Origin of the sequence: Erwinia sp. S43, from assembly GCF_016624745.1 — a bacterium.
Taxonomy (GTDB): domain Bacteria; phylum Pseudomonadota; class Gammaproteobacteria; order Enterobacterales; family Enterobacteriaceae; genus Erwinia; species Erwinia coffeiphila.
The window spans coordinates 1-115,343 of the sequence record NZ_JACVTX010000015.1 but is presented as its reverse complement, the minus strand read 5'-3'; the positions used below and the strand labels follow the sequence as shown (position 1 = coordinate 115,343).

General features: G+C 57.4%; 97 protein-coding genes, 1 pseudogene and 1 riboswitch (1 of these 99 running past the window's edge). Of the genes and pseudogenes, 42 read left to right on the top strand and 56 right to left on the bottom strand.

The genetic code is table 11. From position 1 onward, the window contains the following. From IBT47_RS17465 to IBT47_RS17450, 4 genes are all read right to left on the bottom strand, one after another. On the bottom strand, positions 1–1,345 hold the 5' portion of the coding sequence (locus tag IBT47_RS17465; protein WP_200561766.1) for a glycoside hydrolase family 32 protein. 149 nt of this gene lie to the left of the window's left edge; only the first 1,345 of its 1,494 coding nucleotides appear in the window; its start codon is at positions 1,343–1,345; its stop codon lies beyond the left edge, outside the window. Positions 1,346–1,359: 14 nt separating this feature from the next. Further along, positions 1,360–2,637: an OmpG porin family protein gene (locus IBT47_RS17460; RefSeq protein WP_234471959.1), complete on the bottom strand. Its 1,278-nt coding sequence runs from the start codon at positions 2,635–2,637 to the stop codon at positions 1,360–1,362. A gap of 187 nt (positions 2,638–2,824) precedes the next feature. Continuing rightward, positions 2,825–4,261 carry a glycoside hydrolase family 32 protein gene (locus IBT47_RS17455; protein ID WP_200561762.1) on the bottom strand — a complete coding sequence of 479 codons (1,437 nt, stop codon included), beginning with the start codon at positions 4,259–4,261 and terminating at the stop codon, positions 2,825–2,827. A gap of 19 nt (positions 4,262–4,280) precedes the next feature. Next, entirely contained in the window at positions 4,281–5,519 is a 1,239-nt protein-coding gene (locus IBT47_RS17450; RefSeq protein ID WP_200561760.1) for an MFS transporter, read from the bottom strand. 234 nt (positions 5,520–5,753) lie between these two features. Between IBT47_RS17450 and IBT47_RS17445 the strand changes: the two genes are divergently transcribed. Continuing rightward, a complete protein-coding gene (locus tag IBT47_RS17445; protein ID WP_200543078.1) occupies positions 5,754–6,749 on the top strand; it encodes a LacI family DNA-binding transcriptional regulator in 996 nt (331 codons plus the stop codon). A gap of 97 nt (positions 6,750–6,846) precedes the next feature. On the opposite strand, the gene IBT47_RS17440 is transcribed toward IBT47_RS17445, so the two are convergent. Next, a complete protein-coding gene (locus tag IBT47_RS17440; protein ID WP_200561758.1) occupies positions 6,847–8,148 on the bottom strand; it encodes a uracil/xanthine transporter in 1,302 nt (433 codons plus the stop codon). Between the two features lie 390 nt (positions 8,149–8,538). On the opposite strand from IBT47_RS17440, the gene IBT47_RS17435 reads away from it, so the two are divergent. The 12 genes from IBT47_RS17435 (at position 8,539) to IBT47_RS17380 (ending at position 23,564) form a co-directional block, all read left to right on the top strand. Beyond that, positions 8,539–9,285 (top strand): transcriptional regulator, encoded by a 747-nt coding sequence (locus tag IBT47_RS17435; protein WP_234471958.1) that lies wholly within the window; start codon positions 8,539–8,541, stop codon positions 9,283–9,285. Between the two features lie 4 nt (positions 9,286–9,289). Then, a complete protein-coding gene (locus IBT47_RS17430; RefSeq protein WP_200561756.1) occupies positions 9,290–9,673 on the top strand; it encodes a RidA family protein in 384 nt (127 codons plus the stop codon). A 30-nt stretch (positions 9,674–9,703) separates the two neighbouring features. Continuing rightward, positions 9,704–10,891 carry a diaminopropionate ammonia-lyase gene (gene dpaL, locus IBT47_RS17425; protein WP_200561754.1) on the top strand — a complete coding sequence of 396 codons (1,188 nt, stop codon included), beginning with the start codon at positions 9,704–9,706 and terminating at the stop codon, positions 10,889–10,891. Between the two features lie 102 nt (positions 10,892–10,993). Beyond that, positions 10,994–12,259, top strand: coding sequence for a Zn-dependent hydrolase (locus tag IBT47_RS17420; RefSeq protein WP_200561752.1), 1,266 nt, complete (start codon positions 10,994–10,996; stop codon positions 12,257–12,259). Between the two features lie 63 nt (positions 12,260–12,322). Beyond that, positions 12,323–13,498 (top strand): M20 aminoacylase family protein, encoded by a 1,176-nt coding sequence (locus IBT47_RS17415; protein WP_200561750.1) that lies wholly within the window; start codon positions 12,323–12,325, stop codon positions 13,496–13,498. Positions 13,499–13,666: 168 nt separating this feature from the next. Beyond that, a complete protein-coding gene (locus IBT47_RS17410) occupies positions 13,667–15,088 on the top strand; it encodes a sodium:alanine symporter family protein (protein WP_200561748.1) in 1,422 nt (473 codons plus the stop codon). A gap of 385 nt (positions 15,089–15,473) precedes the next feature. Next, positions 15,474–17,297: an iron ABC transporter permease gene (locus IBT47_RS17405; RefSeq protein ID WP_200561746.1), complete on the top strand. Its 1,824-nt coding sequence runs from the start codon at positions 15,474–15,476 to the stop codon at positions 17,295–17,297. A gap of 1 nt (position 17,298) precedes the next feature. Continuing rightward, the gene (locus IBT47_RS17400; protein ID WP_200561744.1) at positions 17,299–18,378 is read left to right on the top strand and encodes an ABC transporter ATP-binding protein; all 1,080 of its coding nucleotides are present in this window, start codon (positions 17,299–17,301) and stop codon (positions 18,376–18,378) included. 30 nt (positions 18,379–18,408) lie between these two features. Then, on the top strand, positions 18,409–19,512 hold the full coding sequence (locus tag IBT47_RS17395) for an ABC transporter substrate-binding protein (protein ID WP_200561742.1): 1,104 nt from the start codon (positions 18,409–18,411) through the stop codon (positions 19,510–19,512). 54 nt (positions 19,513–19,566) lie between these two features. Then, the gene (locus IBT47_RS17390) at positions 19,567–21,093 is read left to right on the top strand and encodes an inositol monophosphatase family protein (RefSeq protein WP_200561740.1); all 1,527 of its coding nucleotides are present in this window, start codon (positions 19,567–19,569) and stop codon (positions 21,091–21,093) included. Continuing rightward, positions 21,083–22,090 carry a substrate-binding domain-containing protein gene (locus tag IBT47_RS17385; RefSeq protein ID WP_200561738.1) on the top strand — a complete coding sequence of 336 codons (1,008 nt, stop codon included), beginning with the start codon at positions 21,083–21,085 and terminating at the stop codon, positions 22,088–22,090. The genes IBT47_RS17390 and IBT47_RS17385 overlap by 11 nt, the downstream gene beginning before the upstream one ends. 268 nt (positions 22,091–22,358) lie before the next feature. Next, entirely contained in the window at positions 22,359–23,564 is a 1,206-nt protein-coding gene (locus IBT47_RS17380) for an MFS transporter (protein ID WP_200561736.1), read from the top strand. A 103-nt stretch (positions 23,565–23,667) separates the two neighbouring features. On the opposite strand, the gene IBT47_RS17375 is transcribed toward IBT47_RS17380, so the two are convergent. The 3 genes from IBT47_RS17375 to ssb1 form a co-directional block, all read right to left on the bottom strand. After that, complete coding sequence (locus IBT47_RS17375) at positions 23,668–24,576, bottom strand: hypothetical protein (RefSeq protein WP_200561734.1); 909 nt, start codon at positions 24,574–24,576, stop codon at positions 23,668–23,670. Then, on the bottom strand, positions 24,561–25,640 hold the full coding sequence (locus IBT47_RS17370) for a type IV toxin-antitoxin system AbiEi family antitoxin (RefSeq protein WP_234471957.1): 1,080 nt from the start codon (positions 25,638–25,640) through the stop codon (positions 24,561–24,563). Before IBT47_RS17370 ends, IBT47_RS17375 begins: the two co-directional genes overlap by 16 nt. A 231-nt stretch (positions 25,641–25,871) precedes the next feature. Continuing rightward, positions 25,872–26,408, bottom strand: a complete 537-nt coding sequence (gene ssb1 / locus IBT47_RS17365; RefSeq protein WP_200561730.1) for a single-stranded DNA-binding protein SSB1 — start codon at positions 26,406–26,408, stop codon at positions 25,872–25,874. A 294-nt stretch (positions 26,409–26,702) separates the two neighbouring features. Between ssb1 and uvrA the strand changes: the two genes are divergently transcribed. The 9 genes from uvrA (at position 26,703) to IBT47_RS17320 (ending at position 38,556) form a co-directional block, all read left to right on the top strand. Next, the gene (gene uvrA / locus IBT47_RS17360) at positions 26,703–29,531 is read left to right on the top strand and encodes an excinuclease ABC subunit UvrA (protein ID WP_200561728.1); all 2,829 of its coding nucleotides are present in this window, start codon (positions 26,703–26,705) and stop codon (positions 29,529–29,531) included. Between the two features lie 248 nt (positions 29,532–29,779). Next, positions 29,780–30,832 carry an NAD(P)-dependent alcohol dehydrogenase gene (locus IBT47_RS17355; RefSeq protein ID WP_105592262.1) on the top strand — a complete coding sequence of 351 codons (1,053 nt, stop codon included), beginning with the start codon at positions 29,780–29,782 and terminating at the stop codon, positions 30,830–30,832. A 722-nt stretch (positions 30,833–31,554) separates the two neighbouring features. Next, positions 31,555–32,541: an ABC transporter substrate-binding protein gene (locus IBT47_RS17350; protein WP_200561726.1), complete on the top strand. Its 987-nt coding sequence runs from the start codon at positions 31,555–31,557 to the stop codon at positions 32,539–32,541. A gap of 56 nt (positions 32,542–32,597) precedes the next feature. Continuing rightward, positions 32,598–33,443 (top strand): ABC transporter permease, encoded by an 846-nt coding sequence (locus tag IBT47_RS17345; RefSeq protein ID WP_105592264.1) that lies wholly within the window; start codon positions 32,598–32,600, stop codon positions 33,441–33,443. Beyond that, positions 33,443–34,201 (top strand): ABC transporter ATP-binding protein, encoded by a 759-nt coding sequence (locus tag IBT47_RS17340; protein WP_105592265.1) that lies wholly within the window; start codon positions 33,443–33,445, stop codon positions 34,199–34,201. Before IBT47_RS17345 ends, IBT47_RS17340 begins: the two co-directional genes overlap by 1 nt. A gap of 17 nt (positions 34,202–34,218) precedes the next feature. Continuing rightward, on the top strand, positions 34,219–35,547 hold the full coding sequence (hisD, locus tag IBT47_RS17335) for a histidinol dehydrogenase (protein ID WP_105592266.1): 1,329 nt from the start codon (positions 34,219–34,221) through the stop codon (positions 35,545–35,547). Next, positions 35,540–36,832 (top strand): hypothetical protein, encoded by a 1,293-nt coding sequence (locus tag IBT47_RS17330; RefSeq protein WP_200561724.1) that lies wholly within the window; start codon positions 35,540–35,542, stop codon positions 36,830–36,832. The genes hisD and IBT47_RS17330 overlap by 8 nt, the downstream gene beginning before the upstream one ends. A 3-nt stretch (positions 36,833–36,835) precedes the next feature. Continuing rightward, positions 36,836–37,801, top strand: coding sequence for a zinc-binding dehydrogenase (locus tag IBT47_RS17325; RefSeq protein ID WP_105592268.1), 966 nt, complete (start codon positions 36,836–36,838; stop codon positions 37,799–37,801). Further along, positions 37,798–38,556, top strand: coding sequence for an SDR family NAD(P)-dependent oxidoreductase (locus IBT47_RS17320; protein ID WP_200561722.1), 759 nt, complete (start codon positions 37,798–37,800; stop codon positions 38,554–38,556). Before IBT47_RS17325 ends, IBT47_RS17320 begins: the two co-directional genes overlap by 4 nt. Before the next feature lie 2 nt (positions 38,557–38,558). Here the strand turns inward: IBT47_RS17320 and IBT47_RS17315 are convergent, their stop codons facing one another. The 4 genes from IBT47_RS17315 to IBT47_RS17300 form a co-directional block, all read right to left on the bottom strand. Continuing rightward, positions 38,559–39,695 (bottom strand): alpha-hydroxy acid oxidase, encoded by a 1,137-nt coding sequence (locus IBT47_RS17315; protein ID WP_200561720.1) that lies wholly within the window; start codon positions 39,693–39,695, stop codon positions 38,559–38,561. Then, the gene (hisC, locus tag IBT47_RS17310; protein ID WP_200561718.1) at positions 39,676–40,803 is read right to left on the bottom strand and encodes a histidinol-phosphate transaminase; all 1,128 of its coding nucleotides are present in this window, start codon (positions 40,801–40,803) and stop codon (positions 39,676–39,678) included. Before hisC ends, IBT47_RS17315 begins: the two co-directional genes overlap by 20 nt. A gap of 529 nt (positions 40,804–41,332) precedes the next feature. Further along, on the bottom strand, positions 41,333–41,977 hold the full coding sequence (locus tag IBT47_RS17305) for a TenA family protein (protein ID WP_200561716.1): 645 nt from the start codon (positions 41,975–41,977) through the stop codon (positions 41,333–41,335). Continuing rightward, positions 41,977–42,822: a BtpA/SgcQ family protein gene (locus IBT47_RS17300; RefSeq protein WP_200561714.1), complete on the bottom strand. Its 846-nt coding sequence runs from the start codon at positions 42,820–42,822 to the stop codon at positions 41,977–41,979. The genes IBT47_RS17305 and IBT47_RS17300 overlap by 1 nt, the downstream gene beginning before the upstream one ends. Positions 42,823–42,849: 27 nt before the next feature. Between IBT47_RS17300 and IBT47_RS17295 the strand changes: the two genes are divergently transcribed. Beyond that, a complete protein-coding gene (locus tag IBT47_RS17295; RefSeq protein ID WP_200561712.1) occupies positions 42,850–43,719 on the top strand; it encodes a ribokinase in 870 nt (289 codons plus the stop codon). 3 nt (positions 43,720–43,722) lie between these two features. Here IBT47_RS17295 and IBT47_RS17290 read toward each other — a convergent pair whose 3' ends face one another. Next, positions 43,723–44,676, bottom strand: coding sequence for a substrate-binding domain-containing protein (locus IBT47_RS17290; RefSeq protein ID WP_200561709.1), 954 nt, complete (start codon positions 44,674–44,676; stop codon positions 43,723–43,725). Between the two features lie 347 nt (positions 44,677–45,023). Here IBT47_RS17290 and IBT47_RS17285 point away from each other — a divergent pair, with 347 nt between their 5' ends. From IBT47_RS17285 to IBT47_RS17260, 6 genes are all read left to right on the top strand, one after another. Next, complete coding sequence (locus IBT47_RS17285) at positions 45,024–46,046, top strand: LacI family DNA-binding transcriptional regulator (RefSeq protein ID WP_105592276.1); 1,023 nt, start codon at positions 45,024–45,026, stop codon at positions 46,044–46,046. A 380-nt stretch (positions 46,047–46,426) separates the two neighbouring features. Next, positions 46,427–47,173: an ATP-binding cassette domain-containing protein gene (locus IBT47_RS17280; RefSeq protein ID WP_172606574.1), complete on the top strand. Its 747-nt coding sequence runs from the start codon at positions 46,427–46,429 to the stop codon at positions 47,171–47,173. Between the two features lie 18 nt (positions 47,174–47,191). After that, entirely contained in the window at positions 47,192–48,193 is a 1,002-nt protein-coding gene (locus IBT47_RS17275; protein WP_172606571.1) for an ABC transporter permease, read from the top strand. Positions 48,194–48,196: 3 nt separating this feature from the next. Beyond that, positions 48,197–49,276 carry a phosphotriesterase gene (locus IBT47_RS17270; protein WP_200561707.1) on the top strand — a complete coding sequence of 360 codons (1,080 nt, stop codon included), beginning with the start codon at positions 48,197–48,199 and terminating at the stop codon, positions 49,274–49,276. Positions 49,277–49,291: 15 nt separating this feature from the next. Further along, the gene (locus IBT47_RS17265; protein ID WP_200561705.1) at positions 49,292–50,047 is read left to right on the top strand and encodes a glutamine amidotransferase; all 756 of its coding nucleotides are present in this window, start codon (positions 49,292–49,294) and stop codon (positions 50,045–50,047) included. Further along, positions 50,047–51,165, top strand: coding sequence for a M20 family metallopeptidase (locus IBT47_RS17260; RefSeq protein WP_200561703.1), 1,119 nt, complete (start codon positions 50,047–50,049; stop codon positions 51,163–51,165). The genes IBT47_RS17265 and IBT47_RS17260 overlap by 1 nt, the downstream gene beginning before the upstream one ends. Before the next feature lie 12 nt (positions 51,166–51,177). Here IBT47_RS17260 and IBT47_RS17255 read toward each other — a convergent pair whose 3' ends face one another. The 7 genes and pseudogenes from IBT47_RS17255 to IBT47_RS17225 form a co-directional block, all read right to left on the bottom strand. Continuing rightward, positions 51,178–52,287, bottom strand: a complete 1,110-nt coding sequence (locus IBT47_RS17255; RefSeq protein ID WP_200561701.1) for an iron-containing alcohol dehydrogenase family protein — start codon at positions 52,285–52,287, stop codon at positions 51,178–51,180. Positions 52,288–52,393: 106 nt separating this feature from the next. Next, positions 52,394–54,757, bottom strand: coding sequence for a molybdopterin-dependent oxidoreductase (locus tag IBT47_RS17250; RefSeq protein WP_200561699.1), 2,364 nt, complete (start codon positions 54,755–54,757; stop codon positions 52,394–52,396). A 15-nt stretch (positions 54,758–54,772) separates the two neighbouring features. After that, positions 54,773–55,520: pseudogene (locus IBT47_RS17245) on the bottom strand (SDR family NAD(P)-dependent oxidoreductase). Beyond that, positions 55,520–55,984, bottom strand: a complete 465-nt coding sequence (locus IBT47_RS17240) for an S-ribosylhomocysteine lyase (RefSeq protein WP_200561697.1) — start codon at positions 55,982–55,984, stop codon at positions 55,520–55,522. The pseudogene IBT47_RS17245 and the gene IBT47_RS17240 overlap by 1 nt, the downstream one beginning before the upstream one ends. 17 nt (positions 55,985–56,001) lie before the next feature. Beyond that, on the bottom strand, positions 56,002–56,670 hold the full coding sequence (locus IBT47_RS17235; protein WP_200543042.1) for a methionine ABC transporter permease: 669 nt from the start codon (positions 56,668–56,670) through the stop codon (positions 56,002–56,004). Then, positions 56,663–57,688 carry a methionine ABC transporter ATP-binding protein gene (locus IBT47_RS17230; RefSeq protein WP_200561695.1) on the bottom strand — a complete coding sequence of 342 codons (1,026 nt, stop codon included), beginning with the start codon at positions 57,686–57,688 and terminating at the stop codon, positions 56,663–56,665. The genes IBT47_RS17235 and IBT47_RS17230 overlap by 8 nt, the downstream gene beginning before the upstream one ends. Then, a complete protein-coding gene (locus IBT47_RS17225) occupies positions 57,685–58,497 on the bottom strand; it encodes a MetQ/NlpA family ABC transporter substrate-binding protein (RefSeq protein WP_200561693.1) in 813 nt (270 codons plus the stop codon). The genes IBT47_RS17230 and IBT47_RS17225 overlap by 4 nt, the downstream gene beginning before the upstream one ends. Positions 58,498–58,739: 242 nt before the next feature. Here IBT47_RS17225 and IBT47_RS17220 point away from each other — a divergent pair, with 242 nt between their 5' ends. Continuing rightward, complete coding sequence (locus IBT47_RS17220; protein WP_200561691.1) at positions 58,740–59,918, top strand: aminotransferase class I/II-fold pyridoxal phosphate-dependent enzyme; 1,179 nt, start codon at positions 58,740–58,742, stop codon at positions 59,916–59,918. Between the two features lie 24 nt (positions 59,919–59,942). Here IBT47_RS17220 and IBT47_RS17215 read toward each other — a convergent pair whose 3' ends face one another. From IBT47_RS17215 to dnaB, 5 genes are all read right to left on the bottom strand, one after another. After that, positions 59,943–60,359, bottom strand: a complete 417-nt coding sequence (locus IBT47_RS17215) for a secondary thiamine-phosphate synthase enzyme YjbQ (protein WP_105592290.1) — start codon at positions 60,357–60,359, stop codon at positions 59,943–59,945. Positions 60,360–60,460: 101 nt separating this feature from the next. Then, positions 60,461–61,654, bottom strand: a complete 1,194-nt coding sequence (locus IBT47_RS17210; RefSeq protein WP_200561689.1) for an amino acid aminotransferase — start codon at positions 61,652–61,654, stop codon at positions 60,461–60,463. Between the two features lie 74 nt (positions 61,655–61,728). Then, positions 61,729–62,346: a YitT family protein gene (locus tag IBT47_RS17205; RefSeq protein WP_200561687.1), complete on the bottom strand. Its 618-nt coding sequence runs from the start codon at positions 62,344–62,346 to the stop codon at positions 61,729–61,731. Positions 62,347–62,613: 267 nt separating this feature from the next. Further along, positions 62,614–63,078 carry an Lrp/AsnC family transcriptional regulator gene (locus IBT47_RS17200; protein ID WP_105592293.1) on the bottom strand — a complete coding sequence of 155 codons (465 nt, stop codon included), beginning with the start codon at positions 63,076–63,078 and terminating at the stop codon, positions 62,614–62,616. Between the two features lie 154 nt (positions 63,079–63,232). Beyond that, a complete protein-coding gene (gene dnaB, locus IBT47_RS17195; protein ID WP_105592294.1) occupies positions 63,233–64,648 on the bottom strand; it encodes a replicative DNA helicase in 1,416 nt (471 codons plus the stop codon). 98 nt (positions 64,649–64,746) lie between these two features. Between dnaB and IBT47_RS17190 the strand changes: the two genes are divergently transcribed. Then, positions 64,747–65,727 carry a quinone oxidoreductase gene (locus tag IBT47_RS17190; RefSeq protein ID WP_200561685.1) on the top strand — a complete coding sequence of 327 codons (981 nt, stop codon included), beginning with the start codon at positions 64,747–64,749 and terminating at the stop codon, positions 65,725–65,727. Positions 65,728–65,950: 223 nt separating this feature from the next. On the opposite strand, the gene pspG is transcribed toward IBT47_RS17190, so the two are convergent. The 4 genes from pspG to IBT47_RS17170 form a co-directional block, all read right to left on the bottom strand. Beyond that, positions 65,951–66,178 (bottom strand): envelope stress response protein PspG, encoded by a 228-nt coding sequence (gene pspG / locus IBT47_RS17185; protein ID WP_200561789.1) that lies wholly within the window; start codon positions 66,176–66,178, stop codon positions 65,951–65,953. A 140-nt stretch (positions 66,179–66,318) separates the two neighbouring features. Beyond that, positions 66,319–67,368: a tRNA dihydrouridine(20/20a) synthase DusA gene (dusA, locus tag IBT47_RS17180; protein WP_200543035.1), complete on the bottom strand. Its 1,050-nt coding sequence runs from the start codon at positions 67,366–67,368 to the stop codon at positions 66,319–66,321. 97 nt (positions 67,369–67,465) lie between these two features. Next, positions 67,466–67,762: a NadS family protein gene (nadS, locus tag IBT47_RS17175; RefSeq protein ID WP_200543034.1), complete on the bottom strand. Its 297-nt coding sequence runs from the start codon at positions 67,760–67,762 to the stop codon at positions 67,466–67,468. A gap of 67 nt (positions 67,763–67,829) precedes the next feature. Then, on the bottom strand, positions 67,830–68,147 hold the full coding sequence (locus IBT47_RS17170) for a type II toxin-antitoxin system RelE/ParE family toxin (protein ID WP_200561683.1): 318 nt from the start codon (positions 68,145–68,147) through the stop codon (positions 67,830–67,832). A 211-nt stretch (positions 68,148–68,358) separates the two neighbouring features. On the opposite strand from IBT47_RS17170, the gene zur reads away from it, so the two are divergent. Continuing rightward, positions 68,359–68,868 (top strand): zinc uptake transcriptional repressor Zur, encoded by a 510-nt coding sequence (zur, locus tag IBT47_RS17165; protein WP_200561787.1) that lies wholly within the window; start codon positions 68,359–68,361, stop codon positions 68,866–68,868. Positions 68,869–69,066: 198 nt separating this feature from the next. On the opposite strand, the gene IBT47_RS17160 is transcribed toward zur, so the two are convergent. The 4 genes from IBT47_RS17160 to IBT47_RS17145 all read right to left on the bottom strand — a co-directional run bounded on the left by IBT47_RS17160 (position 69,067) and on the right by IBT47_RS17145 (position 72,016). Then, positions 69,067–69,276, bottom strand: coding sequence for a CsbD family protein (locus IBT47_RS17160; protein ID WP_123332006.1), 210 nt, complete (start codon positions 69,274–69,276; stop codon positions 69,067–69,069). 245 nt (positions 69,277–69,521) lie between these two features. Next, complete coding sequence (gene dinF, locus IBT47_RS17155; protein WP_200561680.1) at positions 69,522–70,850, bottom strand: MATE family efflux transporter DinF; 1,329 nt, start codon at positions 70,848–70,850, stop codon at positions 69,522–69,524. Between the two features lie 81 nt (positions 70,851–70,931). After that, positions 70,932–71,540, bottom strand: coding sequence for a transcriptional repressor LexA (lexA, locus tag IBT47_RS17150; protein WP_105592302.1), 609 nt, complete (start codon positions 71,538–71,540; stop codon positions 70,932–70,934). 107 nt (positions 71,541–71,647) lie between these two features. Continuing rightward, positions 71,648–72,016, bottom strand: a complete 369-nt coding sequence (locus IBT47_RS17145) for a diacylglycerol kinase (protein WP_200543031.1) — start codon at positions 72,014–72,016, stop codon at positions 71,648–71,650. A 128-nt stretch (positions 72,017–72,144) separates the two neighbouring features. On the opposite strand from IBT47_RS17145, the gene plsB reads away from it, so the two are divergent. Further along, the gene (gene plsB, locus IBT47_RS17140) at positions 72,145–74,568 is read left to right on the top strand and encodes a glycerol-3-phosphate 1-O-acyltransferase PlsB (RefSeq protein ID WP_105592304.1); all 2,424 of its coding nucleotides are present in this window, start codon (positions 72,145–72,147) and stop codon (positions 74,566–74,568) included. Between the two features lie 141 nt (positions 74,569–74,709). On the opposite strand, the gene ubiA is transcribed toward plsB, so the two are convergent. From ubiA to malK, 5 genes are all read right to left on the bottom strand, one after another. Next, positions 74,710–75,558, bottom strand: a complete 849-nt coding sequence (gene ubiA / locus IBT47_RS17135; RefSeq protein ID WP_234471952.1) for a 4-hydroxybenzoate octaprenyltransferase — start codon at positions 75,556–75,558, stop codon at positions 74,710–74,712. A gap of 19 nt (positions 75,559–75,577) precedes the next feature. Next, positions 75,578–76,105 (bottom strand): chorismate lyase, encoded by a 528-nt coding sequence (gene ubiC / locus IBT47_RS17130; RefSeq protein ID WP_200561678.1) that lies wholly within the window; start codon positions 76,103–76,105, stop codon positions 75,578–75,580. A 168-nt stretch (positions 76,106–76,273) separates the two neighbouring features. Next, on the bottom strand, positions 76,274–77,197 hold the full coding sequence (malM, locus tag IBT47_RS17125; RefSeq protein ID WP_200561676.1) for a maltose operon protein MalM: 924 nt from the start codon (positions 77,195–77,197) through the stop codon (positions 76,274–76,276). 101 nt (positions 77,198–77,298) lie between these two features. Next, positions 77,299–78,582: a maltoporin gene (locus IBT47_RS17120; protein WP_105592308.1), complete on the bottom strand. Its 1,284-nt coding sequence runs from the start codon at positions 78,580–78,582 to the stop codon at positions 77,299–77,301. 16 nt (positions 78,583–78,598) lie between these two features. Further along, positions 78,599–79,729 carry a maltose/maltodextrin ABC transporter ATP-binding protein MalK gene (gene malK / locus IBT47_RS17115; RefSeq protein ID WP_105592309.1) on the bottom strand — a complete coding sequence of 377 codons (1,131 nt, stop codon included), beginning with the start codon at positions 79,727–79,729 and terminating at the stop codon, positions 78,599–78,601. A gap of 331 nt (positions 79,730–80,060) precedes the next feature. On the opposite strand from malK, the gene malE reads away from it, so the two are divergent. From malE to malG, 3 genes are read left to right on the top strand one after another with little or no spacing between them, the layout of a single operon-like run. Next, positions 80,061–81,257: a maltose/maltodextrin ABC transporter substrate-binding protein MalE gene (malE, locus tag IBT47_RS17110; protein WP_105592310.1), complete on the top strand. Its 1,197-nt coding sequence runs from the start codon at positions 80,061–80,063 to the stop codon at positions 81,255–81,257. 55 nt (positions 81,258–81,312) lie between these two features. Continuing rightward, complete coding sequence (malF, locus tag IBT47_RS17105; RefSeq protein WP_200561675.1) at positions 81,313–82,845, top strand: maltose ABC transporter permease MalF; 1,533 nt, start codon at positions 81,313–81,315, stop codon at positions 82,843–82,845. Between the two features lie 8 nt (positions 82,846–82,853). Then, positions 82,854–83,744 (top strand): maltose ABC transporter permease MalG, encoded by an 891-nt coding sequence (gene malG, locus IBT47_RS17100; RefSeq protein ID WP_105592312.1) that lies wholly within the window; start codon positions 82,854–82,856, stop codon positions 83,742–83,744. 78 nt (positions 83,745–83,822) lie between these two features. Here malG and psiE read toward each other — a convergent pair whose 3' ends face one another. The 6 genes from psiE to pgi all read right to left on the bottom strand — a co-directional run bounded on the left by psiE (position 83,823) and on the right by pgi (position 90,441). Further along, positions 83,823–84,239, bottom strand: coding sequence for a phosphate-starvation-inducible protein PsiE (gene psiE / locus IBT47_RS17095; protein WP_105592313.1), 417 nt, complete (start codon positions 84,237–84,239; stop codon positions 83,823–83,825). 166 nt (positions 84,240–84,405) lie between these two features. Then, a complete protein-coding gene (locus IBT47_RS17090; protein WP_200561673.1) occupies positions 84,406–86,499 on the bottom strand; it encodes a YjbH domain-containing protein in 2,094 nt (697 codons plus the stop codon). Then, on the bottom strand, positions 86,499–87,254 hold the full coding sequence (locus IBT47_RS17085) for a capsule biosynthesis GfcC D2 domain-containing protein (protein WP_200561671.1): 756 nt from the start codon (positions 87,252–87,254) through the stop codon (positions 86,499–86,501). Before IBT47_RS17085 ends, IBT47_RS17090 begins: the two co-directional genes overlap by 1 nt. Next, positions 87,251–87,898 carry a YjbF family lipoprotein gene (locus tag IBT47_RS17080; RefSeq protein ID WP_200561669.1) on the bottom strand — a complete coding sequence of 216 codons (648 nt, stop codon included), beginning with the start codon at positions 87,896–87,898 and terminating at the stop codon, positions 87,251–87,253. The genes IBT47_RS17085 and IBT47_RS17080 overlap by 4 nt, the downstream gene beginning before the upstream one ends. Positions 87,899–87,973: 75 nt before the next feature. Then, complete coding sequence (gene yjbE / locus IBT47_RS17075; RefSeq protein ID WP_200543022.1) at positions 87,974–88,246, bottom strand: exopolysaccharide production protein YjbE; 273 nt, start codon at positions 88,244–88,246, stop codon at positions 87,974–87,976. A gap of 551 nt (positions 88,247–88,797) precedes the next feature. Beyond that, positions 88,798–90,441 carry a glucose-6-phosphate isomerase gene (pgi, locus tag IBT47_RS17070; protein WP_200561667.1) on the bottom strand — a complete coding sequence of 548 codons (1,644 nt, stop codon included), beginning with the start codon at positions 90,439–90,441 and terminating at the stop codon, positions 88,798–88,800. 391 nt (positions 90,442–90,832) lie between these two features. Continuing rightward, positions 90,833–91,025: riboswitch (Lysine riboswitch) on the top strand. A 92-nt stretch (positions 91,026–91,117) separates the two neighbouring features. Here pgi and lysC point away from each other — a divergent pair. Then, positions 91,118–92,470 carry a lysine-sensitive aspartokinase 3 gene (lysC, locus tag IBT47_RS17065; RefSeq protein ID WP_105595821.1) on the top strand — a complete coding sequence of 451 codons (1,353 nt, stop codon included), beginning with the start codon at positions 91,118–91,120 and terminating at the stop codon, positions 92,468–92,470. 246 nt (positions 92,471–92,716) lie between these two features. After that, complete coding sequence (panS, locus tag IBT47_RS17060) at positions 92,717–93,643, top strand: ketopantoate/pantoate/pantothenate transporter PanS (protein WP_105595820.1); 927 nt, start codon at positions 92,717–92,719, stop codon at positions 93,641–93,643. A gap of 267 nt (positions 93,644–93,910) precedes the next feature. On the opposite strand, the gene IBT47_RS17055 is transcribed toward panS, so the two are convergent. The 6 genes from IBT47_RS17055 to IBT47_RS17030 form a co-directional block, all read right to left on the bottom strand. Further along, positions 93,911–95,536, bottom strand: coding sequence for a Na/Pi cotransporter family protein (locus IBT47_RS17055; RefSeq protein WP_105595789.1), 1,626 nt, complete (start codon positions 95,534–95,536; stop codon positions 93,911–93,913). A 117-nt stretch (positions 95,537–95,653) separates the two neighbouring features. Further along, positions 95,654–96,646, bottom strand: coding sequence for an ABC transporter ATP-binding protein (locus tag IBT47_RS17050; RefSeq protein WP_200561666.1), 993 nt, complete (start codon positions 96,644–96,646; stop codon positions 95,654–95,656). Positions 96,647–96,648: 2 nt separating this feature from the next. Further along, positions 96,649–97,434, bottom strand: a complete 786-nt coding sequence (locus IBT47_RS17045) for an ABC transporter permease (RefSeq protein WP_105595787.1) — start codon at positions 97,432–97,434, stop codon at positions 96,649–96,651. A 13-nt stretch (positions 97,435–97,447) separates the two neighbouring features. Beyond that, on the bottom strand, positions 97,448–98,290 hold the full coding sequence (locus IBT47_RS17040; protein WP_200561664.1) for an ABC transporter permease subunit: 843 nt from the start codon (positions 98,288–98,290) through the stop codon (positions 97,448–97,450). After that, positions 98,287–99,102, bottom strand: coding sequence for an alkaline phosphatase family protein (locus tag IBT47_RS17035; protein ID WP_200561662.1), 816 nt, complete (start codon positions 99,100–99,102; stop codon positions 98,287–98,289). Before IBT47_RS17035 ends, IBT47_RS17040 begins: the two co-directional genes overlap by 4 nt. Before the next feature lie 9 nt (positions 99,103–99,111). Further along, positions 99,112–100,176, bottom strand: a complete 1,065-nt coding sequence (locus tag IBT47_RS17030) for an ABC transporter substrate-binding protein (protein WP_200543015.1) — start codon at positions 100,174–100,176, stop codon at positions 99,112–99,114. 208 nt (positions 100,177–100,384) lie between these two features. Between IBT47_RS17030 and IBT47_RS17025 the strand changes: the two genes are divergently transcribed. After that, a complete protein-coding gene (locus tag IBT47_RS17025) occupies positions 100,385–101,089 on the top strand; it encodes a UTRA domain-containing protein (RefSeq protein WP_105595783.1) in 705 nt (234 codons plus the stop codon). Here the strand turns inward: IBT47_RS17025 and metH are convergent. Beyond that, positions 101,086–104,769 (bottom strand): methionine synthase, encoded by a 3,684-nt coding sequence (gene metH, locus IBT47_RS17020; protein WP_200561660.1) that lies wholly within the window; start codon positions 104,767–104,769, stop codon positions 101,086–101,088. The genes IBT47_RS17025 and metH overlap by 4 nt on opposite strands. Before the next feature lie 199 nt (positions 104,770–104,968). Between metH and iclR the strand changes: the two genes are divergently transcribed. The 3 genes from iclR to IBT47_RS17005 all read left to right on the top strand — a co-directional run bounded on the left by iclR (position 104,969) and on the right by IBT47_RS17005 (position 107,591). Further along, entirely contained in the window at positions 104,969–105,802 is an 834-nt protein-coding gene (gene iclR, locus IBT47_RS17015; protein WP_105595781.1) for a glyoxylate bypass operon transcriptional repressor IclR, read from the top strand. A 155-nt stretch (positions 105,803–105,957) separates the two neighbouring features. Beyond that, the gene (locus tag IBT47_RS17010) at positions 105,958–106,662 is read left to right on the top strand and encodes a 1-acyl-sn-glycerol-3-phosphate acyltransferase (RefSeq protein ID WP_200561657.1); all 705 of its coding nucleotides are present in this window, start codon (positions 105,958–105,960) and stop codon (positions 106,660–106,662) included. Next, positions 106,659–107,591, top strand: a complete 933-nt coding sequence (locus IBT47_RS17005; protein WP_105595779.1) for a phosphatidate cytidylyltransferase — start codon at positions 106,659–106,661, stop codon at positions 107,589–107,591. The genes IBT47_RS17010 and IBT47_RS17005 overlap by 4 nt, the downstream gene beginning before the upstream one ends. A gap of 3 nt (positions 107,592–107,594) precedes the next feature. On the opposite strand, the gene aceK is transcribed toward IBT47_RS17005, so the two are convergent. From aceK to IBT47_RS16980, 5 genes are all read right to left on the bottom strand, one after another. Continuing rightward, positions 107,595–109,340, bottom strand: coding sequence for a bifunctional isocitrate dehydrogenase kinase/phosphatase (aceK, locus tag IBT47_RS17000; RefSeq protein ID WP_200561655.1), 1,746 nt, complete (start codon positions 109,338–109,340; stop codon positions 107,595–107,597). A 57-nt stretch (positions 109,341–109,397) separates the two neighbouring features. Next, on the bottom strand, positions 109,398–110,702 hold the full coding sequence (gene aceA / locus IBT47_RS16995) for an isocitrate lyase (protein WP_200561652.1): 1,305 nt from the start codon (positions 110,700–110,702) through the stop codon (positions 109,398–109,400). Positions 110,703–110,722: 20 nt separating this feature from the next. Beyond that, positions 110,723–112,321, bottom strand: a complete 1,599-nt coding sequence (gene aceB, locus IBT47_RS16990; protein WP_200561650.1) for a malate synthase A — start codon at positions 112,319–112,321, stop codon at positions 110,723–110,725. Between the two features lie 345 nt (positions 112,322–112,666). After that, on the bottom strand, positions 112,667–113,596 hold the full coding sequence (metA, locus tag IBT47_RS16985; RefSeq protein WP_105595775.1) for a homoserine O-succinyltransferase: 930 nt from the start codon (positions 113,594–113,596) through the stop codon (positions 112,667–112,669). A gap of 185 nt (positions 113,597–113,781) precedes the next feature. Beyond that, positions 113,782–114,939, bottom strand: a complete 1,158-nt coding sequence (locus IBT47_RS16980; protein ID WP_200561648.1) for a porin — start codon at positions 114,937–114,939, stop codon at positions 113,782–113,784. Positions 114,940–115,343 lie beyond the last annotated feature (404 nt).

Sequence of the window (115,343 nt, the reverse complement as noted above, 5' to 3'; positions counted from 1 at the left end):
GCACCTTCAGCTCGACTTTCTCGCCCAGTGGAATATCGACCCAGGATTCGGCATTGGCCTGATTAATTGAGGCGAGCGGGGAATTAAAGAAATAGACCTTGCCTTTGCTTTTATTAAACACCACGTTGAGCCGTGCTTCGCCGACGTTGTTATTATTCACGCCAAAGCTCATTGCCATTCCGGCGGTTGGTATCTCCACGCTGGCGGCCAGCACACCGCGTTTCGGTAAGGCCGGATAGATAGCCGAGCGCAGCGGGCCGAACTGCGTCGCGGTCGCCACCTGCGCGGTGCTTTCCAGCGTCCGGGTACTGCCGCCGTTAGCGTCGATTGCCGCCTGCAGCTCCTGCGGAATAACGCTGTTCAGCTGGCCGCTGGCCTCGGCGGTCAGCTCGTGCCCGACCAGATTCCCCGCCCAGTCAATGTTGCCGCCGTCGCTGTTGCCGCCTTTGGTCGGTATCCAGCCGAAGACAAACAGTCGGTCGTTTTTCATCACCAGCTTCCCGGCGTACAGCCCGGCACCGTCGAATACGTAATTATCCGGCTTATGCCACGGCCCCTCGGGTTCATCCGCCACGCGGTACTGCGTCAGGCGCAGCGGCCACTGATCGCTAAAGCTCAGATACCAGCGCCCGTTGAAATACACCAGCGTCGGGCACTCCAGATTGGAATCCGGGGCAATCGTATCGTTGTCGAAGAAGACCCCGCGATCCTGCCAGGTTTTTAAATCCTTTGAACTGTAGCGCGCAATAATCCCGCGCCCGTTGCTGCGGGTGGTGATCAGCATCCAGTATTCTTGTTTTTCCTCCACCCACACCACGTGCGGATCGCGGAAGTCGTTACCGCGATAGTTCGCACCCGGTAGAATCGTATCCTGCGGATGCTTAACCCAGTGAATGCGATCCTGGCTGGTGGCGTGCATGATCGACTCCACCGGGAAAACATTGGCGTTGTGTGCCGTATACCAGGCGTGCCAGGTGTCACCGACCTTAATCATTGAGCCGGTGCCTAATAATAACTCCGGGCTGTCGACATCATTCACGTACGGAATGACTTCTGAGTGATTCTGATAGTGATATAAATCCGCACTGGAAAGTAAATGAATCGCATGAACGCCTAAATCGCCGCCACCACGAATATCATTCAAATAAAAGATATTAAATTCACCGTTATCGTAAGCCGGCATCGGATCGCCAACGAACGATCCTTTAATTTTCGGAAAGAAGTCTTCAACGTGGGTGATTTTTTTATTTTCCAGCGTTTCTTTACCCATTTGTGAATAAGCAGGGATATTACCGCCAGCCAGCAGCAGCAGTGCGACCAGCGCCGCAGAGGTTAATTTTTTCATGATTACGTTGCCCGTCAGAAATTATAAACCGCGCCCACAACGGTGAACGGCGTCCAGGAGTAGCCTGCCGTGGTCCAGGCACCGGCCTCTTTGGTGAATTTCGCTTTAAATTCGCCGTACAGGCGCAGCTCATCCACAATCGGGTAGCTGAGAGTGCCGCCAACGTACTGATAGCGGCCATCGTAGAACAGCTCATAGCTGTCGCTGGCGTTGGTGGTTTTCTTCTGGCCGACGCCGACGTACAACGAGGTTAACAGCGGATACCAGTTTTTCCACAACCCGGCGGACACCTTCCATTCACGTTCGATGATATCGCCCCACTGCTCGCGTTCCTGGCGGTTGTAGGAGTAGAACGGGCGCAGATACAGGCCGAGATCCGGGTTTACGCGGTACTGAAGCGCCGGTTCGGTTTCGAAAATCAGTTTCTCCAGATCGCCGTTACCCGGCTCGGTGCCCTGCGGCTGGAACTCGCCGAAGGCATAGCCCGCAATGCTCCAGCGGTCGGAGAGGCGCAGGTCCTGCCACAGCTTGAAGCGGCTTTTCCAGCGCTTGCCGGCCGATTCCGATCCGCCCATCACTTCCGCGCCGATATTGCCGCGCCAGGTCTCAAAGATATGGCCGACAAACACTTCGTTAATGGTATTGGTGCCGCTGTAGTGCTGATTGCTGAACTGGCCTTTATAGCTGTCTTCGCGAGCGTTGTAGAAACCGAAATACCAGTTCGGCATTTCGTCATGCCGTAAAAAGGCCTGTAGCGTGGCGTATTTAAATTTCCCGCCGTTGTGTTCATTGTTGCTGCGGCGCGCATCATCAATTTCAATCTGCGTGCCGATATTGCCGTGCAGGCCTCCGGCTTCCATATTGCGGCCAACGCTGTTCCAGTGTACCGGCGGTTCGTCCTGGCGCAGGCGCAGTAAACTGACTTCGTTGGATTTGCTAAGTAAGACGCCGCCTTTATCGGGAACGGAGCCTGCCGCTGCGGCGCTGGCGTGCACGGACTGCCCACCCGGGGCAGCGGCTGACTGATAATCAGCCCCATCCTCCAACGTTCGGGCGGGTGTTGAATAGCCTCCTGCTGCTGCAGTTGCCCCGTCAGACGCGGATGCGACAGAGGTTGCTGACGACGTGTTACCTGGTGTCGCCGTTTTACCATTCGCAGCAACAGCAGATTTAACCGTCGATTTTGGCGTCTCTAAATCATCGTGGAAATAACTTTGATAGCCGCCAATATAGTTATCGCTATTATCTTTTATTTCATCAGCCATAGCCGGAAGGCTTAACAGCGTCGCCATAAATAACATGCTGTTTCTGCCGTTAACCTTCCTGCCCGGCTTTATTACCCTATAACGGTGGAGAGAAGAGGTTATTGCTTTCATTTTATTATCCTCGTCATTCAGAGCACAACGATGCATACCTGAGAAAGGCATTAATTCAGTAAAGGGTGGCCGCAATACGGAATGTACTGCGGCTAAGGTAAGATTATTTATCCAGCGACCAGTATCCCCCCTCTTTTAATACCGCGCTGCCGTTATTAGCGAACAGCAGCAGATCGCGCTGGTCAGCACGCGGATAGATGCGGCTGCTCAGACAGGCTTCGCCGTCGTTGACGAATACTTCTACGGAGGAGCTATCGATAAACAGGCGCAGGGAGAGAATGCCGCCGGTCGGCAGCGCGATACTGCGGCTGCCCTCAACGCCGAATTCCGGGTAGCGGCGATCCAGCACCAATCGCTGCGCCTGGTTATCCACATAAACGCGCAGCCCGTCACCCAGCGCAATACCGTACTCTTCCGCCGCTGCCGGATGCTGTTCCCATTTGAGTTCAACTTCCACCGCCTCGGCATTCGCCAGTACCGGCACTTTCTGGTTTTTCAGGTGCTGCACCGGAATCGGATAGTGGCTGCCGCGCAGGGCGGTCACTTCCGCTGCGGGCTTCATCAGCAGGCGATTATCGTCGCTGAGGCTGACCTCACGTGGCAGGGAGAGCATCCCGGACCAGCCGTCCTGCTGCTCCGGCATAGGTGATTCCCACATCGCCAGCCAGGCGATCACAATCCGGCGACCGTCCGGGGTGAGGAAGCTCTGCGGGGCATAAAAATCGTGGCCGTGGTCCATTTCAACAAAACCACCGTCGCGCACAAACGGCTGCCCCGGCTGCCAGTCGCCCAGCAGGTAGCCGCTCTGGAACAGGTTACGGTTGTGATAGCCGTCGGCGGCGATGCCCTGCGGTGAAAACATCAGCACGCGCTTGCCGTTAAGGGTGAAGACGTCCGGGCACTCCCACATATAGCCCATGCCCGCTTCCGCTTCGTCGAAGATGCCTTCATCGTGCCACTGGTGCAGATCGGCGGAGCGATACAGTCGCACCTGGCCGGTGTCGCCCACCCGGGAGCCGACGATCATGAACCAGTCATCTCCCTCGCGCCACACCTTCGGATCGCGGAAATGATGCAGCCCCGGCGGCGTGTCGATAACCATGCCGTGGCGCTCAAAGTGAATGCCGTCGCGGCTGGTGGCCAGGCACTGCACCTGGTAAAGATTGTCGTCGCTATCTGCATCACCGATAAAGCGGTGCCCGGTGTAAATCAGTGCCAGCGTATCGCCGTTGACCACCGCAGAGCCGGAGAAGCAGCCGTCTTTATCGTCCGGACCTTCGGGAGCCAGCGCCACCGGCAGGTGTTCCCAGTGAACCAGGTCTTTACTGCGCGCGTGCCCCCAGTGCATCGGTCCCCACTGCGTGGAGTACGGATGGTGCTGATAAAACGCGTGATACCAGCCGTCAAACCACACCAGACCATTTGGATCGTTGATCCACCCGGCGCGAGCAGCCAGGTGATAGCGCGGATACCAGCGCGTATTTACCTCAGCCTGTGCTGTTTCGAGTGTCTGTTCCGCTTGTTCTAACATTGACGTCATAATATTTACTCTTGCTGAATTAAACCGCATTGGGCTGCGGAAAAGAGTGCTCTGTCGGCGTGCCGTTGGAGCGTAAAAGGAAGATGGAGATAAAGGTGGTGCAGAACACCATGATGCCCATGATCAGATACGACTGCGCGAAGCCGAACTTCTCGTAGCTGAATCCGGCCAGCGGCGACAGCACGGTGCCGATTACCGAGCTGGTGCAGGCAAAGCCCACCAGGTAGAGGGTGGAGGACAAACGCTTATCAAAATTCAGGCTGTTGTATTTGAAGATCGACACCAGCAGCACCGGCAGCTCCACCGCGTGCAGCAGCTTAGTGATGGATATCAGTAGCGGCCCTTCCACCAGCCCGGAAGCGACCATACGCAACGCCATCACCATCCCGGCAAAGATCAGGCCGTTCTTGGCGCCGATGCGGTTAACCAGCCACGGGGCGCAGAACATGCCCGCCGCTTCAAGAAACACCTGGAACGAGTTCAGATAGCCAAACATGGCGTTACCTTCGCGCAGCGTCGGGAACTGCGAGGCGAAGTAGACCGGGAACTGCTGGTCGTAAACGCCGTAAATACAGGTGCCGATCACAAAGAACACCAGCGCCCAGAAGCGCGGCAGCGTCAGCAGGCGCAGCGCATCGTCGAGGGAGATCCTGCTGGCCGGTGCGCCCTGTTCTGACGCCCCCGCCGGGAGGGAAACCTTCAGCCGGGTCAGCAACCAGAAGAACACCAGCCCGGAAACGGAAGCGGCCATAAAGTTCAGATGTGGATTGAGATTAAACAGCAGACCGGCGAAGAAGGTCGCCACCGCCCAGCCCAGCGAGCCCCACATTCTGGCGCGGCCAAACTCGAAGCCGTCACGCCGCGCGGCGCGTTCGGTGTAGCTTTCCAGTACGCCGATCCCGCCGTTGAAGGTCAGGCCGATAAAGAAGCCGCCGAAAATACTGCCGAGCAGAATGTTAATTTTCAGCAGGTAGCCAAACAGCACGTAGGCCGGACCGGAGAGGATCAGCAGCAGGGTAATCAGCCATAGCAGGTTTTTTCTCAGCCCCAGTTTGTCCTGAATAAAGCCGTAACAGACCTGGGCAAACAGCGCAGAAACCGACAGCACCGAGAAGATAATTCCGGTATCTGCGGCCTTCAGGCCGACTTCCTGATGCAGCCAGATCGACAGCAGCGAGCTGGATGAAGACCAGGTCACAAAGAAAAAAAACAAAAGTGCGCTAAGAATCAAATAATTATGAGAGTGTTGTTGTTTCATAACGGCAAACTCCAGGGAAGGTATGCCGCAAATGGTAACGTTAACCAAATGAACTATTCATGCGGATTACTTTCACTATATGATGTTAATCACACGAGTTAACGTTAACATTGCAGTTATGAGAGCTGGATCAAATTTATGTGCCGATCTGCCCTAAGCCGGTACGCGCGCGCCTGGAATAGCGTAGTATTTTATACATCAACGAGTTAATTCGATTATCGCAGGGATAAAACAATGTCTTCACTAAAGGACGTGGCAAAACTGGCGAACGTCTCCCTGATGACCGTGTCGCGCGCCATCAACACGCCCGAGCGGCTTCGGCCGGAAACGCTGGAACACGTTCAGGCGGCTATTAAGCAGCTGAACTACGTACCCGATCTGTCGGCAAAGAAGGTACGCGGCGCACGCGCCACGCCCAATGCGATCGGCGTGCTGGCGCTGGATACGGTGACCACGCCCTTCTCCGTTGATATTGCGCTGGCGATTGAAGAAACCGCCCGCGCGCACGGCTGGCACAGCTTCGTGATCAATATGTTCGAACACGACAACGTCGATGACATTATGAATCTGCTGCTGTCGCACCGCCCGGCGGGGGTGATCTACACCACCATGGGCCTGCGCCACGTGCAGGTGCCGAAGAAGCTGCTCACCCTGCCCTGCGTGCTGGCGAACTGCGAAAGCAGCAATGCCCCGCTGGCCAGCTTTATTCCCGACGATGAAGAGGGCCAGTACGCGGGTACGCGGGCGCTGCTGGAGGCCGGTTATCGCCAGCCGCTGTGCCTGCATCTGCCCGAGCAGCGCGTGGCCAGCCACCGCCGCCGCAGCGGCCTGGAACGCGCCTGCCGCGAACAGAACATCAACCCGGACGCCTTTACCCATCTGTATATGACCAGCGGCGACGAGCACTACCGCGACATTCCCGGCATGGTGCTGGCGAATATTCAGCAGGGGAAACCGCAGTTTGATTCCGTTATCTGCGGCAACGATCGTATCGCTTTTATGGTGTATCAAACCCTGCTCGGCCAGGGCATCCGCATCCCGCAGGATGTGGCGGTGCTGGGCTACGACAATATGGTGGGCATCGGCGATCTGTTTCTGCCCCCGCTCTCCACCGTGCAGCTGCCGCACTACGATATTGGCCGCCTCAGCGCGCTGCATATCATCAACGGCAACAGCCACTGCGACACGATTAAGGTCAACAGCCCGCTGCTGCTGCGCGACTCGCTGTAGCCATCCTCAGTGCAAGAAAATTACCGCGTCGTGGCCACACTCCGTGTGCCACTTCCGGTAAGCATCCGCTGAGGCTTTAGCTACGGTACAATTGAAGCTACTTCACACGTTCCCAGGGCACCAGCCTTTCCAGAACCAGCACCATGATGATGCCCATCAGCAAACCATTTCCCAGCAGCGGGCGAATCAGCAACGGCACATTCTGTAGATAAGCCGACGGCAGTGCGATAAGAAACAGTCCGGAGAAAATCGGTAAGGCAATACGGTAGATGTTCCGCGGATTCAGCGAGGTCTGAGAAAGGAAATAGAATGATGACCACAGCAAAGGCAGATAGGAGACCATCATGGCTGCGCTGCTGACCGGCAGAGGAATGGCGTTAAAAAAGCGGATGAGATCGGGCGTCAGCGCCACGATTAAAAACAGTATGCTGCCAATCAGGAAAGACCGTCGGCTTGAATCACCGGTTTGGGTCAGTAAGCCAATCGAGGAAACAAACGGGCTAAAAGGTACGGTGCCGAGCGGAGCAAACAGCAGGGTAAAGAAACCCGTAGTGATAAAACTGCGGCGATAAATATCCCCCCGCTCCGGCCGGTCGGTATACAGATTATCCGTACCGCGCAGCGCCCCAAAGGTATTGGATGCATTCACAATCCCCAGCAGCACGCAGATAAAAATAATCCCGGAACGAAGATGAAAATCGCCGTGCGGAATAAACAGCCGCCAGCTTACGTCAGTGGGTAATGCCTCCTCGGCACCGTAGAGCAGAGAAAAGATCAACCAGCCAGCAACTACCCCAACCAGCACGGCATAACGCGCGAAACGCTGGGGTAAAAAAACGATACCTGACACGATCAGCATCACCGTCAGGAAGGCCACCGGCACCGTATGCCAGTGAATGGTGGTAGCTTCGTTAGCGAGCCCAAACGGGATGCCGAGCATGCCCTTGAAAAAGATGCTGACCAGCTGCGCACCCAGTAAAAACATAAACACCACCATCACCGGCGGCGTAAAAAAGCCGGACAGCACGCGGCCAAATCCGGTCAGGCCAATCAGTATGGTCATTGCACCGGCAATGGCGATCCCGATGCAAAAGCTCATTGCAATATCGCCCAGCGGCGTTCCCTGAGACGATTCGGCATAGGTTACGCTCAGAATAGTTGCCCACCACAGCCCTCCCGGCCCTTCCATAATCGCCCGCCGATGGCCAAAGCAGACCTGAGCAATACAGGCCGCCGCCGCCCCGAGGAATGAGTATTGCGCGATGAGATAGGTCTCTTCAGGGGAGAGATGAAAAACGGATTTGAGCGTGGGCGGTATCACCACCGTATTACAGAAAATAAAAAAGAACCACTGCAGGCCGGATAACCCGTCATTTCGGGAAAAACATATATTAATCATTGTATTCAACCTGATAGATAAAAAACGACGTCACTACCTATTTACTATTAGCCACTATTGTTTATGAAAAGGGTCAGTGACTTTAACCAATAAAAGCAGTGCCCGTCTCTGTTGTACGGGCAGATGCGCCCGACACACCAGCAGCGTCGGCAGGCAAAATCTCAGCTCACCGTCCTGCATACCACACCAAAAAGTTACATTATGTTGACTTAAAAGTTGAGTGGGATAGTCAGAATTCACCGGGTCATAGTTAATATTTGTGATCCACAGCGTGATTTCGACAATCAAAAAAACACAACAACACATTGTTATATTTGATTTTTATTAAAATCAAGCGTATTTACCCCCGCCAACTTTCAGTTAATTTTAGTTGATTTTGAAGGGGGTTCGTTGTCAAATCATTCCCATATCGATTACAAAAGTGAACTGACTATGAATGTTGATGAAAACCTGCAGTCCCTTTCAGATTTCAAGGTGAACCTAACGGTGAAAGATCGCGAATTCATGCGCTCCTACTACCGCCTGGCCGACATGGTGGCCGATCTGATTGGGCCACACTGCGAAGTCGTTCTGCACTCTTTTGAAGATCTGGATACGTCCGTGGTGAAGATCGTCAACGGGCACCACACCGGACGCGGCGTCGGCTCGCCCATTACCGACATGGGGCTGAAAATGCTTCGGCAATTTTTGCAGACCGGCGAAGTGAACTCGAAAAGCTATTTTACCCGCAATAAAAATGGGGAGATTCTTAAATCCACCACCTCCGTAGTAGCCGGTGATGGGGATAAACCCATCGGACTGTTCTGCGTGAATATTAATTTATCGGTGCCTTTCCCCGAGCTGATTAAAACGCTGATGCCTGACAGTTCGCCATTATCCGTAGTGATGGAAAACTTCAGTACCAATTCTCAGGATGTGATTTTCCAGTCCACGCAAAAAGCGATAAATGACGTGGATAGCGATGCATCGATTAATAAAAAATTAAGAAATAAGTCGATTGTCTTCCAGCTTTTTGAAAACGGAATTTTTGAATTAAAAGAATCCGCCGGCATTGTTGCAGAGCAGCTCGGTATTTCCCGCCATGCGGTTTACAAATACCTGAGAGAATTTAAGTCCACGCATATCGAAAAGGAGTAATCGAATGAAACAGTCTATTTTCACCAATAAGGCACCGGCAGCGATTGGTCCCTATTCCCAGGGTGTTTCCTATGGCGATCTAGTGTTTACCTCCGGCCAGCTGCCGATCGATCCGGCCACCGCCGCCTTCCCTGAAGGGGGGATTAAAGAGCAAACGCGCCAGTCGCTGTTGAATGTCCAGGCGGTGCTGGAACAGAGCGGCGCATCGTTAAATTCGGTGATTAAAACCACCTGTTTCCTGGCAAACATGGATGATTTCGCAGAATTTAACGCCATTTATACCGACTTTTTCGGTACGGAGAATGCGCCAGCCCGCTCGTGCATTCAGGCCGCAAAATTACCGAAAGATGCCCTGGTCGAAGTCGAAGCGATTGCCCATAAGATCTGAGTTCAGGCTACGTTCCTGAGAGGAATCCGCATGTTGCGCATTACAGAAAACCCGTTCTATAACGGTGAAGCCGATCCGCTTTTTACCGTGGCGATTGCTGAAGAAGCGCATCGCTTCCACGCGAAGATCCCCGGATACGCCGAAACGCCACTTGTTTCTTTGGATAAGCTGGCAGCAAAGCTGGGGGTGAAGGCGATTTATGTCAAGGACGAGTCCAAACGCTTCGGCCTCAACGCCTTTAAAGTGCTCGGCGGCTCCTATGCACTGGGCAAACTGCTTGCAGAGAAGCTGAATCTCAGCATCGCCGACATTGATTTCAGTAAAGTGTCTCAGCAGCTCCCACAGCCCTTAACCTTTACGACAGCCACAGCCGGAAACCACGGGACAGGCGTGGCGTGGGCGGCCAGAGAGATGGGCCAGAAGGCCGTGGTATTTATGCCCAAAGGTGCCGCTGCTGCCAGCGTAAATCGCATTAAAGGGCTGGGCGCAGAGTGTATTGTCACCGACTGCAACTACGATGATACCGTCCGCCTGGCGTCGAAAACCGCTGAAGAGCAGGGCTGGACGCTGGTGCAGGACACGGCCTGGGAAGGCTATGAGCAGATCCCCACCTGGATCTCGCAGGGCTACACCACAATGGCTGCCGAAGCCGCCACGCAGCTTCGCGCCCTCGGCGTCGAAGCGCCAACGCATATCATGCTACAGGCCGGCGTCGGAGCCATGGCCGGCGGCGTGCTGGGCTTTTTCGCCAGTCTGTATGGTGCGGATCGTTTCTGTTCAATTATTTCCGAACCCGATACCGCGGATTGCCTGTATCAATCCATTTCCTCGGCGAACGGCGAACGGGTCGCGGTTGGGGGATCGCTGAACTCCATCATGGCCGGCCTGGCCTGTGGTGAAGTCAACCCGGTGACCTGGGGAGTGCTGCGCAACTGTGGTAACGCCTTTGTCAGGGTGAAAGATTCAGTATCGGCAACCGGTATGCGCCTGTTGGGCAATCCGCTGAAGGGCGACCCGCAGATTATCAGCGGTGAATCCGGGGCGATTAATGCCGGTTTGCTATACGCACTGGCTACGTCATCGGATCAAGACGTGCGGCAGGCAAAAGAGCGCCTGGGCATTAATGAACATGCCAGCATTCTTATTTTCAGTACCGAAGGTGATACGAATGAAGATCGCTACCGGGATATTGTCTGGAACGGTGCCTGGCCGCTTTAATTATTACCAATATATATCAAGATAAATATTTATTATCTCATTCAGGCGAGATATCCCTGAGCATGTCTTTATTTTAATGACCGATATAAGAGGAAGATTATTATGCAACTGCAACATAATCACTCGCTCATTCTTGACGGGAAACGGCTTATTTCCCAAATTAACGAACTGGGTGAAACAGGGGCGGATACAATTAACGGCGGCCGCACCCGGGCAGCCTTAACCGATGATGAAAAGCTTGGCAGAGATCTGCTGGTAAAATGGATGAAAGAACTCGACCTTGATATTCAGGTGGACAAGATTGGGAATATCTTCGGCACGCTGCCTGCCACCTCATCCGCTCCGGGCGACGCCAGTCGCCCGCTGATGATCGGCTCGCATATCGATACCGTCGTGAATGCCGGTGCGTTCGACGGCTGCTATGGCGTTCTGGCTGGCCTGGCGGTGGTCAGGGCGTTTCGACAGGCGGGCATCCAGCCCACCCGCCCGATTACCGTGGCCGCGTTTACCAATGAAGAAGGTATCCGCTATCAGCCCGATATGATGGGATCGCTGGTCTATGCCGGTGGCGCACCGCTGGCGGCGATTCTGGACACCATCGGCACGGACGGCACGCGCCTGGGTGATGAACTGGAACGTATTGGCTATGCCGGTGAGATGGAGCCAGGGGCAATTATCCCCCACGAGTATATTGAGCTGCATATTGAGCAGGGGCCAATTCTGGAAGCGGAAGGCATTCAGATTGGTGCCGTCGAGAATTTGCAGGGCATCTCCTGGCAGGAGATTACCATTACCGGCACCGCCAACCATGCGGGCACCACGCCGACACGCCTGCGACATGATGCCGGGTATGCGGCGGCAAGCGTCATCACTTTCCTGCGGGACATTGCAGCAAACGGCACCACGCTGGCGACGATTGGCAGCATGCGTTTTGAGCCGAACGTCATCAATGTTATCCCGCGCCTGGCCCGGTTCACCGTCGACCTGCGCGACCCGGATGAAGCGCGCTTACAAGCCGCTGAGCAGAAGCTGAAAGATTTCCTTGCTGCACTGGCCGAAAAAGAAGGCGTTCAGATCTCCTCAGAGCAGCTCGTTCGCTTCCAGCCGGTCATGTTTGACCAGGGTATCGTTGCGCAGATTATTCAATCCGCTGAAAGCGCTGGCCTGAGCTATCGCCGTATGACCTCCGGTGCCGGGCACGATGCACAGATGATCGCCCGCATCGCCCCTGCGGCGATGATTTTTGTCCCCAGCAAAGACGGCATCAGCCACAACCCGGCGGAATTTACCTCCGAAGAGGAACTGATTCGCGGTGCGAATTTGTTACTGGATGTGGTTAAACACCGGCTGCCTGACTACCAGAACTGATTCATACATTCATCATTTCAACTCTGACTGGAATGATGAATTTAATAAAACACGGAGATAAATATGAGCGATTTAACCGCATTTCATCAACAGCTGACAGCGTGGCGGCACTATCTTCACACTGTTCCTGAAACAGAATTCGATTTGGTAAAAACGCCCGATTTCGTTGCGGAGAAATTGCAGGCAATGGGCATCACCGTCTATCGCGGCATTGGCAAAACCGGTCTGGTTGGCGTGCTGAAAAAAGGCACCAGCGACCGCAGCATCGGTTTGCGCGCGGATATGGATGCACTGGATATTCTTGAAACCAGCACGCACGACTATGTTTCAAAAACCAAAGGAAAAATGCACGCCTGCGGACACGATGGTCATACCGCGACGCTGCTTGGCGCGGCGCAGCTGTTGCAGGAAAACTACGATTTTGACGGCACGGTGTATTTCGTTTTCCAGCCCGATGAAGAACACGGTCACGGTGCGCGAGCGATGATCGCGGATGGGCTGTTCGAGCGATTTCCGATGCAGGAGATCTATGGCGCGCATAATATGCCGGGCATTCCGGTGGGCAAATTTGCCACCTGCGTCGGCGGGATCATGGGCAGTGAAGACAACTTCATCATCCGTATTCGTGGCAAAGGCACCCACGCGGCCAGGCCGCATATGGGTAAAGATCCGATGGTCATCGCGGCGGAGATCATCACCTCTCTGCAAACCATTGTCTCCAGAAATGTGGATCCCTCCCTTTCTGCGGTGATTTCATGCACTGAAATTCATACCGACGGCGTGCGCAACGCGATTCCGGCGAATGTTGAGATCCGAGGCGATACGCGCTCTTACGATCCGGAAGTGCAGGCGCTGCTGGAAAAACGCATGCGGATTATCTGTAATTCAATTTGCGAGATGCACGAAGCGGAATGTGAATTTATCTATACCCATGAATATTCCCCGACGGTCAATCATGCCCGGGAAACCGCGTACGCCGTTGAAGCCGCCAATCAGGTGTTTGGCAGCGAGAATGTGGACCCCAAGACCTTACCGATGATGATCTCCGAAGATTTCGGCGCATTTCTTGAAAAAGTACCCGGTGCGTTTGTCTTTATAGGTAATGGGTGTGAGAAAGACGGCAAAGGTTATTTACCCTTGCATAGCTCATCCTACGATTTCAATGACGACATTCTTATTACGGGAGCAACATTCTTTGCCGAACTGGCAAGCCATCGCCTGTTGAAAAATAGTCAGTAAATTAAAAAATAACATTAAAGATAAAACAGCCTTATCCGATAACTGAAGAAAAACTGAATAATAAAAATAACAGCTATTTCTACACGGCATTTAAATAATGCCGTGGGAATAGCTGCATCATCTTACCAATATTCTGTATGGTCAGTCATAAAATATAAGAGGCTCACTATGGAAATCCTACGTTCAATAAACGCCATTTTCTGGGGGTGGCTGGTCGCCGGTTTGCTGCTGGGAACCGGGGTATTTTTTGCAATCAGGCTGTCATTCCCACAGATTAAATATTTCACAAAAATCTTTAACGCCTTAATTAACAGCCGAAAGTCCGGTGACAAAAAAGCCGTCTCCGGGTTTGGTGCCCTGTGCGCGGCACTAAGCAGCCAGGTGGGAACGGGCAGCCTGGTGGGCGTGGCAACGGCGCTGGCCTCCGGTGGGCCTGGTGCGATTTTCTGGATGTGGGTCACCGCGCTGCTGGGAATGGGGATTAGCTTTAGCGAAGCGATACTCGCCATCCTGTTCCGCGAAAGCAACGGTGACGGCACCTATCGCGGCGGACCGGCCTATTACATCTCTAAAGGACTGAATTTTAAACCGCTGGCCATCGCGTTTTCGATCAGCATGATTATCGGCATGGGCTTCTTCTACGCCATGGTTCAGGGCAATTCCGTTATTCTGGCAACGACAGGTATTTTCCACATTCACCCCGCTATTATTGGCCTGATTCTGGTGGCTTTTGTCTCGATTATTATATTTGGCGGCGTGAAGCGTATTAGTGATTTTGCTTCCGTCTTCGTTCCGTTCCTTGCCATCAGCTATATTATTCTTTCCCTGTTTATCATTCTTTCCAATGTCGAAAAACTCCCCGCCGTTATTTCATTAATCATGACCCAGGCGTTTAATTTCGATTCTGCCGCTGGCGGTGCAGCGGGATACACCATTTATCTGGCCTTCCGATACGGCGTGGCTCGCGGGCTATTTTCAAACGATGCGGGTAACGGCACCACGCCAAGCATGCATGCGACGGCGATTGTCAGCCATCCGGTGACTCAGGGTTTCACCGCCATGTTTGGCACGTTCTTTACCACCATTATCGTCTGTAGCTGTACGGCCTTTACCATTCTGCTGACCGGCGCGCTGGACAGCGGGCAAACGGGTGTCGAACTGACTCAAAGTGCGTTTAGCCTTGGCGTTGGCTCATGGGGGAAAAATATTGTCTTTATCGCCATGCTGATGTTTGGCTTTAAATCGATCATTGCCAATATCTACTACGGGGAAGTGAATCTTCGCTGGCTCACCGGCAATAAAATCCTCCTGCAGGTCTACCGTCTGTTGTGCTGTACTCTGGTCGTCTTCTGCGGAATGATCCCGGTCGCCACAATCTGGGAGCTGGTTGACTTTGCGGCGGCCACGTTAATTATCTTCAATGCACCTGCCCTGCTTATGCTGTCAAAATATGTCCTTTTCGCCCTGCGGGATTACGTTACGCAGAAGAAAAATGGCGTTGATGAACCCGAGTGGGACTACAGCCTTGATGTGAAAGACAGGCTGAATAACATGAAGAAAAGCGCATTAGAACGCGAACAGCAAAATTAAAGCAAAGCTCAAAATCCATTAACCCAAAAGATAAACCGCCTGTGGGAGGATTCACTCTCTGCCGCCACAGGCTGACCTGAAAATCAGGGCCGATAATGATCGGGCTACCTCAGACAGATTATCGGTCCTGCCCTTCGGCTGAACGCCGTACAACAGTCTACTGCTCCAGGTCGCCATGTAAAGTGACCATCATTAAACCTTCACACCCTGCCACACAGCGTTATCTTTCGCGCAGTAAAATACACGCAATAAAAAATATTAATCATTAATTTCAAACAGATAATAATTATCTCGCCGTTTTTTGCACATACGTGCAAAGAATTCGCAGAACTGTAACATTGCGCCGATATATTCCTGTCTGACCTTCACTGCCAGGGATAAATCCGTGTCCTACCCAACCGAAATACGCCACCGTCAGGCCGCGTGGCCCAGGTTCCGCCACCGGCTGTCGATTGTCAGCCATGAACCCGCCAACCTGCTGGCGGCCCTCCTTCTGATGCTGTTTAGCTGGATTATTCTTGCCCCTGTGGTGTCGGTGCTGCTGAATGCGGTGCTGGTTCAGAGCGGCGATGAAGGCCGCACCGGAGCGACAGAGGGCACGATGACCGCGTATTACCTGCTGCGCACGCTGACCTCGCGGATGTCCGAGCTGCTGCTGTGGACGCCGATGCTGAATACGCTGGCGGTGGCGCTGAGCACCGTGGTGGGCGCGATGGTGGTGGGTGTTTCGCTGGCGTGGCTGATCAACCGCACCGATATCGCTGGCAGAAAGTGGTTTGCCACCCTGCTGATCGTGCCGTTTATGCTGCCCTCCTGGACCTTTGCGCTGGCGTGGAACACCATTTTCAAAAATCACGCCATCGGCGGGCAGCCGGGCTGGCTGGAGGCGATGGGCATTCAGACGCCGAACTGGATGGCCTACGGTTACTTCCCTATCGTGGTGATTATGGTGCTGCACTACGCCCCGCTGGTGATCCTGATTGTCGGCAACGCTCTGAAGCGCATGGACAGCCAGATGGAAGAGTGCGCCCGCGTGCTCGGTGCCTCTCGCAACGCCATCGCCTTTAAAATCATTATTCCGCTGGTGCGCCCGGCGCTGCTTTCCGCCGCGCTGCTGATTTTTGCCGACTGCATCGGCGAGTTCGCCCTGCCCTATATTCTCGGCCTGCCGGTGCATTTCGATACGCTCTCCACCGGGTTGTATCGCGCTATCGGCACGCGTCAGTCCGGCGTGGCAGCGGTGATTGCCACGGTGATCATGCTGATGGGCATGCTGACTCTGATGCTGGATATGAAAATGCTGCGCGAGGCCAAACGCTTCGTTACCGTTGGCGGCAAAGGCGTGATGGAGCGCCGCCGTAATCTGGGCCGCTGGCGCATCGCCGCCGGGGCAATGCCGCTGCTGTTCGTGCTGCTCGGCGTGGCGATCCCGCTGCTGACCCTGTTCCTGTCGACCATTATGATCCTGCCGGGGCGCTTTACCCCCGACAACTTCACCCTCGCCTACTGGATCGGTCACGATCTGGATACGGTAGCGCTGCGCAGCGGCATTCTGCTGACCCCGGAATTCTGGCACACGGTGGGGAACACCCTGCTGATCGTCGGCTCGGCTTCCGTCGCCTGCGGCGTGCTGGGTTTACTGGTTGGCTACGCGGTGATGCGCTGCCATTTTCGCTGGATGGCCGCCTGCCTGCGCCAGCTCACCTTCCTGCCTTATCTGGTGCCGGGCATCGCCTTTGCCGCCGCGTTCCTGTCGCTGTTTGCGGTAGCCAGAGGCCCGGTTCCGGCGCTGTACGGCACGCCGCTGATTCTGGTGCTGGCGCTGATTGCGGAAAAAATGCCGTACGCCAGCCGCTCCGGCATCGCCGCGATGACCCAGCTGGGTAAAGAAGCCGAAGAAGCGGCGCGCATTGCCGGAGCGGGCTGGTTCGCCCGCATCCGTCGCATTGTGATCCCGATTCAGGCCGCGCCGCTGGCTACCGGCGTGCTGCTGCCGTTTATCTCAGGGATTAAGGGCGTCAGCCTGTTCGTCATCCTCGCCACCCCGGCGACCGACGTGCTGACCACTTATTCGCTGCGCCTGATTGACTACAACTACCAGCAGGCGGCCAACGCCGTGGTGCTGATGATTGCGCTGATTTCATGGGCTGGCACGGTGTTGATCCAAAGGATCACCGGTACCGGTCTGGCTGACGGACTGGAGAAATAAGATGCCGACGATTCATTTAAACAACCTCACCAAAACCTACCCCGGCAGCGATGCACCGGCGGTGAATAACATTAACCTGACGGTAAAAGACGGCGAGTTTATGTGCCTGCTGGGGCCGTCCGGCTGCGGTAAAACCACCATTCTGCGGATGATCGCCGGGATCGAGCACGCCAGCGGCGGCGAGATCCACATCGGCGATAAGATCGTTGATTCCATCTCGCAGGGCACCTGGGTGCCGCCGGAAAAGCGCGGCATCGGCCTGGTGTTTCAGAGCTACGCGCTCTGGCCGCATATGACCGTGGAGCAGAACGTCGATTTCGGCCTGCGCCTGCAAAAAGTGCCAACCCGCGAGCGTATCGCCCGCTGCCAGGACGTGATGGAAAAGCTGCGCATTGCCGATTACGCCAAGCGCTACCCGGCACAGCTTTCCGGCGGCCAGCAGCAGCGCGTCGCTCTGGCCCGTATGCTGGCGGTGAACCCCGGCGTCCTGCTGCTGGATGAACCGCTCTCCAACCTTGATGCCACCCTGCGGCTGGAGATGCGCGCCGAGCTGCGTCGCCTGCATGAAACCTTTGGCACGACCATCGTCTTCGTCAGTCACGACCAGTGGGAGGCAATGACCCTCGCCACCACCATTGCGGTGATGAGCGCCGGGCATATGCAGCAGGTCGGCACGCCGGATGAGATCTATGCCACCCCGGCCAACCGCTTTGTCGCCGAGTTTATCGGTACGCCACGGCTAAATATGATCCCGCTGGACCAGCCGGTCAGCCCGCTGGCACAGCATCTTCAGCAGCGTTTTGACCTGCTCGACCGCACTCTGCACTGCGGCATTCGCCCGGAGGAGATTGTGCTTAGCGAAGGGGCTGGCAACAACGGCATTACGATGACCATCGACAACATTATGCCCACCGGTGGCAGTTGGGTGATTGAGCTGGTAGCCGGAGAGGATCGCCTGTTCCACTCCACGCAGCTGCGGCCGCGCTGGCAGGCGCGCCAGCAGGTGCACTGCCAGCTCCCGACTCACTCCCTGCACTTCTTTAACAACAGCGGGATGCGTCACGACGTTTACACACGTTAATTCGTTTTTATCACTTTTAAGGGAACCACCATGAAGCGCAATTTGACCGCCGCCGTTATCGCCAGTGCCCTGCTGGGCAGCACTTTTGCTCAGGCTGAAACGTTCGATCTTCAACAGCTGATCGCCGCCGCAAAGCAGGAACAGCCGATTACCGTGTATGCCTCCACCGGTAAAATCGTCCAGCAGGCAAAAGCCTTCAGCGAGCAGTACGGGTTACAGGCTAACGGCGTTAAAGCCGATGCGCCGCAGATCATTGAAATTATCAGCCGGGAAGCACAGGCGAAAAACGTGCGGGCCGACGTCGCCATCGTTGAGGATGCTCCGGCGGGAATGACCCAGCTGCTGAATAAAGGCTATGTGCAGAGCTGGGTGCCGGACGATCTTAAGAGCAGCATCCCCGCGCGCTATCAGGAACCGCTGACCGTGGTGCTGGCTCCGAACGTTTTTGCCTACAATACCGCTCATCACGCCACCTGCCCGGTGACTAACCTCTGGCAGCTGACTGAGCCATCCTGGCGCGGCCGCGTAGCGATGCAGGACCCGACCAGCAAACCAGCCTATACCGACTGGTTCAGCCAGATGGAAACCCACTACGATCAGCAGGTGCGCGAAGCCTATCAGCAGCAGTTCGGCAAACCGCTGCAAACTGATGAGAAGTCCGCCACCGCCGCCTTCGTCAAGGCGCTGGCGGGCAACGGCGTGCTGCTGACCCACTCCGACAACGATGCCGCCTCTGCCATCGGCGCGCCGGACGGTAAAACCGACTTCGTCGGCCTGGTGTCTACCGCCAAATTCCGCGACAACAAGCAGGGCATGAAGCTGGGCCTGTGCAGCGGCCTGAAGCCGTTTATCGGCTGGAATTACCCGAGCCTCGGCGTGGTGGCAACTGGCAGTAAAAGCCCGAACACCGCGAAGCTGTTTATTCACTATCTGCTGACCGCCGAAGGCATCGCCCCGCAGGGCGTGGACGGCAAAATGTCCACCAATCCGGCGGTGAAACTGCCTGCCGATGAGGCCTCCGGCATCGAAAAATATCGCGGCGAACTGATGGAGTACCTGACCGCCACGGCGAAAGAAGACTGGAAAAGCCGCCAGGACTGGCAGGATATCTGGAGCCTGAACTACAAAAAATAACGCCCCGCGCAGCGACGGGGCAGTTCCTCTTTCACTCAGAACAGGCAGCATATTTTGACCACGATCGATATTGCACAGCGCGAAGCGGCGCTCAAACGCATTGTTACCGAAGCCGGGGATACCGCCCTGCGCTTCTTCCACTCCCGTAAAGCGGGGGAATACGAACTCAAGGGCCATCAGGACATTCTGACCGAGGCCGATACCTTCGTTGAGGCGATGATTTTACGGGCGATTGGCGATGCCTTCCCCGACGATCTGATCCTCGGCGAAGAGTCCGCCAGCCAGCCCGCCAGCGCGGAGAGCCTGTGGGTGGTCGATCCGATTGACGGCACCGCCAACTTTGCCCGCGGCATCGCCCATTTCTGCGTCTGCATTGCCTGGGTTCACCGGGGTGTAACCGAGCTGGGCGCGATTTATAACCCCTCAAGCCAGGAGCTGTATCTGGCGCGGCGCGGCCACTATGCGCTGAAAAACGACCGGCCGCTGCGCTGCACGGCGGTTAGCGACACGCAGCGTGCCGCCGTCGAACTGGGCTGGTCTGCCCGCCACGGCCAGCGCCGCTATCTGGAAGTGATGAGTTCGATTCTGAATCTCGGCACCAGCGTGCGGCGCGGCGGTTCCGGCGCGCTGGCGCTGGCGTGGGTGGCGGAAGGCCGTACCGATGGCTATGTGGAAATTCATATGAACGCCTGGGACTGCCTGGCAGGGATGCTGCTGGTGCGCGAAGCGGGCGGCCGGATTGGCATTGCTCCACAGACGGCAGAAGGGATTTTCAACGGTCTGCCGGTGCTGGCCGTCGCCCCCGGCATCGCCAGCGAACTGTCCCGTGCGGCGGGAATTCCGCTGGCGACGGATTATCACGCCAGCGGATCTGAGGCAGCGCCCGTCGCAGGCACAGCGGTGAATGACGGTGAATCGGGCACCGCCCCGGAATCGGCCATCACGCAGGCGACGGATGCCGTTCAACCGGCCGTGCCGCACTATCCCCGCCCGCCGATCAGCCTGATTGTGGAAGATTTCCCCGGCTGGGGAATGGATATCTATATCGGCGGTTCAGCCGGGGTGAGCGATGCCGCGCTGCTGGCAGAGCACGATATCGGCGTGGTGATTAACTGTGCGGTAAACCTCGACATTGACTGGGTAAACACGCCGGAAGCCAGCGCCGCCGCGCATCTGCTTTCACACGGTGCCGGACCGGTGCGCTACTACAAGCTGGGGCTGATCGACGGCGACGGCAACGCGCCGGAGATGCTGCACGCGGGCTATCAGCTGATGCGCTCTGCACTGCTGCAGCAGATCCCGGATAAAGCTTCCTACCGCAATCGCCGACGTGGCAACATCCTGGTCAACTGCCGCGGAGGCCGCAGCCGCTCGGTGTCGTTAGTGGCGCTGTTTATGCACCTGGAGTGCCCGGAGCGCTTCCCGACGCTTGATGCCGCGATTGCGTTAATCCGCGACCGCCGCCAGCTCCACCCGGATGAGTGGTTTGAAGCACCTAAGCCGTCGCTGACCCGTCTGGCGGAGCAGGCGATTGTGCGCGAACGAGCCATCGCCGCAGCGGAACAGCATAATGAGCGATAGCAGCAAACAGGCAGGATTTGCCAGCGCCACCGAGGTGGCGCGCCTGGCGGGCGTCTCCCGCTCGGCGGTGTCGCGCACCTTTACCCCCGGCAGCAGCGTCTCGGCGGAAACCCGGCGCAAGGTGCTCGCCGCCGCAGAGGCGCTGAACTACCACGTTAATCATCTGGCGCGCGGCCTGTCGAAGGAGGCCAGCCGCCCGGTGTGTATTCTCGGCGGCAATCTGGCCTCGCCGTATCAGTCCAGCCTACTGGAGCACCTGACCCGCCGCCTGAACCAGGCCGGGCGCGCGGTGATGGTGATCAACACCGACGACGGTGAAGCGAGCGCCAAAGAAGCCCTGCAGCAGACGCTGAACTACCGCTCCACTGCCACCATCGTGCTGTCGGGCAAACCGCCCGGCTCGCTGATTGAGATCTGCCTGCAAAGCGGGCAGCAGGTGATTCTGATTAACCGCATGGGTCAGTATGCCGGTGCGGACACCATCGACATCGACTACAGTTCGACGATGAAGGAGGCTTTTGACCACCTGATCGCCGCCGGATGCCAGCATCTTGCCGTGATTTCCTCCACCGCACGTTCACCCAGCATGGTGATCCGTGAAACCGGCTTTATGCAGGCCGCTGCCGACGCGGAGGCCGATGTTTCCCTGATCCGCCCAGGCAGTACCAGCTACCAGACCGGCGTCCTCGCCGCTCGTGAGCTGTTAAGCCAGCCAACGCGGCCGGACGGCGTATTCTGCGTCACCGATCTGATCGCCTGCGGCTTTATCGACGCCGCACGCCATGAATTTGGCCTGCGCATCCCGGAAGATCTCTGCGTGATTGGCTTCGATGATATCGAACAGGCCAGCTGGCTGGGCTATCGGCTCACCACCTTCTCGCAGCCGCTGGCGGAGATGGCGGAAGCAGCCTGCGAGCTGCTGCTTTCCCCGGACGCAGAACGGCCGGGAAGCCGGGTTTTTGATGCACGTCTGGTTAAGCGAAGAACGCTACGCTAAAGCGGAATTGAGCGCGAGTGCGATCGGCATCAGCATGTGAAAAATTCAGCGACTTTTGACTAATAATCCCCCAAAAAGCAGTGAGATTTATCGTATACTGATTGCGCTATAAGAATAAATTCACCTCGCTGAACGTCCACCGCCCTCGAAGCCGTTGGTTACCGCACAGCACCCCGCCCACGCGCGGGGTTTTTGTATTACAAAGATAAAATGGACATACCGCACGCTGCGGGATGCTGATCGGCATCAGAGAATAACAGGAGACTTCATGGCTAATCCCTATCGCGCACTGTTTGCCACACCCGGAGCACTGGGGCTGGCGGTCGCGAGTACTATTGTGCGCCTACCGCAGGCGATGATCGGCATCGGCATTGTGACCATGCTGGTGCAGAAGACCGGACAGTACTGGCTGGCCGGTGCCGTGGCCGGGGTTTACACGCTGGCAAATGCGCTGGTTGGCCCGCAGATTTCCAAGGTAGTAGACCGACGCGGGCAAAGCCGGGTACTGCCCTATGTCACCGCCTACAGTATCGGCATGCTGATGGCGCTGATTGTCGCGGTGTATATGCAGGCACCCGCTCCGCTGCTGTTTATTCTGGCGCTGCTGGCCGGTGCGATGCCGAGTATGCCGGCAATGATTCGCGCCCGCTGGCTACAGCTTTTCCGCGGCAGGCCGCAGCTGCACACCGCGTTCTCGCTGGATACGGTAATTACCGAGCTGGTGTTTACCATCGGCCCGCCGGTAGCCATCGTGCTCAGTACCAGCGTCTTCCCCGAAGCCGGGCCGCTGGTGGCGCTGCTGCTGCTGATCGTTGGCATCACTGCCTTTTTGATGCAGAAACAGACCGAGCCGAAGGTGGTGGAAGGCCTGGGTAAGCAGACCAGCTCGACCCTGCTGATCCCCGGCGTACGCACCATCGTCTTCGCGCTGCTGGCGCTGGGGGTGATTGCCGGTTCGGTTGAGGTGGCGGTGGTGGCCTTCGCCAATATGCAGGGCTGGCCATCTGCCGCCAGCTTTGTGCTGGCCGCCTATGCGCTGGGTTCGATGATCGCCGGACTGCTGTTCGGCACGCTAAAAATTACCGCACCGATTGAGAAGCAGTTCCTGTGCGGCGGCGTGGTGATGGCGGTAACGACACTGTTCCCGATTTTATCCCCCAACGTTTACGTGCTGGCTCTAACGCTGTTTTTTGCCGGTGTGTCGTTTGCGCCAACGATGGTTATTGTGATGAATATCGGCACCACGATTCTGCCGCCTTCCAGGATTACCGAAGGGCTGACGTGGATGACCACCGGCATCAGCCTCGGCGTGGCGCTGGGCAGCGTGCTGGCGGGGATGGTTATCGATCTCCACGGCGCACGGGCCGGATTCAGCGTGGCGATGATCGCCGGGCTGGTGATGGTGCTTATCGTTCTGATGGGGCTGCGCGTGCTGCGCTCTTCTTCTGCGGTGTGTGTTGAGACGGCGAGTTAACCCTCGTCGTCGTTGGCAAAATCGTTGATTTTCACTACAGGCATCAAGCTTAATTCTGGGCTTGGTGCCTGTTAATGACAGGAGGAAAATACCACACCACGCGTTATACGGCTGACTGCTCTGTCTGGGCCTGAATCTCATGCAGCAATGCCTGAATTAACCCTGATGCATAGCGCTGTGCGAGAATACGTTCGTCATCATTCTCAATGGAAAAAAATCGAGCGTAGGCAACAGCCCCCACTTTTTCAAAGCCCTCACCGTAGTCGTCATCGCAGAAACGCCGTGCCAGTGCGGCTAATCCATCCCTGAGTGCCTCCTGATGCAGCCTCGATCGAATCCGAACGACAAAAAGTGCAGCAACTTCTTTAACCGAGCCTGAATACCGAATAACGTGAATAAGGTCGGCAGCATCTTTATTTTCCTGCCGCTGGTCCAGCGCAATAGCCTTCAGGATCACAAAAGATGGAACATCCGCAAAACGCACCATGTCTACAGACATGCCACCGCCATCCAGAAGTTCCGCGGCAACTTCTCGCTCCTGATACCAATCATTTACGATCCCAACATGTTTGATTGTGAGAGCAGATACCGACTCACCGCTGACACTGGCCGTCCTACCCGGAGTATCATTCCCTGCATCGCGAAGAAGTTCGACAACCACCTCAATCTGCTTATCGACCCTCCTTCGCCATCTCCAGGATGCCGCCTTTCCATCTTCCAGCCATCGTTCAAATCCCCGAGCCTTTAGCTGATCCGCCAGACTGGTGTATTCATTTCCAACGGCCAATACTTCAAGATTTAGCACAATATCTACATCAGAAGTCCCAACGTGCATCGGCACATCAGGAGGGGATTCAGGGGTAAGGTAACGTGGCACCAATCCACCCACCAGGCGTAGCGTATCCTTCAAATTTCCAAATGCACTGAGCAGTGTCAAAAGCGTTCTCTCACACGCGAGAGTAACGTCAGTATCGTACCCTGATGCAGTACGAGGTTTCAGTTCCTTTGCCATAACAACTCCAGGTGTTTTCTAAAGCTATCAGCCAGTTCTTTATTGCGCCCACGTCCATTTAGCAAGTCCAAATACAGAATGTATGGACTGGCAAAATAACCCAGACGATCTGCGCACTTACTGCGGAAAAGTAAGCTCGCCCCCCGGCGTTCGACCAGCGAGATATTGGCCCCCTTTGGGGCTGGTTTAAGATTCAGTGCTTCCGCCATCAAATGGCCGTCACCATCAGCCACAACGATTTCTGCACTATCTGTCCCCGTCAGTACAGGCACAATCGTATTGGCTGCAGCTGTCCCGGTGAAAGCCCAGGCGAAATCAATTTGATGTGTATCTATCCTTTCGGCAAGCTCACCCAGCAGGAGGCCAGGATTTTCAACGAAGGTATACCATCTGGATTCCTGAGCATTACGCCCCCGCCAGTTTTCAACCCAGGCGTCCAGGAGCAGCCCGGGTCGTATCAGCTTTCTACGTTTGCCCGGCCCTTTACCTTCCTCATTAACCCATTCCCGCAAAATGAGTTCCTGCAAAACCAATGAACAAGTGTATTGAGATGTTTGGGCAAGCCTCGCTAACTCCGTTCCTGATAGCCAGGTATCATTGTGCATTAACAGAGCATGGACAACGTTTTCACGCGCATCAGTGAACAGATCAACCACACCCTCTTTCTTTCTAACTGGATTTGAGGGTTTTTCGATATTAATCAACCAGAAACCATGTTTAAGGAAAAGGCTTCCACCGGATTCGTAATAGGCAAAACCTGATTCCTTCAGTTCCCTTTTAGATCCAGGACTGAGGGATTGCGCGGCAACCATACCAATAATGTCGCCAGGGTGGCGATGCGCATTTTTGCGAAGATTTAACCGCCTGACTGCATTCCGGATATCTCTCGGATAACCGCTACTAACGATCTCAACATGAATAGTCAGTACGCTGTTTTGCATCTTAATGTTGATTGCGTCATCAGGTGCAGACGTTTCGGACGCACCAGATTCAGGAACTGACACTGTATGAATAGCAGCATCGGTTCCAATTGCATCAGTCAGACTTTTAATCAATGCTTCCAAAGTCTGCCTTCTAAATCCAGGCCTTACAGCCCTGATTCCAGCCATATTATTAGCCTTAAATTCGTTATTAGCTGTACAGCTAATAATATAAAATTAGCAAATATTAAAGCTAACCTAATCATAAACTGTGCAAATAACAAGCGTTTTAAGGTTGAGCCAGGCCTGTGGCTGGAATAAAAAAACCCTGCCGAAGCAGGGTTTTTCATGGACTTAACTTGCGTTCTTTGTTGCTTAGAACGGGATATCGTCATCAAAGTCCATTGGCGGTTCGTTGTTCGCCGGAGCGCTGTTCTGCTGTGGCTGCTGCGGGCGAGACTGCGCGCCGCCGCTGAACTGGTTGCCGCCCTGTGGCTGCTGTGGCTGGCCCCAGCCGTTATTGTTGTTCTGGCCGCCACCTGCCGGTGCGCCGCCGCCCTGTGCACGGCCGCCCAGCATCTGCATGGTGCCGCCAACATTAACAACAACTTCGGTGGTGTATTTTTCTACACCGGCCTGGTCGGTCCATTTGCGGGTTTGCAGGGAGCCTTCGATATAAACCTGAGAACCTTTACGCAGGTATTCACCGGCCACTTCCGCCAGCTTGCCGAACAGCACAACGCGGTGCCACTCGGTCTTCTCTTTGGTTTCACCGGTCTGCTTGTCACGCCAGCTTTCGGACGTAGCCAGAGTAATGTTGGCAACGGCACCGCCATTTGGCATGTAGCGGACTTCCGGATCCTGACCCAGATTCCCAACTAAAATAACTTTGTTTACGCCTCTGCTGGCCATGTTGCTGTCTCCGATAAATGTGTCTGACTAAGTCTAAGCGCAAAATTCTAACACGCACACCTCTTAATGACACGTGCAGAGATCCGCGTTTACGAGGCGGATCGAAAACTCTTTTTTAATACAACGCATAACGATCGGGGAGCAAAACCGCAGCAGAAAGCGGATCGACCGGGATGGCACCTGACGCCAAAACACTGGTTATCCATTCAGGTTTTTTTGTGCCATAATGACGTGTTTCTTTTCTGGCCATGCCGGGCAGGCATGGTGAGGTTTGTGCTAATCCGGGAATTGTGAATGGATAAGATCGAAGTACGGGGTGCCCGCACCCACAATCTGAAAAATATTAACCTGATCATTCCGCGCGATAAACTGATCGTCGTCACCGGCCTGTCAGGTTCCGGGAAATCCTCGCTGGCGTTCGATACGCTGTATGCCGAGGGCCAGCGCCGCTACGTGGAGTCGCTCTCCGCCTATGCGCGTCAGTTCCTTTCGCTGATGGAAAAGCCGGACGTTGACCATATTGAGGGGCTGTCACCGGCGATCTCAATTGAGCAGAAATCCACCTCACACAACCCGCGTTCCACCGTCGGGACCATTACTGAAATTCACGACTACCTGCGCCTGCTGTTTGCCCGCGTCGGCGAGCCGCGCTGCCCGGATCACGATGTGACGCTGGCCGCACAGACCGTCAGCCAGATGGTGGACAACGTGCTGGCGCAGCCTGAAGGCCGCCGCCTGATGCTGCTGGCACCGATTATTAAAGAGCGTAAGGGTGAGCACACCAAGACGCTGGAAAACCTCGCCAGCCAGGGCTATATCCGCGCGCGTATCGATGGCGAAGTCTGCGATCTTTCCGATCCACCGAAGCTGGAGCTGCAGAAGAAGCACACCATTGAAGTGGTAGTGGATCGCTTTAAGGTACGTGAGGATCTGGCGCAGCGCCTGGCGGAGTCGTTTGAAACCGCGCTGGAACTGTCCGGCGGCACCGCCGTCGTGGCCGATATGGACGATCCGAAGGCCGAAGAGCTGTTGTTCTCCGCCAACTTCGCCTGCCCGGTGTGCGGCTACAGCATGAGCGAGCTGGAACCGCGCCTGTTCTCCTTTAACAACCCCGCCGGTGCCTGCCCGACCTGCGACGGGCTGGGCGTGCAGCAGTATTTCGATCCGGATCGCGTGGTGCAGAACCCCGATCTGTCGCTGGCCGGTGGGGCCATTCGCGGCTGGGATCGTCGTAACTTCTACTACTTCCAGATGCTGCGCTCGCTGGCCGATCACCTCGGCTTTGACATTGAAGCACCGTTCAGCTCGCTGAAAGAGTACGACCGTAAGGTCATTCTTTACGGCTCCGGCAAAGAGAATATCGAATTCAAATACGTTAACGATCGCGGTGATACCTCGGTGCGTCGGCATCCGTTTGAGGGCGTGCTGCACAATATGGAGCGCCGCTATAAAGAGACGGAATCCTCCGCCGTGCGTGAAGAGCTGGCGAAGTTTATCAGCAACCGCGCCTGCGCCAGCTGTAACGGCACCCGCCTGCGTCGCGAAGCGCGCCACGTGTTTGTGGAAAACACCACGCTGCCGACCATTTCAGATATGAGCATCGGCCACGCGATGACCTTCTTCGAAAATATGAAGCTCAGCGGCCAGCGCGCCAAAATCGCCGAGAAGGTGCTGAAAGAGATTGGCGATCGCCTGCGCTTCCTGGTTAACGTCGGTCTGAACTACCTTTCCATGTCCCGTTCGGCGGAAACGCTCTCCGGCGGCGAGGCGCAGCGTATCCGCCTGGCCAGCCAGATCGGTGCCGGGCTGGTTGGCGTGATGTACGTGCTGGATGAGCCGTCGATCGGCCTGCATCAGCGCGACAACGAGCGCCTGCTGGAAACGCTGGTCCACCTGCGCAATCTCGGCAATACGGTGATTGTGGTGGAGCATGATGAAGACGCGATCCGCGCCGCCGATCACGTGATTGATATCGGACCGGGTGCGGGCGTGCACGGCGGGCAGATCGTCGCGGAAGGCACCGTGGACGACATTATGGCGGTTGAGGAATCCCTTACCGGCCAGTTCCTCAGCGGCAAGCGCGGCATTGCCATTCCCGCCGAGCGGGTTAAAGGCGATCCGGAGAAGGTGCTGAAGCTGACCGGGGCGACCGGCAACAACCTGAAGGACGTGACGCTGACCCTGCCGGTCGGGCTGTTCACCTGCATTACCGGAGTTTCCGGCTCCGGCAAATCCACGCTGATCAACGATACGCTGTTCCCTATCGCCCAGCGTCAGCTGAACGGTGCCACCATTGCCGAACCGGCCCCGTACCGCGAAGTGAGCGGCATGGAGCACTTCGACAAGGTGATCGACATCGATCAAAGCCCGATTGGCCGTACCCCGCGTTCTAACCCGGCGACCTATACCGGGATTTTCACCCCGGTGCGCGAGCTGTTTGCCGGAGTGCCGGAGTCGCGTACGCGCGGCTACACGCCGGGACGCTTCAGCTTTAACGTGCGCGGCGGGCGCTGCGAAGCCTGCCAGGGTGACGGCGTACTGAAGGTAGAGATGCACTTCCTGCCGGATATCTACGTGCCGTGCGACCAGTGTAAGGGCAAGCGCTATAACCGCGAGACGCTGGAAGTGAAGTACAAGGGCAAGAGCATCCACGAAGTGCTGGAGATGACCATTGAAGAAGCGCGCGAGTTCTTCGATGCCGTTCCGGCGCTGGCACGCAAGCTGCAAACGCTGATCGACGTCGGCCTGTCCTATATCCGCCTTGGTCAGTCGGCGACCACGCTCTCCGGCGGTGAGGCGCAGCGCGTTAAGCTGGCGCGCGAGCTGTCCAAGCGCGGCACCGGCCAGACGCTGTATATCCTGGATGAGCCGACCACCGGTCTGCACTTTGCCGATATCCAGCAGCTGCTGGAAGTGCTGCACCAGCTGCGTGACCAGGGCAACACCATCGTGGTGATTGAGCACAACCTCGACGTGATCAAAACCGCCGACTGGATCGTTGACCTGGGGCCGGAAGGCGGCAGCGGCGGCGGCGAAATCCTGGTGTCCGGCACGCCGGAAACCGTGGCCGAGTGCGAGAAGTCCCACACCGCGCGCTTCCTCAAGCCGCTGCTGGTGAAATAAATCGAGAGGGCGGCAGCGTGCCGCCCTCTTTGCTTTCCGCAGTTTTCATCCGTTTTGTCGTTACTTTTCTGACATTCAGCGTTAAATCTTGCAGAAACAGGCAAGATTTAGCGACGTTTAGACATCCCCTCGTCATGCTTTCAGGACTATGCTTTACCCTCATCATTTGTGGAGGAAGGCCGCCTGTGTCATCACCTTTCTCCCGCCGCTGTGGCCCTGCGCCATCTCATCATTTACCGGAGAAACCCATGAACATTACGCATGCTTATGCCGCCCAGGACGCAAAATCCAAACTGGCTCCGTTCGAGTTCCAGCCGCGTGAACTGCGGGAACATGATGTGCAAATTGAAGTGCTGTACTGTGGCGTGTGCCACTCGGACCTGCACCAGGCGCGCAATGAATGGCGTAACACCATTTTCCCGGTCGTGCCGGGCCACGAAATCGTTGGGCGCGTGACCGCCGTGGGCGCACACGGCCATAAATACAAGGTGGGCGATCTGGTCGGCGTGGGTTGCCTGGTCGACTCCTGTCGTACCTGCGACAGCTGTAAAGAAGATCTGGAGCAGTACTGCGAAGAGGGCTTCGTCGGCACCTATAACGGCCAGGACCGCATCAGCGGCGACATTACCTACGGTGGCTACTCCACGCAGGTGATTGTGCATGAAGACTTCGTGCTGCGCGTGCCGGAAAACCTCGATCCTGCCGCCGCCGCGCCGCTGCTGTGCGCCGGTATCACTACCTATTCACCGCTGAATCACTGGGGCGTTGGCCCGGGTAAAAAAGTCGGCATCGTTGGCCTGGGCGGCTTGGGCCATATGGGCGTGAAGATCGCCCATGCGATGGGCGCGCACGTTGTGCTGTTTACCACTTCGCCGTCAAAAATCGAAGACGGTAAGCGCCTGGGTGCGGATGAAGTGGTGATCTCGAAAGATCCAGAGCAGATGGCGGCACATGCCAACAGCTTCGACTTTATCCTGAACACCGTGGCCGCACAGCACGATCTCAACCCGTTTATCACCCTGCTGCGCCGCGACGGCACCATGACGCTGGTTGGCGCACCGGAACACGACCACCCGTCTCCGCAGGTGTTCAACCTGATCTTTAAACGCCGCAGCATTGCCGGTTCGCTGATTGGCGGCATTAAAGAAACCCAGGAGATGCTGGATTTCTGCGGTAAGCACAACATCACCTCCGATATTGAGCTGATCAATATCAATCAGATTAACGAGGCCTACGAGCGGATGCTGAAAAGCGACGTGAAGTATCGCTTCGTGATTGATATCGATACGCTGCGGGCATAACGCCCATTGCTCCGGTCGGCCAACTTGTTCGGCCGGAGCGACATCCTGCCACTGCCGCTCCTTTTCTGTCGCTCCACACTGGCATTTAATACGGATCGGACGTTGTTCAATGCTCCCATAACTACCCATCTTTACTGCACGTAATCGCTACAACGCTATTTCCGCCCGTCGCTGTTGATATTTATACGGTTTTCTCACACTGGACTTAATACCGTAATTTAAAACGGGAAAAGTGAATATTATCGGTAATGCCTAATTAAAAAGAGATTGATCGCGTTTAATACGCCAGGTTAATAGCATTAAGCGGCCATAAAGGATAATCGACAACATAATCAATGGACGGACCACTCCGATTCACAATGGCATTACCCCTCCCACCAGCAATGCATAACTCCATAAATTTATTGATAAAAAGCTAAAAATACTCAATGATACCGGTGACTCTTTTGTGTAATTTTCACCGATTACGCTTTATTGTGAGTCAGGTAGACAATTCCAGCTATTTCCTTTGCCTGATTAAATATTTTCTATTTGAATAAAATCCGATGAACCGCCTTTCCATGGTGCACTGCGCCGGTAATATGCACCAACAAAGTGCGAAAATATTAATTAAACGCCCGTTTACAGGCAGTTATTGTCTGGCATTGCTCTTGCATATGCTTGTATATACATGGCTGGACAATTACCAGCTAAATCCCAAACGAAATACAGAAGGAACCGCTATGCATTCTCTCCGTGTATTGAAACGTTCGCTGGCCGCGCTGTGCTGTGCCGGGATGCTCTCCTCTCTGGCCGCTCCGGCTTTTGCCGCCGAAGCGGACACCGTCAAAATGGGCGTTGAACCCTGGCTGGGCTACGGTCAGTGGCATGTTGCGGCGGATCAGAAGCTGTTTGAAAAACAGGGCCTGAAGAAAGTCGACGTGATTAACTTTGCCGAAGACAAAGATATCAACGCCGCGCTGGCCAGCGGACAGATCGATGCCGCAAATATCGCCACCCATACCGCTATCGGGATGATCTCCGCCGGTCTGCCGATCAAAATCGTCATGGTGCTGGACCAGAGTAATACCGCCGATGCGATGCTGGTGAACAAGGATATCGCCACGCTGCAGGACCTGAAGGGCAAGCAGGTGGCCTATGAAGAAGGCACCACCAGCGATATTCTGCTGCGCAGCGCGCTGGCCTCTGCCGGGATGAAGTTCTCCGATATTAAACCAGTGCCCATGCCAGCGGCTTCAGCGGGCAGCAGCATTATCGCCGGACGCGTCCCGGCGGCCGTGACCTATGAACCGTATCTGACCGTGGCGATGAAAGGCGACCCAAGCCTGAAGATGCTGTACAGCGGCCAGTCCGATCCGGGCCTGATCAGTGATGTGCTGGTGGTTCACGACGATTTTATTAAAAAACATCCGGAAGCGATTACTGCGCTGATCAAAACCTGGAACAGCTCACTGGATTACTACAACGCCCACACCACCGAGGCTCGCGCCATTATTTCCAAAGCGGTTGGTGCGTCTCCGGAGGATCTGCATACCGCCTTCGACGGCGTGAAATACTTCTCTCTGGCGGATAATAAAAAGCTGTTATCTCACGACTTTAGCGAAAAAACCTTCCCTCACCTGCTTAAAGCGGCGACCGATGCCGGCATTGTCAGCCAGCCGGTAACCCCGCAGCAGACCATTGATGCCAGCTTCGTTAATAACCAGTAGCCATCCCTCTTTTCTCCCGCCGCCTGACGGTGGGAGAAAAGATGTCAGGAGGAAATATGAGTGTGGTTGAGCAGCAAAAAACACCTCAGCAATCAAAAAAGCGCCGCAGACGCAGCAACCTGCTCACTATCGGGAAAACGCCTTCGCGCTCGCAGTTCCTGAGCATCTCCATCGGCGTCTTTGCCCTGTTGATTTTTGTCTGGTGGCTGGCGACCTCGATGGGCGCCATTAAACCGATTTTCTTACCGGGAATTGAACGCGTCTGGCAGCGGATGGTCGCGCTGGCAGCAGACGGCACGTTACAGAGTGATATCGAGAGCAGTCTGTACCGCATTATTATCGCCTTTGCGATCTCATCGGTGATGGCCATTGTCATCGGCGTACTGGCGGGCTGTTATGGCCTGGCGAAAGCCATCGTTGAACCGCTGGTCGATTTTGTCCGCTATATGCCGGTGGTGGCCTTTGTGCCGCTGACCATCCTGTGGACCGGCACCGACGATTTTCAGAAGTTCCTGGTGATCTGGATTGGCACTTTCTTCCAGCAGGTGCTGATGATGATCGACGCCGTGAAGCGCGTGCCGCCCGATTTTATCGGCCTGGGCCGTACGCTGGGCATGTCCGACCGCAAGATCCTGCTGCGCATCGTGATCCCCTCCGCCCTGCCCGCAATCTGGGACGCCCTGCGTATCAGCATCGGCTGGGCCTGGACATGGCTGGTGCTGGCCGAACTGGTGGCCTCCACCTCGGGCCTTGGCTACCGCATCGTGGTGTCCCAGCGCTATTTCCAGACCGACACCATTATCGGCTACATCCTGCTGCTCGGCCTGCTGGGCCTGATCACCGACCAGATTATGCGTGCCCTGGAGCGCGTGCTGTTCCGCTATAACCGGAGACGTTCCTGATGGCGACGCTAACGCTAAACAAGCTGGAAAAAAGTTTTCCCCTCGGCAAGAGCTACCGCCGCGTGCTGCACGGCATTGACCTGACGCTGAACGACAATGAGTTCGTGTCGATCGTCGGCACCTCCGGCTGCGGTAAGAGTACTCTGCTGTCGATTGCCGCCGGGCTGGAGGATTTTGACGGCGGCGATGTGCTGGTCGACGGCGTGCCGATTGAAGGCCCGGGGCTGGATCGCGGTGTGGTGTTTCAGTCCTACACCCTGCTGCCGTGGCTGACCGCGCGCGGCAATATCGAGTTTGCCCTCAAGGCGGCGGGCACCCCGGCCAGCGAGTGCCGTGATATCGCCCAGCAACATCTGGAGCTGGTTAAGCTCGGCAACGCGGCCGATCGCTGGCCGGGTGAGCTTTCCGGCGGCATGAAACAGCGCGTGGCGATTGCCCGGGCGCTGTCGTACCGGCCGAAAATTTTGCTGATGGACGAGCCGTTTGGCGCGCTGGATGCCATGACCCGCCATCAGATGCAGCAGCTGCTGGTGGAGATTTGGGAAAAGCATCGCCTGACGGTGATGTTTGTCACCCACGACATCGAGGAAGCGGTCTGGCTTTCCGACCGTATCGTGGTGATGGGCCAGGGGCATATCGATTCCACTTTCGACGTCAACCTGCCGCGCCCGCGCCATGAAAGCATTAACCGTACCCCGGAATTTATCGAGCTGCAGCACGACGTGCTGAGCCGCATTCAACAACACGCGATTGGCTAACTGAAAAAGGTAACACTATGTCTGTGACATTCCACGACCTGTCGGCTTCAACTGAATTACCCGCTGACCTTTTCAAACGCACTGAATCCGACCTGTCATTTTTCGTTGAAAAGGTGAAGCCGATTATTGCGGCGGTGAAGGAGGAAGGCGACAGCGCGCTGATCCGTTTCGCCCGTGAGTTTGACGGCGTGCAGCCGGAAAGCTTCTCGGTACGTGCTGAAGAACATGAGTTCGAAGAAGCCTTTGCGCGCGTTGATGCCGAAGTGATCGAGGCGATTCGCTTCTCGGTAGAGAACGTGCGCGCCTTCCACGAAGCGCAAAAGCCTGAAGAGATGTGGTGGAAAGAGATGCGCCCGGGCGCATTCGCCGGGGACCGTCATGTGCCGATCGATGCGGTGGCCTGCTACGTGCCGCGCGGCAAAGGCTCGTTCCCCAGCGTACTGATTATGACCACCGTGCCTGCCGTGGTGGCCGGAGTACCGCGCCCGGTGGTGATCACCCCGCCTGGCCCCGATGGCCGCGTGGATGATGCCACGCTGATCGCCGCGCGTCTGGTTGGCATCAAGGAAGTGTATAAATGCGGCGGCGCGCAGGGCGTGGCGGCGGTGGCTTACGGCACGCAGTCGGTGCCGAAATGCCTGAAAATCGTCGGCCCGGGCAGCCCGTGGGTGGTGGCCGCCAAGCGCCAGCTGTCTAATCTGATCGACCCGGGTATTCCGGCTGGCCCAAGCGAAAGTCTGATCCTCGCCGATGACTCCGTCAACGGTGCGCTGGCGGCGCTGGATCTGCTGATCGAATCCGAGCACGGCCCGGACTCCTCGGCGTATCTGGTCACCTCCAGCCGCCGCGTGGCGGAAGAAGCGATTGCCGCGCTGCCGGGCTACTGGGACACCATCGGTGAAAAACGCGCCGGGTTCTCACGCAGCGTACTGGGCGGCACCCACGGCGGCGTGGTGCTGACCAAAGATTTCGCCACCGCCGTGGAGTTCGTCAATCAGTATGCACCCGAGCATCTGGAGATCCTGGCCGAGGAACCGATGGCGGTGATGACGCAAATCCGCAACGCCGGGGAAATTCTGCTGGGCGAACACACGCCGATCACCCTGGGTAACTTCGTGCTGGGGCCAAATGCCGTCCTGCCGACCAACAGCGCCGCCAAAACCGCCGGGCCGCTGTCGGTGTTCGATTACATGAAGCGCATCTCCGTCGGCTACGTTACCCGCGCGGGCTATCAGCAGCTGGCCACCAAAGCCAAACGTTTTGCCGAGTACGAAGGCTTCCCGGGCCATGCGCTGGCCGTCTCTGAACTGCGCGATCGCCTGCTGAAAGGAGAGAATCATGACTGAGCCGCTCGCGCCGTTAGCGGCGGAGGCGCGCCGCCTGACGCAGCAGGGTGACTGGCAGCAGGCCAGCGAGAAGCTCAGCCAGCTGATTACTGAAGTCACCGGCGTGCAGGCGACCGGCCTGCACATCAATCGCGATCAGTACAGCCTGAACTCGCTCAACGGCCGCGTGACGCTGGCCGATGGCCGCACCCTGTTCTTTAAGTATCACCACGAAGAAGGCGAAGAGCACACCATTGAGGAGTACTACCGCGCCGAGCTGCTGCGCGAGCACGGCTTCCGCGTGGATGTGCCGATCTATGCCTGCGGCGAGCCGGGGCGTCAGATCCTGCTGTATGCCCTGCGTGATGAAAAGCGGCTGGCCGATGTCTGCCGCGAAATTGAAGCCAATGCCGACTGGCAGGGTATGGCCCCGGTGGTCGATGCCCAGCGCCGCGCCGACGCGGAAATCCTCGCGCATACGCTGCCGACGCTGCAACAGGCGCAGGTCAGCCAGGTGGAGGCCGAGTCTATTCACCAGCTGTTCTGGAACCGGCTGGTTTCGCCGGGCCACACCGCCGGGCTGGGCGGACGGGTTGACGGCTTCTACGTCAATCAGGACTTCACTCTCGGTGAGCTTACGCTGCCGTGGCAGAGCCTGAGCAACCTGCGGTGGCGCATCAACGGCGTGACCTATCAGCATACGCTGCGCCAGCTGTTCCTGGACGCCGGACAGATCCTTGCACCCGCCGCACTGGCCCATCACGGCGTGGTGGTGGCGCACGGCGACGCGCACAATGCCAACGTCTGGTTTGATTCCCAGGACGGCGTGCCGCAGCTGGTCAGCTTCGATCCGGCCTTTGCCGGTAGCCATATTCCGGCGCTGCTGGCCGAGATCAAAGCCACCTTCCACAACATTTTTGCCCATCCCTGCTGGCTGTATGAACCGGCGCAGGCGGCGGAAATCTATCGGGTCAGCGTTCGTCGCGATGGCGATACGCTGGAGGTGGAGCACGACTGGCAGCTGACGCCGCTGCGCCAGGCGTTCCTTGATAGTAAAGGCGAGCTGTACTGGAAGCCGCTGCTGGCCGCGCTGAAAGCCAAAGGCTGGCTGCCCGCGAACTGGCAGCAAATTATGCGCCTGGCGCTGTTCTGCTGCCCGACGCTGGTGATGAGCCTGCGTGCCGGATCGGCCAGCCAGCATAATCCGGTCAGTTCAACGATTGGCCTGGCGATGGCCGTGATGCTGGGCAGCGGCGGCGATGATGATTTCTCTCACTGGCTGGACGGCCTGCTGACGGAGGCATAAGCGATGAAAGCGGTACAGCTTTACGGCGTTGGCGATCTGCGGGTGGAAGAAAAATCACCGGCGGTGCTGGCGGCCGGTCAGGTGCGCATTCAGGTGCGGGCCGCCGGGATCTGCGGTTCCGACATCCACAACTATCGCACCGGGAAATGGATGGCCGCCCTGCCGGTCACCCCCGGCCACGAGCTGTTTGGCGTGGTCACCGAAGCGGCGGACGACGCGGCAGGCTTCGCTCCTGGAACCCGCGTGGTGGCCGATTCGCGCGTCTGGTGCGGCACCTGCCCCGCCTGCCTGCGCGGCGCGCACAACCTCTGCACCTCGCTGGGCTTTGTCGGTGAGGTGTGTGACGGCGGTTTCGCCGAGCAGGTGGTGCTGCCGGTCAGCGGCCTGCTGCGGGTGCCGGACGAGGTAGCGGATGATATCGCCGTACTCAGCGAACCGCTGGGTGTGGCGCTGCGGGTCGTTAATCAGCTGAATCCGCCACCGGGCAGCCGGGTCCGCGTCGCCGGAGGCGGCACCATTGGCGGCCTGGTGGCGCTGCTGCTGCACCATACACGTCAGTGCCGGGTGCAGTTGAGCGAACCGAACGCGGCGCGCCGGGGGCGAATCGCCGCCCTGATCCCGCTGGCCGAAGACGGCGACTATGACTTCGCCGTGGAAGCCACCGGGATCGGCAGCGTGCTGCAGCAGCTGGTCGGCGGCATCACCTCCGGCGGGCATGTGGCGCTGGTAGGTATTTTTCACCACGACGGCGAGCTGGACTTCAATCAGCTGGTTGAGCGGGAAATCTCCCTGACCGGCTGCAGCGTGTTTCAGAGCGAGCAGCAGGCCGCGCTGGAACTGATGGCCGATCTGGCCGACGGGCTGCGCACGCTGATCGGCCCGCCGGTGTCGCTGGACGACGTGCCGCAGGCTTACGAGATGCTGATCCAGGGCAAATCCTCCTATCTGAAGACGGTGGTCATACCATGAATGTGATGAACAGCTTTTCCCTGAGCGGCAGGCGCGCACTGGTCACCGGGGCAACGCGCGGGATCGGCCTGGCGCTGGCCACCGCGCTGGCGCAGGCCGGGGCAAGCGTGATCGTCACCGGGCGGTCATCGGATACGGTGGATCGGGCCGTGGCGGAACTTCAGGCGCAGGGCTTTAGCGCTGAGGGCCATGTGCTGGATGTGACCCGCACCGACGATATCCAGCGCTGTCTGGCGGAGATGGGTGATATCGACATCCTGATTAACAACGCCGGGACCGAGCAAATCTGCCCGTCACTGGATGCCGACGAAGCGCTGTGGGACACCATTATTGCCACCAACCTGAAGGGCGCGTTTTTCTGTGCGCAGGCGGCGGCACGCAGTATGACCCGGCGAGAAGGCGGAACCATTATTAACCTCTGTTCGCTGACCAGCGCGGTCGGCGTGCCGGGTGCTACCGCCTACGGCAGCTCTAAATCGGGGCTGACCGGCATGACCCGGGCATTAAGCACCGAGTGGGCACCGCTGGGTATCCGGGTGAATGGCATTGCGCCGGGGTATTTTGAAACGGAGATGACCCAGGCCTTTTATCAGGATGCGGCCTGGGTGAAGAGCATGCAGGCAAAAATTCCGCTGGGCCGCTTCGGCGAGCTGGAGGATCTTGCCGGGGCGGTGGTGTTCCTCTGCTCCCCGGCTGCCCGCTATATCACCGGGCAGATCCTCTACGTGGACGGCGGCTATCTGGCAGCGATTTAAGCTCAGACGCGGTGCAACAGTCCGGCATGTAGCTCTTTGACCGAACGGCAGCCCAGCTGCGCCAGCGTTCGGTCGATTTCCTGCTTCATCGTAGCGATTGTACTGGCCACCAGCGCTTCGCCACCGGCGGCAACGGCGTACAGCAGCGGTCGGCCAAGCAGCACCGCATCGGCCCCCAGCGCCAGCGCTTTGACCACGTCGGTTCCGCGCCGGAAGCCGCTGTCGATCAGCACGCTGAAGTCCGGCCCCACCGCCGCCCGCACCGCAGGCAGCACCAGCATCGGACTGTGCGTACCGTCCAGCTGGCGACCGCCGTGGTTCGACAGCACAATACCCTCCGCCCCCAGCCGCTGAGCTGCCAGCGCGTCGTCAACCGTCATAATTCCCTTGATATACAGCGGCCCCTGCCAGATTTCACGAACCCAGGCGAGGGTCTCCCAGCTCAGTGCCGAGTCCATCTGGCTGGCAAAGTAGGCCGCACCGCCCGCCCCGCGCTGATATTCTGCCGGGATATAGGGTTTAAGATTGCCAAAGCCCGGCATCCCCTGTGGCATCAGCGTGCGCATCACCCAGCCTGGATGGGTAGCAATATTCGCCATCGCCGCGAGGGAGAGCTTCATTGGCCGCCGGTAGTGGCGCTTGTCGCGCTCGCGGTTGCCGAAATGCACCGCGTCCACCGAAACCACCAGTGCCGTACAGCCCGCCTGCCGCGCGCGCTCCAGCAAATTGCGGGTGACATTACGATCTTTCAGCACGTAAAGCTGGAACCAGCGGTCGCCGTTGGACGCCGCGGCGATTTCCTCCATTGAAGCAGTCGATACCGTACTCTGAATGTAGCCAATCCCCTGCCCGGCAGCCGCGCGGGCGATCATCTGGTCGGCCTGATGGCGCAGCATGCCGTTATAGCCGGTCGGCGCGACCAGCAGCGGTGCCGCCAGCCGGGTTTGTCCCACATTCGTGCCGGTGTCGCGGCTGGACGCATCCTGTAACACCGCCGGGGCGAACATCCAGCGACGGAATACATCCTGGTTGTGTTGCAGCGTGGTTTCGTCTTCCGCTCCGCCGTCCACATAGCTAAAGGCGAAGGCGGGCAGCCTGCGCCGGGCTTCACGGCGCAGGTCAGCCGCATTGAGTAGCATACATACCCCTTAACGCATTGATAAAAATTAGGTTATCTTCCGGGCTACCGACGGAAACCCGCACCCAGTCAGTATAACCAGCTTCACGCCACGGCTTCACGATGATCCCGTGTTCGAGCAGTTTTTTTGCCAGATCGCGGCTGTCTCCGCCCGCACGGAAGAACAGGAAGTTAGCCACGGAAGGGGCAACCTGATAGCCCAGCTCAATCAGCTGCTGACGCATCAATTCCCGCTGTCCGGCGATCAGCGCCACGCTGGCCGCAACGTGGGCCGGGTCCTGCAATGCGGCCAGCGCCGCCGCCTGCGCCGAACGGTTAATATTAAACGGCGTCCGCACGCGGTTGATCACCCCGGCCAGCGCTTCGTCGCTGGCAATACCGTAACCCACGCGCAGCCCGGCCAGCCCCCACGCCTTTGAGAAGGTGCGCAGCACAATCCACGGGCGCGGCTGGGCTGCCAGCACGTTGAGGCTGTCCGGGTAGTCACTCAGGTGATGGCAGTATTCGTAGTAGGCTTCATCAATCACCAGAATGCAGTCCTGCGGTGCCTGTTCAATCAGCCGGGTGAAATCCTCGCGGCACAGCATGCAGCCCACCGGGTTAGAAGGGTTGCTGAGGATCAGCATTTTGGTCGGCTGACTCAGTGCCTGCTGCCAGGCGGGCAGATCGAATTCCATCTGCTGATTCACCGGCACCAGTTCAACCTGTGCGCCCATCATCTGTGGATAGATCTGATGCAGCCCGAAGGACGGCTCCAGCGTCACCACCCGCTCGCCGGGATTGATAAAGGCCAGGCAGAGCAGCTTCAGCAGCTCCTCCGAACCGTTGCCAATCACAATGCGTCCGGCCTCCGCCGAGGTCAGTTCCGCCAGCGCATGGCGCAGTTTCAGGCTGGCGGAGTCAGAGTAGATGCCGGTATGGCCCAGATCGGCGCGCAGCGCCACCGCCACCAGCGGGCTGGCCCCAAGCGGGTTCTCGTTGCTTCCCAGGCGGGTAATATGGTCGACCTGCCAGGTTTCACGCACCGCATCGTCCGACATCCCGGCGTTATACACCCCCAGCTGCAGGGCCTCTTTTCTTGCCAGCTTTTCTATTTGAATCTGAGACATCTGAACTCCGCTCCGTTAATGGAAGATCGTTGCCGCCGCCCGAAGGCCACGGTTCAGGCCACTGCCGCGACAGCAGTGTGTGAGATTGATTTATCAGAAAAGTGTAGATGTATAATCTTGTATATACAATTGCAATTCATATGCCATCTGCGCAAAAAACACGGCGGCAGGCGGCGCGGGTACTGCGGGGGAAAGAGCAGCAAAGTCAGAACGGGGATCGCGCATAAAACGGCACCGTTTCAGTGCATGGCGATGAATGATGGTGCGCCGACGATCCTCTGGAAGAACGATTATCGAATCAACCCGGGTTCCCATCAGGGCAGAGATTATCGAATGAGTAGTGCTTCCCAACGGTGTAGGGTGTATCCGCGCGATGGCATTAATCGGCAGGCATGAACGATACGGTAAATGACGCCGTGATATGCCCAATGGTTAAAAACGATCGCTCGGTCAACGAGCCAGCCAATCAGCCTGCATGTAAGAAAGCGGCTCATCGCGAGCCGCCTATTAGCCAGGCGTAAGCCCTTAATTAATCGACGTAGGCCGCAGTATGGAAATCAATTTCCCACTGCAGAACGTCGCCGTACAACGCCGACAGTGCCTGTTTTTCCGCTTCGCTCAGCCCGTGGGCGCAGCGGTCCAGCTCTTCTTTCAGCCAGCAGGCCTGCTGGTAGAACTCCTCTTCCGCATGCATCTCCACCCAGCGCCGCACGTCGGCATCCTGCTGGCTCTGCTCGCTCACCCGACGGCACCAGTGGTAGTACATCCACTCGGCACCGAACATCAGGGTGATAATCTGCGCGTAGCTGCCCTGCTGCGCGGTATACAGCATGCCGTCGCGGAAGCGCCGCACGCCGGGCAGGTCGTCCGGGTAGTCGGCGGGATCGACCCGGCGCTCCGCCAGCACCCGCTCGAACCAGGCGATTTGCGTATCGACCAGCGCGTTCAGCACGCCGATCAGCCAGCGCTGCTGGCGGATATCCGGTGCCTTACTGACGCCAAGGGCAAATATCGCGATCGCCGTTGCCACGAAGTTACCTTCAAACACCAGATAGCGGTTAAACACGGATTCCGGCAGGCGATCGTGTTCAATATCCAGCACAAAACGGTGCTGCTGCATCGCCCGCCAGGCATCCTGATGTTCGCGCAGCAGCCTTTCGCTGAACGCTTCCATTACGCTTCCTCCAGCGCAGCCTGAGCAACGGACATAAAGTGTTTAACGCGCGCCAGCTCAACGTCGTTCCACCACACGCCGTCGACCTTCATCGTACTGGCAACAATCACGCCCTGGGTGCGGCCGAGGATCTGGCAGACGTTGGCGGGCGTGACGCCGGAACCGACCAGCAGCGGCAGCTCGGTAGCGGCGCGGATCTCGTCAATTTCCTCCATTGTCGCGCTGTCGCCGGTGCGCTGGCCGGTGGCGATGACCGCATCGGCCTCAAAAAAATCGACGTCGCGGGTCAGTTCCTGGATGGAGCGATCGGCAACGATGGCGTGGCTGCCGTGTTTAACGTGGCTGTCGGCAAAGACGCGAATATGTTCGGCACGCAGCTGGCTGCGATAGCGCAGCGCCTTCGCCGCCGCCCCTTCAATAAAGCCTTCGTTGGCAATATAGGCATTGGCCCACTGGTTGACGCGAATAAAGTCAGCGCCGCCCGCCAGCGCAGTGGCCATGGCCGGAATAGCGGCGTTAGCCAGCACGTTAATTCCCAGCGGCACGCCAAAACGCTCGCGCACTTTCTCGGTAATCACCGCCATCAGTGCCGACGTTTCGTGGCCAATATCTTCAGGTTTAGAAAATGGAATATCGCCGTGGTTTTCCACAATCAGGCCATGAACGCCGCCCGCGATATAATTTTCAGCATCACGAAGCGCACGCTCAATAATATCCTTAACTGATTTACCACGATATTTTGGCGTACCGGGGAACGGGTCACAATGAATAACACCCATCACCGCTTTTTTACGTGAAAAAATAGCTTGTATTGCATTCGTTTTTTCTGCTGAGATAGCAACCATCTTTTCCATCCTGTTTAAGGAAACACTATGCGTGTTTATGTCACCGGTAATATTACCGTCGATGAAACCTGGTCCATTGCGGATATTCCGCAAAAGGGCTCCTCGGTTCATGGTATTAAAGTTTCGCAGGATATTGGCGGCAAAGGCGCAAATCAGGCGATTATATTATCCCGCTGCGGAATAGAAACACGATTAATTGCCGCCACGGGAAATGACAGCAACGGCGTGTGGATTCGTCAGCAAATAATAAATGAACCACTTAGCCTGTTACCGAATGCGTATTTCAACCAACATAGCGATACCTCAATAATTTTAAATAGCGCCGATGGTGATAATGCCATTATTACCACTACCGCCGCCGCGGATGCTTTTAGCCTGGAAGAGATTATTCCCCACCTGGCGGATGCCGCTGCCGGCGATATTCTGCTGCAGCAGGGCAACTTCTCCGTGGAAAAAACCCGCGCGCTGTTTCAACTGGCCAAAGCGCGCGGCATGACCACGGTATTTAACCCTTCACCGGTTAACCCCGACTTCGCTCATCTCTGGCCGCTGATTGATATCGCGGTGGTTAATGAGTCGGAGGCCGAAGAACTTCAGCCCCATGGCGTTACCACCTTAGTGATTACCCAGGGCGCTGCCGGTGCCTGGCTGGTCAGTGAAGGCCAGCGCCGGTTCTGCCCGGCGGTGGCCGCTGAAGCCGTGGATACCACCGGTGCGGGCGATACCTTCCTTGCCGTGATGCTGGCATCTGCTCTGCTGCGCGGTGTTGCGCCGGATACGTTAGCGCTGACTCACGCCAGCCGTGCCGCCGCCATCACCGTCGGCCGCCGGGGAACCTTTAGCGCGTTTCCCGGCCAGCAGGAACTCGCCGCCCTGTTAAGCACGAGCGGCGAGTAGGCCTTATTTAAACAGCGAACGGTAACCGTCTACGTTCGCTTTGGTCACTACCGTGGCCGGAACCAGAATGGTTTTCGACACGGTTTTACCGGAGGTAATCGCATTCAGCGCGTTCAGCGCTTCCACGCCCATCTGTTTCGGGTCCTGCTGCAGCACGGCGGTGACGTAGCCATCGTCAATGCCGGTAATCGCCTTCGCCGTCAGATCCCAGCCGAAGACTTTAATATCCTTCTGCCGCCCCTGGTTCTCCACTGCCGCGATAGCCCCCAGCAGCGCCGGTTCGCCGGTGGCGTAGATTGCCGTCAGGTCCGGGTTACCGGTGATCAGGTTTTCCGCCGCGGTCATCGCTTTGTCCTGCACGTTCTGGCCGTCAACCACGTTGGCGATGGTAATCTTTGGATTGGTTTTCAGCGTCTCTTCAAAGCCCTTCTGCCGCTGGTTCTGGATCGCCGAGTTCAGTGCGCCGACAATGCCTACGCGAGCCTGGCCGCCCATCTCTTTCTGCACGTAATCAACAAAGTATTTACCAATGATTTTACCGCCTTCGATATTATCCACGCCGACCTGAGCGGCCTGAGGACCGGCCGGTAATACGGCGTCGATAGCGATAACCGGTATATTGGCTTTCGCCGCTTCTTTCACCGCAGGCATAATGCCATTAACGTCGATGGCAGCGACCATAATTCCCTTAACGCCCTGCTGAATATAGTTTTCAATGGCGTCATTCTGCGCCACCGGATTATCGTTAGAGTTGAAAATCACCACATCCTTGCCGCTGGCTTTTGCCGCTTCCTGCGCGCCTTTATTCATCTGATTAAAGAACAGTGCCTGCTGATTGATTTGAATCAGCGCATAGTCGGGGGTGGCAGCACTGGCAACAGAAATAAGACTGCCCGAGGCAATCAGAGCGGTGGCCAGAGCAATAAAACGCAGTTTTCCGGTGTTTAATAACATCATCAGTTTCCTCGTCGGGAAGAGATCATAGCCAGCAGGTTTCCGCGCCGCAGGGCAAACGCAGAAGGATTATTTTTTTGGCGGGCAAATATCTGATGTAAGGCTAAAGCGGCCAGAAGCCGTTCAGCTAAGACCTGCTTTCTCCCATTCCGGCAACCGGTCCGTTGCGGTGCGCGACTGGAATGTTTCAAGCGGGTTTGGGAATGACTTCCCGGATGATGCGGTAAACTGCTTATACAATTCTCCGCTGCTCAATTTTTGTCAAGCATTTATTTAACAATTTGTTCACCGGAGAAAATGCTGTATCGGGCGCGCGTAACTGTGTTACAGATAGCCCCACTCAGGCAGAAATGGCGCAGAAAATGAGTCTAAAACGCGTATTGTTATCCGATGTGGCAAAGCAGGCGGGGCTGTCAAAGGCGACCGTGTCGCGCTATATGAATCACAATATCGTGCTGCCGCAGGAGACGATTGACCGCATTGAAAGCGCCATTCGCGAGCTGGACTATCGCGGCAACAGCCTGGCGCGCCGCCTGAGCAAAGGCGGCAGCGAAACCCTTGGCCTGGTGCTGCCCGACATCACCAACCCCTTCTTTGCCGAACTGGCCGACGCCGCCGAAGAGGCCGCTTCCGCCAATGGCTACAGCCTGGTGCTATGCATCACCCGCAATAACCCGGACAAAGAGTGCCAGTTTATCCGCTGGCTGGATACCTGCCAGGTCGACGGTCTGCTGTTCACCACCAACCGCCCGGATAACGGCCTGTTGCGCAAAGAGATCCAGCGCCACCAGCGCATTGTACTGCTGGATGAGGATATTCCGGGCAGCAAAGTGCCGAAAGTGTTTGCCGATAACGTGCAGGGCGGGCGCATTGCCACGGAGAAACTGATTGCCGCCGGGCATCGCCATATCGCGTTCGTCGGCGGGCCGGATGAGCTGATGAGCGTGCGCGAACGCTATCAGGGCTTTTGCACCGCCATGGAGCAGGCCGGGCTGAGCTGGCCGCCGGAATGGGTAATGTACGGCGACTACCAGCGCGAGTTTGGTCAGCGGGCGCTGAAGCACCTGTTCAGCCAGCCCGTGCGCCCAACCGCCGTCTTTGCGGCCAGTGACTATCTGGTGCTGGGCCTGCTGGACGGTCTGCGCGCCAGCGGACTCCAGGCACCGGCCGCGCTTTCCCTCGTCGGCTTCGACGATGCCAACTATGCCGACTTCACCCAGCCGCGTATTTCCACCATCCGCCAGCCCGCGCGGGAGCTGGGCCGCACCGCCGTCAGCATCATGCTGCGCCTGCTGAATAACGAAAAGGACATCCCCTCTGAAACCCGCCTGCCGGTGGAATGGATTGGTCGCGATTCCATCAGGATTTGTTAAGCGCGTCCCAAAATGGCGCAAAAGCGCCCAATTTTGGCGCAAAAAGCGTTCAATTTAAATTCTCTTCGCTATAATCAGTAAACCGGTTTACTAACGAATTGTTAATAAATTCGTTGTGCTACAGAGAGTTAAACCACCGGGCTGCTGTGTTGTTCCTGCCCTGGCACGGATGCTGCAAAGACTGACTGGCGAACAAATATCTTAAATAGCGTTTGACCTGATTGTGATACGGAAAGCTCCATTCCGCAGGTAAACCGGTTTACAAGGGTGTAAACCGTGTTGGATGGATGACTTTCCCGCAGCCCGGCAGACATTTTCCCGGCACCAGCGATGGGAGTTATCAGATGCAGCAGCCCCAGACTACCCCGCCACGGGTAGAAATGATCAATATCACCAAGACCTACGGGTCGATACGCTCACTGCGCGGCGTGAACCTGGAGCTGGCTCCAGGGGAAGTGCTCGGCCTGGTGGGCGATAACGGCGCAGGGAAATCCACCCTGACCAAAGTGCTCTCCGGCGCGGTGGTCCCCACCAGCGGCACAATCCGCATTGACGGCGAAGCGCACCAGTTCACTAACCCGGCGGATTCCCGCCGCTGCCATATCGAGATGGTTTATCAGGATCTGTCGCTGTGCGACACGGTCGACGTGGCCGGAAATCTGTTTATGGGCCGCGAGCCGATGAAATCGATCCTCGGTATTCCGTTCCTTGATGAAGCCAAAATGCACGCCGATGCGCGTGAGATGCTGAAAGGGCTGGGCATTTCCATTCCCGATACCCGCCTGCTGGTGCGCAATCTCTCCGGCGGTCAGCGCCAGGCCATCGCCATTGCCCGTGCGGCGGCGTTTGACCCGAAAGTGCTGATTATGGACGAACCTACTGCCGCGCTGGCCGTGGCGGAAGTGGAAGCGGTGCTGGAGCTGATCCGCCGCGTTTCCGCCCGTGGGGTGAGCGTGATCCTGATTACCCACCGCCTGCAGGATCTGTTCCTGGTCTGCGACCGGATTATGGTGATGTATGAAGGCACCAACGTGGCTGAACGCCGGGTCGCAGACACCGATCTGAGCGATATCGTTAACCTGATTGTGGGCGAAAAATTCACCGCTCGCTCTGCCGCCGCACACTGAGGTAACAGGATGAGTATCATGAACTTAAGCAGCTCCCGCATGATCCAGCACTCGCTGCCGCGCCGCCTGCTGCATAACCACTCGGGCGTGGTCAGCATTGCACTGTTTTTCGTCTTCTGCTGCGTGGTGTTTTCGCTGATCACCAGTAACTTCCTCACCGGCACCAACTGGCTGAACATCGTTCGCCAGAGCGCGCCGCTGCTGATCGTCGCCACCGCCATGACGCTGGTGATCACCACCGGCGGTATCGATTTGTCGGTGGGGTCCACCCTTGCGCTGGTCGGTGCCCTTTCCGCTATCGCCCTGAATAACTGGGGACTGCCGTGGCCGGTCGTCCTGCTGGGCGGTCTGCTGCTCGGCGGGCTGGTCGGCGCAATTAACGGCTTTTTCATCGCCTACGAAGGGATACCGGCGTTTATCGTCACCCTCGCTACCCTGGCGGTCGTGCGCGGTATCGCGCTGCTGGTCACCCAGGGCTATTCGATTCCGGTGCCTGAAGACAGCCTGTTTACGATGATGGGCCGCGCCTGGGTGCTGGGGATTCCGATGCCCGCGCTGCTCGCCATTATTGTGCTGATCGTCGGGCATTTCGTCCTCAACCATATGCGCTTTGGCCGCTACGTGACCGCCATCGGCGCCAACGCCGAGGGCGCGCGCCGCAGCGGGATTAACACCAAGGCCGCCATCATGAAGGTGTATATCATCAGCGGCATGGCCGCCGCGCTGGCCGGAATGATTATCACTGCCCGCCTCGGCAGCGGTTCATCTAACCAGGGGGAAGGCTTTGAGTTACAGGTGATTGCCGCCGTCGTGCTCGGCAGCACCAGCCTGTTCGGCGGCTTTGGCACCATCATCGGCACGCTGCTGGGTGCGCTGTCGATTGCGGTGATCCAGAACGGGCTGATCCTCTCGCACATTTCACCGTTCTATACCCAGATCGCCACCGGCACCATCATCCTGCTGGCCATCTGGCTGAACACCCGCATTCTCAACCCCACGCGATCTGCGGCAAAAGGATAGCTGATGAAAGGATCAATTTTTCGCCATCCGCACCCGCTGCCGGTTGGCGTCAGCAGCGGCTATGTGATGACGGTGCTTGGCCCGCTGCCGATTGCTGAGATGGGCGTCACGCTGATGCATGAGCACATCCTGCTGGATGCTTCCGGCAAGTGGGTGCCGCCGTGCTGCTGTAGCGATCGTCACCTGGCCGAGATGCCGGTGAAGATGGAAAACCTCGGCGAGCTGTCGCTGAACCCGCTGATGAGCCGCGATAACTGCCAGCTGTTTGACGCCGATCTGGCGATTGAGGAGCTGACCAAATACCGCGCGCTCGGCGGGGAAACGGTGGTCGACCCGACCAATATCGGCATTGGTCGCGATCCGAAGGCGCTACAGCGCATCTCGCGCCTCACCGGGCTGAATATCGTGATGGGCACCGGGCTGTATCTGGAGCCGTCGCACCCCGAGTGGGTGAAAACCACCAGCTTGGAGCAGCTGACCGAAAAGCTGATCTACGACCTCGGCGGCGCGGAGGAGAAGCCGGAGGTGATTGCCGGGCTGATTGGCGAAATCGGCATTTCCAGCCGTTTTACGCCGGATGAAGAGAAGTCCCTGCGCGCGGCGGGCCGTGCCAGCTCCGCCACCGGCGCGCCGATTGAGGTGCATCTGCCGGGCTGGGAACGGCTGGGGCATAAGGTGCTGGATATCCTTGAGCAGGAAGGGGCCGATCTGCGCCATACGGTGCTGTGCCATATGAACCCGAGTTTTGCCGACAAGCGCTATCAGCGCGAGCTGGCTCAGCGCGGCGCGTTCCTGGAGTACGACATGATCGGCATGAGCTACTACTACGCCGACGAATCGGCCCAGTCGCCGTCCGACGAGGAAAACGCCCGCGCCATTCGCGAGCTGATTGACGACGGCTTTATCCTGCAGATTTTGCTGTCGCAGGACGTGTTCCTGAAAACCATGCTGACCCGCTACGGCGGCCACGGCTATGGCTACATTCTCAAGCACTTTGTCCCGCGCCTTAAGCGCCACGGCGTCAGCGGTGAACAACTTGAAACCTTAATGATCGGTAATCCCCAGCGGGTATTTGGCGGATAAAAAGGAATAAATCAGATGAAGAAGAAAATTTTACTGGTGGGTGAATCCTGGACCAGCACCTCGGTACACGTGAAAGGCTTCGATCAGTTTGCCACCGCCACCTGGCACAACGGCGCCACCGACTTCCTGGCCGCGCTGGCGGACAGCAATTATGCCATCACCTATATGCCCGCCCACGCGGCGGCCACCGACTTCCCGCTGACGCAGGAAGAGCTGGCGGAATGGGATGCAATTATCCTGTCGGATATCGGTGCCAACACGCTGCTGCTGCACCCGGACACCTGGCTGAAAAGCCGCCGTACCGCCAATCGCCTGACGCTGCTGCATGACTACGTGGCTAACGGCGGCTCGCTGATGATGATCGGCGGCTATTTCAGTTTCCAGGGGATCAACGGCGGTGCGCGCTATCGCAATACGGCGGTGGAGAAAGTGCTGCCGGTACGCTGCCTGGCCTGGGACGACCGCATCGAAACGCCGGAAGGCTGCTATGCCGAGGTCACTGAATCGCACGCGGTATTTAACGACATTCCGGGCGAATGGCCATGGCTGCTGGGCTATAACGAAGTGGAGATGCATCCGGAGGGCAAGCTGCTGGCTACCGTGTCCGGCACCGGCCATCCTCTGCTGGCGGTGCGCGAATACCAGCAGGGCCGCTCGCTGGTGTGGACCAGCGACATGTCCGCCCACTGGCTGCCGGAAGAGTTTGCCAAATGGCCGGGCTATCGCCAGCTGTGGGTGAACTGCCTTGACTGGCTGACGGAACGCGGCTGATGGCGGCGGATACCACGCTTGAACTGGCCCGGCAGCTGCTGGGCTTTAACACCATCAACCCGCCGGGCGATGAAGCAGACTGCATGCGCTTTTTTGCCGGGTGGCTCAGCGACCACGGTTTTGAGGTTTCCCTCTCGTCGTTCGGTGAGGGGCGCAGCAATCTGGTAGCCCGCCTGCCCGGCAATGCGCCGGGCAGGCCGCTGGCGTTTACCGGCCATCTGGATACCGTGCCGCTCGGCAACGCGTCGTGGCAGTTCGATCCTTTTGGCTCGCAGATCGACGGCGATCGTCTCTACGGCAGGGGATCAAGCGACATGAAAGCGGCGGTGGCGGCGTTTGCCGTCGCCTGCGTTCAGCACCGCCAGAAAATCCTTAACGGGCGCGGCGCGGTGCTGCTGATCACCGGCGGCGAGGAAACCGGCTGTGACGGCGCGCGGGCGCTGATCGAAGCCGGGGATCTGCCGGAGATCGGCGCGCTGATCGTCGGAGAACCGACGGCCAACTACCCGGTTATCGGGCACAAAGGCGCGCTGTGGCTGCGCTGCGAAACGCGGGGCAAAACCGCCCACGGCGCGATGCCGGAGCTGGGGATTAACGCCATTTATCTGGCGGCGGATGCGCTGGGCAAAATCCGCCACTTCTTGCCGGGCGCGCCGCATCCGCTGATGAAGCAGCCGACGCTGAACGTCGGGCGTATTGAGGGCGGTCTGAACATTAACTCGGTGCCGGACCGCACGCGTTTTGATGTCGATATCCGCAGCGCGCCGAATCTTCAGCACGCCACCATCCGCGAACGGCTGGGTGCGCTGTTGGGTGAAAACGTCACCCTGACCACGCTGGTCGATCTGCCTGCGGTGCTGAGCGAAGAGCGCCACGCCTGGATTCGCCAGGTGTATCATCGCTGCCAGCCGCTGCACGATGCCCCGCTGACACCGCGCATGGTGCCCTACTTTACCGATGCCTCGCTGCTGCTGCCTGCGCTCGGCAATCCACCGTGCATTATTCTCGGCCCAGGCGAGCCGTCGATGGCGCACCAGACTGACGAATACTGCCTGCTCAGCCGACTGGCAGAGGCCGAGCAGCTGTACGCGGAAATCATTCAGGACTGGATGGATTAATTGGGCTGCCGGTTATGCCGCGAAGTCCTGCGCCTCGGTCGCCAGCAGCGCCCGATGCAGCGTCTCGGTAGTGACGGCAAACGGCAGTCCGCCCAGACTTTGTGCCGGGAAGCGGATATCGGCAGCGATCTGCGCAATGCGTGCCGCTCTGTCGCCTGCCAGCGTGGGCAGCCGCAGCGGGCTGCGGTAGATTTTCAGCAGGGAGAGCAGCTGCGCATCCGGCTGGCCGTATTCCACCAGCGACTGAAGCAGCAGGCTGAACCCGACTTTTTCGCCGTGCAGCCAGTCGTGCAGCTCCGGCTGATGGGTCAGCGTATCGTGGATGACGTGCGCCAGCCCCGGCGTATCCAGCTCGCCGCGCACGCTGTTGGCTAAACCAGCCAGCACAATATTGGCCTCAATCACCTTTTCCAGCGCCTGCGTCACCTGCTGCCGTTCATTCGCCGCGACCGCCTCTTCGCCCCAGCGCAGGAAGGCATCGTACGCCTGCCTGGCCGCTGAGACTTTCACCTCCAGCGCCAGATGGTGCGGGTTGTGCCGCTGCCAGGGATCGAACTCTACCCATTTCGCCAGCGCATCAACGATGCCGGAGCGCAGATAGCGCACGTCGGCGCGGGCGATAATGTCACTGTCGACCAGGATCAGCGCAGGCATGGCGTCCAGCGCCCGGCTGTCGAGATGACCGCCCTCTTCATTATAGATAATTGCCAGCGGCGACCAGGCGGCACAGGTGGCCGCCAGCGTCGGCAGCGCAAACAGCTGGCGATCGCCCAGCGCATCGTTAACGGCCTTGGCGGTATCCAGCACGCGCCCGCCGCCGATGGCCAGAATCCCTTCCGCCCCCTGTTCCAGCAGGTTGTGGCGGAACTGCGCAATCGCCGCATCGGTACATTCGCCGGTTAAATATTCCACCTGCCAGCACAGGCCAGCCCGATTCAGGCTCTCTTCCAGCGCCGGGTTCACCGCCCGCCAGGCCTGCGGCGAGGTGAGAATGCGCAGATGGCCGACCAGCGGACGAATGCGCTCGCCGACCTGATGGATCAGGCCCGGCTGCTGAATATAGTTGCCCGGCGACTTGATGGTGAACTGTGCGGGCTGAAATTGTGGGTTTGCCAGACTCATAGCGTCCTCTTCACTCAAAAGAAAGTCTATCCTGCTCTTTGCCAACGCGCCGGGCGACAGCCACCTGGCAGCATGTCTGCTGTCGGCGGCATAGCGAAGAGCGCCATTACTCGCCGCTGAGATTGCTCGCCGCGAACTCCTGCTCTTCCGCGAAGGCCACAAACGTTGGCGGCAGCCAGGCGGTCACCGCCGGTAGCGGTTCATTAAAGCGGGCGATCTCCACGAAGCAGGTCTGCGCGGTACTGCCCTGCCCGAGCCGGGAGCTGCCGATATCGGTGGTTAATACGTTCGGGTTGCCGTGTTTATCCAGAGAGCGGTTTTCCTGCGCGTTCAGCGGGTCGTACCAGGCCCCGGTAGAGATCTGCACCACGCCGGGCCGGATATCCTCGGTGAGATGCACGCCCGCCAGCAGCGCGCCGCGATCGTTAAACACCTTCACGATATCCCGCTCGCCGATGCCGCGCGCGGCGGCATCCTGCGGGTGCATCCACAGCGGCTCGCGGCCGTTAATTTTGGTCTGCTGGCTGACTGACCCATGATCGTACTGGCTGTGCAGCCGCGTGCGCGGCTGGCTGGAAAGCATATGCAGCGGCCAGCGCTGGCGCTGTTCCTGCTGGGCATTCTGCTCATCGGTGTGCCAGTAGGCGTGGCCCGGCGCTTCGCGGTAGCCAAACGCGGCCACCGCGGCGGAAAACAGCTCGATTTTCCCCGACGGCGTGGACAGCGGCGCGGCCTCGGGATCGTCCCGGAACGCCTTCAGCAGGATCTGCGGCACGTCGGGTGCGGCATATTCCAGCTTGCCCTGCGCCCAGAAGGCCTCGAAGTCGGGCAGCTGAATGCCGTCCTCTGCGGCTCGCGGACGAGATTCATGATAAATCCTCTCCAGCCAGCCGCGCGCGCTGTGCCCTTCGGTAAACTGCGCGGCGAAATCCAGCTTTTCCGCCAGCGCGCTGAAGATGGCGTAATCATCACGCGCTTCCCCCTGCGGCGGCAGATGCTGGCGCATGGCGATCATAAAGCCGTCGTTGCTGGCGCTGCCGATATCTTCCCGCTCCAGCGAGGTGGTAGCGGGCAGTACGATATCGGCGAATTTGGCCTGGGCGGTCCAGTACTGTTCATGGACGATCACCGTTTCCGGCCGCCGCCAGCCGTCAATCAGCCGGTTGAGATCCTGATGATGATGGAAGCTGTTGCCGCCCGCCCAGTAAACGAGGCGGATATCGGGATAGGTTAAGGTCTGGCCGTCGAATTCGTAGTGTTCACCGGGGTGCAGCAGCATATCGGTGATACGCGCCACCGGAATACGCGCGCTGACCGCATTGCGGCCCGCAGGCATGCGCGGGCCGGAAAAGCGCCGCCGTTCGGCCCCGGCCAGGTTGGTGGAGGCATAGCCAAAGCCGATGCCGCCGCCGGGTGTGCCAATTTGCCCAAGTAGTGCGGTGACCGCCACCAGCGCCCAGTAGGCCTGTTCGCCCTGCCGCGCGCGCTGCACCGACCACGCCATATTGATCATCGTTTTCTTCTGCGCCATCTGCCGCGCCAGCTGACGGATCGTCTCCGCCTCCAGCCCGGTGATGGACGCCGCCCACTCAGGGGTCTTCGCCTCGCCGTCGTCCTCGCCCTGAACGTAGGCCGCAAAGCGCTCAAAACCGACCGTACAGCGGGCGATAAAGTCCTGGTTAACCAGACGTTCGGCAATCAGTACCTGGCACACCGCCAGCAGCAGCGCGGTATCGCTGCCGGGCCGGAGCGCCAGCCAGTCGGCATCGCCGACGGCAGCCAGATCGTTGCGTACCGGGCTGACGTTGATAAAGCGGCAGCCGTTGGCGCGCAGGGTTTTCAGCCAGTGATCGAGGGCGTGATCGTTGGCCCCACCGCCGTTGACCTGCGCGTTACGCAGCGGCAGGCCACCGATGGCAACAAACAGTTCGCAGTGTTCAGCCAGCACCGGCCAGTGGGTGTGCTGGCGCTGAAGATCGTCGAGATCGCCGAGAATATGCGGTAAAACCCGCTCTCCAGCGGCGATACTGTACGTGTTGGTGCTGGCGGTATAGCCGCCAAATTGATTGAGGAAGCGGTGCAGCTGACTTTGCGCATGGTGGAAACGCCCGGCGCTCGACCAGCCGTAGGAACCACCGTAGATGGCCTGATTGCCGTGGGCGTCTTTCACCCGCCGCAGCTCAGCGGCCACCAGCGACAGCGCCTGCTCCCAGCTCACTTCCACAAAGGGTTCTTTACCGCGCCCCTCGCGATTCGCCGGTTTGCCCTGCAGATAGCCGAGCCTGACCGCCGGTCGCCGCACGCGGCTGTTGCCCTGCACCGCGCCCGGCATCGAGAAGCCAATCTTCGACGGATTGCGGTCCCACTCCACCGGCTCGACGGCGGTCAGCACGCCGTTATCGGTGGTCACCCGGTAGGTGCCCCAGTGGGTGACGGTCAGTCGTTTATCGGCTTCGGCCTGCTGGCTCATGGTGCGCTCCGGGAGTTAGTGCATGGTCATTCCGCCAGTGACGTTAATCGCCTGGCCGGTCATATAGGAGGACAGCGGGCTGGCGAGAAACAGCACCACGTTGGCGACGTCTTCCGGCTGCGCGGTGCGGCCCAGCGGCACCTGCGAACAGTCTTCGGCATAGATATCCTCTGCCGTCAGCCCACGCAGTTTACCGCCCAGCTCCCGCTCGTGCCATTTCATCGGTGTTTCAACGATGCCGGGGCAGACGGCGTTAACGAGGATGTTGTCGCGTGCCAGCTCAATCGCCGCCACCTTGGTTAAACCCAGTACCGCATGTTTAGAGGCGACGTATTGCCCCATCAGGCGATAGCCGTTTTTCCCCGCCTGCGAGGCGATATTGATAATGCGGCCGTAGCGCTGGGGCTTCATCAGGGCGATAGCGGCCTGCGAGGCGTAGCCAACGCCCTTGACGTTGACGTCGAGGATGCGCTGCCAGCTCGTCGATGCGGCTCATTGCCGACACGCCGCAGCTGTTGACCAGGATATCCACGCGGCCAAACTGCTGCTGCGCCGCGGCAATCAGCTCGCCCGCCTGTTCTGGCCGGGCGATATCACACGGCAGCCACAGCCAGCGGTCGCCGGTTTCCCGCGCGGTGATGGCGATGTCGCCCACCACCACGTTGGCACCGGCCTGATGCAGCAGCTCGGCAATGGCCCGCCCGATTCCCTGCAGGCCGCCGGTGACCACCGCCGTCTGCCCCTGGAGATCGATGGCAACCATCAAACCACCTGACGGGAAAAGGCGTCAGTGCTGATCCCGGCCGCCAGAACCTGACGCGCGTACTCTTTCGCCGAGAACAGCGAGTGATCTCGATAGTTGCCGCACTCCAGCGGCGTCACCGCCGGAACGTCGGTAGCATCAACCACCCGCTCCAGCACGCGGGTCAGCGCGGTAGCGATGGTTTTCGGATCGCGGTTATCCCACAGGATGAGATAGAAGCCGGTGCGGCAGCCCATCGGGGAAATGTCGATCACGCCTTCCAGCTCTTCGCGCAGGCCGAAGGCCAGCAGGTGCTCCAGCGTGTGCAGCGCGGCGGTCGGGATGGCATCCGCGTTCGGCTGCAGCAGGCGCAGGTCATATTTTTCTACCACGCTGCCCAGCGCGTGTTTTTCATTACCGGCCACCCGCACATACGGGGCGATGACTTTGTTGTGATCGAGGGTAAAGCTCTCTACTACTGGCATACGGTTTCTCCTTACGATTATTCGCGACGTATCCGGCGCGCCAGACGCGTGCCGAAGGTCTGTAAAAGCTGCACGATAACGATCAGCACCAGCGCGGTGCTCAGCGTGGCAAAGGCATCAAAACGCTGGTAGCCGTAGGTAATGGCCAGGTCGCCGATGCCGCCGCCGCCAACGGTGCCCGCCATTGCGGTAGCCCCCAGCAGGCCGATGGTGGCGGTGGTCAGCGCGAGGATCAGCGATGATGCGGCCTCCGGCAGCATAAAGTGCCATATGGTTTGAAAGGTGCTGGCACCCATGGCGTTGGCGGATTCGAGAATGCCGTCATCCACCTCCAGCAGCGAGCTTTCCACCAGCCGGGCAATATAGGGGGCGATAAACACCACCAGCGGCACAATCGCGCCGGGGGTGCCGATAGTGGTGCCGACCAACCAGCGTGTCACCGGCAGAATAGTGATCAGCAGGATGATAAACGGCAGCGAGCGCAGGATATTCACCACCGGATTAAGGATCTGGTGCAGCGTGCCATTCGGCAGAATGCCGCCGGGGCGGCACAGCACCAGCACGATGCCCAGCGGAATGCCGAGCAGCGCGCCAAAGCCCAGCGACACGCTGACCATGATCAGCGTATCGTACAGCGCCAGCAGGAACTGATCGCCGGTGATGGCGGTATCAATAAATTCAAACATCGCTGATTTTCACTCCTGCGTCATGGAGGTAGCGGATCGCCGCGTCGATATCCGCCGCTTCTCCGCCGATCTGCACGATCATAAAGCCGAGAATGGTGCTCTGAATTTCAGACATGTTGGCAAACAGGATATTGACCTCCACCGGATACTCGCGGATCAGCCGGTTGACGATCGGCTGCTGCGCGGTCTGCCCCACGAACTCCAGCCGCAGCGCCCGGCTCTGGCTCTGCTGTTTAATGCGCGCCACGGTCTGCTCCGGCAGGCGATCGTGGATCACCGACTGCACAAAGCTGGCGGTGACAGAATCTTTCGGCTGCCCAAACAGCTCAAGCACGTTACCCTGCTCAACCACCTTCCCGTTGGCCATCACCGCGACCTTGTGGCAGATTTTTTGCACCACCGACATTTCATGGGTGATCAGCACGATGGTGATGCCGTAGCGGCGGTTAATTTCCTGCAGCAGCAGCAGGATCTGCACGGTGGTGTGCGGGTCCAGCGCCGAGGTGGCTTCGTCACACAGCAGGATCGACGGGTTGGTGGCCAGCGCGCGGGCAATACCCACGCGCTGCTTTTGCCCGCCGGAAAGTTCATCGGGATAGCTTTCGGCTTTATCGCTGAGGTTCACGAAGGCCAGCAGCTCGCTCACCCGTTCGCGGATAAAGGCTTTATCGCGCCCCTGTAAGATCAGCGGGATCGCCACGTTGTGAAATACCGTGCGCGAGTTCAGCAGGTTAAAGTGCTGAAAGATCATGCCGATATCTTTCTTCACCTGGTTCAGCTGTTTCTTACTGATGCCCTGCAGCGACAGATCGTTAATCAGCACATCGCCCTCGGTGGGCGCTTCCAGATGGTTAATCAGGCGCAGCAGCGTACTTTTTCCCGCGCCGCTGGCACCGATAACGCCGAAGATATCGCCCTGATTAATCGTCAGGTTGACGTTATCCAGCGCAAGGAAGCTTTCTCCCTTGCGGGTAAACGTTTTGCTGACCGCTTTAAAGCGGATAACCGGCTGGCTCATTTGAAATAGCTGGGCTGCAGGTAGCCGTCATACTGCGAATGGCTGGTGATATAGCTTTTAAATTCGGCGGAGTGGTAGCCCTCTACGATGTCTTTGGCAAACTGCGCGTCTTTATTTTTCCCGGCCACCGTGACCACGTTGATAAACTGGCTGGTTGGCGTTTCCAGCTTCAGCGCCGAGCTTAATTTCATCCCGCTGGAGACCGCAAAGTTGCCCTGGATCAGGCCAAAATCCACGTCCGGCAGCGCGCGAACCTGCTGGGCGTTATCCATCTCTTTCAGCACGATTTTGTACGGGTTTTCACTGATGGCTTTCTGCGAGAAGGTCGCCGGGTCGATATCGGCCTTCAGTTTGACCCAGCCGAGGCTTTGCAGCACCAGCAGGGCGCGATATTCATTAGGCGCCTGGTTCGGCACCGAGATCACCGTGCCCGGCTTCGGGGTATCCAGCGTGTTGAGCTTGCCGGCATAGAGTCCCATCGGTGGGGTTGGCACCTGCACAATGCCGACGTTATCAATACCCAGACGTTCGTTGACCGATTTTAAATACACCGGGTGCTGCATAATATTGGCTTCAATATTACCCCGCGCGACCGCATCGTTAACCTGAATGCCGTCGCTGAAATCTTTATACTCGACTTTATATCCCTTCTTGATCAAAAATGGTGCAACGCCATTCTGGAACTGCTCTTTATAAGGGCCGGGGTTAAAACCCACACGAATTAGTTTATCATCGGCATGCGCTGTCGAAATAACTACAGCAGAAGACAATAAGGCAACAACCAGTCCGCTAATCAATGACCTGCGCATAGAAATACTCTCTCCGGTGAAGTGCTGAATATAAAATAAATGATTCCAATATACTCAGGACTTTGCAGCGAAAGTGAATTCTGCTCAATATCTTTATTGTGCTAACATTATCCATTATTTGTTATTGTGTTTTTTGCATATCGATATCTGTTTTTATCTTTTCGCCGCCGAACAATTTCATTTTTATGCACCGATGGGCTATGCGATAGTCCGGCTATTCATGGTTTTTATCGAGAAGTATTATGCCGGTATTTTCTGCTTCGCCCCTTTTAGATCAATTAGAAGAAAATCTGTTTAGCGCGCTGGAAAAGATGGCGGCACAGATCGATACCTCGCAGCGTCCGCTGATTGACCTTTCTTCCGGCAGCCCGCGCCAGCCCACTCCGGCAGCGGTGGTCGCTACGCTGCAATCCGCCGCCGCACAGCCGGAAAACCATGATTACCCGTCGTTCTGGGGCAAACCCGCGCTGCGCCAGGCGATCGCCCGCTTTTATCAGCGCCAGTACGGCGTAGAGCTGGACCCGGATAGCGAGATTGCCGTTTTCCACGGCTCGCATATCGGTGTGACCGGCCTGCCGCGCGCGCTGCTCGCGCCCGGTCAGTTTTTGGTTTCGACCGATCCCTGCTACCCCATTTACCGTTCGGCCGCCGCGCAGGCGCAGGCGAAGTTTTACGGCATCCCGCTGCACGCTAAAAACCAGTTTCTGCCGGACTTTACCGAAGTGCCGGAAGCGGTCGCGCGGCATGCCGGGCTGCTGATGCTCAACTACCCGCATAACCCGACCGGGGCAGTGGCGACCCCGCAGCTGTTTGACGATGCGCTGGCGTTCGTCCAGCGGCTGAACGTTCCGCTGCTGCACGACTTCGCCTACTCGGCGATTGGCCGCCATGCTCAGGAAGCGCCGCCCAGCCTGCTGTCGCAGCCGGAGGCCAAAGAGTGGGGCGTGGAAATCTATACGATGTCGAAAACCTTCCTGATGGCGGGCTGGCGCTTTGGTTTTGCCGTCGGCAACGCCTCGGTGATTAGCGCATTCAAAAAGCTGCACACCCACAGCTACAGCACGGTGTTTGGCGCGGTGCAGGATGCGGCGATTACCGCGCTGGATCTGCCGGAGAGCGCGGTGGCGGAGTTTGCCGCGCTTTACCACCGCCGCCGCGAGCGGGTCATCCGCGCGCTGGAAGCGATGTGCTGGCCGGTGGATGCCCGCCAGGGCACCTTCTTCCTCTGGCTGCCGGTGCCGACGGGCTACAGTTCGCAGCAGTTCACCGAACGCCTGCTGCACGAGGCGCAGGTGCTGGTTGCTCCCGGCCACGGTTTCGGCGCGGGCGGCGAAGGGTTTGTGCGCCTGAGCCTGACCGCCAGCGACGAGGCGCTGGATGCGTCGCTACAACGGATTGCGGCACTGAAATTGTTTAGCTGATGCAGCTGGCGGGGAATGGGCATTTTACTCCCCCTGTAGCGTCGCCACGATCCGCCGCTCGCCGCCGTGAATACGGTGCTCGCCCAGATAAATCCCCTGCCAGGTGCCTAACAGCAGTCGCCCACGGCTGACCGGCAGCAGCAGCGACGTGCCGAGCAGTGAGGATTTAATGTGCGCCGGCATATCGTCCGGGCCTTCGTAGTCATGCTTGTACGGCGCATTCTCCGGCACGTGGCGCAGGAAGTGCTGCTCCATATCGCTGCGTACCGTGGGGTCGCAGTTTTCATTCAACGTTAATGAGGCCGAGGTGTGCTGCAACAGCAGATGCAGCAGGCCGGTCTGCACATCGCTCAGGCGGCGCAGTTCACCGAGGATTTCATCGGTGACGAGGTGAAAACCGCGCGGTTTGGCGTTCAGGGTGAGGGTTTGCTGATACCACATTGTCTGGCTCCTTAACGTAACTGATGCGTTAAGTGTGCCGCATATGAGGCAAAGGTAAACCGGAAAAAAAAACTGGCCGGGAGTTCCCGGCCAGCAGAACATCAGATTACCGCAGCGATAGCTTCGGCCACCTGACGCACGTTGTTGTGGTTCAGACCGGCGATGCAGATACGGCCGCTGGCGATCAGGTAAACGCCAAACTCGTTGCGCAGGCGATCAACCTGGGCCGCGCTCAGGCCTGTATAGCTGAACATGCCGCGCTGCTTCAGCAGGTAGTCGAAGTTTTTACCCGGTACAGCCTCGCCCAGCACGTCCACCAGCGTCTGGCGCATTTCCTGGATGCGCACGCGCATCGCTTCCACTTCCGCCAGCCAGTTGGCTTTCAGATCGGCATCGTTCAGCACGCAGGAAACGACCTGCGCACCGAAGTTCGGCGGGCTGGAGTAGTTGCGGCGCACGGTGGCTTTCAGCTGGCCCAGCACACGAGAAGCTTCTTCCGCATCGTCACAGACGATTGACAAACCGCCGACACGCTCGCCGTACAGCGAGAAGATTTTCGAGAAGGAGTTGCTGACCAGCGCAGGCAGGCCCGCAGCGGCGATAACGCGGATCGCGTAGGCATCTTCTTCCATGCCGCCGCCAAAGCCCTGATAGGCGATGTCGAGGAACGGGATCAGCTCGCGCGCTTTCAGCACTTCGGTCACTTTATCCCACTGATCGTTATTCAGGTCCGCGCCGGTCGGGTTGTGGCAGCACGGATGCAGCAGCACGATGCTCTGTGCAGGCAGGGAGTTCAGTTTTTCCAGCAGCGCATCAAACTTCACGCCGTTGGTTTCCGGGTCATACCACGGGTAGGTATTCACCGTGAAGCCGGCACCGGCAAAGATAGCCACGTGGTTTTCCCAGGTTGGATCGCTGACCCAGACCTGTGAATTCGGGAAGTAGTGTTTAAGGAAGTCAGCACCCACTTTCAATGCACCTGAACCACCCAGCGTCTGAATGGTGGCGATGCGGCCTGCTTTCAGCACAGGATGTTCCGCGCCAAACAGCAGAGGAGCAACCGCGCTACGGTAAGGCGGCAGGCCTTCCATCGGCAGATACAGTGACGCCATCTGCGGCTTCGCGTTCAGCAGGGCTTCCGCTTTCGCCACGGCATCCATCTGCGGAATTGCACCCTGTGCGTCGTAATACAGGCCGATGCTCAGATTGACCTTGTGCGCACGATCGTCCTGCTTGAAGGTTTCCATCAGGGTGAGAATTGGATCGCCAGCATAGGCATCAACATTTTGAAACACGGTGCAGATCTCCATTTAATAATCAGTTATTCTGACGGCGGTTAACCCCGCGTCACATAGTCATCCAGAGGATATTACACGAAGTAACGGCCCGGGCGATGGTTCATGGCAATAATCAGGTTCAGGATCAGCGCGCCAATAATTGAGGCCACCAGCATTTCGCGGCTGACCACAAACAGCGAAGCCAGCACCACGCAGGTGTCGACGCCCATTTGCAGCTTACCGGCGCGGATGCCGTAGCGATCCTGCAGCCACAGCGCGAGGATATTGATGCCCCCCAGGCTGGCCTTATGGCGGAATAACACTATAAACCCAATGCCCGTTACCACGTTACCGAACAATGTCGCATAAAAGGGATCCAGCGCCGCAAAATGAATAAACATCGGGTGCAGCTGGGAGAACAGCGACACCAGGCCGACCGCGCAGAAGGTTTTGATGGTGAACGCCCAGCCCATACGTTTCACCGCCAGCCAGTAAAACGGCAGGTTGATGGCGAAGAAGGCCAGACCAAAGGTACTTTTGGTGATGTAGCTAATCAGGAAAGCGATCCCCGCCGTGCCGCCGGTCAGCGCACCGGCCTGCTTCATCAGCGTCACGCCAAAGGAGACCATCAGCGTACCCAGCACGATCGCCATAATATCTTCGACCAGGGTATGGGGGATTTTTACGGGTTGTTCTACGACGTTATCCATCTTGTTTCTCGGGGGCTAAGTTATGCAATTATCTACCTGATAATTAGCAAAAATCGCACCAGCTAAGGACGCACGAAAGCACCTGAATCGCCCCGAAGAATTAACCCGTTGAATAAAATGCGCTTTAATTTTACATTTTGTGCGTAAAAATCAAATTATGCCGTTATTTCACGCATGGTTTGTGATTTTTTCGCACGATTTATGCATCAACAATGATGCATACGCACAGTATTGGTGCATCGCTTGCACCAATACTGTGCATTGCACTCACACCTGCGCCAGCATGCCGTTCTCTTTCAGGCGGTTCAGCACCACCGACGTTTTCACGTGTGCGACGCTTTTATGCCCGGCCACCAGCTGGCTAATCAGCGCACTCAACCCCGCCAGATCGGCCACCGCCACCTTCAGCAGATAATCGGCATCGCCGGTGGTTTTGTAGGCGTCAACGATCGCCGACTGATCTGCCACCATGCGGTGGAAGCTGTCAACGTACTCCTGGGTGTGGTTGATCAGGCGCACTTCAATCAGGCCAATCACCCCCATGCCGACCGCATCCGGCGACAGCCGCGCGTGATAACCGAGGATCAGGCCCGCCTGCTCAAGATTGATGCGACGGCGAGAACACTGCGAGGCGGATAGCCCAACCAGGTCACTCAGTTCCTGGTTGGTCAGCCGCCCGTTGCTTTCCAGTAAAGTCAGTATCTTAAAGTCAAAATCATCGATCTGGGTCATCGTCATTCCATGCCGGTATCAGGGGACAGCTTACTGACAGATAACCGTATTTTTTGTCGTGTTGTCCAACACTATTTTTCACGGGGGATGAAACGCAGATCGATGCGGCGGGAACGGCGGCCCCATGCGAAGCCGCCTGTTTTATGCTTTTAGGTTACTCGTCGTCGTACTGCGGACCGGCGTAGTTATCGAAGCGCGACCACTGGCCGTTAAAGGTCAGGCGCACCGTACCGATTGGGCCGTTACGCTGTTTACCGAGGATGATTTCGGCCACGCCTTTCAGATCGCTGTTCTCGTGATACACCTCATCACGGTAGATAAACATAATCAGGTCGGCATCCTGCTCGATGGAGCCGGACTCACGCAGGTCGGAGTTGACCGGGCGCTTATCCGCACGCTGCTCCAGCGATCGGTTCAGCTGCGACAGCGCCACTACCGGCACCTGCAGCTCTTTCGCCAGCGCCTTCAGCGAGCGGGAAATTTCGGCAATTTCCAGCGTACGGTTGTCCGACAGCGACGGCACGCGCATCAGCTGCAGGTAGTCGATCATAATCAGGCTGAGACCGCCGTGCTCGCGGAAGATGCGGCGGGCGCGGGAACGCACCTCGGTCGGGGTCAGGCCGGATGAGTCATCGATAAACATGTTCTTCTTTTCCAGCAGGATCCCCATGGTGCTGGAAATACGCGCCCAGTCCTCATCATCGAGCTGGCCGGTACGAATTTTGGTCTGATCCACGCGCGACAGCGAAGCCAGCATACGCATCATGATCTGCTCGCCGGGCATCTCGAGGCTGAAAATCAGCACCGGCTTATCCTGCAGCATTGCGGCGTTTTCGCACAGGTTCATCGCGAAGGTCGTTTTACCCATCGACGGACGCGCGGCGACGATAATCAGATCCGAGCGCTGAAGCCCGGCGGTTTTTTTATTGAGATCCTGATAGCCGGTATCCACGCCGGTCACGCCATCGTGCGGCGTCTGATACAGCGATTCGATACGGCTGATGGTGGCTTCGAGGATCTGATCGACGCTTTTCGGCCCTTCATCTTTGTTGGCGCGGTTTTCCGCGATCTGGAATACGCGGGATTCCGCCAGATCGAGCAGGTCTTCACTGCTGCGCCCCTGCGGATCGTAGCCCGCATCGGCGATCTCATTAGCTACCGAGATCATCTCTCGCACCACGGCACGTTCGCGCACGATGTCGGCATAGGCACCGATATTCGCCGCACTTGGCGTGTTTTTCGACAGCTCGGCAAGATAGGCAAAGCCGCCTACCATGCTGAGTTCGCCTTTGGTTTCCATCGATTCGGAGAGCGTAATCAGGTCAATGGGTTTACCCATTTCCAGCAGGCGCTGCATTTCCGCAAAGATCATGCGGTGCGGACGGCTGAAGAAGTCCTGCGCCACCACGCGTTCAGAGACGTTATCCCAGCGTTCGTTATCCAGCATTAAACCGCCCAACACCGACTGCTCAGCTTCCAGCGAGTGCGGGGGCAGCTTCAGACCTTCCATCTGGCGATCGCGCGGCTCTCGGTTTTCGAAGGATTTGTTGGTGGGTTTATTTCCTGCCATAGTGATGTGCTACCAAAAATCTTGTGGGGGACGCGTAAGTATACTCGTTTGCGCCGCTGCCGTCCTCCTGCATTAAGTCGTAATCCACAGGAGTGAGCATGGTAAAACGTATACAAATCAGCCAGCACGGCGGGCCGGAGGTGATGCAGGCGATCGATTTCGATCCTGCCGATCCGCTGGCCGGCGAAGTGCAGATTGAGAATAAGGCGATAGGCATTAACTATATTGATACCTATGTGCGCAGCGGTCTGTATCCCGCTTCCCTCCCGAGCGGGCTGGGCAGCGAAGCCGCCGGTATCGTTCGGCGCGTAGGCCCGGGCGTGACGGTGCTGAAGCCGGGCGATCGCGTGGTTTATGCTCAGGCAACGCTGGGTGCCTACAGCGAAGTGCACAACGTTGCGGTGGACAGAGTGGCGCTGCTACCCGATGCGATTTCGTTTGAGCAAGCCGCCGCCTCATTCCTTAAGGGCCTGACGGTCTATTATCTGCTGCGGCAAACCTACGTGGTGCAGCCCGACGAACGCTTCCTGTTCCATGCCGCCGCCGGTGGCGTTGGGCTGATTGCCTGCCAGTGGGCGAAGGCGCTGGGCGCACATCTGATCGGCACCGTAGGCTCCGCCGAAAAGGCGCAGCGGGCTAAAGATGCCGGAGCCTGGGCCACCATTAACTATCTTGAAGAGAATATTGCCGAGCGCGTCAGCGAGCTGACCCAGGGGAAAAAGCTGCGCGTGGTGTATGACTCGGTGGGTAAAGATACTTGGGAAGCGTCGCTCGACTGCCTGCAAAGGCGTGGGCTGATGGTCAGTTTTGGCAATGCTTCCGGCCCGGTGACCGGGGTGGATCTGGCTATTCTGAACCAGAAAGGATCGCTGTACGTTACCCGCCCTTCATTGTACGGCTACATCACTACCCGCGATGCACTGACCCAGGCCAGCAATGAGCTGTTCTCCCTGCTGGCCAGCGGCGCGATTAAGGTCGATGTGCCGGAATCGCAGAAGTTCGCACTGGTCGATGCCCGTCAGGCACATCAGGCGCTGGAAAGCCGTGTAACTCAGGGTTCCAGCCTGCTTATCCCATAAAAAAATGGGGCTTCCTTACGGAAGCCCCTTTTGTTTCTTTCTTTTTTTAGTTCGCGCTGGGTGTAGGGTCAGCGGCGATGAATACGCTTTGTTTCAATCCAGTCATCCTGACAGAATTTATAAGTAAAAAATATGTTTAATTGCGAATTGTGCTGAATAATATTTCACGATGTGATCCAGAGCGCATTAGCCCACCCATGCTCATCACAAGCCCTTGATATCATCAGGATAAGCGATTGCCGTTACTATCCGACTGTTTAATATAGGTTCGATACAACCATACCGCAGCGACCGCCAGCAGCAGCCATGGCAACAATTTAATCACAATCGCGAACAGCCCACCAACGAACATCACCAGCGTAGCGACGACCAGCGCAGCCAGGATCCCCAGTATTGAAATGCCGGTCAGCATTAACATTAGAAAGAAACCGAGGACAAACAGAATCTCAATCATTGCACTCTCCCATCAATAATTACTGGATGAGACATTACAAGAAGCGTGCCATAACGAAGACAAATGTAATTCATTGAATTATATCAGGAAGGGTTGACCAGGCTGATGTTAACCTGGTCAATTTACTCAATCTATGGTCAAGCGTTAACCACGATCTTATCGGCAACCAGCGACAGCGCCTGTTCAACAACGTCAACACCCGCACCGGCTTTATGCGCATTCTCACTGAGGTAGCGACGCCACTGGCGAGCACCGGGAATACCCTGGAACAGGCCCAGCATATGGCGGGTAACGTGGCCCAGATAGGTACCTGCGGCCAGTTCGCGCTCGATGTACGGATACATCGCCCGTACCACCGCAACCGTATCGGCAACCGGCTGCGTGCTGCCAAACAGTTCGCCGTCAACGTGCGCCAGCATTCCTGGGTTCTGATAGGCTTCGCGCCCGACCATAACGCCGTCCAGATGCTGCAAATGGACCTTTGCTTCCGCCAGTGATTTCACGCCGCCGTTCAGCGACATCGTCAGATGCGGAAAATCACGCTTCAGCTGATACACGCGCTCGTAGTCCAGCGGTGGAATTTCGCGGTTCTCTTTCGGGCTGAGACCGGAGAGCCAGGCTTTGCGCGCGTGAATAATAAACGTCTCACAGCCGCCCTCTTCCGATACCTTACGAATAAAATCGCAGAGGAATTCATAGCTGTCCTGGTCGTCGATTCCGATGCGAGTTTTTACCGTAACCGGGATCGCCACCACGTCGCGCATCGCTTTGATACAGTCGGCAACCAGCTGCGCTTCGCCCATCAGGCAGGCACCGAAACGGCCGTTTTGCACGCGGTCCGACGGGCAGCCGACGTTAAGGTTGACTTCGTTATAGCCGCGCTCTTCCGCCAGCTTCGCGCACTGCGCCAGCGCGGCCGGATCGCTGCCGCCCAGCTGCAGCGCGACCGGCTGCTCTTCCTGACTGTAGGCCAGATAGTCACCCTTGCCGTGGATAATCGCGCCGGTTGTGACCATTTCGGTATAGAGCAGGCTCTGACGGGTCAGCTGGCGATGGAAGTAGCGACAGTGGCGATCGGTCCAGTCAAGCATCGGAGCGATGGAGAAGCGATGTGCAGGGAATTTTTCCAGCCCGTCAGCGTTAGCGGTGTTCAGAGGCATGGATTGTGATTCTTGATTCTGATGCATTTATATTCTTTGGCGGAAAATGGACTAAAACATGTCCTACTATAACACAGTGGGGTTCAGTGAGCAGAGGCGAAAATTTAGCCATCACATCAACGATTCAGATGGCTTTCAGCTGATCGATAATTAAAGGGTTTGCCTGTAGCAATAACAGTAACTTTCTTGGTGCACCGGTAGGCTGACGCCGTTTCATTTCCCAGCTTTTGACCAAATCGTAGCTAACGCCCACAGCGGCGGCAAAATCTTGCTGCTTCAAACCGGTCACTTCTCGTATTGCTCTGACATCAATATCACTATAAGTATGAATATGCTCCGGCGCTGGCGTTTCCAAACCCTGCTCGATTCTTACCATCTCCTCTGCACTGGCCAGCAGATCGGCAAATAATTCGTCTTTCATCTCTGTTTCATCGACCTCGTTGACAGGTTAGCAAAGCTACTGATTAATCCGCAGACAGCTTGCAGCGTTACACCGGCATGTCGGACAACTTTTTTAGCGCCTTCTTTTGCTCTTGTGATAATTCATCCTGCTCATTTTTCGGATACGCCAATGCAAGATAAATCCTACCTCTGCTCGTGACATAGTAGTAAATCACCCGCACGCCGCCGCGCTTTCCCATACCCGGTCGACTCCAGCGAATCTTACGAAACCCACCAGTCCCAGTGATAATGGCCCCTGTTTCAGGCGCATCAATCAGCAGCTCCTGAAACATCATAAACTCATCATCCGGCAAAAGGTCCTGACGCCGTTTACTGAAACCCGACAGCTCAATAAAAGTAAGCATGTCACTCCCTGAAGTTGATATCTCCTGCTAAACAGGCTATTCGGGAGCAGTACAATTATCAATCAGAATAAGTGTACATGGTACATTTTTAATGATCCATTTTATTTTTCTGGAATGTGTCTCTATAAACGCGAAGCGACGGCAAATTCGGCGTTTTGTGGCAGACGTGATAAAATATCACCTTGATCATGCCTGAGGAAAAACGATGAATATTACCAGTGCCGAAAGAATCCTGTCGCAGGCGGAAGTCATTTGTCAGCAGCGCAGCGTGCGGCTGACGCCACAGCGTATGGAAGTGTTGCGCCTGATGACCGAGCACAACGCTTCGATTAGCGCCTACGATTTACTGGATTTACTGCGGGCATCGGAACCTCAGGCTAAGCCGCCTACCGTTTACCGGGCGCTGGATTTCCTGCTGGAGCAGGGCTTTATTCACCGCGTGGAATCCACCAACAGCTACGTGGTCTGCCACCATTTCGAAGAGCCGTCGCACACTTCCGCAATGCTGATCTGCGATCGCTGTGGTTCTGTTACCGAACAGCATGCCGATGGCGTTGAAGAGATCCTCAAAAAGCTGGCGCAGAAAACCGGCTTTACCCTGGCTCACAGCGTGATTGAGGCGCACGGCTTTTGCCAGAGGTGCAGTGAAGTTGAAGCCTGTACCCATCAGGATGCCTGCGACCACGATCACAGCGTGCAGGGTAAGAAACGCGGGCGCTGAGATAGCCGACCTACGAATGCAAACGTCCCACAAGAAAGATATTTAGTTTGCGAGCGCGGAAGGTAAACGAGCTGGCAATGATACGCGTGCCGCAGACTGAAGATTAATACGTCAAGATTTAACAGAAGGTATGTAAAGCGCTTTGGTGGCACGTTCCTTGTGCCAGGGGGTAGGAGCTTCGTCCTGAATTAAGTGTGGTTACCAGCGGTGATTATTGCGGCTTTCCCAGTCGCTGAGTTCCTTCTCGGCCTGGTCTTTCTGGTAACCATAGCGTTCCTGAATTTTACCGACCAGCTGGTCGCGCTTACCTTCCACAACCGTCAGGTCGTCATCGGTGAGCTTGCCCCATTGCTCTTTCACTTTTCCTTTAAACTGCTTCCAGTTGCCGCTGATTTCATCGTTATTCATAACAGACTCCTTCTGGCTGAGATTAATGGTCTGGAATATTTCTATTCGTCACTCCGCTCAATAACCAGATAATTATCTGACTAAACGCTGAACTTATAGTTAATTGTAGTGCAAATTTCGAAAGATGCTGCACACGGGCCAATCGGAGTGCCTTCAAAGCCTGAAATCCAACGCTAGAAATCAAAAAAAACCAGCCCGTTCAGCAAGCTGGCCGTTGTTCAGGGAGAAGTAAGCAAATATGTCTGTCAGCGCGTCAGGGCAAACCAGGTGCCGTTACGCCAGTGCCGCCGCCAGATAAACCACAGGCTGATACCGCGCAGCAGCAGGAATACCGTCACCGCCAGCCACAGACCGTGATTGCCCAGCAGCGGAACGGTAAACAGCGTCAGCCCAAAACCGACTGCGGCCACCACCATGCTGTTACGCATTTCGCTGGCGCGGGTGGCACCGATAAACATGCCGTCCAGTAGATAGCAGCCTACGCCAGCCAGCGGCATCACCACCTGCCACCATAAATAGCGATCGGCCAGTTCCCGCAGAGGCTCCAGAGAGGTCAGTAGCGCCACAATATGCTCGCCGCCGAAGGCATAAATCAGCGAGAACGCCAGCGCAACAACGCCGGACTGGCGGCAGGCCGCGTGCCAGACGCTGAGCAGCTGCTGGCTGTTTCCCGCACCGAAGGCTTCTCCCGAGCAGGCTTCGACCGCATAGGCGAAACCATCCAGCGCGTAGGCGGTAAAAGTCAAAAACATCAGCAGAACAGCATTGACGGCAACAATGTCGCTGCCGAGCCGCGCGCCGAAAATCGTCAGTGAGGCAAAGCACACCTGCAACAGCAGCGAACGCAGCATAATGTCGCGGTTCAGCCTCAGCAGGCGGGCCAGATTACCGCGCCATGCACTCAGCAGCAGACGCAGCGACAGGCCACGCATCACCATCACCCGCCACACCAGCAGCAGCCCGACCAGCAGGCTGACGTATTCCGCAATAGCGGTAGCCGCCGCAGCGCCCTGAACACCCCACTTCAGGCCGATAACAAACCACAGATCCAGCAGGATATTCACCAGGTTGCCCACCACCAGCAGGATCACCGGCGCACGGGCATACTGTACGCCCAGCAGCCAGCCGAGCAAGACCAGGTTTGCCAGCGTGGCGGGCGCACTGAGCCAGCGGATCTGCATAAACAGATCGGCCTGGTGCAGCACGTCTTTACTGCCTCCGGTCAGCCCCAACGCCAGATGGGTCAGCGGCGCTTTAAGCACAATAAAGGTGATACCGGCCAGTAGCGCCAGCAGCAGCGGCTGCATTAACGCACGGGCCAGAGCGGGTTTGTCGTTTGCGCCGAACGCCTGTGCGGTCAGCCCGGTGGTGCTCATGCGCAGGAACAGCAGCAGCATAAACAGGAAGCTGGTGATGGTAGTGCCAATCGCCACGCCGCCCAGATAGGTTGGGCTATCAAGATGTCCAATAACGGCGGTATCCACCAGACCGAGCAGCGGCACGGTAATATTGGAGAGGATCATCGGCAGCGCCAGCCGCCAGAGGTTTTTATCGGCAGCCGTCAGCAGTCGCATGGTTTTCCAACCGGAAGCAGAAAGAGATGAGGGATCGCAAAAACGCGCCGCGGAGGGCGACGCGTCAGATTCAGCGGGAAATTACAGCCAGTTACCGTTGCGGATAACACCGACGGCCAGGCCTTCTATGGTCAGCGTCTGCTGGCGCAGGTCGACAACAATCGGCTGAAACTCGCTGTTTTCCGGTAGCAGGTGAACGATGTTACCCTGCTTCTTCAGACGCTTAACGGTCACTTCGTCATCAATACGCGCCACAACAACCTGTCCGTTACGCACGTCTTCCGTTTTATGCACCGCCAGCAGATCGCCATCCATAATGCCGATGTCCTTCATCGACATGCCGCTGACGCGCAGCAGGAAGTCCGCATTGGGTTTAAACAGTTCGGGGTCTACCGAGTAGTGGCCTTCGATATGCTGCTCAGCCAGCAGGGGTTCGCCAGCGGCAACGCGGCCGATCAGCGGCAGGCCATCGACTTCTTCCATCATCAGGCGAATACCGCGTGATGCGCCGGAAACGATCTCAATCACGCCTTTTCTGGCCAGCGCTTTCAGGTGTTCTTCCGCAGCATTAGGGGAACGGAAGCCGAGCTGCGAGGCAATTTCCGCCCGCGTCGGTGGCATACCGGTCTGATTAATGTGGTCGCGAATCAGGTCGTAAACCTGCTGCTGCCTTGCCGTTAGTGCTTTCATCCCGCCCCCTGGTTGTTTATACAGTCGACTGTGAGTATATACAGGTATTTGCGCGTTGGAAACCCAAAGCTGGCTAAAAAACAGCAGTTTGTTGAATTTCGGAAAACCTATCGCAAATGTGCAATCAATAGCATTGCCCACACAAAAATTGCCAATATTATGCTTAATAATACGGCGGCAGATCCCATATCTTTGGCACGCCCGGCCAGTGGATGAATTTCACTGCCGATACGGTCAACCACCGCTTCAATCGCACTATTAAGGATTTCAACAATAATCACCATCACGACAGAGCCAATCAGCAACACGCGGGTCACGGCATCCACATCCAGCCAGCAGGCGATCAGGATGGCGATGATGGCAGCAATCGCTTCCTGCCGGAATGCCGCTTCATGCTGCCAGGCAGCACGTATACCTTTCCAGGAATAGCCCGCTGCTTTTACAATTCGAGTCAGTCCGGTGGCGTTATTTGCCATAATCAGGGAACCCTTTGGGAAGTTTAACGTCAATGAGAGGGTGTAGCACATTTTGCAACACCACAGATTCTGTTAGCGCTTTCTGGTATGCTTGCGGCGCTTTGCTAACAAGAGGCTTCATGTTGTCTATGTCAGGTTGGCGTAATTTATATTACAAACTGTTGAATCTGCCAGTGAAATTCCTGGTAAAAAGTAAGGCAATCCCGGCCGAACCGGTTGCCGAGCTTGGGCTTGATACTTCTCGCCCTATTATGTATGTGCTGCCTTATGATTCAAAGGCCGATCTCCTTGCCCTGCGCGAACAGTGCCGCAAACAGGATCTCCCCGATCCTTTGCATCCGCTGGAGATCGACGGCACCGTGCTGCCCCGCTATGTGTTTATCCATGACGGTCCGCGCGTGTTCCCCTATTTCGTACCGAACCTTGAGTCGGTCAAGCTGTTCCATGACTATCTGGACCTGCACCGTAATCATCCCGATCTGGATGTACAGATGGTGCCGGTATCGGTGATGTTTGGCCGTGCGCCGGGGCGCGAAGTACAGGGTGTCGAGCAGCCGCATCTGCGGGTGCTGAACGGCATTCAGAAGTTCTTTGCGGTGATCTGGCTGGGTCGCGATAGCTTTGTGCGTTTCTCGCCTATCGTCTCGCTGCGCCGCATGGCGACCGAGCACGGTACCGATAAAACCATCGCACAGAAGCTGGCACGCGTGGCGCGTATGCACTTCGCCCGCCAGCGGCTGGCAGCCGTAGGCCCGCGCCTGCCGGTGCGCCAGGATCTGTTCAACAAGCTTCTGCAGTCCAAGGCAATTGCCAAAGCAGTGGAAGATGAAGCGCGCAGCAAGAAAATCTCCCATGAAAAGGCCCAGCAGAACGCCGTTGAGCTGATGGAAGAGATCGCGGCTAACTTCTCCTATGAAGCAATCCGCCTGACCGATCGCGTAATGGGCTGGACCTGGAGCAAGCTGTATCAGGGTCTGAACGTCAGCGGCGGCGAGCGCGTGCGCCAGCTGGCGCAGGACGGGCATGAGATCGTCTATGTGCCCTGCCACCGTAGCCATATGGACTACCTGCTGCTCTCCTACGTACTTTACCACCAGGGGCTGGTGCCGCCGCATATTGCCGCCGGTATCAACCTGAACTTCTGGCCTGCTGGCCCGATCTTCCGCCGCCTGGGTGCGTTCTTTATTCGCCGTACCTTTAAGGGCAACAAACTTTACTCAACGGTATTCCGTGAATATCTGGGTGAACTGTTTACCCGCGGCTATTCGGTTGAATACTTTGTGGAAGGTGGCCGTTCGCGCACCGGACGCCTGCTCGATCCGAAAACCGGCACGCTGTCGATGACCATTCAGGCCATGCTGCGCGGCGGAAACCGCCCAATCACGCTGGTCCCCATCTACATCGGCTATGAACACGTGATGGAAGTAGGGACCTACGCGAAAGAGCTGCGCGGTGCGACCAAAGAGAAAGAAGGCTTTATGTCGATGGTTCGCGGCCTGCGTAAACTGCGCAACCTCGGCCAGGGCTACGTCAACTTTGGTGAACCTCTGCCGCTGGTCACGTACCTCAACCAGCGCGTGCCGGAATGGCGCGATTCTATCGATCCGATTGAAGCCCAGCGCCCGGCGTGGCTGACTCCGGCGGTCAACGATATTGCTCAGAAAGTGATGGTGCGTATCAACAACGCCGGTGCGGCCAATGCCATCAACCTGTGCGTCACGGCACTGCTGGCATCGCGCCAGCGTTCGATGACCCGCGAGCAGCTCACCGAGCAGCTGGATTGTTATCTACAGCTGCTGCGCAACGTGCCCTACTCCAGCGACTCTACGGTGCCGGACGTCAGCGCTGAAGCCCTGCTGGAACACGCGCTTGGCATGAACAAGTTTGAGCTGGAGCAGGACAGTATCGGTGAGATCGTCATTCTGCCGCGCGAGCAGGCGGTTCTGATGACCTACTATCGCAACAACATTCACCACATGCTGGTGATGCCGTCGCTGATCGCCGCCATTCTGATGCAGCATCGCGAACTGAGCCGCGAGGAGCTGCTGCGCCAGGTTAGCGTTATTTATCCGATGCTGAAGAGCGAACTGTTCCTGCGCTGGGAAATCAGCGAATTGCCTGCGGTACTGGATGCGCTGGTCGCTGAAATGGCGCGTCAGGGCCTGCTGCTGGCCGAAGAGAACAGCCTGCGTCTGACCCCGGGCCGCTTCCGTACGCTACAGGTGCTGGCCGCCGGCGTGCGTGAAACCTTGCAGCGCTATGCGATTACCTTCTCTATTCTTAGCGCTAACCCGGCGATTAACCGCGGTACGCTGGAGAAAGAGAGCCGCACCATGGCTCAGCGCCTGTCGGTGCTGCACGGTATCAATGCGCCTGAGTTCTTTGATAAAGCCGTGTTTACCTCACTGGTGCTGACGCTGCGCGATGAAGGCTACATCAGTGACTCCGGTGATGCGCAGGTTGAGCAGACCCAGAAGGTTTATCAGCTGCTGGCAGATCTGGTGACGCAGGATGTTCGCATGACGATTGAGAGTGCGGTCGCCCACGACTGATAACACAGATGGGATTGGCACGAAAAAAGGGGCAGATCGCAAGGTTCGCCCCTTTTCTATTATCTGAAAGACTCGTGTGCGCGGCTTGCTACTCACCTGTACCCGCCACATAGCGACGCGGAATGATTGCCGCTACGTCAGCTACCAGATGCTCAGCGCAATCCCGACAAACAGCACCAGCCCAACATAGTTGTTGTTAAGAAACGCCTGGAAGCACTTCTCACGCTGACGGTCGGCAATCAGTTTCTGCTGGTGTACAAACAGCACGGCGGCCAGTAACAGTCCCCAGTAGAAAATGCCGCCTAAACCGCTCAGCCAGCCGGTCAGCGCCAGCAGGGCGAGGGTTGCCAACTGCAGCAGTCCGATAATCAGCTTGTCATGACGCCCAAACAGGATCGCCGTCGACTTCACGCCGATCTTCAGGTCATCGTCGCGGTCAACCATCGCATACTGCGTGTCGTACGCCACCGTCCAGCAAATATTGGCCAGGAACAGCAACCAGCAGGTTAACGGCAGGGTTTCGTTTACCGCCGCCCAGCCCATCGGAATGGCCCAGCCGAACGCCGCGCCCAGTACCACCTGCGGTAGGTGGGTGTAGCGCTTCATAAACGGATACATCCACGCCAGCAGCAGCCCGCCCAGCGACAGCCAGATGGTCATGCTGTTCATGGTCAGTACCAGCAGGAAGGAAACCAGCAGCAGGCAGATAAATAGTACCTTTGCCTCGTTGCTGGTGACCGCACCGCTCGGCAGTGGACGTCCTCGTGTGCGTTTCACATGGCCGTCGATTTTGCGGTCGGCAAAGTCATTGACCACGCAGCCTGCCGCACGCATGAAAAATACGCCCAGCACGAAGACAATCAGTACGTTAAGAGGCGGTACCTTCATCCCCGCCAGCCACAGCGCCCACAGCGTCGGCCACAGCAGCAGCAGCCAGCCGATAGGATTATCAATCCGCATCAGGCGGATATAGGCAGAAAACTTACTCATTTGCAGACTGGTCTCCACGCTACTGATTCTCCTCAGCGTTCGGATGGGCATACAGGGGCGATGCCGGTAAAAACAGTTCCGTCAGCAGCAACGGTTTATCCGACAGGCGCAGGCGCGAACGCCTTCCCCACAGGTTTCCGCTGCGGCCAACATCAATAAAATCACGGGTTAACGTCGAGCTGGTAAACAGATAGCGCCCGAGCGGCACCGTACCCAGCTGCTGCAGCTTCTGTTCCGGACCGATCAGGGTCGATTCCGGCACCAGCGTACATGCCACCAGCCAGGGAATGCCATCACCGCACAGTTCGATTTCCCGCAGCCAGAAACGGCCGTCAGCGGGCAGCTGTTCGGCATCGCTTCCAGCCTCCTGCGCGGTGATAAATCCTTCGCGCAGCAGGTTGACGGTCACCTGCTGACAGTGACGTTCAAAACGCCGGGTCATCGAGTCTTCTTCCATCAGCCAGTCGAGCAGGGAAGCGGTTAACAGGGGCGATGATTCGGGCAGCCAGTCGATAGCGCGCAACAGCGGCAGCGCGTTCTCAGCCATCGCATTTCTCCGCAAAAAAATTCAGAAGCAGAGTGTAACGCAGACACCGGAGCCAAACCTATCAAAGCGGGGCAATTACGCAGAAATTTATAGGTAGCACGGAAGGAAGGAAAAAAGGTGCGCCGCACGGCGCACCAGTCATGGAGCCAGCCCAGCAATATGGGGATGTTATCCCTTGCCTTTCACACTGCTGATAAAGGTTTGCCGCGCTGAAGTGGAGCCCAGACGTTCGGCCTCGTTCATCAGACGCAGCGCTTTGTCGATATCCCCCGCCTTCGCCGCCTGGCGAATGCCCTGGTTGAAGTAGGTTTCGGTATCGCTGAGCATCGGCTCCGCTTTTGCCGCCGGGGCCGCTGGTGCAGGCGCAGCAGCGACCGCTGCCGGGGCCGCCGTACTGCCAACCACCACCGGCTGCGGCTGTGGCTGGTTGAATACCTGGCCTATCATCACGTTACCGCTGCCCTGCTCCGCTTTCACCTTCAGCGTAATCTGGCCGTCAGTGACGTGGCTGGCGATCGGATCGGGAATGGACGGCACGGCGTTACCCACGCCTTCGGCATAGGCCTTCGCCGGATTGGTCAGCTGGGTGGTGGTCGTCAGATCCTGTCGGGTGGTGTACACCAGCAGGTAAATTTGTTTTTGCCCCAGCGCCGGGGTCAGTTTCAGCGTCCCTTCCAGTCTGTCCTGCGAAACTACGCCGGGTTTCTGATACGGGAAGTAGCTGCCGGGATAGAAGGCGGCCGGGCGCATTTGTTCGTCCAGCACCAGCACGTTCGGCACATAGACGCGGCGATCTTTCACCACGCTGGTGAGAGTAATTTCCAGCGACCCGCGATCGGCTGGCAGGGTCACGGCCGCAACCGGACCGGTAATTTCCCCCTGGTTCAGGCTCTGGGACGAGGCATTTAGCGCAATGTCGTTACTGGCCGGTGGCGTAACAGGCAGCCAGGAGAGGCGCTGCAGCGCGGAGGCCGGAATAGCCGGAGCCACCGCCACGTTCTGCGGCGACGTAAAGGTTGCCGCCGTAGCGGGCAGTATCAATGCGGAAGTCAGCCCCGCAATCAGGCACAGTGACAGCAGATTTTTTTTCATTTTATGTTCCTTAAACGGGCCACCCCGATCCCGCCAGGCAATGCAGTTTCGGGGCTAAAGAGGATCGGGCGGACCTGAGCGGGTCCGCCCGCGACTGGCTGTTACCACCAGGCTTCCATCTGCACACCGAAGCTGACTTCATCGTCATTGCCGCGGCTGAAGGTTTTAGCGCTGGTATCGCTGTAGGCGGTGCCGGAGGTGTAGCCGGTATCGTCAGACGTGGCGTAACCCCACTTCTCATCCCACTTGGCGTAGGTAGCAAACACGCGGATCGCCGGGCGCGACCAGATGCTGTCACCGGCCTGCCACTGCTGGGCCAGGGTCACTTTATACTGGCTGTTGCGCTCGCCGGTTTCCTGCGACTTGACGTTGTCGTAGCCCACTTCCAGCAGGGTGCTCATGATCGGCGTCCATTTGTACATCGGGCGCACGCCGGCGGTGTACCAGGTGGTGCCGTTTTTATTGTCGCGATCCAGGTCCTGGAACATGGCGACGTACATCAGGCCCCACTTGTCGTTAAAGTCCAGCGCACCGTGGTCGATTACGCGAATCATATGGCCGTTGTTATCGATGCTCGAACCTTCTGAGCGGCCGTTACGCTGCGAAGTCAGCGCATCGGTAGCGTACTGCACGACAAACTTGTTGTAGCCGTTGTAGATAGTCTGAGTGTGCTCACCGGTCAGCATCCAGCCATCTTTAGTGGCCCCGTCCGCCAGCGAATAGCCGTCCTGCACGTTGGCACGACCGTAGTCAACGCCCAACTCCAGCACGCCGCCCGGGTTCACATTCAGCTCGGCCACACGCACGTCGAAGGTGTCGTTAACGGTTGGAACCTGCTTCTGCTGGTTATCGATAAAGCCGTAGGAGCCGCCCGCTTCACCGTTGCGGGTCACCGCCATGGACAGTTTACCCGCGCCCAGATCGATGTTTTCCACACCTGCACCCGGACCGGAAATGTCCCAGTAGTAGAAGTCGATCATATGTACGTCGTGACGCTGGTAGAAGCGCTTACCGGCCCACAGGGTAGAACCTGGCAGCCAGTCGATCAGGTTTTTCCCCTGAATGTTCACCTCACGAAAGCCCGGGTCGACGCTTTCGAAATCTGAACGCTGAGAAACGGCATACGCCAGGTTGGTATCGAAGTAGAAGCTCTTGTCGCCCTCTTTCCACAGTTCCTGACCCAGTTTCAGTTCCGCATAGGTTTCACATTCGTTACCCAGACGGTATTTGCTGTTGGCACCGGTAGCCTGAAAACACTGCTGCTCGCCGCCGCTACCGGTCCAGCCGATACCCGAACGCGCATAGCCTTTAAAATCAACCGCTGCCGCCTGGCCGGAGATGGCCATCGCAATGGCCACTGCCAGAGGATATTTCAGCTTAATCATTATTGTGCTCCTGTTATCACTGCTTTAGCTGGAGTGCTTCTACACCCGGTTCCTGATGCAGCCGACGGCAGGCGCTTCCATCCTCACGGAACAGATGGCAGCGCTGCGGCGGCAGGCCGATGGCGTAATGGGCACCTTCTTCTACCAGCACCACGTCATTCTGGCGGTACACCAGGTTCTGACGCAGAGCGGGGATCTGGATATGGATCTGAGTTTCGTGGCCAAGCTGTTCGACAACCTGCACCACGCCGGAAAGGCTGACGTCGGCCACCTCGCTGGGCAGCAGATGCTCAGGGCGAATGCCGAGCGACATATTGCTGCCGGGCAGGACGCCAGCGCTGTCTACCGGCAGCCAGATCTGCTGGCGATTCGGCAGCTCAACCTGGACCTGATCGATAGCGGTAGCGGTCACTTTGACCGGCAGGAAATTCATCTTTGGCGAGCCGATAAAACCGGCGACGAAGCGATTGGCGGGATAGTGATAAAGCTCCAGCGGTTTACCGACCTGAGCAATGCGTCCCCCTTCCAGCACCACGATTTTGTCGGCCAGCGTCATCGCCTCAACCTGATCGTGGGTAACGTAAATCATCGTGCGCTGCAGGCGCTTGTGCAGGCGGGAGATCTCAATGCGCATCTGTACACGCAGTGCGGCGTCCAGGTTCGATAGCGGTTCATCGAGCAAAAATACCTGCGGCTCGGCCACCAGCGTGCGGCCAATCGCCACGCGCTGCCGCTGACCGCCGGAGAGCGCCTTCGGCTGGCGGTCCAGCAGGTGGGCCAGTTGAAGCACTTCGGCGACTTTATTCACCCGCTGCTGGATTTCGGCTTTCGCCACCCCGGCCAGCTTGAGGCCGAAGGACATATTTTCCGCCACGGTAAGATGGGGATAGAGGGCGTAGGACTGGAACACCATGCCAACACCGCGACCGGCGGGAGGCACATCATTCATCCGGCGATCGCCGATCAGCAGCTCGCCCGAGGTGATCTCTTCCAGCCCGGCAATCATGCGTAGCAGCGTTGATTTACCGCAGCCCGACGGCCCCACGAATACCACGAACTCCCCTTCGGCAATCGTCAGGTCAATCGCATCTGATACCACCACGTCACCCCATGCTTTGGTGACATTATTCAGCACTACGCTGGCCATCCGCTTCTCCCGTCCACTGACTGTTGATGGCCGGAGTGTGCGGCAGCGCGCGGAAAGCTAACTCCTCCACCGCTGGATTTTTTATGGGGGAGGAGAAAGGAGGATGAGAAAAACGCACCCGACATCAACCATCGGGTCAGCAGGCAAATTTCGTGACGGCACTGGCAAAAATAACGGCTGTTTTTTGTGGCCGGGAGCGCAGAAATGGATTTTTTGTTAATTCGATCACAGAAAGTGATTGGGGGGAGTAGAGCCGGGGATGACGCAGTTCTCCTTGCTTAACAGCAGACTGCAACCACATCCCGGCTTCATACCCTTAGAGGAACGAATAATGGCGAAGTTCAGATTAGCGAGTAAAACACTGCTGCTGTGTACCCTTTCCAGCCTGTTGCTCCCTGCGCTGGCGCAGGCAAAAATAGAAGAAGGCAAGCTGGTTATCTGGATTAACGGCGACAAGGGTTATAACGGCCTGGCGGAAGTCGGTAAGAAATTTGAACAGGATACCGGCATTAAAGTGTCGGTGGAGCACCCGGACAAGCTGGAAGAGAAATACCCGCAGGTGGCGGCCACCGGTGACGGCCCGGATATTATCTTCTGGGCACACGATCGCTTCGGCGGCTATGCCCAGTCCGGTCTGCTGGCCGAAGTGTCCCCGGATAAAGCCTTCCAGGACAAGCTCTATCCCTTCACCTGGGACGCGGTGCGCTATAACGGCAAGCTAATCGGCTATCCGATCGCCGCTGAGGCGCTGTCGCTGATTTATAACAAGGACCTGCTGCCCGAGCCGCCAAAAACCTGGGAAGAGATCCCGGCGCTGGATAAAAAGCTGAAGGCCAAAGGCAAAAGCGCCATCATGTTTAACCTCCAGGAGCCGTACTTCACCTGGCCGCTCACCGCTGCCAACGGCGGTTACGCCTTTAAGAAACTCCCCGACGGCAGCTATGACCTGAAGGATGTTGGCGTGGCGAACAAAGGCTCGCAGGAAGGTTTGCAGTTCCTCGTCGACCTGATTAAGAACAAACATCTGAATGCCGATACCGACTTTGCCATTGCCGAAGCCGCCTTTAACAAGGGCGAAACCGCGATGACCATTAACGGTCCGTGGGCGTGGGGCAATATCGACAGCGCGAAGATCAACTACGGCGTTACCCTGCTGCCAACCTTTAAAGGCCAGCCGTCGAAACCGTTCGTCGGCGTGCTGAGCGCGGGCATTAACGCCGCCAGCCCGAATAAAGAGCTGGCGAAAGAGTTCCTGGAAAACTACCTGCTGACCGATGACGGCCTGGCGAAGGTCAATGCCGATAAACCGCTGGGCGCGGTGGCGCTGAAGTCGATGCAGGAGAAGCTGGCAAAAGATCCGAAGATCGCCGCCACCATGGAGAACTCGCAGAAGGGTGAAGTGATGCCAAACGTACCGCAGATGAGCGCCTTCTGGTATGCGGAACGCACCGCGGTGCTGAATGCGATCAACGGCCGTCAGACGGTCGATGCCGCGCTGAAAGACGCCCAGGCACGTATCACTAAATAATCCCCGTTGTCTGCCAGGCGGGCGGAAGCGCCCGCCGCTGCTGTAAGGAATTTCTATGGCGAACGTTGCCGGTAAGCATGGCCTGAAGTGGCTGATCGTTACCCTGTTTGCGCTGTTTACCGGCTACCTCGTGGTGCTGATGTATGCGCAGGGTGAAGTGTTGTTCGCCGCGCTGACGCTGATTGTACTCAGCGTTGGGCTGGTGATTTTTGCTCAGCGTCGGGCCACGGCCTGGCGTTATGTCTATCCGGGGCTGGCAGGGATGGCGCTGTTTGTCCTCTTCCCGCTGGCGGCGACCATCGCCATCTCCTTTACCAACTACAGCAGTACCAATCAGCTGACCTTTGAACGGGCGCAGACGGTGCTGCTGGACCGCCAATATCAGGCGGGAGAACGCTATAACTTTAATCTGTGGCCGCAGGGCAATCAGTGGGTCTTGCAGCTGACCGCCGACGGCAAGCCCGGCTATCTCTCCGAACCGTTCAGCTTTGACGATAAAAATCCACAAATCCTGGCGCTGAAAGAGAACGCTGAAGCCCCGCAGGGCGAGCGCGCGATGCTGCGCGTGGTGACGCAGAACCGCCAGGCGCTGGGGCTGATTAGCGCTACCCTGCCCGACGGCAGCAGCGTACGTATGAGCTCGCTGCGCCAGTTCTCCGGTACGCAGCCGCTATATAAGCTGGCGGCGGACGGCAGCCTGGCCAATCAGCAAACCGGCACGGTTTACTGGCCGAACGATGAGGTTGGTTTCTATCAGGCGAAGGATGCTAACCAGCAGTGGAGCGGCGAACGTCTCAGCCCCGGCTACACGGTGAGCATCGGCTGGAAAAACTTCCTGCGGGTGATGACCGACGATGGCATCCAGAAGCCGTTTATCGGCATCTTTATCTGGACGGTGGTATTCGCACTGCTGACGGTGATCCTGACCACCGCTGTCGGGATGGTGCTGGCCTGTCTGATGCAGTGGGAAGCATTGAAGGGGCGTGCGGTATATCGCCTGCTGCTGATCCTGCCCTACGCGGTGCCGGCCTTTATCTCTATCCTGATTTTCAAGGGGCTGTTTAACCAAAGCTTCGGCGAAATCAATATCATGCTCAATGCCCTGTTTGGCCTGAAGCCGGCCTGGTTCAGCGACCCGACGCTGGCGCGCAGCATGCTGGTGGTGGTCAACACCTGGCTCGGTTATCCGTACATGATGATCCTCTGTATGGGGCTGCTGAAGGCGATACCGGACGATCTTTACGAGGCCTCGGCGCTGGACGGTGCCACCACGGTACAGAATTTCTTCCGCATCACGCTGCCGCTGCTGCTGAAGCCGCTGGCACCGCTGATGATCGCCAGCTTTGCCTTTAACTTTAATAACTTCGTACTGATCCAGCTGCTGACCAACGGCGGGCCGGACCGCCTTGGCACCACCACGCCAGCGGGCTATACCGACCTGCTGGTCAGCTATACCTGGCGCATCGCCTTCGAGGGCGGCGGCGGGCAGGACTTCGGCCTGGCGGCGGCGATTGCCACGCTGATTTTCCTACTGGTAGGCGGACTGGCCGTGCTGAATCTGAAAGCTACCCGCATCAAAGTCGACTGAGGTAAAACATGGCTATCGTACAACCTAAATCACAGAAGCTGCGCCTGCTGCTCAGCCATCTGCTGCTGCTCAGCTTTGTGGCCATCATTATGTATCCGCTGCTGATGGTGCTGGCCATCTCGCTGCGCCCGGGGAACTACGCCATTGGCTCGCTGCTGCCGGAGCATATTTCCTGGGACCACTGGAAGCTGGCGCTCGGCATCCCGGTTGTGCATGAAAACGGCAGCGTAACGCCGCCGCCGTTTCCTGTGCTGCTGTGGCTGTGGAACTCAATTAAGGTGGCGGCCATCAGTGCGGTAGGCATCGTCGCCCTCTCCACCACCTGCGCCTACGCCTTTGCCCGCATGCGCTTTCGCGGCAAGTCCAGCCTGCTGAAGGGAATGCTGATTTTCCAGATGTTCCCGGCGGTGCTGTCGCTGGTGGCGCTCTATGCGCTGTTCGACAGGCTGGGGCAGTATCTGCCGTTTATCGGGCTGAATACCCACGCGGGGCTGATTTTCGCCTATCTCGGCGGCATTGCGCTGCACGTGTGGACGATTAAGGGCTATTTCGAAACGATTGACGGTTCGCTGGAAGAGGCGGCGGCGCTGGATGGCGCCACACCGTGGCAGGCGTTCCGGCTGATCCTGCTGCCGCTGTCGGTACCGATTCTGGCGGTGGTGTTTATTCTGTCGTTTATCGCGGCAGTCACCGAGGTGCCGGTGGCGTCGCTGCTGCTGCGCGACGTTAACAGCTACACGCTGGCGGTGGGAATGCAGCAGTATCTCAATCCGCAGAACTATTTATGGGGTGATTTTGCCGCGGCCGCCGTGCTGTCGGCGCTGCCGATTACTCTGGTGTTTATCATCGCCCAGCGCTGGCTGGTTAACGGTTTAACCGCCGGGGGCGTGAAGGGTTAGTCCGATTTATTTGCCACTGCTGCTGTTCTTGCTTCGTTATATCCTGTGTTTCAGGCGGCCAAACGGCCGCCTGTTTTTTTATTCGCGCTTCAGGCGATTGCTGTTCGCCAGCCACAGGGTAATCACCAGAATCAGGATCGCAAGGCAGTAGGCCAGGGTATCAAACGGGTTTTTATGGTCAACGATGATCAGACGGATAATCGCAGTAATGCCGATATAGACAAAGTAACGCAGCGGAAAATGGTAGCCCGACTGGAAGTACTTAACGATCAGCGCGATAAACTCGAAATAGAGAAAATAGATCACAATGCCTTCAATCAGCAGATACGAAGACGTCTGCTCCCCGGTGTTCAGCAGGACATTCGCCAGGTGAATCGTCTCCTTACCGAGAAAGATCACCAGGATAACGGCCAGCGCAATCAGACCGGCGTTCAGCACCATCTGCAGGGCAAAGGCCAGGCGGGTGGCCGGAGTATTTTTTACGGGGGGAGTCATGTTCACACCTCTAAATGATTGTTATCTGTCGGGCTGCCCGACTTTTTAACAATATGCTTTAGTGTGACTCAGATCACAAGATGCCAGGATCTTGATTCTGCAACAGCGTTTATTCCTGAAAAAGAAAAAGGGCCGATTACCGGCCCTTTAGCGACTGCGTGTGCAACTAGTGGAAGTTGCGATCGCGATCGGTGGTCATATCGTACAGCTCGTACTTACGTCCCAGCTGCTGGCCGCCGTCACGCGTCAACGGTGTCCAGTTGATATTCGCGCGGCTGCGGGTTGGACGGATGCTGAACAGATCCATCGGCACCGAGATATAGAAGCCCTTGGTGAAGTCACCCTCGCCGTAGTCTTCTGACGATACGTTGGTCTTGGTGGCGTAAACGCCCGCTCTGACGCCGCTGTCGAACTGTTTGGAAACATCCAGCGTTACGCCTTTATCCTCGGCGAGGTACTGGCCGACGCTGGCTTTCACCAGCACCTGATCCATAAACGTTGGCTGCCAGTAAACGGTGAGGTTGCCGACTTTCGCACTGTAGTCGGTAAACTTCATCATATTGTCCCAGTCACGCTGCTTAACGTAGTTGGCATCCACGCCCACCGCCCAGCTGGAGTCCAGAGGACGATACAGCAGCTCACCACCGGCACCGCCGAACATAGTTTCCAGATAACCACCGTACACCTGGCCGTAGAAATCACCGCCCAGGTAGTGCATGTAGTTAGCCTGCAGGTTGTTCACGTAAACGTCGTTTTCAACGTACTGACGAATCTGGGTGCGTACGCGAGGCAGAGGTGAATTTCCACCAGACTGCGTATAGTTGAATCTGTCGTAGTTGTTCGCCACGTTAAAGAACAGGCTGCCGTCGAGCAGCAGGTGGTCGGTGACCCACAGATTGGCGCCGGCAGAGACCCCGATCTGATACATATAGAAGCTTTCCGGTCCACCAAACGACTGGTTAAGCACCGGTGACAGGCTGTAGTCAAAGCGACGACCGTCGATAAAGTAGCCCTGCTCGGTGCGCTCCGGCGCAACCGGGTTGATTCGCTGCTGCTGCAGCGTCTCTTCACGGCCCAGCGGGTAGCCTTCCAGCTGACGCTGCAGGCTGGCGACGTCGGTTTTGGTGGTCACCTGCGGCATATGATAGCGCTGTTCGGTCAGCTCAATGGTCTTCACGCCTTCCGGCAGATGATTGGCCAGAATGACGTTAGCGCGTTCAACCGCCTCCTGATTATCACGGTATTTGGTCTGCTCACCGCTGGCGTACAGCGTATCGCCCTTCAGTTGAATATTCGGTGCTTCAAAGCCAGCGTTGTACTTCAGGTCGGTCAGCTGGCTTGCGGTTACCGTCGAGTCGAGGAAGCGGCCCTGCGGCTGCGGATCGTAAGCTTTCTTCGGCGTATCAAGGTGCGGCTGGGTCAACTCGTTAAAGTTGGTGCGCAGAGTGAAGCCGGCCATAAAGGTATTGCCGCGCTCGTAGCTGACGTTAACGTCCGCCCAGTCGGTAATACGGTAGATGGCGCCGACGTTAACCTTGCTTCTCTGCTCCAGCTTGCCGGCAAAGTCGCCCTGATAGTCGTTACCTTCATACTCCATTTTCAGACGCAGAGGCTGCCACGGCGTCTGGTATTCAATCCCGCCGAATACCGCCATCGGGCCTTTAAAGGAATCGCCCAGGCTTAACGATCCCGCGGTACGGTTTCCTTCAGAGCGGTAGCAGTATTTTTCACTGGCTTTACAGAACGGGTTGGTGACGTTGCCGCTGTTACCGAGGTAGCCCCAACCGACGCCGAGCGTGAAATCAAACGGCCCCCAGGCCTTGGTGCCCACCACGTATTCGCTGTCGAACAGGCCGGTACCGCCGATATCGCGTTTACCGACAGACACTTCCGGCAGCCAGAAGCCCTCCTCCCACAGGCGCAGCTTCAGATCGAAGGCTTTATCTTTATAGGTTTGATTACCGCTGAAGTCTTCGTACGAGCTGTACTTACGGGTACGCACGTCGGTATAGCGGATAGCCGCTTCCAGCCACGGGAACAGCTGCAGCGAGGTGGAGTAAAAGCGGTACTGGTCGTTATAGCGATAGTTCAGGCTGAACTCGCCCTCTTTAGCCATACGCGCCGTCGGCACCTGCAGCAGGCCAATGCCGCCGAAGTCGGACTGTGAAGGCCCAACCGGTTCGGGATAGGAAGCCGCCTGAACCTGGCAGGCACAGGCGACGGAAAATGAAAGCAGGCTGAGAAGATAACGTTTTTTCATCAGTCAGGGATCCGGTGCGTCAAAACAGAAACGATCTGCTGGTTAAGGTCGGCAAGGTCGCTCGGCAGCGCCCAGGATGAGAAACCAATAAAGATGGTGCTGCCCGCCGCCAGCTCGACGTGGCGGCGATTCCAGTAGGCAACGGGAACCTCAGTCACCTCACCTGCAGGTGAGATAACCAGCGCCACATTGCGCTCTGCGCCGCTCTGATGGGCGCGCGATTCGAGGTAATCCGCCACCGGACGTCCGGCAACCCACGGCGTAGTGCCCGCGCCATCAACGGCACCGGCCAGTCTGACCGAGGTGGGTTTGGCGACGGTATAAACGCTGTACTCTCCCGCCAGGCGACGATTGGCCTGTGGCCGGGTGCGTACCCAGTCAGGATCGAGGTTCACCAACTGGCGACCGGTCACCTTCAGCGAGGCAATCTGCTGGCGGACATTTTCAACCACCGCGGCTTCTGCCAGATCGTTATCGCTGCGCAGGTTATCGCGCCATGCCTGTAAGCGAGCGACCACCTCCTGCTGCTGACGAAGCGCAACCGCCGTGGCCAGCTTTTCACCGATTACCGTACCGGGCCACCAGGTTTTTCCCTGTAGCGCCGGACTGGATACCAGCTGCGCCAGATTTTCCGCGTGGCTGACGACGGCAGTTTGCGACTGCCCCGGATAAAACACCGTGACCTGGCTGTCCGCCAGTGCCTGCAGCGACAGCGATGCCACTATCCCTGCGAGAAGAGTTGTGATTTTTTTCATGGTTTCGCAGGCTTCAGAATAGTGGTTGCCACAGGGAAGTAGTCCGCTCCCAACATTTGCACGGCCTGGCGGACCTGTCCGCTCGAGGAATCTACCCAGAAGGTGTTGCGCCAGGTTTTACCACTCTCCGTCAGCTCGACCTCTTCCTGCCAGACGCGGCTGGCAACCTGACGTCCGCCCAGCGGCAGGACTTCGTCTTTCAGGCGGGTGAAGTGAGAGACCGCGGTTCCGGTGCGCAGCTGGCCTTTTTCCGTCCAGCTGAGCACGCGTGTCCAGCTGGCGCCGTCCGTCAGGCGCAGCGCATCGCGCAGCGGGTCCTGTTGCAGATTGGTCACCTCATTGAGGTTATCCGCCAGCCCCAGGGTTTTCACCAGACGACCATTTTCCGTCACCACCGTTGCGCGGTCCTGGGTGATCCATTTCTGCTGGCCATTCTCGTTAAAGCCCATCACCACGAAGATCTGCTGACCGCCATTAAGGCGCAGGTACATACTGGCGTAGGGGATATTGGCGATTTGTTGGTTGGTTAACTCAATGTCGTCCTGGCCAAGAACGGCCAGCTTAACAGTTTCACTCAATCCCTTTTGGGTTTGTGTACAGGCCTGAAGCAACAGGCAAAGCAGCAGCAATGGTAGGTTTCGCACCAGTGTGATCCCTGAGCTAAAGAAAGCAATCTGAAAATAACCACACTTTCGTGTGGTTATGATTAATGGTGATACTTAGCGAGTGGTGCTGGTGGTCGTGGTGGTCGTGGTTCCAGTGTTGGAACCATCGCCGCCGCCTGACGTAGCCAGCGCAACGCCTGCAAACGCCGCTACCGCACCGATACCGATGGCAGTAGATGCGCCCGCAGACAGTGCTGCTGCTTCAGTACCAGCGGCAGCGCCGTCAGTAGAAGCAGAAGAACCTGCGACATCGCCAGGAGCGGCGAAAGCAGCTGAAGCGGTTGCTAAGTACAGTATGGCTGCAGTAGCACATAAGACTTTTTTCATTACACTTTCCCTTCACTAATGAATGGACACCAGGGCCTGGATGGTTCCTGGCATCTTCATTATGGGGAAATAACTCCCAGAAATCAGCGCCCCTTCCAGGTATTGAAAAAATAGTTTTTTACACTTGGATTACATTTAAAAAGATATTTTCAATTATGCGACACGCCATCAAGCGAATATCACAGAATATAATTCTGGTTTGTAGTAAAAATCAGCATTATGCCGTTAAAACACGCGCATAGTGTAATATCGTATTTTCAAACACGACAAAGAGAAACAAAAATGTTTTAAATCATAACGTTATTGTCATTTTTTTCTTATGTAATTCAGTGAAATAATAGATTTTCGCTCGATTTTTTTAGGATTAATCTCACCCACCAAAGATGAACTTTCAGTGTTTTCAGGAAAAACCTCAGGGTAGATGAGAGGCAAAAATCGAGGTTGTCGGCGTTACGGGTGGGTATGGCAACAATGCCGGCGCAGAGCAGGCTGGCGATAAACAATAAAAAAACCCCCGAATAACCGGGGGTTTCAGCTCGCAGGGCGAAAGATTAACGCCAGGATTTATAGCGGTTAATCAGGCCATTAGTCGAACTGTCGTGGCTGTTGACGTCTTTACCATCTTCCAGCTCTGGCAGAATACGGTTCGCCAGCTGTTTACCCAGCTCCACGCCCCACTGATCGAAGCTGAAGATGTTCAGGATAGCGCCCTGAGTAAAGATCTTGTGCTCATACAGGGCAATTAGCGCACCCAGGCTGTACGGGGTGATTTCGCGCAGCAGGATGGAGTTGGTTGGGCGGTTACCTTCAAACACTTTGAACGGAACCACATGCTCAACGGCGCTGGCGGCTTTACCGGCATCGGCGAACTCTTTCTCCACCACATCACGCGACTTACCAAACGCCAGCGCTTCGGTCTGCGCGAAGAAGTTAGACAGCAGCTTGCTGTGGTGATCGCCCAGTTTGTTATGCGAGATCGCCGGAGCGATAAAGTCACATGGAACAATCTTGGTGCCCTGGTGGATCAGCTGGTAGAACGCGTGCTGGCCGTTGGTGCCCGGCTCGCCCCAGATAATCGGGCCGGTCTGGTAGGAAACCGGGTTACCGCTGCGGTCAACGTACTTACCGTTGGACTCCATGTTGCCCTGCTGGAAGTAGGCAGCAAAACGGTGCATATACTGGTCGTACGGCAGAATCGCTTCGGTTTCAGCGCCGAAGAAGTTGTTGTACCAGATACCAATCAGCGCCAGCAGCACCGGCAGGTTTTTCTCCACTGGCGTATCGGCGAAGTGGCGGTCCATAGCGTGCGCGCCGCTCAGCAGCTTCTCAAAGTTATCGAAGCCGATGGACAGCACGATCGACAGGCCGATCGCCGACCACAGTGAGTAGCGTCCGCCAACCCAGTCCCAGAACTCAAACATGTTGTCGGTATCAATACCGAACTCCGCCACCGCTTTACCGTTGGTAGACAGCGCCGCGAAGTGCTTCGCCACGTCGCCCTGCTCACCGGAGGTCAGGAACCAGTCGCGCGCGCTATGGGCGTTGGTCATGGTTTCCTGAGTAGTGAAGGTTTTAGACGCCACGAGGAACAGGGTGGTTTCCGGGCTCAGGCCTTTAAGCGTTTCGGCGATATGCGTGCCGTCCACGTTGGAAACGAAGTGCATGGTCAGATGATTTTTATACGGACGCAGCGCTTCGGTCGCCATAAATGGCCCCAGGTCAGAACCGCCGATGCCGATATTCACCACGTCGGTGATCGCTTTACCGGTGAAGCCTTTCCACTCGCCGCTAATAATGCGTTCGGAGAAGCTTTTCATCTTCGCCAGCACCGCGTTCACTTCCGGCATCACATCTTTGCCATCTACCACGATCGGGGTGTTGCTGCGGTTACGCAGGGCAACGTGCAGTACAGCGCGATCTTCGGTGCGGTTGATTTTCTCACCGGAGAACATCGATTTGATCGCGTCCTGCAGTTCGGTTTCTTTTGCCAGCGCCTGCAGCTTGCTGAGCGTTTCAGCGGTAATGCGGTTCTTGGAGAAGTCGACCAGCATCTGGTCGTCAAAGGTAGCGGAAAACGCGGCAAACCGGTTGTTGTCCCTGGCGAAAAGGTCAGCAATCTGAACGTCTTTCATTTGTTCAAAATGCTGCTGCAGTGCCTGCCAGGCAGCGGTTTGTGTCGGATTGATATTTTTCATAGCAACACACTCTTTTTATTTAAGAATCGTAAATCAGACCGGACAACATCGTACCTGTTTGCGGGGATCGACTCCCCCTTTTCCTGTAACAGGTTTCGGCTATCAACAGCGGAAAAACTGCGGTTTGCCCGGGCGCTATTTCGCATTCTGTCGGTGAGGATGATTCACACTAAGCATTTCAGTATGACGATGAAAGAAAAAAATTTACAGCCCGTACCGTGCTTATAAACATCGATGGTGCCAACAGGCGGCGTTTTTTTAGCCACGGATGATTAGTAAGATTGATACGACTGGGGTAATAAGGAAAATGAATAATCATCAGCCTCCCGGCGTTGACACCAGCGCCATAACCCGATATTTCTACACGCCTGAAAACGCGTGCATGTGCGCGCAAGCCAGAAGAGGCGCGTCGCCCAGGCAGTGTGTGTGAGGACCCGTATCCATTGATTACACATCAGGGGGAGCGACGCCGAGGTATTAACCACGCGGAGTGGGGCGTATCGACTGCAGGGGCTGAATCCTCTGAGTTGTCACCTGTAACGTTCGCAGTCGAACGTGCCACAAGGTGGAGCGCTTCTGGGTGACTCGTAGTTGTCCCTTTCTACGTCTGACCCGTTTCTGCTCTTTCCTTGTGCCAAGGCTGAAAGTTAAAACCTGTCACGAGGTAGTCATAGTCATGTCCCAGAATTTAATTGTGGCAAAATTTGGCGGCACCAGCGTTGCCGACTTTGCCGCTATGAACCGCAGCGCCGATGTGGTGTTATCCAATCCTGACGTTCGTCTGGTGGTCCTTTCCGCCTCTGCGGGCGTAACCAATCTTTTAGTTGCTCTGGCTGAAGGCCAGCCGCTGGAGCAGCGCGCCGCGCTGTTGGACGATATTCGTCGTATTCAGTACGCCATTCTGGATGAACTGAAGCAGAGCCAGGTGATCCGTGAAGAGATCGACCGCATGCTGGACAATATTGCCACGCTGGCCGAAGGTGCCGCGCTGGCGACCTCTGCCGCTCTGACCGATGAGCTGGTCAGCCACGGCGAGCTGATGTCCACCCTGCTGTTCGTGGAAATCCTGCGTGAGCGTGAAGTCACCGCTCAGTGGTTTGACGTACGTAAAGTGATGCGCACCACCGACCGCTTTGGCCGCGCCGAACCGGAAGTGGCCACGCTTGCCGAGCTGGCCGCTGCACAGCTTAAACCGCGTATTGCCGAAGCGCTGATCGTCACCCAGGGCTTTATCGGTAGCGAAGAAAAAGGCCGGACCACCACCCTGGGCCGCGGCGGCAGCGACTATACCGCTGCGCTGCTGGGCGAAGCGCTGCACGCTGGCCGCGTGGATATCTGGACCGACGTTCCGGGTATCTACACCACCGATCCGCGTGTGGTGCCCGCAGCGAAACGCATTGATGTGATTACCTTCGAAGAAGCCTCAGAGATGGCCACCTTCGGTGCGAAAATCCTGCATCCGGCCACGCTGCTGCCTGCGGTACGCAGTGATATTCCGGTATTTGTTGGCTCCAGCAAAGATCCGTCCGCGGGCGGAACCATGGTGAGCAATAAAACCGAAAATCCACCGCTGTTCCGCGCGCTGGCGCTGCGCCGCAAGCAGACTCTGCTGACCCTGACCAGCCTGAATATGCTGCACGCACGCGGTTTTCTCGCCGAGGTGTTTAATATCCTGGCGCGTCACAATATCTCCGTTGATCTGATCACCACCTCAGAAGTGAGCGTGGCGCTGACGCTGGACACCACCGGTTCGACCTCAACCGGCGACAGCCTGCTGACGCAGGCGCTGCTGACCGAGCTTTCCTCGCTGTGCCGCGTGGAAGTGGAAGAGAATCTGGCCCTGGTGGCGATTATCGGTAACGAGCTGTCCAAAGCCTGCGGCGTCGGTAAAGACGTCTTCAGCGTGCTGGAACCGTTTAGCCTGCGCCTGATCTGCTACGGCGCCAGCAGCTATAACCTGTGCTTCCTGGTGCCGGGCCAGGACGCTGAACAAGTGGTGCAGGCGCTGCACCGCAATCTGTTCGAGTAACCTCTCATCGGGCCAGTCGCAGCTGGCCCGACACTCCTTTTTTTTGATGCTATGATGCGGCGGGTCGTATTTTCCTCGTTCCGGTAAATACGGCTGTGCTATGGCAAATTTTCAGTTAAATAACACAACATTAAACGCCCCACTCTCCTTTCTGCGACGGCTGGCGGAACATCGCTGCCGGTTTTTGAATCGGCTTATACCGCCAGAGCTGCTGTGGAGATCCAGGGGTTAAAAGGATGCTTTTCTATGCTTGCTACTGTTACCCGACTGTTCCCCCTCTGGGCAGTCCTGCTCTCCGTCGCCGCCTATTACACGCCGACCACCTTTACCGGCATCGGGCCTTACGTCACTTACCTGCTGATGCTGATTATGTTTGGCATGGGCGTGACACTGAACGTGGATGATTTTAAGCGCGTGCTGACCCGCCCGGCACCGGTCATCGCCGGAACCTTCCTGCACTACCTGGTAATGCCGCTGGCGGCATGGGCGCTGGCAAAATTATTTAATATGCCACCCGATCTTTCTGCCGGGATGATTCTGGTGGGTAGCGTGGCGAGCGGTACGGCGTCAAACGTGATGATCTATCTGGCAAAGGGCGATGTGGCGCTGTCGGTGACCATCTCTTCCGTCTCCGCGCTGGTTGGCGTGTTTGCCACCCCGCTGCTGACCAAGTTCTACGTGGATACGCATATTCAGGTTGATGTCGTGGGCATGCTGCTCAGCATCGTGAAAATCGTGGTGGTACCGATTGGCCTGGGTCTGATTATTCACCACACCATGAACGGATTAGTGAAGCGCGTGGAACCGTATCTGCCGGCGTTTTCGATGGTCTGTATTCTGCTGATTATCAGCGCGGTGGTCGCGGGCAGCCAGAGCTTTATTGGTTCAGTCGGCCTGGTCGTGATTATCGCGGTGATCCTGCATAACGCCATTGGCCTGCTGGGCGGCTACTGGGGCGGTAAGCTGTTTGGCTTTGATGAGTCCACCTGCCGTACGCTGGCGCTGGAAGTCGGCATGCAGAACTCCGGTCTGGCGGCCACGCTCGGCAAGCTGTACTTCTCCCCGCTGGCAGCCCTGCCGGGCGCGCTGTTCTCGGTCTGGCACAACCTGTCAGGTTCGCTGCTGGCCGGATACTGGTCGGGTAAGGCGATTAAGGATAAGAAGAAGCCGTAATTCGGCTTTGTATTGGTGGCCCGGGCGACCGTTACGGGTATTGAGCCGCTTCGGCTCCGTGCCCGGGCGACCGTGACGGTTTTTAACCTACAGCGCCTTCCGGATCTGCGGGCAATCGGTGCCGGGCGGGTTCGAGGACCGTTGAGCGCAGGGACGCGCGAATCGAGGCCACACGGACGTGTTCACGCCGAGTCCGCGAACCCGCCCGGCACCGATACGCCAGACACCGAACTGGCAGCAATCCCCGGCACCGAACCAGCAGCGACATCACTCATCGTCTTTATCATCATCCGCCTGTTCCAGCACGCTGTAGGCCACCGCACAGAAAAGCGAGTTCAGGCGTTTCATATCACCCAGCAGCCCCAAATGCAGCGAACTGGTTTCGATACTCTGCACGTTATGCTGGTGCAGACGGTCGACGTGCGCATGGGAATAGCGGCGGTTAGTGATGCGGAAACGATGTTTAGAACGGCGCAGACGTTTGGCGCTGGTCAGATCGCGGGAGAGGAACACCGACAGGCTGAGGCGCAGATTGCTGGTGAGCAGTTCAAGCTGCGCGTCCAGCTCCTGCATGCCTTCAACGGAAAAAGCCCGCCGCGCACTCAGCGATTTGTCGGCCACATCGCCACTCATACGTTCCAGAATATCCCCGGACTGTTCCAGGTTCAGCGCCATCTCGATGATTTCCGCCCAGCGCCGCGAATCCTCTTCCGGCAGATCTTCCTTCGGCATCTGTGCCAGATAAAGCTTGATCGCCGTGTACAGCACGTCGACATCGTCATCCAGTCTGCGGATCTCCCGATCCTCTCGCAGCTCGCCGTGAATCACCTTGCCGAAGGTCGCCAGCATCTGCTCAAGTACATCCCCCATACGCAGGGTTTCGCGGGCGGCATTCGCCAGCGCCAGCGCCGGGGTATCCAGCGAACTGGTATCCAGATGCTTTGGTTTCAGCCGCAGGTCGTTTTCAGGCTCTTCGCGGATCAGCCGTTTACAGAGTGCGGCCATCGGTTCGGCGAACGGCACCATAATCAGGCAGCGGATCAGGTTGTAGAAAACATGGAAGAAAATCACCAGCTCTTCATCACTGACCGGCAATTTCGCCAGCCACTCTGCCAGCAGATCGACAAACGGTAGCACCATCAGCGAGCCGATAAATTTAAACAGCAGGCTGCCGAGAGCCACGCGTTTCCCGGCGGCGTTTGACGTACTGTTGTTCAGCATCGCCAGCAGCCCGCTGCCGAGGTTAGCCCCGATCACCAGGCACAGCGCCACCTTAAACGAAATCACCCCGGTGGCGGTCAGCGTGGCGGTGATCAACACCGCCGCCAGGCTGGAGTAGCTGATAATGGCAAACACCGCGCCAATCAGCGCATCCAGCATCACATCACCGGTCAGCGAAGAGAACAGCACCTTCACTCCGGACGCCTGGGTGATTGGCGCGGCAGCAGCCACGATCAGCTGCAGCGCCAGCAGGATTAACCCAAGGCCAATGCTGGCACGGCCAAGTTGGCCGGCGCGAGTCTGCTTGCGGCCGAGGAAAAATACCACGCCGAAGAAGATAAACAGCGGCGACAGCCAGGAGAGATCGAAGGTCAGGATGCGAGCCATCAGCGCCGTCCCGACGTCTGCGCCGAGAATGACCACCAGTGCAGGCGTCAGCCCAACCAGATTCTGGGCGACAAATGAAGTCACCAGTAGCGTGGTGGCGTTACTGCTCTGAACCAGCGCGGTGACGCCAATCCCGGCGAGAAACGCCATCGGTTTTTTTTCCACGCTGCGGCTGAGCACCCGACGCAAATCAGCACCGTAAACGCGCATGATGCCGGTACGCACAATGTGGGTTCCCCACACCAGCAGTGCCACGGCAGAAAGAAGATTTAACAGGGTTAACACCGAATATCGACCTCACAACGTCTGTAACAATATCAAACGCAAAGCGGTATGTGCTTTGCGTCTCACAGTTGTTAGTTTAGCCGATATACAGAAAAAATCTTTTTTATCAGCGTGATATCAGGCGACTTCCCGCATCGTTTGTTTATCCAGCACCAGCCCAACCTGATAACCGGCCGGATGTAAATCATCCACCGAGCGGTTGAGCACATCCACCAGCAGCTCAACATCATGGGCCTGGACGCGGTAGCGAATGACGTTACCCAGCAGGCTGTGGCTAATCACCGATGCAGGAATCCCCTGGTCCGGCGGGCACAGCATCATCGACTCAGGGCGAATAGCGACCTGACCACTGAACCGCTGGCCGGTCAGCTGCAATGCCTGCTCGGGGCTGATCAGGTTGTAGTTACCCATAAATCCGGCAGCGAACAGATCCGCTGGCTGGGTGTACAGCGCCTCGGCATTGCCGCTCTGCACAATTTTGCCTTTGTTCATCAGCACAATCCGGTCGGACATCGTCAGCGCCTCTTCCTGATCGTGGGTGACGAACAGCGTGGTCAGATTCAGCTCCTGCTGAATGCGGCGGATCTGATCGCGCAGATGGCGGCGGATACGCGCATCCAGCGCCGACAGCGGTTCGTCCAGCAGCAGCAGGCGAGGACGGGTCACCAGCGAACGTGCCAGCGCCACGCGCTGGCACTGGCCGCCGGAGAGCTGATGCGGATAGCGGCGGGCGAAATCCTTCAGCTCCACCAGCTCCAGCGCGTCCGCCACCCGCTGCTGGATCTCGGCGGCGGGCAGCTTTTGCATTTTCAGGCCGAAGGCGACGTTGCGCTCAACGGTCATATTCGGGAACAGCGCGTAGTTCTGGAACACCATGCCGATGGCTCGCTTCTGCGGCGTGACCGGCACGATATCCTCGCCCTTCAGCAGAATGCGGCCGCTGTCGACGGAGGTTAACCCGGCGATGCAGCGCAGCAGCGTCGATTTGCCGCAGCCGCTGGGCCCCAGCAGCGTCACCAGTTCACCTTCTTCCGCGCTGAATTCAATATCCTGAAAGATGCTGGTCGGGCCATAGCTCTTATTCAGTTGGGTCACATTCAAATACGACATCTTCAGCCTCGTTCACGATTCAGGGTATTGGCCAGCCAGGTGACCAGCAGGACAACGACGAAATAGGAGATCACCAGCGCGCTACTGAAATGCCCACTGCTGTTACGCACGTTATAGAGGTAAACCTGTAGCGTTTCATAGCTGGTGCCGACCAGCAGGTTAGCGAAGACAAACTCACCGATCAGGAAGGAGAACGACAGCAGCACGGCAATCGTCGCCCCTTTGCGCAGGTTAGGCAGCACCACCAGCAGCGCGGCCTGCCAGGTGCTGGCACCCAGCAGGTGGGCGGCATCGATCAGCTCACGCAGATTAATCGCCTGCATATTGTTGGCGATGGCGCGGTAGATAAACGGCAGCGCGATGGTGAAGTAACAGCCAATCAGAATCCACGGCGTGCCGGTCAACATCAGCGGCGGCGATGAGTAAAGCTGTAGCAGCCCTACCGAAGAGACTACTGGCGGAATAGCAAACGGCAGCAGGATCAGGATATTCATTACCGCGTCGAGCTTCGGGAAGTAGTAAGCGATCACAAACATCGTCGGCAGCACCAGCAGCAGCGAGAACAGCAGCGAGCCGAGGCAAATCAGCAGCGAATGCCAGAGCGCCACCAGAAAACGCGGGTCGCTCCACAGCTGGATCAACCACTTGAGGGTTAAGCCGTCCGGCAGAATGGTTGCGCCCCAGCGGGTTGCCAGCGCGTAGAACAGCGTGGCCACCAGCGGCAGCGCGAGGATAACAAACACCAGCCAGACGATAATCCGGTGATAAACGTATTCACTTTTCGACATTGTTCCTCCTGCCTTAGCGCGCGTACTGGTAGCTGCGGCGCACCAGCCACTGATGAACCACGGTGATGATCGACATCAGTACCACCAGCAGCATCGCCAGCGCGCTGCCCATATTAGGGTCGAGCGAAACGTCGCCGGAGACCAGCGCCGCGATACGTACCGGAATGACGTTATAGTTGCCGGTGGTCAGCGCATAAATCGTGGCGTAGGCGCCCAGCGCGTTCGCCAGCAGGATCACAAAGGTGCCCACCAGCGTCGGAGCCATTACCGGCAGGCCGATGTGCCGCCAGTAGCGCCAGCGGCTGGCACCGAGCAGCGCGGCCGACTCCTGCCACTCCTTTTTCAGCGCGTCAAACGCCGGATAGAGCAGCAGGATGCCCAGCGGGATCTGGAACCAGGTGTACACCACAATCAGCCCGTCGGTAGAGTAAAGTTTAAAGCCCTGCATGATTTCGTATTTACGCATCAGCAGCGTCAGGCAGCCGTTCAGACCGAGCAGGATCACGAAGGCAAACGCCAGCGGCACACCGGCAAAGTTACTGGTCATGTTGGTAAAGGACATCAGAAAACGGTGCAGCCTGCCGCCGCCGAGCTGGTGCAGCGAATAGCCGCCCAGCAGCGCGATAATCAGGCCGTAGACGCTCGACCAGAATGAGATATCCAGCGAGAAGCGTATCGCCTGCTGGTAAAACGTTGAGGTGAGGATGTCGGTGTAATTGGCCCATCCCCAGGCCTCGTTCATTTCGCTGTAAAAGCTGTTAACTGCAATCCAGACCAGCGGTGCTATCTGAAACGCGATATAGAACACCGCAAACGGCAGCAGGCAAAGCAGCGCAAGCCCCTTTCCTTTCGTCATGCCAGCTCCCCCGAACGCAACAGCGGCACACAGACCGGCTTATCGTGCGGCACGCCGAGGATCTGGCACACCGTGCCGCACAGCTCGGTTTGCTTCGGCGCGGCGTCTTCACGCAGGGAAAATGCGGAACCGAAGACGAACAGCGGTACCTGCGTTTCTTCCGGCAGGGTGCCGCCGTGGCTGCGGTCATCGTTCATACCGTGGTCGGCGGTGACGATCACCTGATAGCCCTGGCGCAGCCACTCCGGCATCCACTGCGACAGATAGCCGTCGGCCATCCGCGCGCGGTTGCGGTACTGAGGGGAAGAGAAACCGTGCTTGTGCCCGGTGTCGTCAATGTTCATTGGGTGGATCAGCAGAAAGTCGGGCTGATGGTTTACCCGCAGGCTTTCGGCGTCTTCAAACAGGTGCGAATCGGGATAAACGTCATCCGAGTAAAAGTGGCCATACTGAATCGGCAGATCGCTGTCTGCCGTATGGCGGTCGCGGGCGGGGACAAACGGCGTGCGGTTGTACAGCTCGCTGACCCAGTGATAGGCGGCCGCCGCGGTGGTCAGGCCGCCCTCACGGGCATAGTGAAAAATGCTTTGCTGCGTGCTCAGGCGACTGACGCCGTTGTGAATAATGCCGCTTTTCACCGGCGTAATGCCGGTGAGGATGCACTCATACAGCGGGCGCGAGAGCGACGGCAGCTCGCAGGTGATCTGGTAGCGCTGCCCGTTACCCTGCGCACATTCCGCATGAAGATAGCCCATCGCATCACGTGCAACCTGAAAATTCAGCCCGTCCAGCACTACCAGAATCGTTTTCATCTTGTGACCTTATTGCTTCATGTTAATGATGACGTTTTCCTGCCACATACGCGGCAGCGCTTTCGAGGCTTTATCCCAGGCGGCCTGGTCGGCAATCGGATGCGCGTTTTTATACTCGCTTGACGGCAGCAGTTTGGCCTGCACGTCTTCCGGCAGGGTCAGATGCTCGGCGCGGATCGGGCGCGCGTAACCGCGAGCCAGGTTGATCTGACCAGCGTCGGAGAAGATGTATTCACGCGCCAGCTTGGCGGCGTTCGGGTGTTTAGCGAATTTGTTGATGATGGTGGTGTAGCCGGAGGTGATAGAACCGTCGGATGGGATCACCACTTCAAAGCGGTTGCGGTCGATCTGGTCGCGGTAGTTCAGACCGTTGAAGTCCCAAACCACGGCCACCTGGATTTCGCCCTTTTCGATATTGGCAATCACCGGATCGGTCACGCCCAGACGGCCTTCTTTCGCCAGATCGCTGAAGAAGTCCAGCGCCGGTTTCAGGTTCTTCTCGTTACCGCCCAGCGCGTAGCTTGCCGCCAGCACGCCGTTCGCCGCCTGTGCCGCGATGCCGACGTCGCCGATGGTGACAACATATTTGCCTTTTTTCAGGTCAGCCCAGCTGTGCGGGATATCCTTCACCTGGTCTTTATTGATGATGAAAGCGATGGTGCCGGTATAGGCCAGCGCCCAGTGGCCGTCTTTATCCTTCGCCCAGTCAGGGATTTGATCCCAAGTGCTCGGTTTGTACGGCTGGGTTACGCCCTTCTGCACGGCCAGCGGGCCGAATGAAGCGCCTACGTCACCGATATCGGCGCTGGCGTTGCTTTTCTCAGCGGCGAATTTGGCAATTTCCTGTGCGGAAGACATGTCGGTGTCGCTGTGTTTAATCCCGTACTTGCTGGTGATATCTTCCCAGGTGCCTTTCCAGTTAGCCCAGCTGTCTGGCATACCGACGCTGTTGACCTGACCTTCCGCACGGGCGGATTTTTCAAGCGCCGCCAGATCGGCGTCGGCAGCCCAGCTGCTGGCCGAAAACGACACAACGATGGCACTGGCTAACACGGATGCGAACAAAGATTTCATACTAATGCTCCAGGTGATAGGGTTAATGGCCTTCTGGACTAGTCCAGCAAGAACCGAGCCAATCTAACCTGGTACAGTGAATGTTTTATGACAGCGCCCGCTGGCTGTGGACTAGACCAGCAACTCCTGCCAGGATCGTAAGCGGTACGGCAAGGCGATTTACGCGCGATTTATGTGCAGACTCGCACCAATTTGAGGCTCTGATGTGATGAAATCATTAACTGTGGATGTCATTTGCCGGTCGCTGGCTGCGCGTATTCGCCAGGGCGACTTCGCCGACAGCGGTCGCCTGCCCGCCGAGCGCATCCTGAGCGAGCAGTTCTCCACCACCCGCATTACGCTGCGCGAGGCGCTGGGCCAGCTGGAAGCAGAAGGGATGATTTATCGCGAACTGCGCCGGGGCTGGTTTATCGCCCCACCGAGGCTGGCCTACGATCCGCTGCTGCGCAGCCACTTTCACGCCATGGCCGAGCGCCAGGGGCGCAGCGCACGGACCGAGGTGCTGGATGCGCAGACGGTGGTCGCGGAGGCCGGGCTGGCGGCGCGGCTGGAGATGCAGGAGGGTGAGAAGGTTTACCGTATTCGCCGCCTGCGTCGGATTGATGAGCGTGCGGTGCTGTACGTGGAACACTATCTGAATCCGCGCTATTTCCCGCAGTTGCTGGAGCACGATCTAACGCGCTCGCTGACTCAGCTTTATCAGGAAGAGTACGGCATTTGCTATGGCCGAGTGGGCTTCACCATGCTGCCCGCGCCGCTGCCGGACTTCGCCGCACCGGCGCTCAAGGTGGCGGCGGGCAGCCCGGCACTGTTTATCACCCGAATTAACCGTGACCAGCACGACCGGGTGATAGACTGCGACTGCGAATACTGGCGCTATGACGCGCTGTATATTGCCGTTGAGGTGGATTAGTCCGCGTCGTAGCCCAGATTCGGTGCCAGCCAGCGCTCCACCTCGCTGACCGACATCCCTTTACGCTTCGCGTAATCCTCAATCTGATCGCGCTGCAGCTGCGCCACGGCGAAGTATTTGCTGTCCGGGTGGCTGAAGTACCAGCCGGACACCGCCGCACCCGGCCACATGGCGAAGGATTCGGTGAGCTTCATGCCGGTACGGGCTTCCACATCCAGCAGCTGCCAGATCGTGGCTTTTTCGGTGTGTTCCGGGCAGGCCGGGTAGCCGGGTGCCGGGCGGATGCCCTGGTAGTTCTCGCGGATCAGCTCCTCGTTGCTCAGGTTCTCGGTGGCGGCAAAGCCCCAGATCACCTTACGCACCCGCTCATGCAGGTATTCGGCAAAGCCTTCCGCCAGGCGGTCGGCCAGCGCTTTAATCATAATTTTGTTGTAGTCGTCGTGTTGCGCGTCATACGCCTCGGCCAGCGCATCCTCTTCCAGCCCGCCGGTGACGGCAAATGCACCAAGATAGTCGGCTTTACCGCTGGACTTCGGTGCGACGTAATCGGCCAGGCAGTAGTTCGGGAAGTCCGTTTTCTCTGTCTGCTGACGTAAGTGATGACTCACTTGCAGAATCTCGGTACGTGATTCATCGCGGTAGATTTCAACGTCATCCCCCACGCGGTTAGCCGGGAAAATCCCCACCACGCCGCGCGGATTGAGCGTGCCGTCGGCGCTGAGCTGGTCCAGCATGGCGTTAGCGTCGGCAAACAGGCGCTTCGCCTCTTCGCCCACCACTTCATCTTCCAGAATGCGCGGATATTTCCCCGCCAGCGACCAGGTCATAAAGAACGGCGTCCAGTCGATGTAGTTGCGCAGCGTTTCGATGTTAGCGCTCACTTCGCTTATGCCCAGCCGGTGCGCTGGCGGTGGGGTGTAGTTTTCCCAGTCAAACGTAAATGCATTATCGCGTGCCGCCTGCAGGCTGACCGGCGGCGTGCGCGGTTTTTTACGCGCGTGCTGGATGCGCACCGTGTCGTACTCTTTCCGCGTGCGGGCGACAAAATCGTCGTACTGCGTCGCCGACAGCAGGGACGACACCACGCCAACGGTACGCGAGGCGTTCTGCACGTAGACCGTCGGGCCGCTGTAGTTCTGCTCGATTTTCACCGCCGTATGCGCCTTCGAGGTGGTCGCTCCGCCGATCAGCAGCGGCAGGGTAAAGCCCTGGCGTTCCATCTCCTTCGCCACGTTGACCATCTCATCCAGCGACGGCGTGATCAGCCCGGACAGACCGATGATATCGGCGTTAACCTCGCGGGCGGTTTTCAGGATTTTGTCACTCGGCACCATCACGCCAAGATCGATAATTTCGTAGTTATTACACTGCAGCACCACGCCAACGATGTTTTTACCGATGTCGTGCACGTCGCCCTTCACCGTGGCCAGCACGATTTTGCCGTTGCTGCTGCCCTTCTCTTTGCTGGCCTCGATATAGGGTTCCAGATAAGCCACCGCCTGCTTCATCACGCGGGCGGATTTCACCACCTGCGGCAGGAACATTTTGCCTTCGCCAAACAGATCGCCGACCACGTTCATCCCGGCCATCAGCGGGCCTTCAATCACCTCAATCGGCCGGGCCGAGAGCTGGCGAGCGGCTTCGGTATCTTCTTCAATAAACTCGGTGATGCCTTTCACCAGTGAATATTCCAGACGCTTAGCCACTTCCCAGCCGCGCCACTCGGCCTGTTGCTTGTTGCTGTCGTCATCGGCTTTGCTGCCGCGGTATTTTTCCGCCAGCTCCAGCAGGCGTTCGGTGCCGTCGTCGCGACGGTTCTGCACCACGTCCTCGACCGCTTCACGCAGGTCGGCGGGCAGGTCGTCATAAATCGCCAGCTGACCGGCGTTAACGATGCCCATATCCATACCGTTACGGATAGCGTGATAGAGGAATACGGCGTGAATGGCTTCGCGCACCGGGTCGTTGCCGCGGAAGGAGAACGACACGTTGGACACGCCGCCGGAGATCATCGCGTGCGGCAGTTCGCGCTTAATGTCCTCACAGGCACCGATAAAGTCCACCGCGTAGTTATTGTGCTCTTCAATGCCGGTCGCCACGGCGAAGATATTCGGGTCAAAGATGATATCTTCCGGCGGGAAGCCGACCTCTTCGGTGAGTAGCTTGTAGGCGCGGCGACAGATTTCGATTTTGCGTGCGCGGGTATCCGCCTGGCCAACTTCATCAAACGCCATCACCACCATCGCGGCACCGTAACGGCGCACCAGCCGGGCATGATGCAGGAACGGCTCGATGCCTTCCTTCATCGAGATGGAGTTCACGATGCCTTTGCCCTGGATGCACTTCAGCCCTTTCTCGATCACCTCCCACTTTGAGGAGTCGATCATAATCGGCACGCGGGCAATATCCGGCTCGCCGGCGATCAGGTTAAGGAAACGCACCATCGCCGCTTCGGCGTCGAGCATCCCTTCATCCATATTGATGTCGATCACCTGCGCGCCGCTTTCCACCTGCTGACGGGCGACATCCAGCGCTTCGTTGTACTTCTCTTCTTTGATCAGCCGCTTAAACTTCGCCGAGCCGGTAACGTTGGTACGTTCACCGACGTTAACAAACAGCGTATCGCCGCTGATGTTCAGCGGCTCCAGCCCGGAAAGACGACAGGCCACCGGCACGGTCGGTAGCGGGCGTGGGGCCACGCCTTCGACCGCTGCCGCCATTGCAGCGATATGCTCCGGCGTGGTGCCGCAGCAGCCGCCAACGATATTCAGGAACCCGGCCCGCGCCCATTCACCGATCTGCTCCGCCATGGTTTTGGCATCCAGATCGTATTCACCAAAGGCGTTAGGCAAACCGGCGTTCGGGTGAGCGGTCACGTAGCCTTCGGCGATGCGTGACAGCTCGGCGACGTACTGGCGCAGCTCGTCCGGCCCCAGCGCGCAGTTCAGGCCGAAGGAGAGCGGCTCCGCGTGGCGCAGGGAGTTATAGAAGGCTTCCGTAGTCTGGCCGGAGAGCGTTCGGCCGGAGGCATCGGTAATGGTGCCGGAGATCATCAGCGGCAACGTCACGCCCAACGCCTCGAATTCGGTTTGTACGGCGAATATCGCCGCTTTGGCGTTCAGGGTATCGAACACCGTTTCAATCATGATGATGTCTGCACCGCCCTCCACCAGCGCGCGGGTCGATTCGCGGTAGGCTTCCACCAGCTGATCGAAGGTGACGTTACGGAAGGCCGGGTCGTTAACGTCCGGCGAAATCGAGCAGGTACGGTTAGTCGGGCCTAATACCCCGGCGACGTAACGTGGACGATCCGGCGTTTTTGCCCTCCATTCGTCGGCGCAGGCACGCGCCAGCTTTGCCGCCACGAAGTTGATTTCTGCCGACAGCGATTCCATCTGGTAATCGGCCATGGCAATGGTGGTGGAGTTAAAAGTGTTGGTTTCGAGGATATCCGCACCGGCGGCGAGATAGCCGTGATGGATCGCGCTAATCACCTCCGGTTTGGTCAGCACCAGCAGGTCGTTGTTGCCTTTCAGATCGCAGGGCCAGTCGGCAAAGCGCGTACCGCGAAAATCACCTTCTTCCAGCCGGTAGCTCTGGATCATGGTCCCCATACCGCCGTCCAGCAGCATAATGCGTTTTGCCAGCTGCTGATGCAGCGCTTCAATTCTGTTGCTCACAACCCAGCCCCTTCACTCGTCACTGATGGCACCACTGCCAGCAGGTCATACTGGCACAACTTCTGTGCGGGTAACAGCGGCGGCTGATGAGACATTTTCAGCCAATCGGCAGACTGATCCGACCAGATCGCAACGCGTTGCATTATTAGCCAATAAAACGAAAATGATTTCCATATGGTGAAAAATAAAGGACTCAGATATGGCTACCCCCGTCCCAGTTAAACGCGGCAAAAAACCTCGTACTGCCAGCGCCCAGGCAGCACAACCTGCTGGCCAGGTTCAGTCGCTAACCCGCGGCCTGAAGCTGCTGGAGTTCATTGCCGAATCGCACGGCAGCGTGGCGCTGACCGAACTGGCCCAGCAGGCCGGGCTGCCCAACTCCACCACGCACCGATTACTGACCACCATGCAGCAGCAGGGATTTGTGCGCCAGGTGGGTGATTTAGGTCTGTGGACTATCGGTGCGCACGCGTTTGTGGTGGGCAGCAGCTTCCTGCAAAGCCGCAACCTGCTGGCGCTGGTGCATCCGATGCTGCGCAGGCTGATGGAGGAGTCCGGTGAAACGGTGAACCTGGCGGTGCTGGATCTCAGCGATCATCAGGCGGTGATTATCGATCAGGTCCAGTGTACCCAGCTGATGCGCATGTCGGCCCCGATCGGCGGCAAGCTGCCGATGCACGCTTCCGGCGCAGGCAAGGCGTTCCTCGCCAACCTCAATGAGAAGCAGGTGACCGAACTGCTGCATCGCCAGGGGCTGCATCACTACACGCCAAAAACGCTGATGTCGCCGCAGAGCCTGAAGGATAACCTGGCGCAGACGCGTAAAGCGGGCTATTCCTTTGATGATGAAGAGCATGCGCTGGGATTACGCTGCGTTGCCGCCTGTATTTACGACGAGCATCGCGAACCGTTTGCCGCGCTGTCGATCTCCGGCCCGATTTCCCGTATCACCGACGATCGCGTCACCGAGATCGGCGCGATGGTAATCAAAGCGGCAAAAGAGATCACCCGCGAATACGGCGGCAGCCACTGACCGCACGCCAGACCGTCTATTGATTGTTTTTCAACGCTGAGGGTTTTAAATGGATAAGGATGTTCAGTACCAACCAATTTGTATGGACAAACTGCGACAGATACGGGTTTCTGCACGGTCTTTGTCCTCTTCAGACAGCGGGAGGACGCTGAGCGATGCCTGAATCACGCTTATCCCTCGATCGCCGCCTGGTCAGTTCACTGCTGGTCACCGTCTGCCGCTTACTCACCGGCATCCGCTCCCGCTGGCACAGCGAGCCGGAGCCAGAAAAAACCCGCATCTACTATGCCAACCACAGCAGCCACCTCGACGGCCTGGTGATCTGGGCCAGCCTGCCACCGCAGATGCGCACGCGGGTTCACCCGGTAGCGGCGGCGGATTACTGGCTGGGTTCCCGCCTGCGGCGCTATCTGGCGCTGCGGATTTTCGGCGCGGTGCTGGTTGAGCGCCGCCCTGCCGGGGAGCGGGGGGCGAAACCGGCAGAGGATGCGATCCTGCCCGTACCGGACCGTGAAGAAATCAGCTCATCGATGAGCAAAGACGTGCTGCTGCCGCTGAAGCAGGCGCTGGATGGCCAGCATTCGCTGATCCTGTTTCCCGAAGGCACGCGCGGCAGTGGCGAGCAGCTCAACAGCTTTAAGAGCGGCCTTTACCATCTCTCCAAAGCCTATCCACAGGTTGAACTGGTGCCGGTGTGGCTGGATAACCTGAACCGGGTGCTGCCAAAAGGCTCGCGGCTGGTGGTGCCGATTATCTGTAGCGCCACCTTCGGTACGCCGCTGCCTGGCGTCACAGAAGGCGAAGATAAACAGGCCTTTCTGGCAAGGACCAAAGCCGCACTGGAGGCGATCGCACCATGAAAATCTGGGATTCTGAACTGAGCTGGCTGCTGTGCGGCCTGTTTGGTCTGCTGGTGGTGGCCAGCATTATTGGCGGCGTGCTGGCGAAGTTTAAGCAGAATGACACCATCGCCAATCTGAACGCGCGTATTCGCGCCTGGTGGGTGATGTGCATCATCTCCGTGCTGGCGATGACGCTTGGCCCTATCGGGTCGACGGTGCTGTTTATGCTGATGTCGTTCTATGCGCTGCGGGAGTGTGTCACCCTGCTGCCGACGCGCCGCAGCGATCATGAGGCGCTGTTCTGGTGCTTCTTTATCATCCTGCCGTTGCAGTATCTGCTGGTCGGTATCGAATGGTACGGCGTGTTCGTTATCCTGATTCCGGTTTATGCCTGGCTGTTTATTCCGGCCCGGCTGGCGCTGGCGGGGGATACCAGCCACTTCCTGGAGCGCGCGGCCAAAATTCAGTGGAGCATGATGATTGCCGTTTACTGCATCAGCCACGCTCCGGCCCTGCTGATGCTGCAGATCCCCGGCTATGAGCAGCAGAATATCAAGCTGCTGCTGTTCCTGATGATTGTGGTGCAGATTTCCGACGTGCTGCAGTATGTATTCGGCAAGCTGTGGGGCAAGCGCCCGATTGTGCCGAAGCTCAGCCCGAATAAAACGGTCGAAGGCTTTGTGGGCGGCATCCTCAGCGCCAGTCTGGTCGGTATGGGGCTGTGGTGGATAACGCCCTTCGCACCGTGGCAGGCGTTTCTGATTTCGCTGCTGATCACCCTGCTGGGCTTCCTGGGCGGCCTGTGCATGTCGGCGATCAAGCGCGATCGCGGGGTGAAAGATTTCGGCGCGATGCTGGAGGGACACGGCGGCATGATGGATCGCATTGATTCACTCTGCTTCGCCGCGCCGGTATTTTTCCACGTGGTGCGCTACTTCTACACCTGATTTTCAACTTGCCTGTCCGAGCAGGCCGTCGCCGTAACGCTGACAAAAGCGCTGCCGGCGGCGGTAGGCAAAGACATCTTCAATATGCCCGTTGCGTATCCGCTGCTGTAACCCGCGCCAGAAATCGGCGCGGAACAGTTCCGCGTGCATATCGTCAAACAAAAGCGCTATCTTCGGGTCCGCGCAGAGGTAGTGGCGGAACTCCTCCGGGAAGACATCTTCCGGCGACACGCTGTACCACGGCTCGTGGCTCAGCTCGTCTTCCGGGTAGCGCGGCGGCGGGATGTCGCGGAAGTTCACTTCGGTCATATAGCTGATTTCATCGTAGTCGTAGAACACCACGCGCCCGTGGCGGGTAACACCGAAGTTTTTATACAGCATATCGCCGGGGAAAATATTGGCCGCCGCCAGCTGTTTTACCGCGTTGCCGTACTCTTCTATCGCATCGTGCCGCTGCTGGTCATCCGCCTGCTCCAGCCACAGGTTGAGTGGGGTCATGCGTCGTTCCATATACAAATGGCCGATGATGAGCATCTCCCCCTGCTGCTGCAGTTTTTCCGGCACCTCGCGCCACAGGGCGGCCAGCAGATCCGGACTGAGCCTTGCCTGCTCAATGGCGAAGTTTTCAAACTCCTGGGTGTCGGCCATGCGGCCCACGCGATCGTGCTCTTTGACCAGCTGGTAGCACTGGCGCACCCGCTGCGGCGTGACGTCTTTCTGCGGCGCGAAGGTGTCTTTAATGACCTTAAACACCCGGTCAAATCCCGGTAGCGTAAACACCAGCATCACCAGGCCCGGCACGCCAGGGGCGATAACAAACTGCTCGCGGGTGGCGGACATGTAGTTGAGGTATTCCCGGTAGCTTTCCGTTTTGCCGTGTTTCTGGCAGCCAATCGCCATATACAGCTCGGCGGTGGTTTTCCCCGGCAGGATCTCGCGCAGCCACTCCACCAGCGCGGCGGGCAGCGGCGCATACACCATGAAATAAGAGCGGGCAAAGCCAAAGACGATACTGGCTTCGCGGTTGCGGGTCAGGCAGGTGTCAATAAACAGCTCGCCCGCGTCGCTGCGGTGAATCGGCAAAAGGAATGCGCAAACCCCTGACGGCGTGCGCAGTTTGGCCACCAGCCACGCCGCTTTATTGCGGTAAAACAGCTCGTTGGCGACCTGTAACGTTGCCTGCTGTAGATCGCTTTCGCTGAAGTTTTCCCGCAGGTGGCTGATGATAAAAGTGATATCCCTTGCCAGATCCTGCCACGGCAGACGCAGCGGAAGATCGTGCAGCAGACGGTTGAGAAGCGGCTGCCAGCCCGCCGAGGCGCTGAACTCCCGCGCCAGCGGCCGCGGGATCGTACGAAAACGCCGCTCCGGCTGGGAGCTGAAAATAAACAGCCGTTCCGGCGTCAGCGCCTGATGGCTGAACAAACGACAGTAAACAGAGTTGAAAAAGCTTTCGGCAATTTCAAAGCGCGGATAATCCGGCAGCAGACCGGTGTAAATGCTTTTCACCTGCTGCAGAACATCACGGTCTTCCGACTGCGAGCCGGTAATACAGCGCAGCTGTTCAACGACCAGCCCGACGTGGTGATCGTAAAGATGGATACGCGCTTTCATCGCCTGCTGTACCGCCTGCCAGTCAGCCTGTTCGAAGCGCTGCTGGGCACCGGCGGTAATTTCCAGGAAGCGACCATACTGCGCATCGAACCCCTGCAGGATAGTCTGGGCTATCAGCGTTTCCCTCTCTGACATCGTGCACCTCATCAACCGGCTAAACATGTGTGGCGGGCCGGATAGCCCGCCCGTTTATCAGAACTGATCTTCTTCGGTCGAACCGGTCAGTGCGGTGACGGAAGAGCTGCCGCCCTGAATAATGGTGGTCACGCGGTCAAAGTAGCCGGTCCCGACTTCCTGCTGGTGGGAAGAGAAGGTGTAGCCCTTGTCGATGGCGGCAAATTCCGGCTGCTGCACTTTTTCCACGTAATGACGCATCCCCTCGCCCTGCGCGTAGGCCTGTGCGAGGTCAAACATGTTGAACCACATGCTGTGAATGCCCGCCAGAGTGATGAACTGGTATTTGTAGCCCATGTCCGACAACGCCTGCTGGAACTGAGCGATGGTGCGGTCATCAAGATTCTTCTTCCAGTTAAACGACGGCGAGCAGTTATAGGCCAGCAGCTTGCCCGGGAAGCGGGCGTGAATCGCTTCGGCGAAACGGCGCGCCTGGTCGAGATCCGGCTTTGAGGTTTCGCACCACACCATATCGGCATACGGCGCATAGGCCAGCCCACGGCTAATCGCCTGCTCGATCCCAGCTCGGGTGCGATAGAACCCTTCCTGGGTGCGTTCGCCGGTAACGAATTCACGGTCGTACTCGTCGCAGTCGGAGGTAATCAGGTCGGCAGCGTCAGCATCGGTGCGGGCGATCAGCACCGTTGGCACGCCCATCACATCCGCAGCCAGCCGCGCGGCAACCAACTTCTGTACGGCTTCCTGGGTTGGCACCAGCACCTTACCGCCCATATGGCCGCACTTCTTCACCGAGGCCAGCTGGTCTTCGAAGTGGACCCCGGCCGCACCGGCCTGAATCATTGATTTCATCAGCTCAAAGGCGTTCAGCACGCCGCCAAAACCGGCTTCCGCATCGGCGACGATCGGCAGGAAATAATCCACGTAGCGCGGATCGCCCGGTTCGATGTCATTGGCCCACTGGATCTGATCCGCACGCTGGAAGCTGTTGTTAATCCGTTCCACCACCGACGGTACAGAGTTCACCGGATAGAGTGACTGGTCCGGGTACATGCTCGAGGCCAGGTTCGCGTCGGCGGCCACCTGCCAGCCGGAGAGGTAAATCGCCTCGATGCCGGCTTTCGCCTGTTGCAGTGCCTGGCCGCCAGTCAGCGCGCCGAGGCTGTTAACGTAGCCTTTTTTCGCGCCGCCGTTGAGCAGCGCCCACAGTTTCTCAGCGCCGTTCTGCGCCAGCGTACAGGCCGGATTCACCGAGCCGCGCAGTTTCACCACTTCTTCCGCGCTGTAAGGGCGGGTAATGCCTTCCCAACGTGCATCGCGTCGGGATTGTTCGATTTGTTGGATCTGTTGGGTACGTGAGGTCATGGCAATGTTCCTTGTCAGGTTCAGGGAAGTAAGCGGTAGCCAGGTAAGGTCAGGAATTCAACCAGTTCGGATTCGGTCGTGATGCGCTCCATTAATGCGGCGGCCTCTTCAAAGCGGCCCTGCTCGAAGCGCTGGCCGCCGAGCTCTTCGCGGATAACCAGCATCTCTTCGGTCAGCATTTTGCGGAACAGTGCTTCGGTCACAACTTCACCGCTTTGCAGGGTTTTGCCGTGGCGTATCCACTGCCAGATGGAGGTGCGGGAAATTTCTGCCGTAGCGGCATCTTCCATCAGCCCGTAGATCGGTACGCAGCCGTTGCCGTTAATCCAGGCCTCGATGTATTGCACCGCCACGCGAATATTGGCGCGCATTCCTTCTTCGGTGCGCTCGCCGTTACACGGGGCCAGCAGCTGTTCGGCGGTGATAGCTGCGTCCTGTTCACGCGTGACGTGTAGCTGGTTGAGCTCGTCGCCCAGCGTCTGGTTAAAGACCGCCATCACCGTATCCGCCAGGCCGGGATGGGCGATCCAGGTGCCGTCGTGGCCGTTGCTGGCTTCGCGCTGTTTGTCCGCTTTCACCTTGTTCAGCACCCACTCGTTCCGTTCCGCATCTTTGCTCGGAATAAAGGCCGCCATGCCCCCCATGGCAAATGCGCCACGGCGGTGACAGGTTTTGACCAGCAGCCGTGAATAGGCATCCAGGAAGCCCTGATCCATGGTGACCGACTGCCGATCGGGCAGCACGCGGTCAGGGTGATTTTTCAGCGTTTTGATGTAGCTGAAGATGTAATCCCAGCGCCCGCAGTTCAGACCTACGATGTGATCGCGCAGGCTCCAGAGGATCTCATCCATCTGAAATACCGCCGGCAAGGTTTCGATCAGCAGAGTCGCCTTAATGGTGCCGCGCGGCAGATCGAAACGATCTTCGGCATAGCTGAATACCTCACTCCACCAGGCGGCTTCCTGATACGTCTGCGTTTTCGGCAGGTAAAAATAGGGGCCGCTGCCTTTCGCCAGCAGAGCCTCGACGTTGTGGAAGAAGTAGAGGGCGAAGTCAAACAGGCTGCCCGGGATCGGCTCTCCCCGCCAGGTGACGTGTTTTTCCGGCAGATGCAGGCCACGCACGCGGCAGATCAGCACCGCCGGGTTGGGCTTCAGCTGGTAGATCTTCCCCGCTTCATTGCTGTAGCTGATGGTGCCGTTAACCGCATCGCGCAGGTTGATCTGTCCGGCGATCACTTTATCCCAGCTCGGAGCCAGTGAATCTTCGAAGTCGGCCATAAACACGTTGACGTTGGCATTCAGGGCATTGATCACCATCTTGCGCTCAACGGGGCCGGTAATTTCCACCCGACGGTTCTGTAAGTCCTGCGGGATGCCACGAATTTGCCAGTCATCATTTTTAATGGAAGTCGTTTCCGAAATAAAATCAGGCAGCTCACCGGCATCGATTTTACGCTGAGTTTTCGCGCGTTCCGCCAGCAGCGCATTGCGCTTTGGCGTGAAGCGCGTCACCAGTTCGGTAAGGAAATCGACCGCGGCATCCGTAAGAATTTCGCGTTCCTGCTGGCCAGGCTGGCGCTGGAAGGTGAGTTCCGCGCTGATTAGCTGTTGTGTCATACCCCTGCTCCTGTCAGTTTCGTCCGCCTGGCGTGACGATCGTTAAGTGGACAATCTTTAACCCGCAGGATCAAAATATAAACAGTTAATTTTCAAAATCAAAAACTATTTCCATTTTAATTACAAAATTAATTCAATTAATTGATTTATATGACAATAAAAATACTTAAAGATAAGAAGGTGTTTTCATCATGATTTTTAGGTGTGATAGCAGGGATCGATTCAGCAGATCGCAACTGGAGAGATTGGATTAAAGTTGGGGGAGTGGCATAGAAATGAGGGTGGAGATCCACCCGATCGCAGGAGTCAGCTTAGCGTAGAGACGTGAGATCGGGTGAGGTAAAACTAGTCCAGCGTTGGGTTCATATGGCGCAGATCGAATGGTGTGATCTGGTAGACATAGTAGTTTAACCAGTTTGAAAACAGCAGGTTGCCGTGACTTCTCCAGCTCGCGCTGGGTGGAAGCTCGGGGTTGTCCTGCGGGAAGTAATTGTAGGGGATTTCAGGATTTAATCCCGCGTCGTAGTCGCGATGATATTCACCCGAGAGCGTCAGCGCATCATATTCCGGGTGCCCGGTTACGAAGGCCAGGCGCTTATCCTTACTGGCAAACAAATAAGCACCGGTTTTTTCAGATTCGGCAAAGATTTCCAGATCGGTGTAATCACGCAGGATCTGCGCCGGGAAATCGGCATAGCGTGAGTGAGGCGCCAGGAAAGTATCGTCAAAACCTCGCGTCAGCAGCGCATGCGGATGCAGGATCTGATGCTCGAATACGCCGGATAATTTGTTTTCCCGCGTCTGCTTCGGAATGCCGTAGAGGATGTTTAACGCGGCCTGTACCGCCCAACAGACGAACAGCGTAGAGGTCACGTGCTCCCGTGCCCAGTGCAGGACCTGCTGGATCTGCGGCCAGTAGGCAACATCGCAGAAATCGACCAGTCCGAGCGGTGCACCGGTGACGATCAGCCCATCATAGTTATCGTGTTTAATATCTTCGAAATTGCAGTAGAAGTTATTCAGGTGCTCGCTGGGCGTGTTGCGGGACTCACGGCTGTCGATGCGCAGCAGCTGAATATCAATCTGTAGCGGCGAGTTGGAAAGCAGACGCAAAAACTGATTTTCAGTTTCGATCTTCTTCGGCATCAAATTTAGTACCAGCACCTTCAAGGGACGGATCATCTGAGTGCTGGCACGAGTTGACGTCATAACAAAGACGTTCTCATTGCGCAGAAAACTCACGGCTGGTAATTCATCAGGTACCCTGATCGGCATGGTCAACTTCCTCACTACATACGTTTATACGTTTAGACATCCAGATGCCTGAAGATAGCGTGATGCATAACAAAAGTCGAGTTGTTCATATGATAGTTGAAAATGTTTCAGGGTGAGGGGTAGCCAGCGGATACCGTTGCGTATTATCACGACAATGTGCGTTCAAAGCTGGCTGGAGGGGAAACTCAGAAGTCGTAGCTCAGACGTACAAAGTTCACATCGCCCTGCCTGTCAGTGCTGGAGGTAAACATATGCTCATAGTCAACGCTGAAACCCCAGGCAAAGGCCAGCAGGAGACCTAACCCGTTGTCGATGCGCTTATAATTTCTGCCGCTGGCGTATTCCAGTCGGTCACCCATAAAGAACGGCTGTACGGTTTTAAGCCCTGCGCGATCGATATTGAAGCTGTAGCCGGCGTAATATTCAATACCCCATGCGCTACCGGCAAAGTAATTATTCGTACGGGTGGATTCTGTTTGCAGGAAGTTTTTATACCAGCCACCGCCCACGGCGAAGGTCCAGTTATCGGGTACCCAGCTAAGGGCTGCACCCACAATATGTTGATTATAGGTTTTATCATCGCCAGCCCCGGGATGCTTGATGGTTGCACGCGTTTCATTCCACGCCATGCCCAGGCTGAGATCGTCGTCGATATGGTAGTCAAATCCCAGCGATCCGCCGCCTTTTCGTCGGTAACGTGTACCATCGCCTACCAGGTATTCACTGTCCGGAAATAGCCAGCCAGCGTACAGATCGACGCTGCCGTAACTGTTTTTAAACTTCAGCTGCTTGCGCGGACGGTATGAACCATCATAGGCACCGTTGATGCCGACTCCTGGTGCCTGAGCAAGCATATCGTCGTCCCACAGGTCAGTTTTTGCCGCGACAACATCATAGTAGACACTGGTTTGCTGGCCGATGGTTAACTCACCCATATCATCAGCTTTCAGCCCGGTAAAGAGCATGCGCCTGGTAGTAAAGGCACTGCCCTCCTCGTAATGGTTTTTCCAGTCGAACAGCGCGGGCATATTCAGGCCAAACTCATAGTAGGTGTACCAACTTACGCCATCGCGCAGATAGTAGTCCGCGGCAAAGCCAAAACGGGTTTGATTATCACCATCATCGAAACCATTACGCTTATAGGAACCTTTATCACTGCTGCCCATCACGTCATAGAACTGTGGTCGGATACTGCCATTCACTGAGAAATTGAGCCTGTTCAGCCAGTCCGGATTGTCTCTGTTCTGCTGTAAAAGGGTAATTTCCGCGCAAAGGTCGGTACTCCAACAGGTGAATATCAACAGGCTGGCGTAGATGGCATATCTTTTATTGGAAGCGATCATCTGTTCCTCAATTTCCTTTTGAGGTTGATTGTTATAAACAGTCTATTTTGAGTGAAAAGAGTGGGAGTACTGGGGATCTTTTGTGCGCAGGCCGGCCTGGCAGCATGTTCTGTGGCCCGTCGATGTGCAAAAACCATTCGGTTATTGCTGATATCTTCGCCACTGTCACTATTCCCGGAGGGTTTCAATGAGTCGAGCGCCCCCTGATTTAAACAACATCGGTGAGAATGCTGGTTTTACTGAGAGCAGGGTTATGCGCTGGATAGCAGTACAGAGAACGCAGACTACTGGGTTGTAAAAGGGTCACTTCAGGCGGGATTCTGAACGGCGTAAACGCAAAAAGGCCATCCGTAAGGATGGCCTTCTGCTTTATTTGATGCCTGGCAGTTCCCTACTCTCGCATG

What these genes read in the sequence shown, in the direction of transcription:
- IBT47_RS17410 (WP_200561748.1), top strand. Translation starts at nt 13,667, where the DNA reads ATGGAAATCCTACGTTCAATAAACGCCATTTTCTGGGGGTGGCTGGTC.
- IBT47_RS17340 (WP_105592265.1), top strand. Translation starts at nt 33,443, where the DNA reads ATGGCGACGCTAACGCTAAACAAGCTGGAAAAAAGTTTTCCCCTCGGC.
- IBT47_RS17395 (WP_200561742.1), top strand. Translation starts at nt 18,409, where the DNA reads ATGAAGCGCAATTTGACCGCCGCCGTTATCGCCAGTGCCCTGCTGGGC.
- pgi (WP_200561667.1), bottom strand. Translation starts at nt 90,441, where the DNA reads ATGAAAAATATCAATCCGACACAAACCGCTGCCTGGCAGGCACTGCAG.
- IBT47_RS17270 (WP_200561707.1), top strand. Translation starts at nt 48,197, where the DNA reads ATGAAAGGATCAATTTTTCGCCATCCGCACCCGCTGCCGGTTGGCGTC.
- IBT47_RS17325 (WP_105592268.1), top strand. Translation starts at nt 36,836, where the DNA reads ATGAAAGCGGTACAGCTTTACGGCGTTGGCGATCTGCGGGTGGAAGAA.
- aceA (WP_200561652.1), bottom strand. Translation starts at nt 110,702, where the DNA reads ATGACCTCACGTACCCAACAGATCCAACAAATCGAACAATCCCGACGC.
- IBT47_RS17090 (WP_200561673.1), bottom strand. Translation starts at nt 86,499, where the DNA reads ATGAAAAAACGTTATCTTCTCAGCCTGCTTTCATTTTCCGTCGCCTGT.
- IBT47_RS17280 (WP_172606574.1), top strand. Translation starts at nt 46,427, where the DNA reads ATGATCAATATCACCAAGACCTACGGGTCGATACGCTCACTGCGCGGC.
- uvrA (WP_200561728.1), top strand. Translation starts at nt 26,703, where the DNA reads ATGGATAAGATCGAAGTACGGGGTGCCCGCACCCACAATCTGAAAAAT.
- IBT47_RS17330 (WP_200561724.1), top strand. Translation starts at nt 35,540, where the DNA reads ATGACTGAGCCGCTCGCGCCGTTAGCGGCGGAGGCGCGCCGCCTGACG.
- IBT47_RS17255 (WP_200561701.1), bottom strand. Translation starts at nt 52,287, where the DNA reads ATGAGTCTGGCAAACCCACAATTTCAGCCCGCACAGTTCACCATCAAG.
- IBT47_RS17305 (WP_200561716.1), bottom strand. Translation starts at nt 41,977, where the DNA reads ATGGAAGCGTTCAGCGAAAGGCTGCTGCGCGAACATCAGGATGCCTGG.
- lysC (WP_105595821.1), top strand. Translation starts at nt 91,118, where the DNA reads ATGTCCCAGAATTTAATTGTGGCAAAATTTGGCGGCACCAGCGTTGCC.
- IBT47_RS17290 (WP_200561709.1), bottom strand. Translation starts at nt 44,676, where the DNA reads ATGATGTTATTAAACACCGGAAAACTGCGTTTTATTGCTCTGGCCACC.
- IBT47_RS17375 (WP_200561734.1), bottom strand. Translation starts at nt 24,576, where the DNA reads ATGGCAAAGGAACTGAAACCTCGTACTGCATCAGGGTACGATACTGAC.
- IBT47_RS17040 (WP_200561664.1), bottom strand. Translation starts at nt 98,290, where the DNA reads ATGACGAAAGGAAAGGGGCTTGCGCTGCTTTGCCTGCTGCCGTTTGCG.
- IBT47_RS17320 (WP_200561722.1), top strand. Translation starts at nt 37,798, where the DNA reads ATGAATGTGATGAACAGCTTTTCCCTGAGCGGCAGGCGCGCACTGGTC.
- IBT47_RS17380 (WP_200561736.1), top strand. Translation starts at nt 22,359, where the DNA reads ATGGCTAATCCCTATCGCGCACTGTTTGCCACACCCGGAGCACTGGGG.
- ubiC (WP_200561678.1), bottom strand. Translation starts at nt 76,105, where the DNA reads ATGGCTGAGAACGCGCTGCCGCTGTTGCGCGCTATCGACTGGCTGCCC.
- aceB (WP_200561650.1), bottom strand. Translation starts at nt 112,321, where the DNA reads ATGACACAACAGCTAATCAGCGCGGAACTCACCTTCCAGCGCCAGCCT.
- IBT47_RS17170 (WP_200561683.1), bottom strand. Translation starts at nt 68,147, where the DNA reads ATGCTTACTTTTATTGAGCTGTCGGGTTTCAGTAAACGGCGTCAGGAC.
- IBT47_RS17205 (WP_200561687.1), bottom strand. Translation starts at nt 62,346, where the DNA reads ATGGATAACGTCGTAGAACAACCCGTAAAAATCCCCCATACCCTGGTC.
- IBT47_RS17345 (WP_105592264.1), top strand. Translation starts at nt 32,598, where the DNA reads ATGAGTGTGGTTGAGCAGCAAAAAACACCTCAGCAATCAAAAAAGCGC.
- IBT47_RS17285 (WP_105592276.1), top strand. Translation starts at nt 45,024, where the DNA reads ATGGCGCAGAAAATGAGTCTAAAACGCGTATTGTTATCCGATGTGGCA.
- psiE (WP_105592313.1), bottom strand. Translation starts at nt 84,239, where the DNA reads ATGACTCCCCCCGTAAAAAATACTCCGGCCACCCGCCTGGCCTTTGCC.
- IBT47_RS17315 (WP_200561720.1), bottom strand. Translation starts at nt 39,695, where the DNA reads ATGCTACTCAATGCGGCTGACCTGCGCCGTGAAGCCCGGCGCAGGCTG.
- IBT47_RS17455 (WP_200561762.1), bottom strand. Translation starts at nt 4,261, where the DNA reads ATGACGTCAATGTTAGAACAAGCGGAACAGACACTCGAAACAGCACAG.
- IBT47_RS17010 (WP_200561657.1), top strand. Translation starts at nt 105,958, where the DNA reads ATGCCTGAATCACGCTTATCCCTCGATCGCCGCCTGGTCAGTTCACTG.
- dusA (WP_200543035.1), bottom strand. Translation starts at nt 67,368, where the DNA reads ATGCATCAGAATCAAGAATCACAATCCATGCCTCTGAACACCGCTAAC.
- IBT47_RS17235 (WP_200543042.1), bottom strand. Translation starts at nt 56,670, where the DNA reads ATGTTTGAATTTATTGATACCGCCATCACCGGCGATCAGTTCCTGCTG.
- IBT47_RS17220 (WP_200561691.1), top strand. Translation starts at nt 58,740, where the DNA reads ATGCCGGTATTTTCTGCTTCGCCCCTTTTAGATCAATTAGAAGAAAAT.
- ssb1 (WP_200561730.1), bottom strand. Translation starts at nt 26,408, where the DNA reads ATGGCCAGCAGAGGCGTAAACAAAGTTATTTTAGTTGGGAATCTGGGT.
- IBT47_RS17300 (WP_200561714.1), bottom strand. Translation starts at nt 42,822, where the DNA reads ATGGTTGCTATCTCAGCAGAAAAAACGAATGCAATACAAGCTATTTTT.
- ubiA (WP_234471952.1), bottom strand. Translation starts at nt 75,558, where the DNA reads ATGAGTAAGTTTTCTGCCTATATCCGCCTGATGCGGATTGATAATCCT.
- dinF (WP_200561680.1), bottom strand. Translation starts at nt 70,850, where the DNA reads ATGCGACTGCTGACGGCTGCCGATAAAAACCTCTGGCGGCTGGCGCTG.
- IBT47_RS17190 (WP_200561685.1), top strand. Translation starts at nt 64,747, where the DNA reads ATGGTAAAACGTATACAAATCAGCCAGCACGGCGGGCCGGAGGTGATG.
- IBT47_RS16980 (WP_200561648.1), bottom strand. Translation starts at nt 114,939, where the DNA reads ATGATCGCTTCCAATAAAAGATATGCCATCTACGCCAGCCTGTTGATA.
- malK (WP_105592309.1), bottom strand. Translation starts at nt 79,729, where the DNA reads ATGGCCAGCGTAGTGCTGAATAATGTCACCAAAGCATGGGGTGACGTG.
- dpaL (WP_200561754.1), top strand. Translation starts at nt 9,704, where the DNA reads ATGTTGCGCATTACAGAAAACCCGTTCTATAACGGTGAAGCCGATCCG.
- panS (WP_105595820.1), top strand. Translation starts at nt 92,717, where the DNA reads ATGCTTGCTACTGTTACCCGACTGTTCCCCCTCTGGGCAGTCCTGCTC.
- IBT47_RS17430 (WP_200561756.1), top strand. Translation starts at nt 9,290, where the DNA reads ATGAAACAGTCTATTTTCACCAATAAGGCACCGGCAGCGATTGGTCCC.
- IBT47_RS17445 (WP_200543078.1), top strand. Translation starts at nt 5,754, where the DNA reads ATGTCTTCACTAAAGGACGTGGCAAAACTGGCGAACGTCTCCCTGATG.
- IBT47_RS17045 (WP_105595787.1), bottom strand. Translation starts at nt 97,434, where the DNA reads ATGTCGAAAAGTGAATACGTTTATCACCGGATTATCGTCTGGCTGGTG.
- malG (WP_105592312.1), top strand. Translation starts at nt 82,854, where the DNA reads ATGGCTATCGTACAACCTAAATCACAGAAGCTGCGCCTGCTGCTCAGC.
- IBT47_RS17440 (WP_200561758.1), bottom strand. Translation starts at nt 8,148, where the DNA reads ATGATTAATATATGTTTTTCCCGAAATGACGGGTTATCCGGCCTGCAG.
- malE (WP_105592310.1), top strand. Translation starts at nt 80,061, where the DNA reads ATGGCGAAGTTCAGATTAGCGAGTAAAACACTGCTGCTGTGTACCCTT.
- IBT47_RS17460 (WP_234471959.1), bottom strand. Translation starts at nt 2,637, where the DNA reads ATGGCGACGCTGTTAAGCCTTCCGGCTATGGCTGATGAAATAAAAGAT.
- IBT47_RS17265 (WP_200561705.1), top strand. Translation starts at nt 49,292, where the DNA reads ATGAAGAAGAAAATTTTACTGGTGGGTGAATCCTGGACCAGCACCTCG.
- metA (WP_105595775.1), bottom strand. Translation starts at nt 113,596, where the DNA reads ATGCCGATCAGGGTACCTGATGAATTACCAGCCGTGAGTTTTCTGCGC.
- yjbE (WP_200543022.1), bottom strand. Translation starts at nt 88,246, where the DNA reads ATGAAAAAAGTCTTATGTGCTACTGCAGCCATACTGTACTTAGCAACC.
- hisC (WP_200561718.1), bottom strand. Translation starts at nt 40,803, where the DNA reads ATGTCTCAGATTCAAATAGAAAAGCTGGCAAGAAAAGAGGCCCTGCAG.
- IBT47_RS17145 (WP_200543031.1), bottom strand. Translation starts at nt 72,016, where the DNA reads ATGGCAAATAACGCCACCGGACTGACTCGAATTGTAAAAGCAGCGGGC.
- IBT47_RS17200 (WP_105592293.1), bottom strand. Translation starts at nt 63,078, where the DNA reads ATGACCCAGATCGATGATTTTGACTTTAAGATACTGACTTTACTGGAA.
- IBT47_RS17225 (WP_200561693.1), bottom strand. Translation starts at nt 58,497, where the DNA reads ATGCGCAGGTCATTGATTAGCGGACTGGTTGTTGCCTTATTGTCTTCT.
- IBT47_RS17420 (WP_200561752.1), top strand. Translation starts at nt 10,994, where the DNA reads ATGCAACTGCAACATAATCACTCGCTCATTCTTGACGGGAAACGGCTT.
- IBT47_RS17240 (WP_200561697.1), bottom strand. Translation starts at nt 55,984, where the DNA reads ATGCCAGTAGTAGAGAGCTTTACCCTCGATCACAACAAAGTCATCGCC.
- hisD (WP_105592266.1), top strand. Translation starts at nt 34,219, where the DNA reads ATGTCTGTGACATTCCACGACCTGTCGGCTTCAACTGAATTACCCGCT.
- IBT47_RS17085 (WP_200561671.1), bottom strand. Translation starts at nt 87,254, where the DNA reads ATGAAAAAAATCACAACTCTTCTCGCAGGGATAGTGGCATCGCTGTCG.
- IBT47_RS17160 (WP_123332006.1), bottom strand. Translation starts at nt 69,276, where the DNA reads ATGAATAACGATGAAATCAGCGGCAACTGGAAGCAGTTTAAAGGAAAA.
- dnaB (WP_105592294.1), bottom strand. Translation starts at nt 64,648, where the DNA reads ATGGCAGGAAATAAACCCACCAACAAATCCTTCGAAAACCGAGAGCCG.
- IBT47_RS17350 (WP_200561726.1), top strand. Translation starts at nt 31,555, where the DNA reads ATGCATTCTCTCCGTGTATTGAAACGTTCGCTGGCCGCGCTGTGCTGT.
- IBT47_RS17035 (WP_200561662.1), bottom strand. Translation starts at nt 99,102, where the DNA reads ATGAAAACGATTCTGGTAGTGCTGGACGGGCTGAATTTTCAGGTTGCA.
- IBT47_RS17415 (WP_200561750.1), top strand. Translation starts at nt 12,323, where the DNA reads ATGAGCGATTTAACCGCATTTCATCAACAGCTGACAGCGTGGCGGCAC.
- malF (WP_200561675.1), top strand. Translation starts at nt 81,313, where the DNA reads ATGGCGAACGTTGCCGGTAAGCATGGCCTGAAGTGGCTGATCGTTACC.
- IBT47_RS17030 (WP_200543015.1), bottom strand. Translation starts at nt 100,176, where the DNA reads ATGAAATCTTTGTTCGCATCCGTGTTAGCCAGTGCCATCGTTGTGTCG.
- IBT47_RS17215 (WP_105592290.1), bottom strand. Translation starts at nt 60,359, where the DNA reads ATGTGGTATCAGCAAACCCTCACCCTGAACGCCAAACCGCGCGGTTTT.
- IBT47_RS17295 (WP_200561712.1), top strand. Translation starts at nt 42,850, where the DNA reads ATGCGTGTTTATGTCACCGGTAATATTACCGTCGATGAAACCTGGTCC.
- lexA (WP_105592302.1), bottom strand. Translation starts at nt 71,540, where the DNA reads ATGAAAGCACTAACGGCAAGGCAGCAGCAGGTTTACGACCTGATTCGC.
- IBT47_RS17385 (WP_200561738.1), top strand. Translation starts at nt 21,083, where the DNA reads ATGAGCGATAGCAGCAAACAGGCAGGATTTGCCAGCGCCACCGAGGTG.
- IBT47_RS17275 (WP_172606571.1), top strand. Translation starts at nt 47,192, where the DNA reads ATGAACTTAAGCAGCTCCCGCATGATCCAGCACTCGCTGCCGCGCCGC.
- IBT47_RS17355 (WP_105592262.1), top strand. Translation starts at nt 29,780, where the DNA reads ATGAACATTACGCATGCTTATGCCGCCCAGGACGCAAAATCCAAACTG.
- plsB (WP_105592304.1), top strand. Translation starts at nt 72,145, where the DNA reads ATGTCAGGTTGGCGTAATTTATATTACAAACTGTTGAATCTGCCAGTG.
- IBT47_RS17450 (WP_200561760.1), bottom strand. Translation starts at nt 5,519, where the DNA reads ATGAAACAACAACACTCTCATAATTATTTGATTCTTAGCGCACTTTTG.
- IBT47_RS17025 (WP_105595783.1), top strand. Translation starts at nt 100,385, where the DNA reads ATGAAATCATTAACTGTGGATGTCATTTGCCGGTCGCTGGCTGCGCGT.
- aceK (WP_200561655.1), bottom strand. Translation starts at nt 109,340, where the DNA reads ATGTCAGAGAGGGAAACGCTGATAGCCCAGACTATCCTGCAGGGGTTC.
- IBT47_RS17050 (WP_200561666.1), bottom strand. Translation starts at nt 96,646, where the DNA reads ATGTCGTATTTGAATGTGACCCAACTGAATAAGAGCTATGGCCCGACC.
- IBT47_RS17120 (WP_105592308.1), bottom strand. Translation starts at nt 78,582, where the DNA reads ATGATTAAGCTGAAATATCCTCTGGCAGTGGCCATTGCGATGGCCATC.
- IBT47_RS17230 (WP_200561695.1), bottom strand. Translation starts at nt 57,688, where the DNA reads ATGAGCCAGCCGGTTATCCGCTTTAAAGCGGTCAGCAAAACGTTTACC.
- IBT47_RS17250 (WP_200561699.1), bottom strand. Translation starts at nt 54,757, where the DNA reads ATGAGCCAGCAGGCCGAAGCCGATAAACGACTGACCGTCACCCACTGG.
- nadS (WP_200543034.1), bottom strand. Translation starts at nt 67,762, where the DNA reads ATGAAAGACGAATTATTTGCCGATCTGCTGGCCAGTGCAGAGGAGATG.
- IBT47_RS17400 (WP_200561744.1), top strand. Translation starts at nt 17,299, where the DNA reads ATGCCGACGATTCATTTAAACAACCTCACCAAAACCTACCCCGGCAGC.
- IBT47_RS17005 (WP_105595779.1), top strand. Translation starts at nt 106,659, where the DNA reads ATGAAAATCTGGGATTCTGAACTGAGCTGGCTGCTGTGCGGCCTGTTT.
- iclR (WP_105595781.1), top strand. Translation starts at nt 104,969, where the DNA reads ATGGCTACCCCCGTCCCAGTTAAACGCGGCAAAAAACCTCGTACTGCC.
- malM (WP_200561676.1), bottom strand. Translation starts at nt 77,197, where the DNA reads ATGAAAAAAAATCTGCTGTCACTGTGCCTGATTGCGGGGCTGACTTCC.
- IBT47_RS17260 (WP_200561703.1), top strand. Translation starts at nt 50,047, where the DNA reads ATGGCGGCGGATACCACGCTTGAACTGGCCCGGCAGCTGCTGGGCTTT.